The sequence below is a fragment of the Nonomuraea sp. NPDC002799 genome, from assembly GCF_053592075.1.
Map to the genome: position 1 here is coordinate 1 of NZ_JBSFVA010000032.1, position 107275 is coordinate 107275.

Below are 107275 nucleotides of genomic sequence, written 5' to 3' on the forward strand. Positions count from 1 at the left end.
CTCCGGCTCGGCCGGCCCCGTACCCGGCCCGGCGCGGTAGCCGCGGACAAGGCCTACTCCTCCCGCGCCAACCGCCTCTACCTGCGTCGGCGCGGAATCCGGGCGGTCATCCCGGAGAAGAAGGACCAGGCGGCCAACCGCAAGAAGCGAGGCTCACGCGGAGGCCGCCCCCTCCGCCACGATGCGGCGCTGTACAAGGAACGCAACACCGCCGAGCGCTGCATCAACCTGATGAAGGAGTGGCGAGGGCTGGCCTTCCGCTTCGACAAGACCCCGGAAAGCTATCTCGCCGGGCTCCACCTACGAGGCGCCATCCTATGGATCCGAAGCCTTGAACCCGCCTGAAGATCCGAACTCAGAACAGGCCCTAGTTCGCTCAGTTCGTCGGCCGCGCCTCTGCGCTTAACCGAGTCCTGACGCTTGTACTCCATAAGATCGTCATGCCGGATTCGTCGATGCCTGCCGACCAGCCGGAACGGGATGGCGCCTGCCTCCAATAGGCTGATGAGATACGGGCGCGAGACATTTAGCATGGCTGCTGCCTGCTGGGTCGTCAGCTCCGCGTGCGACGGCATCACCTGCACGCCTCGCCCCTCGGCGACCTGAGCAAGGATGAAGGCCAGCATCGACACGGCTTCGCGCGGGAGGACCAAGGCGTCGTCGCCAACCACCTCTGCCGCAACCTCGATCGACCGCCGAGGAGATCGCCGCCGCCCAACAAGAGGTCGCCAGGGACATGGGCTGGTAGGCGCCAGGTTCTCATCACGCCGCACCTCCTTCGGCATCCAGGCCCAGCGCGGTGTCGTAGTCGGCCAGGCGCCGCTGCTCGACCTCGGTCTCAGTCGCCGGCCGCACCTGCCCTCCGCCCGCCCGCCGTCCGGGCATGCGCGGCCTGGGGACCGGTCTCGAACGGCGGCGGGACTCAGGGCCGCGCGCCGCACCCAGCGCCCGCCGTACACAGCCACCCCGCCGCACCGGGGCCGTACCACCGCCCACATGCCGCCCTGGCGATCGCCTGGCGATGGCTGATCTCTCCGCCTGGTCCGGGGGCGATCGACGATCCGGGACTTCGTTCCTCAGCCCCGGCTCACCGAGCACCGTGTGATCTCGATGTCTCGGTCGGGCAGGGTGCGCGCGTTGCGCAAGAGACACCAGGTCGCGGGCTGATCCGCTCGGCCATTAGCGGGCCATTAAGAGGGACGACGAGGGGTCAACCACGGTCGCTCAATATCGACGACAGACAGCGGAAGACCCCGGTTACCCATGACCAGATACGCTTTCAGCGGCGTCAGAGGGCACTGCGTGCCCCTGGCTGGAGGAGGAGCGATGGTTCAGCCGTTGCGCGCCTACTGTCACGCGGCGCAGCCGGCGATCAGGAAGTTGCCGCGCGCCTCCGGGCTTCAGCGTTCGCGCCATCGGCACCAGCCCGGCAGCCACGCTGCCGGGCGCCGGACACCCCGAAGGATGGCCGACCGTAACAGGCGAGGGTCTGGCGGTGTGCGCGCCATTGAGGGCCCCTAGGAGACCAGCGCGCATGCGCCGGCGGTGCGCCAGGCTGGTGAATGCAGAGGTACGGCCGGCGCCGTTCGAGGTGTGCCGATCAAGGAGGGCGTGATGTCGCATCCTTGGCGCGGCTGGTGTCTACTTCGACCCGGCCTCATGCTGTACGGCGGGACGGTCGGCAGGAATGGCCTGCACGCCCACCATGCGGTTCAGCTGATTGTCTCCGCCGAGCCCTTCACCATGGCCGACGCCCATGGCGAGCGGCTGACCACGCAGATCGCCATCATTCCCCCCGACACCCGCCACGCGATACTCACCGGAGCTCGTGAGGCCCTGCTCGCCCACCTGGATCCCCGCAGTTCGCCAGGCCGGTCCCTGCTCGCACGCTTCGGTACGGGGCCCAAGGCTTCGACTTGGTCGCCATCCGTCACGGAGAACAGGGATCTGCCCGTCTACGGCTCTCCAGCCCATGCGGTCACCGAACCGGCTCACACGAGACCGAGCCCGAGACCGAGGCGCCACAAGGGATTACGGCCGCTCATGTTCACCGAGCCGCCGATCGGTCATGCGCGCTCAGCCGAAGCGACGACCTCGCTGCGAGTTGTCGAGGTGTGGACCGGCCACAACGCCGCCGACAACGTTCCGATCCACCCGGCGGTGGAGGCGGCGATCACCGTGCTCCCCACACTCCTGAGACAAGGGCCGGTGCGACTCCGTACGGTGGCGGACGCGGTCCACCTGTCGCCGAGCCGGCTGGCGCACCTGTTCAGCGCGCACGTAGGGATCCCGCTGCGGCCGTACGTGCGGTGGCTACGCCTGCAGCGCGCCATCGGCCTCGTAGCCGCGGGAGACACGTTGACGGTGGCCGCTCACAGCGCCGGGTTCACCGACAGCCCGCACTTCACCCGGGTCTTCCGGGACACCTTCGGGAATACGCCCTCCGAGCTTGCCGCCGCGATCGACTGGTTGCCTTGAACCGCAAGACGCCCAAGCCCTCGACCGGCGCGAGCGCTGAGAGCTGTCGGCCTACCCCGGTCGAAGCGGCCACGTTCACCAACGCGAGGGTGTGTCACCAACCTGATGGCTGAGTACGGCTACCGCAGCTCGCGCTTGAGGATCTTGCCGGTCGCCGTCATCGGCAGCGAGTCACGGAATTCGATGACGCGTGGATACTTGTACGCGGCCATGTTCTCCTTGCACCAGGCGATGAGCTCCTCCTCGCTCGCCGTCGCGCCGGGCGACGGGATGACGTAGGCCTTGACCTCCTCGCCGTGCGAGCCGTGGGGCACGCCGACCACCGCCACCAGCGAGACCGCCGGGTGCGTCATCAGCACCTCCTCCAGCTCGCGAGGGTAGACGTTGAAGCCGCCCCGGATGATCATGTCCTTCGTGCGGTCGATGATGGCGTAGTAGCCGTCCTCGTCGCGGGTGGCGATGTCTCCGGTGCGGAACCAGCCGTCGCGCATGACCTCCTCGGTGGCCTCGGGCCGTCCGTAGTAGCTTTTCATGACGTTGTGCCCGCGGATGGCGACCTCGCCGGGGCCTTCGCCCTCGACGGTGTTCCAGTGGTCGTCCACCAGCCGCATCTGCACGCCCCAGACGGGGTAGCCGACGGTGCCGGGCTTGGTGGGCCGCCCGAGCTGGTTGAAACTGGCCACCGGGGAGGTCTCCGACAGCCCGTAACCCTCCAGGATCGGGATGCCGAAGGTGGCCTCGAAGTCCTTGAGCACCTCGACGGGGCAGGAGGCTCCGCCCGCCACCGCCAGCCGCAGCGTTGAGGGTGGCTCGGCCCCATCGGCGTGGATCTTCGACAGCAACGCCCAGAACATCGTCGGCACCCCCGCGAACATGGTCACCCCCTCCCTGCGCATGAGCTCCAGCGCCTCGCCGGGCTCGAAACGCGGCTGAAGCACAAGGGTGGCTCGGCGGCGCAGGCTCACGCACATGCCTGGGATCTGACCGAAGGAGTGGAAGAGCGGAAGCACGATGAGCGAGACGTCGCCGTCCGGGTCGGCGGGGAACATCTCGTCGCTGACCATGGTGTTGATCAGGATGTTCAGGTGGGTCAGCTCGGCGCCCTTGGGCTGACCGGTGGTACCCGAGGTGTAGAGGACGACCGCGGTGTCGTCAGGCGCGGTCTGCACCGTCTCGAACTCTCCGGACATGCCGTCCAACGCCGCCCAGAGCGACTCGCCGTACTGCGATTCGGTGGCCAGCGGCGTGGCGGGCAGGACGACGAAGTGCTCGCAGCCCTCGACGGCGTCGAAGCCCTCCCGCCCGCGCGCGCCCATGGGCAGCTCGGGCGCGCCCTCGAAGCAGAACAGCGCCTTGGCGTCACTGTCGGCCAGGTGGTAGGCGATCTCGCGCGGCTGTAGCAGCACGTTGAGCGGAACGACGGTCGCCCCGGCCTTGAGGATGCCGAAGTAGACAAAGGGAAAGTAGGGCACGTTCGGACAGAGCAGCGCGACCTTGTCTCCCTTGCCGATCCCACGCGCCACCAGCAGGTTGGCCACCTGGTTCGCGACGGAGTCCACCATGGAGTACGGCAGGCGCAGGTCGCCGAAGACCAGCGCGGTGCGGTCCGGGACACTGCGGGCGCTGTCTTCCAGAATGATCGACAGATTGAGCATCGCGACCCTCTCCTCGGAAATGTGGCATGTGCCCCACATGATGTCCGGAGAATCTGGCCAGGACTTGTACGAACGTGCCGACTCCACGCCACCGACGCGCCGGGGAACAGCTCGACGGCAGCCCGCACAGCATGACCGCCCACGCGACCGTCGCCGCAAGCCCCAAGCCGGCGACCGACCTCGTGAAACTCATCGTTGAGGCCCGCAAGGCTGCCGGCCTCAACCGGGATACTGGCGAATGTTCACTCCGATTGAAATGCAACCTGTCGCATGATCCAGGCGACCCGTACGATCAGGCCTCATGCGCCCGATGTTTCTTTTCATCGTCCTGGGATCACTGGCTTTCGTCATGAGCGGTTGTTACGTGACTGGCCAGTACAGCCGCGCTGACGGCAAAGGCATGACGTTCGCTCTGATCGGTATTGGCTTCATGATTGCCTCGTTAGCCGCAACACTTGCTGAGCGCAACGATCAAAAACAGAATCCCTCGGTCAGGACAAGGCCTCGGAACGACCGCGAAGCCAAAGAACCCGGCTCGTGAGCGACGGCCGCTTGGACATGTCTAATCACCCGCTGGGGCTGTTCCAGACAGTACATGAGAGCCAAATTTCAGTTATGCGCTCCGGCCCCGGGATGATCGCAGTGCCTATGCCTGGGCCGTAAGTAGCTGAGGAGGCCTGATCGTCTCGCCCGCCATCCACCCGGACACGCCGAGCAGAGCAGGGCCACTTCCCCTTCGGGCGGGTCGACAGCAGACGGGATCATCAGGCGAGCGGCGTGCGCGAGGCCGCGCCTGCTCGTGCAGGATGAGCGCATGGACTCCATAGAGATCGTCATTGGAAGGAGCAAGCAGGCCGATCACGTGGCGATCCGAGTAGTAGGTCGCATGCACCCCGGCGCCACTGATTTCTGGGACGGAAACTGGCTCACCTCTCCCGTCCTCGTGCACGTCGGAGGCTTCAACGCCAAGATCGACGCTGGTCTCCGGATCGAGGAACTACGTGACTTCCGGGTGGATCTACAACGCATCTACGCAGAGGCTCAGGGGCGCGCCGTACTGTCCTCGATGGAGCATTGGGTGGAGCTCATCGTGGAGTGTCCGGTTCGAGGTAGAAGGCTTGGATCAGACAGACATTCCGGCGATCGTTGACGCCCTGGTTGCTGCGGAGGAGCGATTCCCAGTCCTGAGCGGTGAATGACCTTCGGGAGTGACCCATTAGCGTGCCATCAAGGGGGTGGCGAGGGGTCAATCACGGTTATTCACGACCGGCCCGACAAGCGGCGGCACGACGTGCCACCGCACGCCAGCTCGCCGCCTACCGCCGTACAGGCATGCGGCCTTGGGACCGGTCCCGGACGGCGCGGGAACGGGCGAGGCCGTCCGCCTGCCGCGCCGTCCTGACCGAACGCACCGATCAGGTTTGCCACGCCGCCGCTTTGAACTCTGCAATCAGCGACGACGGAAGATGCAGGTCATCAGCGGAAGGGCATCTCCGATCAGGTTCTCCGACATATGACTGAGTTGCCACCCTTCACGCTCGACGCCCTCAATCAGCTCTGCCGCATCCGGCACAGCCCATGCACGCATGGTTTCGGACTTCGCTCGGAGCCGAGACACGAAGATCTCATGACCCTCTTCATTCGCCCGCCGAGCCTCCGCAATGGTTTGCCCGATGTCCTGCTCAGCATTTCGAAGCCATGCCATAGGCCGCCGGTTCTCCTCTGTCGAAGTTGATGCATCTGCCATCGAGGGAGCAACGATCTTGCGATCGGAAGGGTTCCGCTATCGACATACGTGCACCTCAGGGACAAACAGCGCGCCATAGGTTAGGGCCAAGCCGCCATCAACTCGGCACACCGGTCCCGGACGGCGGAGGGACACCGGAGGTTAGCCGGCCGAGCGGGATCTGGTCGCCGTGATAGCGGCGGTATCCCGTTCCGGGGTCCACGGGATCCCATGCGGCCGGACAGAGGGAGGCCGTCGTGCCGTAGCAGCGCGAGTTCGATTCCCGTCACCTGCTCCACGAGCAAAGGCCCAGGTCAGGATGAGACTCCTCACCATGAGTCTTCGTCAGGTTCTGAAGTAACCCCTCGGGCCCTTACTATTCGGGCCAGCGCCGCCTGGTGCGATAGTGCTCGGCACGCTCTGCCGCCATGCGTTCCCGTCGCTCCTGAGTCAGGATTTCTTGGGGACTCGGCACTCGTCGCCGCTCATGTCTGATGGCCAGGCGGATCGCCCAGTAAAGCAAGAAGAACGCCAGTACGGCCGGAACGGCCCATGTCGCCAGCAGCAGAATGTCGGTGAACCCGATCGCCATCTGATCCTCCGTATGGAGGGAATCAGCATGCCTGCTTTGGCAAGTCGCGTCCACCGAGGCCGAATGACCCACATCAAGGTTCGTGACCTGACGTCACACTGTCGTGCTGTCCCGAACCGACCGCAGCGCGGACTCTCGCCGGTGTCTCCGTCCCCGCCGATCTGGAAGGGAGGGCGGGCGTTTGCGGTGTGGCGATGGTCATGAAAGTGGCAACTACTGAGTTCGGCCTTTTTGAGAGGAGGGAGCGAGGCGTTCATCGACCATGCGCCTGCGTTCCGCAGAAAGACCGCGAGCTGCCATGGCCCTGTGCAGAAGAGCAGCGTCGAACCCCTGCGCCGCCAGGTGGTCAAGGAGAGGCTCATACCTGTCGGACCGATCACGCAACAACTCTGTGGCCAGCCGCAACTCCAGGCGGACCACCGGAACACGATGCGAGCCACACGTGATCAGGACATAGTGCTGCCACGGGCCACGGCCGATGCACTCCATCTCATCGGAGTCGGTCTCCTGCTCGACTGTGCTGATCTCGAAATGAACCCCGTTCACCTCGTACCTGGCGAAATACTGCGAACTCACGGGGATCCAGGAGGCCGCATACAGGCAGGGAAAGGACGAGAGAGCGGCACCGAACGTGTCCACGTCCTCCCGCCGAGCCACCAAGAGGTCGACATCTCCGACCGGAAGCTGAACACCTTGCAGCAGAGCGGCACTTGTGCCACCGACGCGGTATCTCGGGTCGGCCCCCGCAGCCCTTAAGGCGGTAAGAGCCGTGTCCAACGCCGACGTCACGTCCACCAGCCGCAGAGATGCCTCGCCGACTCGCATGACGATCAGCGTAACCATGACGAGCCGCCAAGGTCAGCGGGCAGCGAACCCGAGTCGAGCGTGCACACCGCGTGCCAGTCGAAGGCCAAGTGTTCAGCATGTACGACCTGGCACCGCTTCTGGCACATTTGATGCCATGAGTAGGCCTTGGTGGGACGATCTTCCCATTGGCCAGAAGATCGTGGTGTTCGCCGCGCCGCCGGTCCTGGTAATAGGCGGCCTGGTGCGATTGGTCGCTGTCCGTCCTTCGGGGCTGGACCTCGTAGGCAACCTGGCCATCGCACTCCTGGGGATCTGGCTTTCCATCAGCGTCACGCGGGACGTTTTGCGCAAGCGAAAGCCGCGGGCAACTGATGGGCAGCCCCTCTTCGAGGTGACGATGCGCGGTTATCGCCGAAGCGACGTGGACCAGTACCTAGCCTCGATCCGGCAGCCGGGACCTTCTTCCAGCCCGAGCTTCGCCCTCGTCTTCCGCGGCTACAACCCGCGCCAGGTGAACGAGTACCTGGGCTCGATAAAAGGCGACCGACCCGAGTCGTGACCCAAGGTGCACGACGGCGAGGCCGTGGAAGCTACAACTGACGCAGCGCCTGCATGGCGTCCTTCTCGATGCGCGAGAGATCGTGGAGGAGGACGCCGGCCTGGTCGAGGTGCCCGGCGTCGCCGTTCTCCCCAGCCTTCGCGATCAAGGCGGCCACGTCCGTCCACAGGACGGCGGCCTCGGCGTACAGCCTGTGACCGGTGCGGAGGTGGCCGTCGTCGATCAGCCGGGTGCACTCGTCGAGGAAGTCGCGATAGAGGGCCCGGAACAGGGCACCGCCGGTCCCGCCCTTCTCCATGAGGAGGGCGGCCTGCGGCAGGTCCTGCTGCGGCTCGCCGGCGCGTAGCAGCCATCCGGGCACCTGTTTGCCGGCTTTCTCGATGCCGCGGTGGCCCAGGTTCGCGATGGGTGCGGCGAGGAAGGCGTCGGCGCAGTCCTTGATGGCGGGGATGATCTGGTCCTGCCAGGACGGTGGGTGAGCCGGCCGGGTGAGGGTGAAGGATCGGTTCCTGGCGGTCATCGGGCCGCGTTCGGCGCGCGCCAGGGCGAGGCCGGCCCGGCTGGTGCGTACGGCTCCGCCCTGCTGGTCGGTGTCCACCAGGTAGACGTCGTGCTCGTCGTAGCCGTACATGGCGACGACGTGACCGCCGAAGTGCACCTGGGCGCGGAAATAGTCCAGGTGGTAGCAGTCGAGCTGGAGGCCGACCGGCCGACCGGCGTCGATGGGGGCGGCCACGTTCGCCCACGCCTTGCGCGGTGAGGTGGTCTCCTCGGCCAGCAAGGTCAGCCCCAGCCTGGCGGCCAGGTTCCGGGTGAGGTCGAAGGGTTTGACGCGGCCGCCGAGAAAGGGGAACGCCATGCTCTTGCCGTCCCAATAGATGAAGGACAGGCCGGAGCCCAGCCCGAACAGCATGGGCTCGGACAGATCGAGTCCCTCATGCCGCAGCAGCACGCCCAGCGCCGTCGTCTCGCAGTGGTGCAGGCCGCGGGCCTCGACGTCCTTCACGATGGTCATGCGTCGCTCTCCTCGCGCTCACGCGGCGGACGGTCACACCGTCTCCCTGACGTGGGATCAGCATGGGGCCTCCCACGGTAGGAGAGTCCAGCCGCACAGCGGCGGCTTTGGGTGGCCCAGGCGTCGCCGGCGGCTCCGGCACTTTCCTCCGAGGAAAGTCGATGCTATTTTCCTTATAGGAAAGTAGCTCGACGACCAAGGATGGTTCCATGTACCCGCACGACGCCCAGTACTCGCTCGACCAGATCCACCACCTTCAGGACCGAACTCGCGACGAGCTCGTCCGCCACAACTTCGCCCTCCCCTACATGTTCCTCCTGGCGCTGGGGATCTTCGTCGCCTACGGGTCCGGCGACCTCCAGCCTCCCTGGGACGACATCGGCTGCGTGCTCGGTCTCGGCCTGTATATGGGAGTCGTGATCGTGCAACAGTTACGGATGTGCCGAGCCGCCGTCCGTCCGCGCCGTCTCTGGGTGCCCACCCTCCGGGAGTCGCTGTTCTACGTGGGCTGGGGAATCAGCCCGCTGCTGGTCTTCCTCGCCTCCGGTTTCGCGGCCGGCGCGTTGGGGCTGACCGCGCGGGCGACGCTCGCCGCGGGCGTCACGGCTCTGACGTTCGTCGCGGCCACGCCGCTGATCCGCCGCGTCGCCAAGGCGGCCATGTGACAGGAGAACGGTCACCACTGATGGACTCCTCCTTCGACGAATTCCTGCACGTTCCGGCGCGGTTGTCGATCGTCGCGCTGCTGGCGCCGGCCGGCTGGGTCGAGTTCGGCTTTCTGCGGGACACGATCGAAACCAGCGACTCGGCCCTGTCCAAACAGGTTTCCGCGCTGGCCAACGCCGGATACGTCGCGGTGCGCAAGGAGCAGGAGAAGGGGATCCGGCGCACCTTCGTCCGGCTCACCCCGGAGGGACGGGATGCGTTCCAGCGCCACGCGACGGCACTGGAACGCATCGTCGCGGTCGCCCGTACCCCGGCGGAACACTTCACACCGGTCGGCGACAAATGAAGGCCGCCGAGTCGCCTCAGCGTGAAACGCGGTCTTGCCCCAGCACCGCCAGGAGCCGCAGCTTCTCGTGACCCTCGGTACGCGGCGGGGCGGTGAGCACGAGCAGGGCCTGCGACTGGTCCTCGGTGAACAGCACCTGACAGTCCAGCTCGATCGCGCCGAGCTCAGGATGGATGAGCGTCTTGTGATCCTCGAAGCGCTTCGCGACCTCGTGCCGCTCCCACAACCGGCCGAACTCCGCGCTCGCCTGCCGCAGGGCCCGCACGAGCTCGCCGGCCCGCGAGCGCGGACCCATCGACCCGTACGCGGTGCGCAGGTTCGCGACCTGGGCGCGGCTCTGCCGGTCTCGGTCGTCCTCGGGGTAGCGCAGCCGTTCGGCGGGATCGGTGAACCAGCGGTAGATCTCGCTGCGAGCCAGGCCCGTGTAGCCCGACTTGTCGCCGAACAGGGCGGCGGCCATCCGGTTCTGCACCAGCGTCTCCCCCAGGCTGGACAGGATGAGCGCCGGGGTGTCCTCAAGGCGGTCGAGCACCCGCAACAGGGCGGGGGCGACATGCGTGGTGGCCGACACCGATGACGGGGCGTTGCGGCCGGCGATCTGGAACAGGTAGTCGCGTTCGCCGGTTGACAGGCGGAGCGCACGGGCGAGCGAGGCCAGCATCTGGACGCTGGGTTGCGGGCCGCGCTGCTGTTCGAGCCGGGTGTAGTAGTCGGTCGACATCACGGCGAGGACCGCGACCTCCTCACGCCGCAGGCCCGGGGCCCGGCGGCGCGCGCCCGTGGGAAGCCCCACGTCCTCAGGGCGAAGCTCCTCGCGGCGGCGGCGCAGGAAGTCTGCCAGTGCTGCACGATCCATGTGCCCCATTATCGGCTGGTTCCGTGGGTGAACCAGGGATCGCCGATCCCCCGACAACCGGTCTCTGCACCTGTGGCGGCCGATCGGGAACACTCCAAGCATGAACATCTCGGGAAACACCATCTTCATCCCCGGCGCCACCAGCGGCATCGGTCTCGCCCTCGCGGTCGAGCTGCTGGGCAGGGGTAACAGTGTCATCGTCGGCGGCCGGCGCGCCGACCTGCTGGAGCGCATCGCCGCCGAGCATCCCGGCATCGACACCGTACAGATCGACACGACGGACGCCGAGAGCATCCGCTCCGCCGCCGAGCAGGTGCTGGCCAGGCATCCGGACCTCAACGTGCTCGTCGCGATGGCCGGCATCATGCGGATCGAGGACTGGCGCACGCCCGAGACGTTCCTCGCCGCTGCCGAGTCGGTCGTGACGACCAATGTGCTCGGCCCGATCCGGCTCATCGCCGCCTTCATCGAGCACCTGCGGGCGCAGCCGGACGCCACGATCGTCACCGTCTCCTCGGGTCTCGCGTTCGCGCCGCTCAAGGTCACGCCGAGCTACAACGCGTCCAAGGCCGCCATCCACATGCTCAGCGAGTCGATCCGGCTGCAGCTCGCCGACACCAGTGTGAAAGTCGTGGAGCTGGAGCCGCCGGCCGTCCGCACCTCGCTGCTGCCCGGGCAGGAGGACAGCGAGTTCGCGATGCCGCTCGACGAGTTCGTGGCGGAGGTCCTCGCGCTGGTGGAGTCACAGCCCGACGCGCAGGAAATCCAGGTCGAGCGCGTCAAGTTCCTGCGGTACGGCGAGGCGCGCGGTGACTACGACCAGGTGGTCAAAACGCTCAACGCCGCCGACCCGCACGGGAAATAGCTCACCATGAGGAAAGGCGCGATGCGTCCACAGCCTGTGGAAAGCTCGCGGCCTACCGTGAAGAAGGGGAGCCGCTGTGCGCATCGCCATACCGCTGTTCGACCGGTTCACCGCCCTCGACGCCGTCGGCCCGTACGAGGTGCTCAAGTTCCTGCCGGGCGCCGAGATCGTGTTCGTCGCGGCAGAGGCCGGGCCCGTTCGCGACGTGCCCAGGTGGCTGGCCATCACCGCCGACGCGGCGTTCGCCGGCGCGGTGGACGTCCTGGAGTCGTTCGGGGCGACGTACACGTCCGAGCGGGTCGTCGAGCAGGGGAAGATCGTGACCGCCGCGGGGGGTCTCCTCCGGGATCGACATGGCGCTCACGCTGGTGGCGCGCATCGCCGGCCGGACGACGGCGGAGGCGATCCAGCTCGCCATCGAGTACGACCCGCAACCGCCGTTCGACGCCGGCTCCCCCGCGAAGGCTCCTGCGGCGGCCAAGGAGCTGCTGGCAAAGGGCCTGCGGTGAGTCAGCGGTAGGTACGGATGAGATCGTACGTGGCGGCGGCCAGGGCGATGATCACGAACCCCAGCACCACCATCAGGCCGTGCCGGAACGCCGCCGTCCAGCCGTCCCCCAGCGCCCCGAAGAACGTCGACCCCGTCGCCGCGATGCCGATGGCCGAGCCGAGGCGCTGACCCGTCTGCAGGACGCCGGCCGCGCTCCCCCCACCCTCGGGCGGCACCTCGGAGAGCGTGATCGCCTGGTTGGGCGAGATCACCAGACCGCTGCCCGTGCCCGCCAGCAGCAGTGGCAGGGCGGTGGCGAAGCCCACCGCCTGGCCGGGGACCAGCGCGGCCGCCACCATCGTGGCCAGCAGGCCGACGATCACCAGGGACAGGCCGACGGCCACCAGCCGCCGGCCGGCGCGGGCGACGAGCCGGCCGCCCACCACGGCGGCCGAGGCCGAGCCGAGGGCGAACGGGGTGATCGACAGACCCGCCATCAACGCGCTGTACTGGTGGCCGCTCTGCAGGTAGAGCGTGAAGATGAAGAAGATGCCGGTGAAGCCGGCGAAGTAGAACAGCGCGATGGCCGCGCCGAGACTGTAGGAACGTTTGCGGAACAGGGCCAGGTTGACCAGGGACTCCCCGCGGTAGGCGCGTTCCCACACCACGAAACCGGTCAGGATGACCAGGGCCGCCGGGATGAGCAGCCACTTGGTCTCGCCCTCCCACTGGTGGCGCTGGATGAAGGGCAGCAGCAACGCCGCCACCCCCACGCCCAGCAGCAGCACGCCGATGGGATCCATGCTCTCGCGCCGGCGGGCGCCGGCCGGTCGCGGCGCGGGCAGCAGCCGCCACGCCATCGGCAGCAGCACCAGCCCGATCGGCACGTTCACCAGGAACACCCATCGCCACCCGTGGTCGGGCCCGAACACACTCACCAGCGCCCCGCCGATCAGCGGGCCCGCGGCCGTGGACACGCCGATCGTGGCACCGAGCGCCCCGAACGCCCGCCCGCGCTCGTGCCCGCGGAACATCTGCTGGATCAGCCCCGACACCTGCGGGTTCAGTATTCCGGCCGCCATCCCCTGCACCAGCCTGGCGATGATCAGCACGTTCATGTTCCACGCGAAACCGCACGCCGCGCTGGACAGCGTGAACAGCGCCACCCCCCACATGAACAGGGTCGGCCGGCTCCTGGCGTCCCCCAGCCGCCCGGCCGGGACCAGCAGCAGGCCGAACGTGAGCGCGTACCCCGACAACGTCCACTGCAGGCCGTCCTCCGTCGCGTGCAGACCGTCGCGGATCGACGGCAGCGCCACGTTGACGATGCTCACGTCCAGCCCCGTCATGAACGCCGCCATCAGGCAGACGGCGAGCGCCCGTTTTCGCGTGTCGGGCCTGGACGCCCCCATCACGGCAACCTCTCTGCGGAACGTCAGGCGAAGACGGTACGACCCGCCGCATTCCGCAGATATTTCCCAGCAGATCACGAAATATCGCCCATCGGGGATTTCTTTGCCCACGACCCTGCGGCGGATCCGGCCGAAAATCGCAGGTGCTTCTGGGGCAGAAGCCAGGTAACGTCCGATCATGGACACGATGACCGTCGAGCAGAACGGCATCAACGCGATCCCCGAGTCGGAGCGCCACGGCCGCCCGGGTGACCTCTTCTGGCCCTGGGCCGGCTCCAATCTGTCGCTGTTCGGCGTCGCCTTCGGCGTGTACATCGTCGGTCTCGGCCTCGGCGTCATTCCGGCGATCATCACCGGAGCCGTCGGGTACGCGCTCTCGTTCCTCCTGGTCGGCCTGGTCGCGATCGCCGGCGCCCGATCCGGCGTGCCGACGATGACACTGGGCCGGGCCCCCTTCGGCTACCTGGGCAACAAGCTGCCCACCGTGTTCTCCTACATCTCGAACGTCGGCTGGGAGATCGTGCTCGTCACACTCTCCGCGCAGAGCGGCGCCGAGATCCTGACGCGCCTCGCGCCCGGCGTCCCGCGCACGACGGCGACGGCGGTGTGCTTCGCCGTCGCGGCGCTGGCCGTGATCGTGATCGGCATGTTCGGGCACGCCATGATCATGGTGGTGCAGCGCTACCTGACGTACGTGTTCGTCGTGCTCACGGTCGTCTACCTGGTCCTCATGGCGCCGCGACTCGGCGTGTCACTGGAGACGTCGGCCGGTCCTGGCCGCTGGCTGGGCGGCGTCATCTTCGCGATGACGCTGCTCGGCCTGGGGTGGGTCAACTGCGGCGCCGACTACTCCCGTTACCTGCCCGCCGGCTCCCGCCCGAGGTCGGTGGCCCTGTGGACGACGCTGGGCGGGGCGCTGCCGCCCATGGTGCTGCTGGTGTTCGGGGTGCTGCTGGCGGGCGGCGATCCGGAGCTGGCCGAGGCGGCGGGCGGCGACCCGGTGGCCGCGCTGGCGGGGGCGCTGCCGACGTGGTTCCTGCTGCCGTACCTGCTGACCGCCATCGGCGGCTTCCTGGCCGGGGCGATCATGGACATCTACTCGTCGGGGTTGTCGATGCTGGCGCTGGGCGTGCCGGTCAGGAGGCACCTCGCGGTGCTGATCGACGGGGTTCTCATGCTGCTCGGCGGCTACTACCTGCTGTTCGTCTCCACCAGTTTCCTCGGCACCTTCCAGGCGTTCCTGGCGATCGCCGGGGTGGTGATGGCCGCCTGGGTGGCGATCTTCCTGGTGGACATGTGGCTGCTGCGGGCGGGCGGGCGCGCCTACGACGAGCGGCTGCTGCGGCCCGGCGCGCCCGCGTTCAACTGGGCCGGGGTGGTGTCGCTGACCGTGGCGTCGGTCATCGGGCTCGGCCTGATCGTCTCGGCCGACGAGCACATCGCCCAGGTCGTCGGCTTCCTGATGAGCGAGGAGCTCAAGGCGAGCACGTTCGGCGCGGCGAACATCGGCGTGGTGGTCGCGCTCGTGCTGGCCGGCGCTCTGTACTACGCGCTGGCCCGGCGCAGGGTGGCGCGGGGCTGAGAGCGCTCATGGCGCGGGGCTGAGAGCGCTCATGGCGCGGGGCTGAGAGCGCTCATGGCGCCGGTCTGAGAGCGCTCGTGGCGCGGCCGCATCGCGCCGGTCGCCCTCCGGCGGTTACTGTTGGTGATTGATGACGAACATACCGTTGCGGTTGCTGAGATGGGCGGTGCACGTCACGGCCTGCGGGCTGCTGCTGATCGCCGTGGTGACCGTGCTCCGCGAGGACCGCGTGACCGAGGCCGTCGGCGGCCTGCTGCTCGGCCTCGTGTACGCCGGCGGCCTGACGCCCTGGCTCAGCGCGGGGTCCGCCGCGCAGCCGTGGCTCGGCATGATGACGGCGGCGCAGGCGTGGCTCGGCGTGGTGACGGCCGGGTGGGTCGTGCTGGCCGTGGCGGCGCCGCCGTTCGTGTGGCTGGCGTTCCCGCTGCTGTTCTCCTACCTGGAGTTGCTGCCGCTGTGGCTGGCCGCGTTCGGCGCGACGGTGCTGACCTCGGCCACGATCCTGGCGGCGGCCTGGCACGCGGGCGAGCTGACGCTGCCGCTGGTCGTCGGGCCCGGCGTCGGGGCGGTGGTGGTGACGCTGCTCGCGCTGGCCTGCAAGGCGCTGCACACGGCGATCGAGCAGCGGCCACCGGAGTAGGCCGGGCCGCCGGAGCAGGCCGAACCACCGGAGCAGGTCAGGCCGTCACGATGGCGAAGTCGGGCACCGCGTGGTCGAGCACGGCGACCAGCCGCTGCAACACCGCCGTGTTCCCCTCTCGCTCGACGCCCTCGACCCCCTTGCCCGCCAGCAGCCCCACGAGCTGCGCCTTGGTCAGCCGCAACGTCAGGTCGGCGCTCTCGTCGCGGGGCTCGCGCTGCTGGATGAGGGCGCCGTTGGACAACGTCGTCCGGTGCCGCTCCCCCAGGTCGGTCAGATGCCAGTCGATGGCCAGCCGCTCGTGCCAGGCCCGCGGGCCGTTGACCCGGATGGCGATGGAGTCGAAGATCTGCTCCACGCTCAGCCCCGAGAGCAGGTCGGGCGAGGTGGCGTCCGGGGTGGCGGGCACGATGCCGTCGGCCAGCTCCAGGGCGCCCATGAGGTAGAAGTTGCGCCAGGTGGCGTTCTCGGCGCCGTGGCCGAGCCGGGTGTAGACCTCCGCCAGCAAATCTCTGGCCTCCTTGTTGCCCTCGTCGGCGAAGACGGCGTGGTTGAGGAGTTGCGCGGCGAAGCGCAGGTCGTTCTCCTCGATGTAGCGCCGGGCGACCTCGACCACGGCCGGGCCGCCGCCCAGGCAGTCGACGTAGCGCAGCGCGCTCTCCCTCGGCGGGTGCGCCCACAGGTGCGCCGGGTTCCCGTCGAACCAGCCCAGGTAGCGCTGGTAGATGGCTTTGACGTTGTGGCTGACCGAGCCGACGTAGCCGTGCGTGTGCCAGGACTGCTCAAGGTCGGGCGGCAGGTGCACGGCCTCGGCGATCTCGGGTCCCGTCAGGCCCCGGTTGAGCAGGCGCAGCGTCTGGTCGTGCAGGTAGGCGTACAGGTCCCGCTGCTGCCCGAGGAAGCGCACGATGTTCTCGCCGCCCCAGGTGGGCCAGTGGTGCGAGGCGAAGGCGACGTCGGCCCGGTCGGTGAACAGGGTGATGGCCTCGGTGAGGTAGCGCGACCAGGCGCGGGCGTCGCGGACGGCGGCGCCGCGCAGGGACAGGACGTTGTGCTGGTTGTGGGTGGCGTTCTCGGCCAGGCAGAGGGCGCGGCGCTCCGGGATGAGGAAGGTCATCTCCGCGGGCGCCTCGGAGTCCGGCGTGAGCTGGAAGACGATCCGGACGCCGTCGACGCTCTCCTCCTGGCCGGTACGCGTGACGTCGACGGTGGGCTCGATGAGGGAGATGGTGCCGGTCGAGTTGGTCATGCCGAGACCGGCGCCGATCTGGCCCTCCGGGGATCGGGGCAGGGCCGGCCCGTACATGTAGACGGCCCGGCGGGTCATGGCCGGGCCGGTGTAGACGTTCTCCGCCACCGCGTGCTCCATGAACCCGGCCGGAGCCAGGATCGGGACGTCTCCGCCGGTCACGCCGCGCACGCCGCCGAAGTGGTCGGCGTGCGCGTGGGTGTAGATCACGCCGGTCACCGGACGGTCGCCGCGGTGGGCGCGGTACAGCCCCAGCGCCGCGGCGGCGCACTCGACGGAGACCAGCGGGTCGACCACGATGACGCCGTGCTCGCCTTCGATCAGCGTCATGTTCGACAGGTCCAGGCCGCGTACCTGGTAGATGCCGTCGGCGACCTCGTACAGGCCCTGTTTGGCGCAGAGCTGGCTCTGCCGCCAGAGACTCGGATGGGCGGTATCGGGGCAGTCTTCCCGCAGGAAGTCGTAGGAGTCGTTGTCCCAGACGACCCGGCCGTCCGCCGCTTTGACGACCGCGGGGCTGAGCTTGGCGATGAAGCCGCGGTCAGCGTCCTCGAAGTCGCCCCTGTCGTGAAATGGAAGGTCTGCCATACCTAACCGCATGCCCGGTAAGAGAACCGGAAAGCTCAATAAACACCCCTAAAAGCATTAATCTCGGGCAATCGGGACATCGGCCGGGCCCATGGCCTCGGCACTGGTCAGCCACTCCTCGGCGTACTCGGCGATCTCCAGCAGCAACGCCTCGAACCGCGCCCGCGTGGTCTGCAGGATGTGCGGTCGCGCCAGCCACCGCAGCGCCTCGCGCCCCGACACGCCCATCCGCTGCCTGGGCGAGGTCTCCGGCCGCTCGTCGTAGTAACGGCTCAGCGCCTCCGCCAGCACGTCCCACGAGTCGTCCGCGCCGAACAGCCGCTTGACGTCGTCGGACTCCAGGATCCTGAACGCCTCGTCCAGCACCTGCATGAGCTCGACCCGCAACACGTTCAGCCGGCCGAAGGAGGCGGACTTGAGGTTGTTGCGCAGATCGAGGCCGGCCCGGCGGACCACGGCGATGCTGCCGAAGCTCGGGTCGCCGGCCCGCTCCCTGATCACGTCGGAGACGCGCTTGTCCCGCCGGTAGAGCGTCACCTGGTTCATGAAGTGCGTGAACAGCTCATGGAACTCGGCGTTCCTGCGCGACCCCGACGGCACCGCGCGGCTGTAGCCGAGCACCCGGCCGTAGGCGGCGGCCCGGTCGGCCCGCGTGTAACGCAGGATGTCGCGGCGGTCGAACTGGTAGAGCCCGAACGCGCCCCTGCCGCCCGGCAACCGCACCGTGCCGGCCCTGAACAGCTCCTGCAGCTTGCGCACGACCTTGAAGACGCCGAGCCGTTCGTGCTGGTAGACGTAGTAGAGGTCGCCGACGGCGTCGATCCGCTCGGAGGTGACGTTCTCGTCGTACGACGCCACGCCGTCCGGCATCCGGGCCTCGCCGAGCGCCTCGGCGAGTCGCGGGCCGGCGATGAGGTCCGCGCTCAGGCGATCGGCGAGCTCCTGCCGTGCTCTCTGCCCTTCAGTCATGTCCGCAGCCTCTCTCTGTCGATCGTCGAAGGCGCGAGCAGGCGCACGGGCACCGGCGCGACCGTCGTGCGCTCGATGAGACGGCTCCAGGACGCGAGCAGGGAGTCCTCGACGTCGTCGAGGGCCGCGCCCGCGCTCCCCAGACCCGCGAGGACCACGTCCGTCCAGGCGCGCCACGGGCGTCCCCAGACGCCGGCCAGCCGGTGCAGCTCCGCCACCCGCTCCGCGTCGAGCAGCCAGGTACGCAGCCGCCGCGACGCGTCGATCGTCCCTCGATGCGTCCCGGCCAGCGCCCTGGCCGTCGCCGGCGGGTCCAGCTCCTCACCCAGCTCGTCGGCGTGCGCGCAGATCTCCGCCGCCGCGCCCGCCAGGTCGCCGACCCCGTCCTCCAGGTCCTGCAGGAACTTGTGACCGGGCCTGCCGTCGGGGCGGTCCTCGGTGACCGTGATGGCCAGCGCGTCCACCGCGGCGCGCAGGTCGTACGCGGTCCGCCGCAGGGCGGACGCGGGCTCCTCGATCATGATCGGCTACCTCCTGGCCGGCTCGCGGAAGAAGTGGGCGGTGATCTCCTCGCATGTGCGTCCCGACAAGGTGGTTGTACGCCAGGTCAAGGCTCAGAGACAGTCACCCGTTCGCAGGTCACGCAATCATGTGACTCCTCCTCGCGGCCTGTCGGGACTACGATGTGACTTTCCTGTCAAATGGCGGGGGGTGGTTCGATGAGCCATGCGCCAGAGGCAGAAGCGGCGGCACGGCACCTGATCGACATCCTGCTCCGTGGGAGCGTTCCACCCGACGGGAGCGGGGTCCTGCTGGATCTGACGGTGGGCGAAACCCGATGTGTGATCACCTGCGACGTCGGCGCCGCCGTCACGCTGACGCCGCGCGAGGCCGAGATCGCCCGCATGGTGGGCAGGGGGTTCACGAACAAGGAGATCGCCAGGGTGCTGGAGATCAGCACCTGGACGGTGGCCACGCATCTGCGGCGGATCTTCTCCAAGCTGGAGGTCTCCACCCGGGCCGCGATGGTGGCCCGGCTCCTGGAGAACAAACCGGTCGAGGAGTCCGATCTGGCCATGTGATTGTCTGTGCCCTATGGAAGCGTGCGTGTTCGATCTCGATGGTGTGCTGGTCGACTCCGAGCCGGTGTGGGAGGAGGTGCGGCGGGCGTTCGTGGCCGAGCACGGCGGCTCGTGGCAGCCCGACACCCAGTCCAGGCTCATGGGCATGAGCACCTCCGAGTGGGCCGCCTACCTGCACGAGCTGGGGGTGCGGATGACGCCCGGCGACATCGCGCGCGGCGTGGTGGACCGGATGGCGGCGCGCTACCGCGACGGGGTGCCGCTGATGCCGGGGGCGGTGGAGACCGTGCGCCGGCTGTCGGCCCAGGTCACGCTGGGGCTGGCCAGCTCGTCCCCGCGCCGGCTGATCGACGTGGTGCTGGACGCGGCCGAGCTGAAGGAGTGTTTCGCGGCCACCGTCTCGACCGAGGAGGTCGAGCGCGGCAAGCCCGCCCCCGACGGCTATCTGGAGGCGGCCCGGCGGATGGAGGTGGACCCGCGCGACTGCGTGGCGGTGGAGGACTCCAGCAACGGGCTGCGTTCCGCGCACGCGGCGGGCATGCGCGTCATCGCCGTGCCGCACCCGCGTTACCCGCCCGCGCCGGACGCGCTCGCGCTGGCCTGGCGCGTGCTGCCCGACCTCGATGCCCTTACCCCCGAGTCGCTCTCGTAACGGCCGGGGTGCGGTGGCTAAGCTTACGGAATCGTGCGAGACATCACGGTTTTCAGTGGCAGCGCCCATCCCGAACTTGCCGAGGAGATCTGCGCCCACCTAGGCACGCCCCTGCACCCCGTCCAGGTGCACCGCTTCGCCAATGACGTGCTTGAGGTGCAGTTGCAGGCCAACTGCCGCGAGCGCGACGTGTTCCTCATCCAGCCCCTCGTCCCGCCCGTGCAAGAGCATCTGGTCGAGCTGCTGCTCATGCTCGACGCCGCCCGGGGCGCCTCCGCGGCCAGAACCACCGTCGTGATGCCGCATTACGCCTACGCCCGCAGCGACAAGAAGGACGCCCCGCGCATCTCCATCGGCGCGCGGCTGGTCGCCGACCTGATGGCGACCGCGGGCGCCAACCGGGTGCTGGCCATGACACTGCACTCGCCGCAGGTGCACGGCTTCTTCAGCGTCCCCGTCGACCACCTGCACGCGCTGCGGGAGCTGGCGACACACTTTCGCCGCTACGACCTGTCGAACACCGTCGTCGTCTCCCCCGACCTCGGCAACGCCAAGGAGGCCGCGCACTTCGCCCGCCTGCTCGGCACCGGGGTCGCGATGGGCGCCAAGCAGCGCTACAGCGACGACCGGGTGGTGATCAGCTCGGTGATCGGCGAGGTGGCCGGCCGGGACGTGATCATCCTGGACGACGAGATCGCCAAGGGCAGCACGGTCATCGAGCTGCTCGACCGGCTGCGCGAGCAGGGCGTCCGGTCCGTCCGCGTGGCCTGCACCCATGGGTTGTTCGCGGGCGGGGCGATCGAGCGTCTGAGCGAGCTGCCCGAGGTCGTGGAGATCGTCTGCACCAACACCGTGCCGCCGCCCAAGCCCAGCGACAAGCTCACGGTGTTGTCGATCGCGCCCGCCCTGGCCGAGGCCATGCGGCGGATCCACGACGGGGAGTCAGTGAGCGCGCTGTTCAGCGCACCCTGACGAAGCGGCCTTTTCTGTCGGGCCAAAATGGATCATAGTGACCATCATGCACGCAGCCACCGACCGCCTGTTGAAGCATTTCCGCCAGGGTGTCGAACCGGCCGTTCCCCTGGTGGCGCTGTGGGCCCACGGCTCGCTCGCGGCGGGCGACTACCAGCCCGGCCGGAGCGACCTCGATCTGATCGCGATCGTCGACGGGCCCATGACCATGGATCAGTGGCGGCGGCTCAAGCACCTGCACCGCGCGATCGACCTGCCGCTGGCGGACAAGCTGCACTGCTCGTACATGTCCAACCAGGAGCTGACCGACCTGTCGGCCGAGCACGTCACGTGGGCGCACGAGCACATCTTCCGCCGTCCCGTCACCGCGATCACCCGCCGCGAGCTGCAGCAGGCGGCCCTTGAGCTGTACGGGCCGCCGCCCGCCGGGCTGCTGCCGCCGGTGTCGGACACGGTGCTGACCGACTTCGTCCGGACCGACCTGCGTGACTACTGGCTGGTCAAGACACGCGGGCGGCGGCGCTGGCTGCGCGACATCTGGGTGGACCTCGGCATGGTGACCGTCGCCAGGGCCACGGTCACCCTGCGGGACGGGCGGCTGATCAGCAAGCGGGAGGCCCTCGACGTGCTGGCCGAGCTGGGGGCGCCGGAGAGGGTGGTGACGGACGTGCGGGCCCGCCGGTACGACACGCCCGCGCCGCCGCTGAGCCGGTTCAGGCGGGCCAAGCTGGCTCGCGCGTTCATCCGGTCCGCGATCAGGAAGGCGCTCGCTCACCCGGAATCCAGCTAAGCGGCAATATTTGGCGAACGGCTACTGTTGGCCCTGGTTATGCGGACAGGGGAAGGGCGGCCCATGGGGGAGATCCGGCAGGCTTATCTGGTGGCGGCGGCGTCGGCGGTGCAGCTGCTGCGCGAGCCGGCCGTGACCGGGGCGTGGGAGAAGCGGAGCGCGCTCACGGAGTTCAGCGTCGCGGGGCTGGCGGGGCACCTGGCGCATCAGCTCGTCAGGGTGCGCGACGTGCTCGTGCCCGACGGGGAGGCGCAGGAGCCGATCGAGCTGCTTGAGCACTATGCGCGCTCGCCGTGGGTGCAGGCCGGGCTCGACCACGAGAGCAACGTGAGCGTCCGGCGCGGGGGCGAGGCCGCCGCGGCCGACGGTCCCGTGGCGCTGGCGGACCGGGCCCAGGCGCTGCTCGACGCGCAGCGGGCCGCGCTGCCCGCCGAGCCGGTGGGCCGGGTCGTGCACCTGCCCTGGTCGGGCTGGTCGGTGCGGCTCGACGACTTCCTGCTCACCCGGCTGGTGGAGCTGGTCGTGCACGCCGACGATCTGGCGGCCAGCGTGGGGGTGGCCACGCCCGAGCTGCCGTCGCCGGTCATCGATCCCGTGGTAGAGCTGCTGGCCAGACTGGCCGTGCACCGCCATGGCGCGACGGCGGTCATCCGCTCGCTGAGCCGGGCCGAGCGGGCGCCCGCCACCATAAGCGCCTTCTAGCCCGCTCGCGAGGTCGTCAGCCGACGATCATCCGCGGCGCCCTGACGATCCGCGGGGTCGTCAGCCGGCGATCATCCGTAGCGCCTTGACGACCTCGCGCCCGGACAGCGCGCTGTCCGGGTCGAACAGCCACTGTGACAGGAATCCCGTCAGCAGGGCCTGATAGACCGTCCCGGTCAGCCGCGCCCGCTCCGGGTCGCTCCCCTGCTCGATCCCCTCGAACAACTCGGCCAGCCCCAGCCGCGCCTCCTTGATCCCGCCGACGAGCTGCTCGTGCACGCCGGGCAGGTGATCGATCTGCCCGAGCAGCTCGAACTGGGTGACCCACAGCGGCCGCAGCGCCGAGAACGATGCCACCACCCGATCCCACGCCGCCTCGAACCGCTCCAGCGGCGTGGCGTCCGCCCGCACGCCGGTCGCCAGGGTCGCGCCCAGCTCGTCGCCCCACTCCCGCATCGCCTCGAACAGCGTCTCGTTCATCAGCGCCTCCTTCGACCCGAAGTGGTAGCCGATGGCCGCCAAACTCACTCCGGACGCGGTGGCGATGTCACGCGCGGTGGTGCGCGTATAGCCCTTCTCGATCAGGCACCGCTTCGCCCCGGCGAGCAGATCTTCCCTGTTTCCCATGCTCCGACAGTAGCACAACTGTCCTAGACAAACGTCTCAGACAGTTGTACCTTCGCCTCATGGCGAACATCCTCATCTCCGGCGCGAGCATCGCCGGCACGGCGACGGCTTACTGGCTCCGGCGGCACGGCTACACCGTGACGGTCGTCGAGCGGGCCCCCGCGATCCGCGAGGGCGGATACAAGGTGGACTTACGCGGCGCGGCGCTCCAGGTCGTCGAGCGCATGGGCCTGCTCGACGCGGTCCGCGCCAAGAGCACCGACATGCGCGTCGCCACCCACTACGACACCAAGGGCCGGGCGGTCGCGACCATGGACGCCGACCTGTTCGGCGGGCGCACGGGCGGCGACATCGAGATCATGCGCGGCGACCTCAACGAGCTGCTGTACGACCTGACCCGCGACGACGTCGAATACCTCTTCGACGACTCCATCACCGCCATCGCCGAGGACGGCACGGTGACGTTCGAGCAGGGGCCGTCCCGCACCTTCGACCTGGTCGTCGGAGCCGACGGGGCCCACTCCAACGTCCGGCGGATCGCCTTCGGCGAGGAGCCGCGGTTCGCCCGCGACCTGGGCTACTACATCTCGATCTGCTCCGTGCCCAACACGCTCGGCCTCGACCGCGAGGAGGCCGTGCACGTGGCTCCCGGCAGGACCGCCAACGTCTACAGCACCCGCCAGGACGCCGGCGCGAAGGCCCTGTTCATCTGGTCGTCGCCGCCGCTGACCTACGACCACCGCGACCTGGCCGGGCAGAAGGAGCTGCTGGCCGGAGCCATGAAGGGGGTCGGGTGGGAGGTGCCCAAGCTGCTCGACGCCGTACGCGACGCCAAGGACTTCTACTTCGACTCGGTCAGCCAGATCCACATGGACAGCTGGTCGACCGAGCGCGTGGTGCTCGTGGGCGACGCGGCCTACTGCGCCTCGCCGGCCTCGGGTCAGGGCACGAGCCTGGCGCTCGTGGGGGCGTACGTGCTGGCGGGCGAGCTGGCCGCGGGTGGCGGGGCGGCCGGCTACGAGCGCGAGCTGCGCGCGTTCACCGCGGCCAACCAGGCGCTCGGCCCCGCGAACGTCAAGGGCATGGTGATCCCCTCACGCACCGCCCTCTGGTTCCAGCTCAAGATCATCAAGCTGCTCCCGCACCTGCCCGGCCGCGACCGGATGATCGAGAGGATCGCCGGCCCCATCCACCGCGCGGCCAACGCCATCACGCTCAAGGATTATGCGGAATAAATGGTTCCGTTCTGCTACTATAGAAGCAGAACGTTCCGTTCCCTTGAGAAAGAGGATCACATGATCACGCTCGTCACCGGTGCCACCGGGACCGTCGGCCGCCTCGTCGTCGAAGAGCTCCTCGCAGCCGGCCAGCAGGTGCGGGCTCTGACCAGAAACCCGGCCAAGGCCGTGCTCCCCGAGGGCGTGCAGGTCGTCGCGGGAGATCTCGCCGAGCCCGACTCCCTGGCCGGCGTGTTCGAGGGCGTCACCGGCGTGCACTTCATCAACTTCGCGGGCGACGACTACGCGCCCCTTCCCGACGGCGCCCGGCTGGTGGAGCTGGCCGTCAAGGCGGGCGTGCGGCGCGTCACGGTGCTCGGCGGGCGCGCGGACGGCGCGCTGGAGCAGGCGCTGGCCGCGACCGACCTGGAGTGGACGCTGCTGCACCCGGTCGAGTTCATGTCCAACACGCTGCGGTGGTGGGCCGACACGGTCCGGACGCAGGGCGTCATCAAGGAGCCGTTCGGCGACCGGGTGAGCGCGCTGGTGCACGAGCGCGACATCGCCGCCGTGGCCGCGACCGTGCTGGTCGAGGGGGGACACGGCGGCAGGACGTACACGCTGACCGGGCCCGAGGCGATCACGCTCAGGGAGAAGGTGGCGATCCTGGGGGCGGCGATCGGCAAGGACGTGGAGTTCGTGGAGCTGACCGTGGACGAGGCGCGGGCCAAGTGGCTCGCCGACGGGATGGGCGAGCAGACCGTCGAGTTCCTCATCGGCGCGCTCGGCGAGACGCCCGAGGTCGGCTACACGGTCGTCCCGACCGTCCGCGAGGTGACCGGCCGGGACGCGCGCGGCTTCGCTCAGTGGGCCGCGGAGAACGCCGACGCCTTCCGCGAGTGATCGGTGACCTCGGGATAGTCCGGCACCGGAGTCCGCACGCCCCGCAGGTGCCGGTCGAGGAACGAGGCGAGATGGTCACGGGTGACGCGCAACGCCCGTACGCCGTCGAGCTCCTGCGCGGGGAGGCCGAGCGCGGGCCGCAACACCGCATAGTCGACGAACGCGGAGTGGTCGGTCCCCGCCACCGTGATCCAGCGCTTCGCGCCGGTCATCTGGGGCCACGACTTCGGCCACGAGTCGTCGCTTCCGCCGGGCGCGTGCGACTTGGGCGCTCCGATCAGCAGGAACGGCCGGTTCAGCGCCGCCACGACCGGCTGGAAGGTGCCGTCCAGGTTGACGCCGGCCTTGATCCGCGAGTCCGCGAGCATGGCCTGGGCTGCGGCGTTCCCGCCCATCGAGTGGCCGACCATAGCGATCTTCGACCGGTCGATCACCCGGCCCCAGCGGCCCCGGATCAGCTCGTCGAGCACGAAACGCACGTCCACCACCCGGCCCGCGGCGACCTTGGCGCCGTCCTGCCCCGGCACGCACGCCAGGCAGGAGGTGGTCCGGCCGCCGGGGAACGTGGTGGCGACCGACTCGTACGTGTGCTCCACGGCCGCGACCAGGTAACCCCTGCTCGCCAGGTCCTCGGCCAGGGAGGTCAGGGTGGCGCGGGGAAAGCTGAAGCCCGGCGACATCACGACCAGGGGCAGCCGGGTGCCGCTGACCGGCGCTCCGGACCTGGCGTACGTCCTGACCTTGGTGAGCGCGTCAGGAGCGGCGTTCAGGCCCTTCAGGATCGCGGCGGACTCCTGGGGCGTCACGTACGGCGCGGGCTTCCCGCCACCCTTCTTGGCGGGATACCACAGCGAGACCATCAGCTCGCGCCGGTTCGCCTCCGGGTTCCACGGGTCGGGGCGGCCGGCGTCGACCAGGTGCAGGCTCGTCGTGCCGACAGGCTTCGGGCCGGTCGGCTCAGGCAACGTGGGGCCGGCGGCGGCCTCGGCCGGGATGACGCCGCCCCCGAGAACGATCAATGACATGGCCGTTGCGGCCAGGCTGCTACGCATGCCATCACCCTCGCGCCCCGCGGCCCGGCCCGAGATGCCCCGGTCGTCGATCGGCTTCTCCTACTTTCGTAGTGCATCCCGCCGGCCGCCCGCGCATACGCTGCGGTCATGCGGTTCGTTCTGCTCGGCGCCGGTATGTCCGCGCTCTCGCTGCTCGTGGCGCACGGCCAGGCGGGCGTGCGGTCGGATCTGCCGTTGCCCGCCCTGATCGCGATCGCCGCGACCGCGGGCGTGGCCGCCTGGAGAGCGGAACGTTCCTGGTGGCCGCTGGCCGCCGTGGGCGCGGTCACGTACGCGGGGCTGGGCATGTGGCCGCCGCTGCTCACCGCCTCCTACTTCGCGGGCCTCCAGCTGCGCCGCAAGCGCGGCGTCGCGGCCTACCTCGGCGGCTGCCTGGTGGTGTGCGGCGGCTCCGTGCTGGTGGGCGAGTTGCGCGACGAGCCGGCGATGTCCAGTCCCGGCAACGCGCTGCTGATGGCGCTGGCCGTCGTCGCCCTGCCGCTCGCGCTCGGGCTCTGGGCCCGCGCCCGGCGCGAGGCCGCCGGCGAACGGGCGGAACGGCTGGAGCGCGAGCAGGTCCTGCGGGCCGAGCAGGCCAGGGCGCAGGAGCGGGCCAGGATCGCCAGAGAGATGCACGACGTCGTCGCGCACCGGGTCTCGCTGATCGTGCTGCACGCGGGAGCGCTGGAAGTGCGGGCGGCCGACGACGAGACCGTCAGGGCCGCCGCCATGATCGGCGGGATCGGGCGGGAGGCGCTGGCCAACCTGCGCGACGTGCTCGGCGTGCTGCGCTCGCCCGGGCCGGACAGCGCGCTCCGGCCGCCGCCCACACTGGGCGACCTCGACCTGCTGCTCGACCAGTCGCGTGCTCTCGGGATCGCGGTGACCCGGCACGACGAGGGCGACGCGCGGGCGGTGGAGCCGGCTGTCGGGCGGACGGCGTACCGGGTGGTCCAGGAGGCGCTCACCAACGTGCACAAGCACGCGCGGGACGCCACCACGGACGTGCGCATCCGTTACGGGCCCGGCGAGCTGGCGGTCGAGGTGCGCAACGAGGCGCCCGGACCGCCGCACACAAAGCACTCCCGGTCGCCGCAGGCCGAGGCGCCCGGGTCCGCGCAGGTGGAGGTGCCCGGCGGGGGCTGGGGGCTGGTGGGGTTGCGGGAACGGGTGGAGCTGCTCGGCGGCACGCTGCGGACCAGCGTCCAGGACGGTGGCGGCTTCCTGGTCAGCGCCAGGATTCCGGCATGATCCGGGTGCTGATCGTGGACGACGAGGAGCTCGTACGGTCCGGGCTGCGGCTGATCCTGGAGGCGGCCGGCGACATCGTGATCGTCGGCGAGGCCCGCGACGGCGCGGAGGCCCTGTCGGCCGTGCGCCGCCTGCGGCCCGAGGTCGTGCTGATGGACGTGCGCATGCCCGTCATGGACGGCCTGGCCGCCGCCGCCCGCCTGCCGTCGTCGGAGAACGCGCCCAAGATCATCATGCTGACCACGTTCGACCTGGACGAGTACGTCCACGAGGCCCTGCGCCTGGGCGCGGTCGGCTTCCTGCTCAAGGACACCCCGCCGAGAGAGCTGGCCGCCGCCGTCCGCACGGTGGCGGGCGGCCAGGCCATGCTCTCCCCCTCGGTCACCAGACGCCTGATCGCCTCGTACGCCGACCGTGCGCCCTCCCGTGCCGCGACCGCCCGCGAACAGCTCGCCGCGCTCACCGGCCGCGAGGAGGAGGTGATCCGGGCCCTGGCCCGCGGCCTGTCCAACGCCGGCATCGGCCGCGAGCTACGCCTGGCGGAGGCCACGGTGAAAGCCCACGTCAGCAGCGTGCTGGCCAAGCTCGGCCTGGCCAACCGTGTCCAGGCCGCCATCCTGGTCCACGACGCCGACCTCGGCTAGACGGTCGCCGCGTAGTGGCCAGTTGTCTGCGCTCAGGCAGGCTGGACGGTCTCCGCGTAGTGGCAGGCCGTCTGTGCCCCAGGCACGGCGGGCAGGATGTCGAGGAGCTGTGCGCGGCACCGGCCGTCCACCCCGGCCTCGGCCGCCCGGCCCGAGGCGAGCACCTGGCAGCGGGCGTGGAAGCGGCAACCACCGGGGATCCTGGTCGGGTCGGGCGGCTCGCCGGTCAGCACCACCCGCTCGGGAGACTCGGGCAGCACCGACATCAGCGCCTGCGTGTACGGATGCCGCGGCGCGGTCAGCACCTGCTCCACCGGCCCCGACTCGACGATCCTGCCCAGGTACATCACGGCCACCCGGTCGGCGATGTTCCAGGCCAGGCCCAGGTCGTGGGTGACGACCAGCGCCGACAGGCCCAGCTCTGCCCGCAGCTTGAGCAGCAGGGCCAGGATCTCGCCTCGGACGGAGGCGTCCAGCGAGGCCACCGGCTCGTCGGCGACCAGCACCTTCGGGTCCAGCGCCAGCGCCCCGGCGATCACCACGCGCTGCCGCTGGCCGCCCGACAGCTCGTGCGGGTAGCGCAGGAAGAACCGGTCGGGGGGCCGCAGCCCCGCCCTGGACAGAGCGGCCGACACGACCTCCCGCTCGTCCGGCAGGCCGTGGATGCGCGGGCCTTCGGCGACGGCCTCGTACACCGTGTGCCTGGGGTTGAGCGAGCCCGTCGGGTCCTGCAGGACGAGCTGCACCTGCCGCCGATACGCCTTGAGCGCCTTGGAGGAGTAGTCGAGGGCGGCGCCGTCGTAGCGCACCTCGCCCGAGGTGGGACGTTCGAGGCCGAGCAGCGTGCGGGCGAGCGTGGTCTTGCCGCAACCCGACTCGCCGACCAGCGCGACGATCTCGCCCTGCCCGATGGCCAGGTTGACGCCGTCCACGGCCTTGGCCCTGCGGCCGCGCGCGGAGAACTCCACGTGCAGGTCACGGGCCTCCAGCAGGGCCGGCCGCGCCGTCGAGACGGCCTCTTCGGCGGTCTGCGTCTCGGTCATGAGGCTCCCTCCTCGACTCCGGCGTCAACCCTGACGTCCGGGCTGACGTTCGGGCTGACGTCCGGGTCGGCGTCCGGGCTGACGTCATCCCTGACGTGTACGCAGGCGGCCGTGCGGCGCTCGCCGGCCGGCCACAGGGCCACGTCGACGGTCGCGCATGCGTCCAGCGCGACCGGGCAGCGCGGATGGAACGAGCAGCCGCCGGGGAGCTGCATCGGGTCGGGCGGATCGCCCCCGAGGCCCTTCGGGGCCAGCCGCGAGAGCGGGTCGCCCACCGTCGGGAACGCCGCGGCCAGCGCCCGGCTGTAGGGGTGCCTGGCGTCGTGGAAGACCTCGCGGGACGGGCCGTGCTCGATGACGCGGCCCGCGTACATGACGGCGAGCTGGTCGCACACGTCGGCGAGCACGGACAGGTCGTGCGAGATCATGATCAGCGAGATCCCGTGCTCGGCGACCAGGTCCTTGATCAGCGTCAGGACCTGGGCCTGCACCATCACGTCGAGCGCGGTGGTCGGCTCGTCGGCGATGATCAGACGCGGCGAGCAGGCCAGCGCCATCGCGATCATCACGCGCTGCCGCTGGCCGCCCGACAACTCGTGCGGATAGCTGCGGGCCCGCCAGGCGGGCAGGCCGACCTGGTCGAGCAGCTCGGCGACACGCCTCCGGGCCGCGTCGGGCTTGGCCAGGCCGTGCACGAGCAGCGGCTCGGCGATCTGCTCGCCGATCCGGCGCACGGGGTTGAGCCCGTGCTGGGCGCCCTGGAAGATGATCGAGGCCTCGGCCCACCGCACGGCCCTGACGCGGCCCCACTTCATGGTGAGCAGGTCCTCGCCGCCGAGCAGGATCCGGCCGCCGACCCGCGCGTCCCGGGGCAGGAGCCGGAGCAGCGCCATGGCCAAGGTCGACTTGCCGGATCCTGACTCGCCGGCGACTCCGAGCGCCGCTCCGGAGTCGAGGGTCAGTGACACGCCGCGCACCGCGGGCACCTCGCCCGAGGCGATGCGGTAGGTCACCGACAGGTCATCGAGTTCGAGCAACGTCATGCGGCCCTCCTCAGGCGAGGGTTCAGCACGGTCTCCAGCGCCCGCCCGACCAGGGTGAACGCCATCACGACGGTGAGGATGGCCAGGCCGGGGATGATGATGTACCACCACGCGCCGGCGGTGGCCGCGCCGAAGTCGTAGGAGCCGCGCAGCATGGTGCCCCACGAGGTCTTGTTGGCGCTGGCGCCGAGGAAGGCCAGCGTGGACTCGGTCACGATGGCGCTGGCGACCTCCAGCGTGGTGCTGGCCAGCAGCAGCGGCGCCACGTTGGGCAGCACGTGCCGGGTGGTGATGTGCCAGTGCCCCGCGCCGAGCGCCTTGGAGCGCTCGATGTAGGGTCTGGCCTCCACCGCCAGGGTCTGCGCCCTGATCAGCCGGGCCGTCGAAGGCCACGTGGTGATCCCGATGGCCATGATGATCGTGAACGTGGTCCCGCCCAGGATGGCCGCCAGCACCAGCGCGGTGATCAGCGAGGGCAGCACCAGGAACCAGTCGGTGACCCGCATGAGCGTGCCGCCGATCCAGCCGCGGAAGTGCCCGGCGGCGATGCCGACGACCATGCCGATCACGATGCTGAGCAGCGCGGCGAGGAAGCCGATGAGCAGCGACGTGCGCGAGCCCCACCAGACCATCAGCAGCAGGGACCGGCCGGACTCGTCGGTGCCGAAAGGGAAGGCCAGGCTGGGCGCGTCGAACTTCTCCCCGGGTGCGTCGACGACGCTCGTCACGCCCTCGTCGATGAACAGGGGCGCGGCGACCGCGAGCACCACGGCGACGAGGAGCACGACCGCTCCGATGACCCCCGCCCGATGGTGGCGGAACTCCGCCCAGAAGCGGCTCAGCGCGAGCCGCCTGCGGGTCGCGGCGACACTGGTCATGCCGACCTCACCCTCGGGTCGAGCACGTGGTAGACCACGTCGGCCAGCGTGTTCATGAGGATCACCGCCACGGTGATCAGCAGGAACGTGCCCTGCATGAGCGTGAAGTCCGGCACTCTGACCGCCTCGTAGAACAACTGCCCCAGACCGGGCCAGGTGTAGATCGTCTCCACGGTGACCGCGCCGCCGACCACGAAGCCGATGCGCATGAAGACCAGCGTCACCGTGGGCAGCAGGGCGTTGGGCACCGCGTGCCGCCGGCGTACGTCGTCGTCGCGCAGGCCCTTGGCGCGCGCCACGGTGATGTAGTCCTGGCTGACCTCCTCCAGCAACGACGACCGCATGACCAGGAGGTATTGCGCGTAGACCACCGCCACCAGCGTCAGGCACGGCAGCACCATGTGCGAGGCCACGTCGAGCACGTAGGCGAACCCGTCGGGCGCGTCCACGCTCTCGATGCCGCGGAAGGGCAGGATGCCGGGGATCGGCCCGATGCCGACGCCGAACACCATCATGAGCAGCAGCCCGAGCCAGAACGTCGGCACCGACCACAACAGCAGCGACGTGCCGGTGGAGAAGCGGTCGAAACCGCTGCCGTGCCGCCAGCCGGCCCGGGTGCCCTGCCAGATGCCGAGGCTGACCGCGATGACCAGGCCCGTGCCTGCCAGCAGCAGCGTCGGGCCGATCCGCTCGCCGATCAGGTCGAGCACCGGCCGCTTGTACTCGTAGGAGGTGCCCAGGTCCAGGCGCAACGTCTTGCCGACGAAGTCGAAGAACTGCTCGATGACCGGCTTGTCCAGGCCGAGCCGATGCCGCTCCATGTTGAGCTGCGTCGGGGTCATGTTGCGGCCCTGCGCGAGGTTGCGCACGGGATCGCCCGGCAGCAGCCGGAACACGAAGAACGTGCCGACGATCACCATGGCGATGCTGAACAGCGCCCCGCCCGCCTTCGACAGCACGTAGCGCACCGTGCCGCCCCGGGCGGGGCGTTCGTCAGCGGGGCCCGCCGCCTGGACGGCGGGCTCTGCTGCTTCGAGCGGAGTTGTCATTCGCGCTCGTCGGCGACACTCTTGCGCCGCCGGGTCACGAAGAAGACCGCCAGCCCGATGACCACCACGCCGCCGACGATACCGGCGATGAGGCCGGTGTTGGAGCCGCCGTCGTCGCTCGTCCCGGCGGCGGCCACCGCCTTGACGTCAACGGTGTAGAACGGCCAGTAGCCGCTGCCGCCGTACAGGAGGCCCTTGTCCTCGGGGATCGGGGTGATGCTGGTGATCCGGTCCTTGCGGTAGCCCTCAAGGTCGTTCGGGTAGTAGATCGCGATGATCGGCGCCTCGGTGTAGAGCCGCTCCTGCATCTGCTTGATCAGCTCGGCGCGCTTGGGCCGGTCGAGCTCCTTGAGCTGGTCCTGGTAGAGCTTCTCGAAGGTGTCGTCGCAGAAGAACGACTCGGTGCCGCCGCCTTCGCCACCGGGGGCCGGCCTGCGGCTGCACAGGTGAGTGGCCATGATCTCTTCGGGGTCGGGGTTGACCGACCAGCCGCTGATCGCGATGTCGAACAGGCCGGTGACGCCGGTCTCCTCGGTGAACTTGCTGGAGTCGAGCTTGTTGGTGGTCAGCGTGACGCCGATCTCCTTGAAGAAGCCCGTCAGGTATTCGGCGAGCTTGTCCTCGATCGGGGTGTCGGTGTGGATGCTGAAGCGGAACTCCAGCTTCTTGCCGCCGTCGGGCATCGTGCGGACGCCGTCGGCGCCCTTCTTGTAGCCGGCGTCGTCGAGGATCTTGTTGGCCTTGGCCGGGTCGTAGCTGACCTTGGTGTCGCCCGAGGCCTCCCAGAAGAAGTCCTTGTACATCGGCGGCACGATCGAGCCGTCGGCGGGCTTGGCCAGGCCGTTCTGGACCTCGGCGACCAGCTTCTGCTTGTCGATGGCGTAGTGCAGCGCCTGGCGCACCTTGACGTCCTTCAGCGCCGGGTGACCGTCGCCGAGAGGCTTGTCGTCCGTGGTGGTGGCGCCGTGGTTGATCTGCAGGTACGCCGCGCGGCGGCCCTGGGTGTTCCACGCCTCGATGTTCGGGTCGTTCTGGATGGCCTCGAACTCCGGCGGGCTCAGCCGGCCGATCAGGTCGATGTCACCCTTCTTCAGACCGGCGATGGCGGCCTGCGGGTTGTCGTAGAAGATGACCTGGAGCTCGTCGATCTTGGGCTTGCCCCGCCAGTAGTTGGGGTTGGCCTGCAGCTTGACGTACTGGTCCTTCTTGTGCTCGACCGCGATGTACGGACCGTTGCCGACGGTCGGGTACTTCTCGGCGTCGTAGTTGGCCATGTCGGTGACCGACTCCCAGACATGCTTCGGCATGATCGGGACCGGGTTGTCCAGCATGGACGCCTGCGGCGACTTGAGCTTGATCGTCAGGTCCTGGCCGCTGGCCGTGACACTCTCGAAGTTCTCGACCGCCGGGCCGTTGGCCGTCTTGGCGGCCTCGTCCGTCATCATCTTGTTGAACGTCCAGGCGGCGTCGTCGGCCGTGACCGGCTTGCCGTCCGACCACTTCGCCGCGCGGATCTTGAACGTCCACGTGAGGCCGTCCTCGGACGTGGTCCACGACTCGGCCAGGTCCGGGCTGGGCTGCAGCGTCTTGGAGTCGGGCACGGTCAGGTAGCCGTACATCCAGCGGTGGATGGCCGTCGAGACCAAGCGGACCGCGAGGAACGGGTTCATCGAGTCCATCGACTGGGTCGCACCGATTCGTACGGTCTTCTTCCCCGCCGCTGGCTCTTGGGCAAGGGCGGCCGTGCTCCCCTGGCCTGCTATCAATAGCGCGACGCCCAGCGCAGCCAGGCGTGCGAACCATTTCCTCATTGTGTGCCTCACCTTCAGGCGGGGGGTTCCTGTGTAGGGAAAGGCAAACCATATGGAGACCCTGTGTCAACGAGTGACGGAAAATTGTTTCATCTTCGTTTCCTTTGGCGGTGTAAATTTTCAGTACTCTAGGCACTAACGTGAACTGATGTCCCGTATGCCCATCGCGCTGGCCGCCGCCCTCACGGTCGCGGCGGGGCTCGGCGTGCGGATCTTGTGGGACGGCCCGGTGCCGAAATACGCCGGCGACGCCCTCTACACCGTGCTGATCTACACGCTGGTGCTGCTCGTCCTGCCCAGGGTGCGGCCGTTCGCGGCGGCCGCGATGGCGGCCGGGCTGAGCTGGGCCATCGAGTTCGCCCAGCTCATGGAGATCCCGGCGGCGCTGCGCCCGGTGCTGGGCAGCACCTTCAACCCACCCGACCTGTTCTGGTACGCCGCAGGCGCGGCCCTGGCGTGGACCGCGCACTCGCTCTGGCTCAAACGCCTCCACCGGCTCGCCACCGGCACGGCGGGGACCTGAGAACGACTCAGTGACAGCCGCCCGAGCCGCAGCACGACTCACCGGCCAGCGGCAGCAGATCGACCCGCCCGGCCAGCTCGTAACCGGCCTCCACCACGGCGGCGTCGACCAGCTCGCGGTCGATCGGCGCCTGGCTCGTCACGGTCACGGCCCCCGACGCCAGATCGACCTCGACCCCGCTCACCCCCGCGACCCTGGAGACCTCCTCGGTCACGCTGCTGACGCAGTGGCCGCAGGTCATCCCCTCGACCTGATAGGTCGTGACAGTCATGACGCACTCCTCACTCTTCGATCTCCCGGGAAGCACTATACCCCCAAGGGGTAAAAAGGATTACTTCGCGACCCTCCGGAAAGAGGGGGCTGAGCAGACGACAGCCGAGGGGAGTTCTCATGCTGAACGGCGCAACGATCGCGTTCCTCGTCGCTCCGGAGGGGATCGAGCAGGTGGAGCTCACCGAGCCGTGGAAGGCGGTCAAGCAGGCCGGCGGCACACCCCGGCTGGTGTCCACCAAACCCGGTCAGGTTCAGGCGTTCCACCATCTCGACCGGGCCGACAAGTTCGCCGTGGACGACACGGTGGACGAGGTCGATCCGGGGGCCTTCGACGGGCTCGTGCTGCCCGGCGGGGTCGCCAACCCCGACTTCCTGCGTACCGCGCCGGCCGCCGTACGCTTCGCCAAGTCGTTCTTCGACGCGGGCAAACCGGTGGCCTCCATCTGCCACGCGCCCTGGACGCTGATCGAGGCGGACGTCGTACGCGGCCGGACCGTCACGTCCTGGCCCAGCCTCAGGACCGACCTGCGCAACGCGGGCGCCACCTGGGTGGACCAGGAGGTCGTGATCTGCACCGCGGGCCCCAACACGCTCGTGACCAGCCGCAAGCCGGACGACCTCCAGGCCTTCTGCCAGGCCGCCACGGACGCCTTCGGCCAGTGACACCGATCGCGTGAACCTCGGCGCGCGGCCACGCCGGGGTCGCGGCCCACCCCGCCGGATATTGGCCGGCCCGGCTGACGAGATCGAAACTCACCTGTAACGCCTTGTCCCCTGGCGGGAAATGGTCTAGACGTAGACCAAATGGAGCGTCCTCCGCGCCCCCCAGGGAGACCTCAATGAGCCATGTTGAAGAGGATTCCAGACGACTCGCCGAGCTCGGCTACAAGCAGGAGCTGTCCCGCACCTGGAGCGGTTTCTCGAACTTCGCCATCTCCTTCTCGATCATCTCCATCCTCGCCGGCTGCTTCACCACCTTCGGACAGGCGTGGAACAACGGCGGCCCCATCGCCATCTCATGGGGCTGGCCGCTGATCTCCCTGTTCATCCTGATCATCGGTTTCTGCATGTCGGAGCTGGTGTCGGCGTACCCGACGGCCGGCGGCATCTACTGGTGGGCCGCCACCATGGGCAAGCCGATCCACGGCTGGTTCACCGGCTGGCTCAACCTGATCGGCCTCATCGCCGTCACCGCGTCCGTCGACTACGGCTGCGCGACCTTCCTCAACATCACCCTCAGCCGGCTGACCAGCGGCGCCTGGGCCGGCACGCTCCCCCAGGCGTTCCTGCTGTTCGTGATCATCCTGGTGCTGCACGCCCTGATCAACATCTTCAGCCACAAACTGATCGCGCTGCTGCAGAACATCTCGGTCTGGTGGCACGTCGCGGGCGCCGCGGTCGTGGTCGCCATCCTGATCTTCGCGCCGACCGAGCACCAGTCGCTCGGGTTCGTCTTCGGCGGCACCGGCAACAACTCCGGCTTCGGCGACGGCTCCGAGGGTCTGCCCTTCTGGCTGTACGTGCTGCCGCTCGGCTTCCTGCTCACCCAGTACACGATCACCGGCTTCGACGCCTGCGCGCACGTGTCGGAGGAGACGCAGGACGCGGCCAAGAGCGCGGCGCGCGGCCTGTGGCAGTCGATCTTCTACTCGGCGATCGGCGGCTGGATCCTGCTGCTGTCGTTCCTGTTCGCCGCCACGAACGTGGACGCGATCGACAAACAGGCCGGGTTCGTCGGGGCCATCTTCGAGACCGCGCTCTCCTCCCCGCTGGCCACGGCGATCTTCGCGATCTCCACGATCGGCCAGTTCTTCTGCGGGATGAGCTGCGTGACGTCGATGTCGCGGATGACGTACGCGTTCTCGCGCGACGGCGCGATCCCCGGCTGGCGGTTGTGGTCCAAGGTCGACCGCAACCGCACCCCGGTGAACGCGATCATCGCCGGCTGTGTCGTGGCCGCGCTGATCACCGTGCCCGCCCTCTACGCGCCGGCCGGCCTGACCACGCCGGTCGCCTTCTACGCCGTCGTCTCGATCGCCGTCATCGGGCTCTACCTGGCCTTCCTCATCCCGATCTGGCTCCGGCTGCGCATGGGCGACCGCTTCGTGGCCGGCCCGTGGACGCTGGGCCGCAAGTACAAGGTGTTGTGCTGGATCGCCTGCGTCGAGATCGTGATCGTCTCGATCTACTTCATCATGCCGTTCTCGCCCGCCGGGGTGCCCGGCAGCCCGGACTTCACCTGGACGTCGGTCAACTACGCGCCGATCGCGGTCGGGGTCGTGCTGATCGGCATCGCGTTGTGGTGGACGTTGTCGGCCAGGCACTGGTTCACCGGGCCACGCCGCACCATCGACGAGACCCCGGTCTCCTGACACCGCCCGCGCGGGGTCGCCGAGCATCGGCGCCCCCGCGCGGCTCAGGCTTCGGGGTCTTCGGGGTCTTCGGGGCCCTCGGGGTCAGGACGCCTCGAAGGTGGCGGCCACGGCCGTGCGGACCTCGTCCATCGTGGCCGCCTCCAGCTCCCGCTTGAGCGAGGTCATGTCCACGTCGGGCATCCCGCACGCCACCGCCCAGTGCCAGGGCTCCAGGTCACCGTCGACGTTGAGCGCGAACCCGTGGCTGGTCACCCCCCGGCTCTGCCGCATCCCGATCGAGCTGATCTTGCGCCGGGTCTCGACGGTCCACACACCGGTGAGCAGCTCCGAGCCGGGCGGCGTGTCGCGGCGCTCGGCGGGCAGCCCCAGCTTGCCCAGCGCCTCCACCAGCCGCAGCTCCACCTCGCGGACGTAGTCGACGATGCCCTCGTCCTCGGCCAGCTTGACGATCAGGTAGCCGACGAGCTGGCCAGGACCGTGGTAGGTGAGCTGGCCGCCGCGGCCCGTCTCCAGCACGGGGATGCCCCGCGTGGGGTCGGGCAGATGGGCCATCGGCGTGCGCCGGCCGATCGTGTAGACGGACGGGTGGCTCAGCAACCAGAGCGTGTCCGGCCGCTCGTCCCGTTGGCGCTGCCCGACGAGGTCGGTCATGCGCTCCATCGCCTGGTCGTAATCAACGAGCTCATCCTGGATGAGCGTCAGCGGCCTTGCCCTCATCCTTCGAGGATAGGACGCATCCCGGACACCGGCGCACGCGGGCTCACGAGCTGGGCGGGAGGCCGAGGGAGGCGATCAGCTCGATCATCTCCTCCCGGTAGAGCCGGGCGGCGTCACCGGCCAGCCTGGGCAGATGGCCGTAGATCTCCAGGGCGACCAGGCCGTGCATGCGCCCCCACACCCGTAGCGTCAGCGCCACGGCGTCCGGCGGCAGCCCGGGGAACAGCTCCTGGATCGTCCGCGCCAGGTCGGGATCGAAGTCCGGCCACGCGTAGCCGCCCGGCTGCTGCCCGGCGTGCGGCCACGCCGCCGCGACCAGGCCGGTGAGCCCGGTGCAGGCCCGGTGCTCGGCCTGCTTGGCGGGCCCTTCGGCCGGGGCCCGGTAGCCGGGCACCGGATCGCCGTAGATCAGCCGGAAGCCCTCGGGGTTGGCCACCGCCCACTCCCGGACGGCCTGCGCCCAGGCCAGGATCCGCCCGCCCGGGTCGCTCACGGGCACGGCGTCGCGCGCCGCCTCCGCCGCGTCCACCAAAGAGGTGTAGACGCCCGCGATGAGCGTGGTCACCAGGTCGTCGCGGGTGGCGAAGTAGCTGTAGATCGCCCCGGCGGTCATGCCCATCTCGCGGGCGATGGCCCGCAGGGTGATGGCGTCGGGCCCGCCCACGGCCATGAGCTGGAGCGCGATCGCCTTGATCTCGTCGGTCGTCTGCGCCCGCAACCGGTCGCGCCTGGTCCTGGTCTCACTCACCCTTGACACTCTACAGCGTTACGCTACTGTACGCCGTGTATAAACTAAACGCCGTGTAGAAACCGGAGTTCTCTGTGGACCATCCCCGGCTCAGATTGGCGCTGCTGGCGTTCACGCAGCTCATCGTGGCCCTCGACTACAACATCGTGTATGTGGCGCTACCCGGCATCGGCACGGCGCTGGGCTTCTCCGCCCACTCCGTGCAATGGGTGGTCAGCGCCTATGCCATCGGCCTGGGCGGGCTGTTGCTGCTCGGCGGCCGGATCGTCGACAAGCTCGGCCCGCGCCGGATCTTCATGGCCGGTCTCGCGCTCTACGCCGTCGGCTCGCTGGCCGGCGGCCTGGCCACGGACGCGGGCCTGCTGATCGCCGCCCGCGCCGTCCAGGGCGTCGGAGGCGCCCTGCTCACCCCTGCCACGCTCGCGCTGATCTACCGCGGCTTCGCCGAAGGCCCCGAGCGGAACCGGGCGCTGGGCGCCTGGGGCATGGCGGGCAGCGCCGGCCTGGCCGCCGGATCCTTGCTGGGCGGCGTGCTGACCAGCTATCTCGGCTGGGAGTGGGTCTTCTTCGTGAACGTCCCGCTGGCCATCGCCGCCGCCGTCGCCGCGCCCCGGCTGCTGCCCGCCGACCCCCGCCGCGTCTCCGGCCTGGCCGGCTTCGACGTGCCGGGCGCGCTGGTGGCCACGATCGGCGCCACACTGCTGGTGCTCGGCCTGGCCGGCGGGTCCGAGGCGGGCTGGGTGAGCGTCCGCGGGGCCGGGGCGCTGGCCGCCGGCGCGGTCCTGCTCGCCCTGCTCCCGCTGATCGAGTCGCGCAACCGTGATCCGCTCATCCCGCTACGGCTGCTGCGGCAGCGCGGCCTGGCCACGACGATGGTCGTCATCGCGCTCTTCCAGGCCACGCTCGGCGGCGGCTACTACGTGCTGACCTCCTACCTGCAGCCGGTCATCGGCTACAGCGCTCTGCAGGCCGGGCTGGCGTTCCTGCCGCTTACCCTGATCTGCATGGTCGCCGCCCTGAAGGTCGCGCCGATGATGCTCGGCAGGTGGGGCGTCCGCGCCACGCTCAGCGTCTCGATGCTCGGCACCGGCGCCGGCATCGCCCTGCTCATCGCCGGCATGCCCATCGGCGGCGGCATCTGGACGCTGCTGCCCGGCAGCGCCGTCTGGGGCTTCTTCGGCGGCGTCGCCTTCGTCACCCTGTTCGCGGCGGCCGGCGCCGGCGTCGCCCCGCAGGACCAGGGCGTCGCCTCCGGCCTGGCGACCACGGCCAAGGAGGTCGGCGGCGCGATGGGCCTGGCCGTCTTCGTCGCCGTCGCCACCGCCGGCCTGCCTGCGGGCCCGGCGCCGGCTCAGGCGCTCGACGGCCTGCACGCGGCCGGCTGGGTGGCCGCGATCGTCACCGCTCTCGGAGGGCTCGTCGCCCTCGTTCTCAAGCCGGCACCACAACCGTCTCTGGAGGAAGTCGCCTCATGAACGTCAACGACCTCATCACGAAGTACCTCGCCATCTGGAACGAGCGCGACGAGGCCGCCAGGGACGTCCTCATCAAGGCCGTCCTCACGGCCGACGCGATCTACTCCGACCCCGACCACGCGGGCCTGAGCGGACACGGCGAGCTCTCCCCCGTCATCAGCCGGCTGCACCGGAACGTCGGCGACATGGTGTTCAGCCTCGGCTCGCTGATCAACGCCCACCACGACACCGCGTTGTTCACCTGGAGGCTGGGCGCGCCCGGCTCGGACACCCCCGCGGCCAGCGGTTATGACGTCGTGGAGTTCAGCGGCGGGCAGATCCGGCGGGTGACCGGATTCTTCGGCTGACAGGCCCGGGTGGGCCCGGCGGCCCACCCGGAACCGGTCAACGAGGAGTCACGCCGCGCGGTAGCCCTTCGGCTGCTCCGGGACGAGGATCCACATCGCGACGTAGACGACCCACAGCGGCCCGGGGATGAGGGACAGGAGCACCCAGAGGACCCGTACGAGGGTGGGCGGCAGTCCCATCTTCTCCGCGAGCCCGCCACACACGCCGGCCAGAATCCTGTGCTCTCGTGAGCGGTACATGTTCTCCTCCGTGTTGTTACGACCTACCTGTCAAACGGACGGCCCGGCCGCAGAACTCCCGTCAGGAACCCTGAGAAAACCCTGTAAGGGTCAGCCACTCATGTGCCATGCCCAGATGACGGCTGGTCAGTCCCTGTCTGGGATCAACATGGATGAGCAGGAAGTCGTCGAGACCCTGATGCACCCTGAGATATTCCTCGTCCTCCGCCCACACCTGGTCGTCGAACCAGACGAACGGCCGCCGCCCCGCGTAGGCCGCCACGTGCGGCGTCTTGAACATCTCGCCGTGCTCGCTCGGCGCGTCGTGGGTCATCGAGATCACGGGCAGGGCGGGCAGGCCGATCCTGGGAGCGATCCATTCGTTGGCGTGCTGCTCCCACGTGGTCGCCCAGACCAGCTCGGAGCCGGTGGCCAGGGCCAGGTCGAGCAGCCTGCGGCCGTGCCGGGGGTTGAGATGCACGGTGTAGACCTCGTCGCCGACCGTGCACCGGTAACGCCGGAAGTCGGGCGTGGCGTGTCCCATCGGGTTCAGGACGCCGTCCACGTCGATCAGTAGCAGAGGTTTCACTTACTCGCTCCCGCCCGCGGACCGTCGAGAAGCGCCGCGAGCCGATCCATGGGATAGACGATTGCATATGGGATTGCGCTTCTCAACCATGGAGAGTCTCGCGGTATGACGACTTACCAGCTGCCGACGCCGCCGAGGCGGGGCAGGTCCAGTGCGGCAGGCCGGCGCGGAACACTCCGCTCAAGCCGCCCGCCGTCCCATCGATCCCAGGAGTACCTCGGTCACCAAGCCACTACGATCCTGTAGGGTGCCTCGCCCTCGTCCCCCCGCGTTCTGAAAGGTGTCGTCGTGATCGGCTGGCTAGAAGCGGTGGTTCTGGGGTTGGTCCAAGGGCTCACGGAGTTCCTGCCGATCTCCTCCAGCGCCCACATCCGGGTGGTCTCCGCCTTCGCCGGCTGGGAGGACCCGGGAGCGGCGTTCACGGCGGTGATCCAGCTCGGCACGGAGACGGCCGTGCTGATCTACTTCCGCAAGGAGATCTGGGAGATCATCTCCACCTGGACGCGCTCCCTGTTCAACAAGGAGCTGCGCCGCCACTGGGCCGCCCGCATGGGCTGGTACGTCATCGTCGGCACCCTGCCCATCGGCATCCTCGGCCTGGTGCTCAAGGACCAGATCGAGACCGTCTTCCGCGACCTGCGCGTGGTCGGCACGACGCTGATCGTCTTCGCCCTCATCCTCTGGTTCGCCGACCACACCGCCCGCAACAAGCTCACGCTGGAAAAGCACCTGAGCTTCACCCACGCCATCGTCTACGGCTTCGCCCAGGCCCTCGCCCTGATCCCCGGCGTGTCCCGCTCGGGCGGCACCGTCACCGCGGGCCTGCTGCTCGACTACCGCCGCGAGGACGCGGCCAAATACTCGTTCCTGCTGGCCATCCCCGCCGTGCTGGCCTCGGGCCTGTTCGAGCTGAAGGACATCGGTGAGGGCCCCGCGCCCGCCTGGGGCCCCACGATTCTGGCCACGGTGATCTCCTTCATCGTCGGCTACGCGGCCGTGGCCTGGTTCCTGCGCTACATCAGCACGCACCGCTTCACCGCGTTCGTGATCTACCGGATCGTCCTCGGCGTGGTCATCATCGTCGCGGTCTCCCTGGGCAAGCTCCCGGCCCTACCCTGAGACCGTCTCCCGCTCGCGGACGGCCGGATAGTAGGCCGCCCACGCCTCGTCGCCCATGCGCAGGATCTTCAGCCCGGTCCAGCCCAGGGCGGCGACGGGAGCCACCCAGAACGGCACGATCGCCGGACCGTACGGCACCGCGAACCCGCCGAGATAGCCGGCCGCGACGACCAGCGGCACCCACCAGCCGACGAACCCGGCCCGCCACACGGCCGCCGTCAGCACCGGCAGGCCGACGAACCCGAAGAACATCCACGGCATCTGGAAGCCGAAGACCACGCCCGGCAGGTTCAGCATCTCGTCGAGGATGCGCTGCGCCTCCTCAGGCGAGTTGCGCTGCCCCAGCCACCATTCCACCGGGTCGATGAGCAGCAGGCAGGACAGGGCGAGATAGCCGATCACCGTCATCCCGCCAGCGATGTGACCGGCCGCCGTGGCCCGGCGCCTGGTCAGGTGCACCAGGCCGAGCGCGGCGACGGCCATGAGGAGCCAGCTCCAGTGATAGAGCACGGACTGGGCCTGGGCGAGCGCGGGATTGTCGCCGAAGCTGACGGCCTCCCGGTCGTCGCCCCACGTGCCGGGGTCGATGACGACGGCGATGGCCTGGAGCAGCGGGGCCACGATGAGCAGGGTTCCCGCCGTGACACGTCTGAAAGTCACCTGATCGTTGAACATGCGGCGACAGTAGGTCGCGGGCGCGGCCGCGGTCGTCCGCCTGCGGGGCGATCGGGCGTCCCCTGCGGGGTGGAGAAGATCAGCGGGCCGGGGCGCTCTCCCTGGCCGCCGGGACCGCCGCCGTGCGGCGATAGGTGGCCAGCGTGAACAGCAGCGCCGCCGCCCCGAACCCGGTGGCCAGCACGATCACGCCCGTCCTGCCGTACCGGTCAAGCGCCAGCCCGCCGCCGAGCCCGGCCACGAACAGGCCGAAGTACTGGGCGGACGCCAGCAGCCCCAGCCCGATCGGCACGCTGTCCGGCACCGCCGCCACGGTCCTGAACTGCTGGGCCGGCGCCACCATCCACCCTGCAGCGCCCCACAGGAACGCCCACACCAGCGCGATCGGCAGCGCGAGGTTCGCGACGGGGGTGAGGGCCAGGAAGACGGTGGACGCGGCCAGGCCGATCAGCACCATCCGGCGCGGCCCGTACCGGTCGGTGAAACGCCCGCCGAGCTGGTTGCCCACGATGCCGCCCAGCCCCCACGCCCACAGAACGGCCGGCAGCGGCAGGTCGAACAGCGACCCGATGTAGGTGTAGGCGCTGAACCCGGCCGCGAAGGCCAGCAACTGCGTGCCCAGCACCGCCAGCACCCGCCGGTCGGCCAGCGGCGCGAAGCGCTCCCCGAGCCGCGCCGAGGCGGGCAGCCGCACCTCGGGCACCATCGCCGCCACGCCCGCGAACCCGATCACACCGAGCCCCACCACCAGCCAGAGCGTGGACCGCCAGCCGGACACCGTCCCCAGCCAGGTGCCGAGCGGCACGCCGATCGCGGACGACACGCTCAGCCCGCCCATGACCAGCGCCAGCGCCCGGCCCCTGCGCTCAGGCGCGGTCAGCGCGCTCGCCACGGCCGAGGACGTCGGCGTGAACATCGCCGCGCCCGCGGCGGCGATCACCCGGGTCACCAGGACCAGCGGGTACGTCGGCGCCACCGCGGTCAGCACGTTGCCCAGCACGAACACGCCCATCGCCACCAGCAGCAACCGCTTGCGCGGCAGGCGCGCGGTCAAGGCGGCGAGCAACGGCGATAACACCGCGTAGGCCAGCGCGAACACGGTCATCACCTGCCCGGCAGCCGCCGACGAGATGCCGAGATCCGCCGAGATGGGCGCCAGCAGCCCGGCGGTGACGAACATGCCGGTGCCGACCGCGAAATTTCCGGCAGCCAGCGGATAGAGCCGCGAACTCATGAAGCCTCCACCATAAAGTTGGACGCTCATCAAACTGACGTATAGTTGGACCGTTGTCAAACAATAAGACGAAGGTAGGCTGTCGGCCATGCGTCTGCTACCGCATCCCGCGACGGAGGACATCGAGCTCACCGAGGTCCTGCGGGCGCTGTCCGACCCCGTACGCCTGGAGATCGTCGCCCGCCTGTCGGCCGACGGCGAGATGACGTGCGGCCACGCCAGAGAGACCCTCGGCATCCACAAGTCGACCGCCTCACACCACTACCGGGCCCTGCGCGAGGCCGGCCTGCTCTTCTCCAAGCAGGAGGGGCGGCTCAAATACATCAGCCTGCGCCGCGACGACCTCGACCGCCGCTTCCCCGGCCTCCTCGACTCGATCCTGTCGGCGACCCTGCCCGCCGCCCTGCCCGCCACCCTGCCCCCCACCCTGCCCGCGGAGTCGCGGGCGAGCACGGACGTGCATGCCTGACGAGCCGCTGCCGATCCATCACGTCCTGCCCGAGCTGCACGGCGTGCTCGACCGGCACGGCACCGCCGTCCTGACCGCCCCGCCCGGCACCGGCAAGACCACGGTCGTGCCGCTGTCCCTGGCGGCGGCGGGCCTGCGCGTGCTCGTGGCCGAGCCCAGGCGGCTGGCCGTCCGCGCGGCCGCCAAGCGCATGGGCGTCAGCTACACCATCCGCGGCGAGCGCCACGTCGGCCGCAACCCCATGGTCGAGGTGGTCACCACCGGCGTCCTGCTCCAGCGGCTCCAGCGGGACCAGGAGCTGGCCGGGGTGGATGTGGTCATGCTCGACGAGTGCCACGAGCGCCATCTCGACGCCGACACGGCGCTGGCGTTCCTGCTGGACGTACGCGAGACGCTCCGCCCCGACCTGCGCCTGCTCGCCACGTCCGCCACCGCCGACGCGGCGCCGTGGTCCCGGCTGCTGGGCGGCCCCGTCGTCGCGGCGACCGGCGCCGCGCATCCCGTCGAGACGATCTGGTCGCCGCCCGCGCGCCCGACGGCCCCGCCGCACGGCCTGCGCGTCGATCCGGCGTTCCTGTCGCACGTGGCCTCGGTCGTCCGCCGCGCGCTCGCCGAGCGGGACGGCGACGTGCTCTGCTTCCTGCCCGGCGTGGGCGAGATCGGCCGGGTCGCCGCGATGCTCGACGGCGTCGAGGTGCTCCAGGTGCACGGCCAGGCGCCGCCCCACGTCCAGGACGCCGTCCTGTCCCCCGGCGCGGCCCGCAGGGTGGTGCTGGCCACCTCGGTCGCCGAGTCGAGCCTGACCGTCCCGGGCGTCCGGGTGGTGGTGGACTCGGGCCTGTCCCGCGAGCCGCGCACCGACCACGCCCGCGGCCTGGGCTCCCTCACCACGGTCCGGGTGTCGAAGGCGTCGGCCGGGCAGCGCGCCGGCCGGGCGGGCAGGCAGGCGCCCGGCACGGTGTACCGGTGCTGGGCGGCGGCCGAGCACGAGCGCCTGGCCGACCACGCGCGGCCGGAGATCGCGCTCGCGGACCTGACGGGATTCGCGTTGCAGGCGGCCTGCTGGGGCGCTCCGGACGCCTCGGGCCTGGCCCTCCTCGACCCGCCGCCTCCGGCCGCGATGTCCGCGGCCACCCGCACCCTGCACATCCTCGGCGCCCTCGATGACGGCGGCCGCGTCACGGAGCGCGGGCGGCGGATGGCGCTGGCCGGCGTGCACCCCAGGCTGGCCAGAGCCCTGCTCGACCTCGGCCCGCGCGCCGCCGAGGTGGTGGCCCTGCTGTCGGAGCAGCTCCCGCGCGACGCGGGCGACGACCTCGCGGAGGTCTGGCGCGCCGCCCGCCGCGGCGGCACCGGCTTCGCCGCCCGCTGGCGCCAGGAGACCGCCCGCCTGCGCAGGACCGCGTCCGGAGTGTCCCCGCAACTGCCGGACGACGCCTTGGCCGGGACGTCCGGAACGTCACCACGGATGCCGGACGACGCCCTGGCCGGCACGGCCGTGGCGCTGGCGTTCCCCGAACGCGTGGCCCGCCGGCGCGGCGGCGGCTACCTCATGGCCTCGGGCACCGAGGCGCAACTGGCCGACGGCTCCAAACTCCAGACCGCCCCCTGGCTGGCCATCGCCGTCGCCGACCGGCCCACCGGCTCGGCGTCGGCCCGCGTCAGGCAGGCCGTCGCCATCGACGAGGCCACCGCCAGGCTCGCGTTCGGCACCACCGTCGAGGACGAGATCACCTGGCGCGTCCCGCCCGGCGAGCGCCGCGGCGACGTCTCCGCCCGCACGGTCGAGCGCCTGGGCGCGATCGAGTTGTCCGCCACCCCGCTCAAGAACGCCGACGTCCGCGACGCCATCCTGTACGGCCTGCGCACCGAGGACCTCCTGACCTGGACCAGACAGGCGAAGGACCTCAGAGACCGCCTGGCCTTCTGCCACCGGGCGATCGGCGACCCGTGGCCCTCGATGGACGACCTCATCGACCTGGCCGACCGCTGGCTGGAGCCCGAGTTGTCCCGCGCCCGGCGCCGGGCCGACCTGGAGCGCATCGACGTGGCCGGCGCGCTGAAACGCCTCATCCCCTGGAGCGAACGCCTCGAAACGACGGCCCCGGAGCGCATCGAGGTGCCGAGCGGCTCCCACGTCCGCCTCGACTACGCGGGCGAGCAGCCGGTGCTGGCGGTGAAGCTGCAGGAGCTGTTCGGCTGGCAGGAGACGCCGCTGATCGCCGGCGTGCCCGTCCTGGTGCACCTGCTCTCCCCGGCGGGCCGCCCGGTGGCCGTCACCGCCGACCTGGCCTCGTTCTGGCGCGACGCCTACCGCTCCGTACGCGCCGAGCTCCGCGGCCGCTACCCCAAACACCCCTGGCCGGAAGACCCCCTCACCGCGTCCCCCACCCGCCGCACCAACCGGGTCAGGTGATGAGGCCGGTCGCCCGGCGAGCGCCTGTTCGCGTGCGAGAGCCTCGCAACCGAGAGTGAAAACCTGCAAACTCTAACCATGTTGTGGGCAGGCAGGTCCGCCATGGAGATCGCGACAGCCGTCCGGCACGGTGAGGTGACCGCCACGACCGTCGTCGAGGAGCACCTTCATGCCATCTCGGAGCGGGATTCCCGGATAAGAGCGTTCCGGGTGGTCAGGCAGCAGGCCGTGGAGGAGGCCCGGGCCCTGCAGAAGCGGCGCGATCTGGCCGAGCTGCCGCTGGCCGGCGTGCCGGTCGCGGTGAAGGACAACTTGGAGGTCGCGGGCGCGCCCACGCGTAGCGGCTCCGCCGTCACCGGCGACGCGCCGGCGCCGGTGGACCACGAGACGGTCGCGCGCCTGCGGGCGGCCGGCGCGGTGGTCGTGGGCCTGACGAACCTGCCCGAGCTGGGCCTGGCCGCCTTCGGTGACAGCGCCTACGGCATCGTGCGCAACCCGTGGAACCCGTCGCGCACGGCCGGCGGCTCCTCGTCGGGCAGCGCCGCGGCCGTGGCGGCCGGCATGGTGCCGATCGCGCTCGGCAACGACGGCATGGGCTCCGTGCGCATCCCGGCCGCGTGTTGCGGCGTGCTCGGCATCAAGCCAGGCACCGGCCTGGTGCCCGCGCCGGCCGACGACTGGGACGGGCTCACCGAGAACGGCCCGCTGGCCACGACCGTCGCCGATCTGGCGCTGGCGCTGTCCGTGCTGGCCGCGGACCCGGCGCTGGCCGAGTCCTGGCGCGGCGGGCGGCGGGTCGAGCCGCGCCCGTCGATGTTGCGCTCGGTCTGGGCGGACGACGACGAGGTCTGGGAGCAGCAACCGCCGCACGACAGCCCGGAGCCCTTCGACCTGCGGGTGGCGTACGCGCCGCAACCGCTGCCTCCCGGGCTGCCCATGGACAGGGAGTTCCAGGCCGCGGTCCGCGCGGCGGCGGAGACGTTGCGGGTGGCCGGGCACACGGTGGTGGAGCACGAACGCCGGCTGCCCGTCTGGCTCGGCCCCGCGGCGGTCGCCACCTGGCTCGCCATGGCCGCGCGCTCCTCGGACGGCCTGGACGGGGCACGACAGGACGGGGCGCGGCTGGAGCGCCGCACCAGGGCGCTGGCCCGCGCGGGCCGGGTGCTCGGCGCGCTGAGGCTCGACGGGACCCGCGGACGCGAGCGCTGGAACGCGTTCGCGGCCGACCAGTGGCTCGGCGACGCCGACGTGCTGATCACCCCGGCCCTCGCCGCGATCCCGCCGAAGGCCGAGCGCTGGGGCGAGCGCGGCCTCGTCCGCAACGTCGTGGCCAACGTCAGGTACGCCCCCGCCACCGCCGCCTGGAACCTGTGCGGCTGGCCCGCGATCAGCGTCCCCCTGGCCACCCACTCCAGCGCCCTGCCCATCGCCGTCCAGCTCATCGCCCCGCCCGGCGGCGAGCCGCAACTCCTCGGCCTGGCCGCCCAGCTCCAGGCCGCCCACCCACCCCTGAAACCGCCCGGCTTCTGAAACCGCCCGGCACCTGGGACCGTCCGGGCCGCTGAGCCTGCACCTGGCAGGGGTACGACCAACGGAGCCCTGGCTAGGCCCCGGGCGCTGCCGCAACCTGTCCCGTATGACGGAAGACAGACTGGGCACCCGGGACTGGCTCGTGCTGGTCACGCTGTGCGGCGCGACCTTCATGACCGGCCTCGACTATTCGATCATCACGGTCGCCCTGCCCGAGATCGGCCGCGACCTGGGCTTCGCCGGCCGGGGCGACCTGCAGTGGGTGGTGACGGCCTGCCTGCTGCCGACGGCCGCGTTGATGCCGCTGTTCGGGCGGTTGTCGGACGTGGTGGGGCGGCGCAGGCTCTTCGCGGCCGGCGTGACGGCGTTCACCGCGTTCTCCCTGCTCGCGGCGCTGGCCTCGGGCCCCGCGATGCTGGTCGGCGCGCGGGCCGGGCAGGGCGTGGCGGCGGCCATGATCGGCCCGACCGCGCTGGCGCTGATGACCACGGCCTTTCCCGAGGGCCCGCGGCGCACCAGGGCCATGGGCGTCAACGGCGCGTTGTTGTCGCTCGGCTTCGTGATCGGCACCATCGGCGGCGGGGTCGTCACCAGCGGGCTGAGCTGGCGCTGGACTATGCTGATCCTGGTCGGCATCGGCGCGGTCGTGCTGGCGGGCGCGCTGACCGTGGTCCCGCGCGCCGAGGGCAAGGGCGCCGTCCGGCTGGACGTCCCGGGCGCGGTGCTGGCCGGCGCCGGGCTGTTCACCCTGGTCTATGGCATCTCCTCGCTGCCCCGGCTGAGCGTCGCGGCGGCCGCGCTGCTGCTCGGGGCGGCCGCGCTGCTGCTCGCGGCGTTCTTCGTGGTCGAGGCCAGGCACGCCGCCCCGCTGGTGCCGCCGCGGCTGCTGCGCCGGCCGAGCGTGAAGTGGGGGATGACGGTCGCGCTGGTCACGTTCTCCATGTGCGGCGGGGCGACCGTGCTGCTGAGCGTCTACATGCAGGACGTGCTCGGCTGGTCGGCGCTGGCGACGGGCCTGGGGTTCCTGGGCGAGGGCGTGGCGGCCCTGGTCGCGGGCGGCCTGGCCGCCCGCCTCATCGGCGCGCGCGGCACTCCGGCCGTCGTCGCGGCGGGCCTGACGGTGCAGGCGGCCGGCACGGCGGCGATGGCGTTCCTGCCCGCGACAGGAGGGCTCGGGCTGCTGCTGGTCACGTCGGCGGCCATGGGGTTCGGGCACGTGCTGACCGTGGTGGCCGCCATCACCACGATCATGTCCGGGCTCGACCCGGCCGACCAGGGGGTGGCGGGCGGCCTCGCACAGTTGCCGACGTTCGTCGGGGCGATCGGGGTGGCCGGTCTGACCGCGATCGCGACGGCCGACGCGGAGCTGCTGGGCGGCCTGCGGACGGCGTTCGCGGTGGCGGGCGCGGTCGCCCTGCTCGGCGCGGTCTGCGGTGCCCTGCTGCTGCGCCGCGCTACGCCTGTGTCAGTTGTCTGAGCAGTTCCTCCGAGCCCGGATCCGGCTGGAACAGCACCACGCCCTGCCCCTCGTCGTCGGGTGTGCGCAGCAGCTCGGCGGTGAGCGTGACGACGCCCAGCCCGGGGTGCCGGTAGCCGCGCGAGATGGAGGCGCAGTTGCTCACCGGATGCTCCCCCCACATGGACCTGAACGTGTCACTGCCCGCCGTCAGCTCCTCGACCAGGTCGTGCAGCCCCTGGTCGCCGGGGAACTTGCCGAGCGACACCTGCAGATACGCGATGTCGTCCCTGGCCTTCTGCTCCCAGTCGGCGTAGAGCTCGCGGCAGCGGTCGTCGAGGAAGTCCATGCGGACGAAGTTCGGCCGGGGCTCGCGCTCCGGCGCGCCGAAGTCCAGCTGCGGGGCGAACAGCAGGTGCGCCAGGTGGTTCCAGGCCAGCACGTCGCCCCGGCGGCCGACCGCCCACGCGGGCACGGCGGTGAACGACTCGACCATGCGCCTGATGCCCGGCCGCAGCAGCTCGGGCGGGGCGGGCACGCGGGAGCGGCCGGCGCGGGCCAGACGGTGCAGGTGGGCTCGCTCGTCGTCGTCCAGCCGCAACACCCGGGCGAGCGCGTCGAGCACCTCGTCGGAGACGTTCGGGCTCTGCCCCTGCTCCAGCCGGGTGTAGTAGCCGACGCTCACGCCGGCCAGCGGAGCCAGCTCCTCCCTGCGCAGCCCGGCGACGCGCCGGTGCCGGACGCCGGCGGGCAGCCCGACCTCGTCCGGCCGGAGCTGGGCACGCCGTGACCTCAGAAAATCACCGAGCATGACGAACGCTTACGACTGCCATAAGGATCATCTCTTTGACGTATGGAGGGCGCGTCAACGTCCTTAGTAAGGGAAACGATTATTCGCAGCAATCATTCCGCATGTGACGCCGAGCGGGCCGGCTTCCAGCGGCTCGCCATGCACGAGCCCGCCGGACGCCGTCCTCCACCTTGACCCCTCTCGGCGACCGAGCGCTCAGACCCCCAGCGGATGCCAGACGGTCTTGGTCTCCAGGAACCTGGTCATCCGCCCGATCCCGGGATCCGCCGCGAAGTCCTCATCGGCCGGGCGCAGGACCCGCTTGAGGTTCTCGGCGGCGGCCTGCTCGCACCGCAGCGCCAGGTCGCCGTCCTCGACCCCGGTGAGGTCGAGCCCGTTGACGTCCATGTGCGCCGCCAGCCACGGAGCCAGCTCGGCCTGCTGCCCGGTCAGGACGTTGACCACCCCGCCGGGCAGGTCGGAGGTCGCCAGCACCTCGGCCAGCGTGATCGAGGCGAGCGGCGCGCGTTCGGAGGCCACCACGACGCAGGTGTTGCCGGTGATGATGGCCGGCGCGACCACCGACACCAGCCCGAGCAGCGGATCGGCGGGCGCGACGATCGCGACCACGCCGGCCGGCTCGGGCGAGGACAGGTTGAAGTACGGCCCCGCGACCGGATTGGCGGCCCCGCGGACGGCGGTGATCTTGTCGGACCACCCCGCGTACCAGACCAGCCGGTCCACGGCCGCGTCCACCGCCTCCAGCGCCGCCCGCTTGCCGCCGCCCAGCTCCTCGGCGAACTGGGCGCGGCGGCCCTCCAGCATCTCGGCGACGCGGTAGACGACCTGCCCCCGGTTGTAGGCGGTGGCCCCGGACCAGCCGGGGAACGCCTTGCGCGCGGCCACGACGGCGTCGCGGGCGTCCTTGCGCGAGGCCCGGGAGGCGTTGGCGAGGAAGTCGCCCTTGGGCGAGGTCACGGGATAGGACCTCCCACTCTCCGAGCGCGGGAACGCCCCGCCGATATACAGCTTGTAGGTCTTTCTGACGGACAACCTACTCATCGCCCCGACCCCTCCAGGTGGACTCCTGCGACATCTCGACCGGCACGAAGACCTGCGCGCATCGGCTCACGCCGCAGCGGTGGGCGTACCAGCCGGTGCGCACGGGGCGCCCGGCGCGGGCGTAGGCGTGGTCGCGGGTGGCCTGCGCACGGCGGAGGCGACGGCGCGAACGGCGATGTTCACACGTCAAGGTAGGCCTCCAGCCCGTGCAGACCGCCCTCGCGGCCGTAGCCCGACTCCTTGTAGCCGCCGAAGGGCGAGGCCGGGTCGAACTTGTTGAACGTGTTGGCCCAGACGACCCCGGCCCGGAGCCTGTCGGCCATCCACAGGATGCGCGACCCCTTCTCGGTCCAGACGCCGGCCGACAACCCGTACGGGGTGTTGTTGGCCTTCTCCACGGCCTCGGCCGGGGTGCGGAAGGTCAGCACGGACAACACCGGACCGAAGATCTCGTCCCTGGCGATGGTGTGCGACTGCGCGACCCCGGTGAACAACGTCGGCGGGAACCAGAAGCCCCGCTCGGGCAGCTCGCACGCGGGCGACCAGCGCTCGGCGCCCTCCGACTCCCCGAGCGCGGACAGCTCGCGGATCTTCGCGAGCTGCTCGGCGGAGTTGATCGCGCCGATGTCGGTGTTCTTGTCCAGCGGATCGCCGACGCGCAGCGTGCCGAGGCGCCGCTTGAGCGAGTCGAGCAGCTCCTCCTGCACGGACTCCTGCACCAGCAGCCGCGATCCGGCGCAGCAGACGTGCCCCTGGTTGAAGAAGATCCCGTTGACGATGCCCTCGACGGCCTGGTCGATGGCGGCGTCATCGAACACGATGTTCGCCGCCTTGCCGCCCAGCTCCAGCGTCAGCTTCTTGCCGGTGCCGGCCACCGTCCTGGCGATGATCCGGCCGACCTCGGTGGAGCCGGTGAAGGCCACCTTGTTCACGTCGGGGTGCGCCACCACGGCGGCGCCGGTCTCGCCCGCGCCGGTCACGATGTTGACCACGCCGGGCGGCAGGCCGGCCTGGCGGCAGATGTCGGCGAACAACAACGCGGTCAGCGGCGTCGTCTCGGCCGGCTTGAGCACCACGGTGTTGCCGCAGGCCAGCGCCGGAGCGATCTTCCAGGCCAGCATGAGCAGCGGGAAGTTCCACGGGATGACCTGCCCGGCCACACCGAGCGGCTTGCTGCCGAACCCGGCGTAGGCCAGCTTGTCGGCCCAGCCCGCGTAGTAGAAGAAGTGCGCCGCGACCAGCGGCACGTCCACGTCGCGCGACTCGCGGATGGGCTTGCCGTTGTCCAGCGACTCCAGCACGGCCAGCTCGCGGCCGCGCTCCTGGATGATCCGCGCGATGCGGAACAGGTATTTGGCGCGCTCGGCGCCAGGCAGGGCGCTCCAGACGCCGAACGCCTTGCGCGCTGCTCGCACCGCCCGGTCCACGTCGCCGGGCGTGGCGGTGGCCACCTCGGCCAGCGCCTCCTCGGTCGCCGGATTGATCGTCTTGAAGGCGGGGCCGCCGCCGTCGACGAACTCGCCGTCGATGAACAACCCGTAGGACGGCTTGAGGTCGACGACGTCGCGAGACTCGGGTGCGGGGGCGTACTCGAAGATCGCCATCATCAGTCCAGGGTGAAGTAGTCGGGACCGGCGTACCGGCCGGTGGCCAGCTTCTGCCGCTGCATCAGCAGGTCGTTCAGCAGGGAGGAGGCGCCCAGCCGGAACCAGTCCGGCGACAACCAGTCGTCCCCCGCGGTCTCGTTGACCAGCACCAGGTTCTTGATCGCGTCCTTGGTCGTGCGGATGCCGCCCGCCGGCTTGACCCCGACCTGACGCCCGGTGGCGTCGCGGAAGTCCCGGACCGCCTCCAGCATGATCAGGGTCACGGGCGGCGTCGCGGCCGGCGACACCTTGCCGGTGGAGGTCTTGATGAAGTCGCCGCCCGCCAGCATCGCCAGCCAGGAGGCGCGGCGCACGTTGTCGTACGTGCCCAGCTCGCCCGTCTCCAGGATCACCTTCAGATGCGCCGCCCCGCAGGCGGCCTTCACCGCGACGATCTCCTCGAACACCTTCATGTAAGCGCCGGACAGGAACGCCCCCCGATCGATCACCATGTCGATCTCGTCGGCCCCGGCCGCCACCGCCAGCGCGGTGTCGCTCACCTTGACCTCGAGCGAGGTGCGCCCGCTCGGGAACGCGGTCGCCACCGAGGCCACCTTCACTCCCGATCCGCGCAGCGCCTCGACGGCCACGGCGACCAGGTCGGGGTAGACGCAGACGGCCGCCACCCGGGGGGCGCCACCGCCGGGGTGCACGGCCTTGGTGCACATCGCGCGCACCTTGCCGGCCGTGTCGGCTCCTTCGAGCGTGGTCAGGTCCACCATGGAAATGGCCAGGTCAATGGCCTGGGCCTTGGCGGTCGTCTTGATCGAACGGGTGCCGAGCATCGCCGCCCGCTGGTCCGCGCCGACCCGGTCGACACCGGGCAGGCCGTGCAGGAACGCTCGCAGCGTCGCGTCGGTCGAGGCGACACCCGCGAGCGAAGTAGTCACAGTTGACACCCCCACAGCATCGCCGACCAGGGTCCCTAGCTCCAAACCGGAGCACCCTAGGGCGATTGGCGCCGAGGTCCTAGGCATGTCGCCCGCCTCGCACACCCAGAGATAGGGCATCCACCCGATGTGGCGGACCACCCCTTAGAGCGAGTCTTAAGGAAGTCAGAAAGAAGCACGAAACAGCAGGAGAGACCATGAATCCCGAGATCCAGTTCGAGCTCATGAAGAGTCACGTGAACGAGCTGCACAAGGCCGCCGCCAACCACCGCCGCGTACGCGAGGCGGAAAGCGGCAACAAGTCCGAGCGCCGCTCCCTCTTCGGCAAGCTCCGCTCCTCATGACCACCCGACGCGCGCCCGGCCACCTTCTTCCTGGTGGCCGGGCCTCCGCACCCCCTTGAGCTGGGCTTATATACCCGCCTAAATACGTCGAAAGCAATCCATGGGACATGCCATGCTGGATGACATGCGGGGACGATCGGTCAGTCCCGTCTTCGTCGGGCGGGAAGAGGAGCTCGCGGCTCTTTCCGAAAGCTTCGACGAAGCACGGAAAGGCCTGGCGACAGCGGTCCTCCTCGGCGGCGAAGCGGGAGTCGGCAAGACCAGGCTGGTGCAGCGCTTCGCCGAGCGCTGCGCGGCGGGCGGCGCGCACGTGCTGTTCGGCGGCTGCGTCGAGCTGTCCACTGAGGGCCTGGCCTACGCGCCTTTCACGGCCGCGCTACGGCAACTCGTCAGAGAGCAGGGCCCGGCCCCGGTGACCGCGCTGCTGCCGGAGGGCGCCGAGCGCGATCTCGCCCGGCTGCTGCCCGAGTTCGGCGAGCCCAGCGGCGACGGCGAGACCGACATGGGGCGCGCCCGCCTCTTCGAGCAGTTCCTCACCCTCCTCGAACGCCTCGCGGACACCCGGCCCACCATCCTCGTCATCGAGGACATCCACTGGGCCGACCGATCCAGCCGCGACCTCATCGCCTTCCTCAGCCGCAACCTGCACGCCCCGCAGGTGCTGATCGTCATGACCTACCGCTCCGACGACCTGCACCGCCAGCATCCGCTCAGGCCGGTGCTGGCCGAGCTGGGCCGGGTCAACGGCGTGCACCGGCTCGACCTGCCCCGCCTGTCGAGGGACGAGGTCGCCGAGCAGATGGCCGGGATCCTCGGCACGGTCCCCGAATACGCCAAGGCCATGAAGGTCTACGAGCGCAGCGAGGGCATCCCGCTGTTCGTGGAGGCCCTGCTGGAGTGCGGCATCGACTGCACGTTCCCCGAGTCCATGCAGGACCTGATCCTCAACTCCGTCGAGCGGCTGCCCGAGGAGACCCAGCGCGTGCTGCGCGTGGCCGCGGCCGGCGGCATCCGGGTCAGCCACGCGCTGCTGGCCGCCGTGAGCGGCCTGTCCGACGTCGAGCTGGAGACCGCGCTGCGCCCCGCCATCGCGGGCAACGTGCTGCAGATCGCCGACAACCGCGCCTACGTCTTCCGGCACTCGCTGATCCGCGAGGCCGTGCATGACGAGCTGCTGCCGGGCGAGCACCAGCGCCTGCACGCCAGGTACGCCGAGGAGATCTCCAAGGACCGCGGGCTCGTCCCGCCGGGCCGCGCCGCCGTCGAGCTGGCCCACCACTGGTACGGCGCCCGCGACGACCACTGGGCCCTGGTCTCCGCGTGGGAGGCGGCCCGCAAGTCGTTCAAAGCGTTCGCCTACACCGAGGCCGTGCCGCTGCTCGAACGTGTCCTCATGCTCTGGGACCGCGTCCCCGACGCCGCCCGGCTGATCGGCGCCGACCACACCGCCGTGCTGGAGCGCGCCTCCGAGGCCGCGAACGCCGGCGGCGACGATGACAAGGGCATGAAGTTCGTCAAGGCCGCCCTCGCCCAGTTGGACGAGGCCCAGGAGCCGGCGCGCACCGCGCAGCTCATCGTGCGGCGGGCGGCGTTCAAGAGCTCCAAGGGCCATGTGGGCGTCATCGACGACCTCCGGCACGCCCTGAGACTCGTGCCGGACAACAGCCTCGACCGGGCCGTGGTCGCCGCGCCGCTGAGCCGCCACCTGATGCTGCAGGGCGAGATCGCCGAGGCGAGGGAGCTCATCACCGAGACGCTGCTCCTGGTCAGGGAGCTCGGCGACCGGTGCCTCGAAGCCGACCTGCTGCTGAACCTGGCGCTCGGCCACTCGCTCAGCGGCGATCTGGAGACCACGATCGTCATCAACGAGCAGGCGCTGGAGATCGGCCTGCAGGAGGGCTCCGGCCGCCTGATCACCAGGGCGATCGGCAACAACATCGACGCGCTCATCGACATGGGCCGCGAGGACGAGGCCCTGCGCATGGCGGTGGACGGCTGGGGGATGGCCAAGAAGTACGGCCGGCTACGCGGCAGCGGCCTGTTCATCAAGAACAACTGGGCCGAGGCGCTGGAGTCGATCGGCCGCTGGGACGAGGCCATCGAGGTCGTCGACGGCGCGCTCAGCCACGGGCCCAACCTGCGCACCAGGTACGCCCTGCTGCGCGTGCGCGCCGACATCGCGCTGGCCAGGGGCGAGCAGCAACTCGTCGAGGGCATCCTGTCGGAGATCGGCGTGCTCAAGGGCCGTCCGGAGGACTCCGTCCAGGACTTCATCACCAACTTCCGGCTGCGCATCGGCTGGCACCTGCTCAGGGGAGAGCCGGGGGCCGCGCTGGCCGTGGCCGAGGACGTGCTCGCGCATCCCCGGCAGTCGAGCAAGGCCATGCTGAGCTGGCGGCTGCTCTCCCTGCTCCGCACGGTCTGCGACGCCGCCGAGACCACCGAGCCCGGCCGGGCCGCGGCGCTACGCGCGCACGCCGCCGGGGTGGCGGCCGAGCTGGCGCTGATCGGGCCGGTGGCGGAGGCGTACCGGTTGTCGTTCACCGGTGACCTCGACGCCGCGGCGGCGGCCTGGGAGCGGCTCAAGCGCCCGCACAACCAGGCCAGGGCGCTGCTGCGGGCCGCGTCCACGGCGGCGCACGGCGGCGACCGCGAGGGGGCCGCCGCCCGGCTGCGGGTGGCTCTCCCGCTGGCTCAGGCGCTGCGCGCCACCCCGCTGATCGACGAGATCGAGGCCCTGTCGCGCCGGGTGGGCGGCCAGCACGCCCAGGAGCCGTCGGAGCTGCTGACGCCGCGCGAGCTGGAGGTGCTGCGGCTGGTGACCCTGGGCAGGACCAACAGGGACATCGCGGCCGAGCTGTTCATCTCGGCCAAGACGGTGAGCGTGCACGTCTCGAACATCCTGGCCAAGCTCGGCGTCACCACCCGCGGCGAGGCCGCCGCGGTGGCCCACCGCCTGTCCCTGCTGCCCTCTTAGCCGTTCCTCACTCGGTGTTTCTCAGCGCAGCGCCTCGTCAGCCGTTCCTCAGAGCAGCGCCTCGGCCAGCAGCACGACCCCGAACACCGCGAACGCGGCGGCGGCGCCGTACCGGATGGCCTTCTCCGGCAGGTGCTTGCCCAGCAGCCGGCCCACCACGATGGCCAGCGCGTCCGCCGCCACCATGCCGACCGTCGAGCCGATCCACGTGCCCACCCAGCCGTGCTTCGTGGCGAGCGTGATGGTGGCCAGCATCGTCTTGTCGCCCAGCTCGCTCAGGAAGAACGCCACGGTCACCGCGATCACGGCGTTCCTGGTGGTGCGCTGGGCCTTCTTGGACTCCTCCTCGGTGAGCTCGTCACCGCGCAGCGTCCACGCGGCGAACGCGAGGAAGGCCAGGCCCGCCACCACGGAGATGGCCGTCGTCGGCAGCGCGTCGCCGATCAGACCGCCCACGGCGACGCTGAGCAGGTGCACGACGGTCGTGGCGATCGTGATGCCCAGGAGCACGGGCCAGGTCTTGAAACGAGTCGCGAACGTCATGGCCATCAACTGGCTCTTGTCGCCGAGCTCAGCCACGAAGATCACGACGAGGCTGATCCAGAACGCTTCCAAACGGTCCTCTTCCGCGCGACCGAGCCGGAAGCAGGCACCCAGGGAGATTTTCGGGCACGACTTCGGCCCGGCAGCGTCTTGTCACATGACTGCCAGGCCGAAGGTCTCGTCCGCCCGTATGAAGGCCCGTGTGACCGGGCGCGATGACGCGCCAGCATGTCGATCACACGATTGGGACTACTCCCCTTCGGTAATTTCAACTCACCATAACAGCCCGGCGGAGGGAGCTATTCCGCCAGGGTGCAGCCGACCAGCACCGGCTCGTTGACCAGGGTGACCCCGAACTTCTCGGACACCCCGTCACGCACCTCCCTGGCCAAGGCCAGCAGGTCGGCGGTGGTGCCGGTGCCCGTGGGGTTGGTGAGGGCGAGGGTGTGCTTGGTGGAGATGCGCGCCCGGCCGCGCTCGTAGCCCTTGGGAAAACCGGCCTGCTCGATCAGCCAGGCGGCGGGCACCTTGACGGAGCCGCCGGGCAGGTCCCAGTGCGGATGCCCGGGAGCGCGCACGGCCAGCTCCCCGGCCTCCTCGGCCGACAGGATCGGATTGGTGAAGAACGAGCCGGCGCTGCGCGTGTCGGGATCGTCCGGGTCGAGCACCATGCCCTTGCCGCGCCGCAGCGCCAGGACGGCCTCGCGGGCCGGGGCCAGCGGCACCCGCTCGCCGACCTCGACCTCCAGCTTCTTGGCCAGCTCCGCGTACGCCACCGCGCCCGACGACTCCGAGACGTCCAGCGCGTACGTCACCGCGAGCACCACGTGCCGGGCCAGGTCGCGCTTGAAGGCGCTGTCACGGTAGGAGAACCCGCACTGCCGCGCCTCCAGGTCCACCACCTGCCGGGTGAGACGGTCGTAGGCCCGGACACACCGGATGGTCTGGGCGACCTCCTGCCCGTACGCGCCGACGTTCTGGATGGGCGTCGAGCCCACCAGCCCGGGGATGCCCGACATGCACTCGATGCCCGACCACCCCTCGGCCACCGCACGGGCCACCAGCAGGTCCCAGTCCTCCCCCGCCTCGACCGTGACGACGGCCTGCTCCCCGTCACGGGAGACCGTCACGCCCTCGGTCGCGACCTTGATGACCAGTCCGTCGAACCCCTCGTCGGCCACCACGACGTTGCTGCCGCCGCCTAGCACCAGCGTGGGCACGCCGTTGCGGTCGGCGTCGGCGGTCAGGGACACGAGCTGTTCCGCCGAGGTGGCCTCGGCGAAGTCGCGGGCGGGACCGCCCAGGCGCAGCGTGGTGTACGGCGCGAGCATCTCCATGAGCACCAAGCTTATGAGTCTCGCAGCCTGCGCAGCACCCCCGCGTAGTTGCGCCCGCACTCACGGGCCCGGTAGTCGGGGGCGACTTCATGAGGGCCGAGCCTGGTCACGGGCAGGGTCTTGCCGGGGACGACGAGGTCGCCGCCGAGGGCCAAAGAGAACTCCAGATCGGCGTTCCCGCCGTAGTGGGCGTCCTCGGGGAGCGCGCCCAGCGCGGTCGCTCTGCGTACGGCCATGAGCTCCCCGCCCAGCGCCCGCACCTTCCCAGGCCCGGCCACCCGCCACCGCGCCCGCGCATCGCCACTCGCCGGCGTCGTGCCGCCGTCCTGCGGATGGCCGCCCGCCGGCGTCGTGCCGCCGTTCTGTGGATGGCCGCCCGCCGGCGTCGTGCCGCCGTTCTGCGAGTGGTCGGGTTGCCAGGCCGCAGGGGCGTCCTGGCCCTCGCCCTCCACCGGCTCCAGGCCGTGCCAGCCTGCCGCGACCGCTCCCTCGATGACCGCCGCCACCAGCGGCGTCAGCGCGTCGCCACGCAGCACCACGTCCGTCTCCATCAGCACGTGCACGCTCGACTCGTCCAGCCGCAGCAGCTTGGCGCGGCTCTCCCCCCAGGTCGCCGTGCCCCCACGCCAGTGCGGCCGCTCGGCGACGTGCCACACGGCGATCCGCTCCGGATGCCGGTCGGCCAGCTCGTCCAGCACGTCACCGGCGCCGTCAATGTTGCCCAGGTCGAGGGCGAGCACCCGCGCGTGCGTGTGATCGATCAGCGACTGAACGGACTTCGCCACGTCGTCCGGCCAGCCGTCGGCGAGCAGGCTCACGCTGACGGTGACGTCCTTGGTCTCCAACCGCTGACGCTCGGCGTTGACGCCCAGGTCGTCGAGGCGGTTGGTGGCCAGCGTGCCGTCCCAGATGCGCTGGGCGTGCAGCATGTCGTCACCGGGATCGCCGTGCTGGCCCGGGTCGCCGGAGAAGCCCAGCTCGGCGGCGGGGTTCTGGCGAGCGTGCGTCCCCGCGAGCCGGGCCCCGGCCGTCCCGACCCCGGTGGCCGCTCCAGGCCGCGCGGCGGCCCGCCCACCGGCCGCCTGCCTGCCGGCGGCCCGCCCACCGGCCGCCTGTCCACCGGTCGTGTCCCGTCCGCTGCCCGTGCCTCCCGCCACCTGCTCCATGCGTGCGGGCCGCATGTGCCCGGGAGGCTTGGTATCCGTGACGGCCGAAACGGGGATCGATCGAACCGAGGGCCACACCTGTCGCAAACCATCACTCATGGGGACTACGCGTACCCACGACCAGCCCGACATATCATCCCGCCACCGTCATGCCATGACGATCAGCACCACGTCAGGAGAGCTGCACCACCGCACGCGCCTTCGACAGGACCCGCGCGTCGCCCGACCTCGCGAGCAGCCCGATGACCACCCGCTTGTCCGCAAGCTTCTCCTCCACCACCCCGCTGACGGAGATCGTCGCCCCTTGATCGTCATCGGGTACGACCACCATCGAGGAGAACCGCACCCCGAAGTCCACCACCGCGCCCGGATCCCCGGCCCAGTCGGTGACGTACCGGCCGGCCTGCGCCATCGTGAACATCCCGTGCGCGATCACGTCCGGCAATCCGACCATCTTGGCGAACCGCTCGTTCCAGTGGATCTGGTTGAAGTCTCCGGACGCCCCGGCGTACATCACCAGGTTGGCCCGGCGCACGTTGTAGTCCACGGCCGGGATCTCCTGCCCGACCTCAAGCTCGTCGTACTTCATGGTGGCGGTCATCTCAGCCTGCCCCTCCACGCTCGACGATCGTGTTGTAGGTGACGCAGACAGGCTCACCGTCGACGGTGGCCACGTCGCTCCGCACGGTCAGCAGCTCGTTGCGCCCGGCGGTCCTGATGTCGGTGATCGTCGCCGTTACCACGAGCTGGTCGCCGGCATAGACGGGACGTACGTACTCGAAGCGCTGCTCGCCGTGGACCACCATGGCGAAGTTGAGGCCGAGACCCGGGTCCGCGAGCGCCTCGCCTCCGCTCTGCAGGCTGAAGACGATGGGGAACGTCGGGGGCGCGATCACGTCGGGATAGCCGGCGGCCTGGGCGGCCTCTCTGTCGCGGTAGAGCGGGTTGTTGTCACCGATCGCGGCCGCGAATTCCCTGATCTTCACCCGGCTGACCTCGTAGGGGGCGCCGGGCGGGTACGTTCTGCCCACGAAGTCACGGTTCAAGGCCATCAGCGGCTCCCTCGCATGTCTCCGCAGCCGAGCGCTGCTCCCTCAGACGCTAACAGAACAACATTCGGCCGTCCCTGGTAAAGGAGCTATCTTTTACGGCGGAGCGCACCTGCCCGCCACCCGCCGGCCATGGCCGGCGACCTCCAGGAATACGCCCGCTGACCGCCACGTGGCAACCGCCGTCACGCGCGCCCGCCTGCCCGGCCACGTGGTGACAGGGGCACCGCCCGGCACCGCTGCTCTGTAGCCCCAGACACGACGAACCGGCGCCCTGCTGAGGAGCGCCGGTTGTTCGATATGAAGGATATGGGGTCTGCCCGGAGAACTATCGGGTCTCGCGGTGCGCGCGGTGGCAGCGGCAGTTGGGGCAGTACTTCTTCAGCTCAAGCCGATCCGGGTCATTGCGCCGGTTCTTCCGCGTGATGTAGTTGCGGTGCTTGCACTCCTGGCAGGCCAGCGTGATCTTCGGCCTAACGTCGGTGGCAGCCACTTGGGAGTGCCTTTCTACGTTCGAGACATGGACACGCCCGTGCCCAGGCCGATCGACCTGGGAATGGGCAGTAGCGGAGGCCGGACTTGAACCGGCGACACAACGATTATGAGCCGTTTGCTCTGCCTGACTGAGCTACTCCGCCTTTGAGCCGGTAAGACCCCGGCCCCGTAGAGGATACCCGACGTGGTGAGCACATTAGTAACTCACCCGATCAGGTGGGGTCCCCCTAGTATGCCCCAGGAACCCCCGACAATCGAAATCAAGAGCCAGGCACGCGGGGATCTTGATCGGAGGTGCCGGTCAGACTAGCAGCCACCCGCCCCCGCACGCCAACCCAACTACCCCGCCCGCACTCGCCCCACACCCGCCCGGGAGTCACGTCCTTTCGTGTGGGACGCGTCGCGATCAAGCGCTTCGGCTCGCCCGGATGGGCAGGTACGCGGCGGCGACGTCGTCACACCGCTTGGCCCGCGGCCACCGCTCGCCGGCAGGATCGCTCGCTTCCGCCATGCGTACGCGATCGAACAGCCGCTCGGGGGTGGCGGAGCCCAGGATGTCGAGGACGTCGGCGAACGTTCCGAGCCCGAACTCGACGAACCGGGTGGCACCATCTGACAGAAGCGCGACGCGGCGTGTGTCATCGGAGGAGAACGTTCCGGTCAGCGCGTCGTAGGCGGCTTCGGGATCGTTCGACGCGATCGGGTATCCGCCGGCCCGCTTGTTCCGCTTGCGCCGCTGGTTCTCCACGAAGGCGATGCGCGCTGCTTGATGTTCGGGAGTGCCCGTCGGCAGGACGGTCATGGCTTGCCATAAGTCGGCGCCCACGCTCTCGATACGCCTGTCCGAGACGGTCTCGACCTTTCCCTCCGCTTCTGCGACGAAGGTGGAGTCGCCGAGCACCAGATAGTCCACGATGCCGTTGACCCGCCGCACCATGATGACCGTGCTCGATGGGGTTCCAGGGTCATTGAGGTCGCACCCTACGCAGTGCGACTCCGCCACGGCATCGATGGCTTGTGCCAGGGCGGTTGTCAGCGAGGTGGCCGGGTCGCGCATGTTGAACATCAGGTGGTCCCCGAGCCGGCTCACGTACCAAGGGGTGCCGTGGTGGCAGCCGGTCGGGAGTTCGGATGGGCCGCCGGCGCCGTCGAGCAGGACAGCCCTGGCGGAGGTGCCGTTGACCGTGGCGGCGACGTAGTCCTCGTTCGGCTTGTCGTCGCGTCCCGGCCGAGTGTCGATGTACATGGCAACTGATTTTCTCGATCGATCGCATTTCTGTCGCCGCAACAAGAAACGCCCGGCTCCGAGTTATCTCGGACCGAGCGTTTTGCCTGTCAGAATGCGAGCCCCCAAACGGAATCGAACCGTTGACCTTCTCCTTACCATGGAGACGCTCTGCCGACTGAGCTATAGGGGCCTGTCCGGCGCTGCGGACAGGTGTAACCATACACGGCACTCAGCGATGACGCGAACTCGTTGTGGCGCCCAGAACGGCCTCCGCCCGCCGCCGCTCCGGCAGCTCGATCACCTCGCACAGATCGGCCAGATCGAGGTGCCGGGCCACTTCCTTCACCGTGGTGCAGTCGGCGATGACCCACCCGTGCCTGAGCACCCGCAGCACCTGCCGCCCCGCGTGCACCACGCCTACGACCTCGTAGCCGTCGAGCCCCACCCATCGCCTGTCCATAGCGGCACACATTAGCCGCCGGGTCTCTCATTTTTCGTCGCGCCACAGGCGTTACAGGCATACCGAGTCGGTACCGATCAGGCGGGAAGCCGCGCGACCTGCGTGCGCGAGCCGGACCTCCACGACGGCACGCGCCCACTCAACAGCACAGACGCCGTGGCGGTCAGCAGGAGCGACGCCGCCGCCACGGCCCGTGGCCGCCCCCATTCACATGGGTGTTCTCATCGGGAGGTGAGTTTGAGCTTGACCGACCCGACGGTGACGTTGACGCCGACCCGGCCTTTCGTCCTGGCGGGCTTGGTGGCGATCGTGAACGTCACCTTCTTCCCCCGCGCCAGCTCGCCGACCGTGCAGCGCACCGCCGTGCCGCTGAACGTGCACCCGGACGCCTTGATCACCCGTTGCCCGCCGAACGTCCGCCCCGACAGTTTGACGTCCTTGACCGGGTACGGCCCGGTGTTGGAGATCGTCACCGTGTACGACCTCCGGCTCCGCGCCACCCCCGACACGGTCACCTCGGCCGGCGGATCGGCCAGCCCCTTGAGCTGGGACTCCGAGCCGTTGAACGCGTTCTGACCGCCGGCCAGCGTGCCCTTCTCCGCCGACTGCCAGAACGTGTGCTTCTTCCAGCCCTTCGGCAGCTCGCCGGGCTCGCTGCCCCAGCGCGCCAGCCAGAGCGGGTTCGCCGTGAACTTGCTGGAATTGCCGGTGCACGTCTGCCACCAGCTCGTGGTGGTGTAGATGATCGCGTGGCGGCCGGTCGCCTGGCGGTACTTCTTCGTGAAGTCCTTGATCCAGGTCACCATGTCCTTGGCGGACAGGTCGTAACAGTTGTTCTTGCCGTTCTTGTCCTTGTACGGGTTGTCTTCGATATCGAGCACTCCGGGCAGGGTTTGGCCGTCGGTGATCCAGTTGCCGCCGTTCTGGAGAAAATAGTCGGCCTGCGCTGTCCCATCGGATTCGTGCGGTTGCGCAAAGTGATAAGCGCTCCTGATCAGCCCGGCTCCGGCAGCGCCGCCGAACTGCGCGTCGAAACGCGGGTTTCGATAGTTCGTCCCCTCGGTGGCATGGACGAACGCGAACTTCCCGCCCCCCGAGACCACGGTTTCCCACTCGATGTCGCCAGTCCAGTTACTGACGTCCACGCCGGGAACCCCGTCCGCCGCCTCGGCGACGCCGGTCATCCCCATCATCGCAATTATCGCAAATAACCACAGACGTTTCACGCGGGAGATCATTGCGGAGCTTCAACAATGCCGCAAGTCACGAAATATCAACAGTTTTCGATACGTGGCGCGTCCCGCCCAGACGATCGGCCGCAACCGGCGCCGTACCCGCTGAAACCGGCAGTCCGAGCGCCCACCCCCGGGCGTCCGCGCGGCCGCCGCCACCCCCGCCCGGCCCACCCGTCCACGAAAAGCCGAAAAATCCTCCACAACTCGGAAATCCGCACGTCAGAGCCCGGAAATCGGCCACCGGAGAACCCTCGCCCGAGACGTCGTTCCCGCAGGTCAGAGCCGTATATGAAAGGTATGTTCGCGTTTGCCAGACCGGATTTCCCGTGCGCAAACTGGGCTCGATCCTTGAAACAAGCCCGGACCAGGGCTTTCTTCGTCATGCCCGGAGGCGCCGACCATGATCCAAGCCCGGGGACTCACCCGTGTGTTCACCGTCAAGAAGGAATCCGTGGCCGCCGTACGAGGCATCGACCTGGACGTGGCGGCCGGTCAGCTCGTGGCCTTCCTGGGCCCGAACGGCGCCGGAAAATCCACCACCCTCCGCATGCTCACCACCCTCCTGCCGCCCACCTCGGGCACCGCCATGGTGGCGGGCCACGACGTGACCAGGGACGCGGCGGGCGTACGGGCCCGCATCGGCTACGTGGGCCAGCGCAACGGCGCGGGCGAGAACTTCCGCGTCCGCGACGAGCTCGTCACCCAGGGCCGCTGCTACGGCCTGGATCTCAGGCAGGCGGGCACCCGCGCCGACGAGCTGCTCGACCTGCTGGACCTCAGACCCCTGGCCAAGCGCAAGCCGGGCACGCTCTCGGGCGGCCAGCGCCGCCGCCTGGACATCGCGCTCGGGCTCGTCCACCGTCCCGCCCTGCTCTTCCTCGACGAACCCTCGACCGGCCTGGACCCGAAGAGCCGCGCGGAGATCTGGCAGCACATCCTCCGGCTGCGGGAGACGTACGGGACGACGCTCTTCCTCACCACGCACTACCTGGAGGAGGCCGACAACATGGCCGAGCGCGTCGTGATCATCGACAACGGCCGGATCATCGCGGACGGCACCGCCGAACAGCTCAAGAACGACCTCGCCGGCGACCACGTCACCATCACCACCAGCACGGAGGACGAGGCCAGGCGGGCCGCCCACCTGACCGGCACAGCGGCGGCGGGCACAGGGACGGGCACAGGGACGGCGGGCGCAACGGTCGCGGGAGTAGAGGTCGCGGGCACGACCGTGCGCATCCGGGTCCCGAACGCGGCCACCGCCCTGCCCGCGTACCTCCGCACCCTGGACGACTCCGGCATCAAGGTCACCGCCGCCGAGACCATCCGCCCCACTCTGGACGACGTGTTCCTCACTCTGACCGGGAGAAGCCTCACCGATGACGACATTCCTGCGTGACACCACCACCGTCTTCTCCCGCGAGTTCGCGCCGGTCCTGCGCGAGCCCGCCGGGCTGCTGTTCGAGATGGGGCAGCCGCTGCTGTTCCTGTTCCTGTTCGGGTCGCTGCTGGACGGCGCGATGGGATCGTCATGGCAGTGGTTCGTGCCGGGCATCCTCGTCATGATGAGCCTGACCGGCCCGATGTCCTCCGGCTACACGCTGCTGGTCGAGCTGATCGGCGGCTCGATGGAGCGCCTGATGGTCACGCCGCTGAGCCGCACCGCGATGCTGGTCGGCCGGGCCATGAAGGAGTTGGTCATCCTGCTGGCGCAGGCCGTGCTGATCATCCTGCTCGCCCTCCCGCTGGGCTTCGAGCTCCATCCGGTGGGGGTCCTGGCGGGGCTGGCCCAGCTCGTCGTCTTCGGCGTGGGCCTGAGCGCGCTCTCGTTCGTCCTGGCCATCAAGTCGGGGAGCGGCGGCACCCTGTTCTACATCGTCAGCCAGTCGGTCACCTTCCCCCTGCTGCTCCTGTCGGGTGTCCTGCTCCCGATGGAGACCGCGCCGGCCTGGCTCCGCGCGGCCGGGCAGCTCAACCCGGTCGCCTACATCGTCGACGCCCAGCGCGCCCTCTTCTCCGGCGACCTGACCGACCCCGCCATCCTGTACGGCACCGCGGCGGCCTGCGCCATCGCCGCGATCGGCCTCTACCTGGGCAACCGCGCCATGCGCAAAGGCGTCTGACCGCACCACCCCCTAGGCTGGTCACCACCGACGCCGAAAGGGGGCTCCATGCCGCAGTTGGTCGCGACGAACACGGTGCCCTGGATCCCCGTGGCCCACCGGCTGGACCTGATGCTCTCCCCGGCCCTCCCGCCGGCGGACCAGACCACGTCGGCGTTCGCGTTCGTGTCGGACCAGGCGGGCCGCATCCTCATGACGTACGTCGACCGGGAGGGCCGTGGCTGGGACATCCCCGGCGGGCACCTCGATCCCGGCGAGAACGCCATCGATGCCGCGGTCCGGGAGCTCTACGAGGAAACCGGCCTGCGCCTGGCGCCCGCCGGCCTGTCCGTCTTCGCCTGGGAGCGCATCGAGCTCCTGGTCCCGGCGCCGGCCGGCTACCGCTACGCGCCTTTGACGTACATGGCGATGTTCCGGGCGGTCGTGCCGGGGCCGGGCGGCCCGACGAGCCCGCCCGCCGGCTCGGAGAGCACCCGCGCGGAATGGCTCCCGCGCCAGGAGATCGAGCGCCTGTGCCCCGGCCGCACCTGGCTCGCACTCCTGGACATCGCGGGCGCACCCTGAGCCGGAGCATCCGAACATCGCGGGCGCACCCTGAGCCGGGGCGTCCTAGCCGGAGCGTCTGGAGATCGCGGGCCGGCTCTAGGCCGGCGACTGGAGATCGCGGGCGCGCTCCAGATCGGCTGTTCGGTACACCCGCTCGGGGATGCTCGCCAGCGTCGACGGATGCACCTGCGGCCCCAGGCCGTACAACTTCTGGAAGCTCATGATCAGCGGCCGCCAGGCGTCGGGATCGATGCGGTCGTCGGTCCCCGCCATGCGGATGTCGTCATGCACGAAGACGCGCCGCACCCGCACCTCGAACGCCAGCACCCCACCGTCGTCCCCCACCGGATGCGTGGCCTCGACCACGGCCTCCATGCTCACCGGGCACTCGCCCACCCGGGGCGGCGCCACCGTCTCCGACGGGACGGCGCTCAGCCCCGCCCGCCCGAACTTGTCCGCCACGAACCGGTAACCCCGCTCCTGCTTCCGCTTGGGAACGGGGTCGGACCCGGTAGTCAGCGCCAGCCGGTCCACGGCGGCGGCGAGGTCGGCAGAGGGCAGGTTCAGGACGCATTCCCCCGTCCTGAGCAGGTTCTGGGCCGTCTGGGCCCGTGCCCCCAGTCCCAGCACCGCCCGCCAGCCGAGCCAGAACACCGAGGACATCGGGGCCAGGTTGGCCGTGCCGTCCTCGTTCGTAGAGGAGATCAGAACGACGGGGGTGCCGAAGTAGAGGATGTTCGGCTCGATACGGGTGTGCCTGTCGGCCACAGTGTCCATGCGCACCAGCTTCGCCGCTGGTCCCGGCCGGGCGCTGGCGGAGTTCGGACGTCTCGCTGGGGTCACACGTCGCCCGCCGGCCGGCGAACCCGCGGCGCGGTCGCGTCGTCCCACGTTGCGAGCTATCCGGCACGGGGCACGAGTCTGGTCGTCGAGGCTCGCGCCTGCGGCGTGAGAATGGAGTCGACGATGTTCCGGGCGTAGCGGTGATACTTGGCGCGGTAGCCGGCGTCGATCTCGTCGTTGAGGCCGGGGTCCACGTCGGCGAAGGTGACGTCCCTGCCGACGCCGCCGGCCTCGATGCGCCCTCGGTGCTGGGTCTGGGTGCCGCGGAACCAGGCGCCCTCGCGTCCGTTCACGGCTCGTACGTACAGGTCGTCGCCGTGCCGTACGACCCAGATCGTCACCGGATCGCGCAGGCTGCCGTCCCGTCGCAACGACGAGATCTCCAGCTCCTCCGCGTCGCCGATCTTGGTGAGGTCGTCGCTCGTCCAGGTGGCCATGTCGTCCTCCAGCGGATGTCGCCGACACCGTAGATCAAGTGAGTCTTCCCCCCCTGTGGGGCGTCATCCGACCTACCCAGCGACGGCCGGAACTCCGTGGGCGGCACGCATGGTCCTTACCGGTTATCGGCAAAGCCGTCGATCAGAAGAGCTCCGCAAGGATCAACATCCCGAGGATCATGAAGACCACCGGCACCAGCCAGTGCCCGTAGCGTTCGACGATCTCGACGACCTTCTGGTGCGAGCCGAGCCACGAGCCGGCCAGGCACCACAGCGCGACTCCGACCGCGAACACCCCGATGGTCACGAGGACCGGGCCGGCGCCGATGGTCCTGAACACCGGGGTGTAGACGGAGATGTTGTCGGCGCCGTTGGCGATCGTCACGCCCGCGACCGAGAACAGGCCGGAGGCGACGGGTGACGCCGCCTGACCACCACCGCCACCGCCACCGCCGTCGCGGGCGCGGGCGCGGGCGCGAAGGGCCGAGACCAGGCCCCGGAGGCCGAGCGCGAGGGGGACCAGGCCGAGCAGGCCCACCCAGTCGTCCGGAATGATCGTCAGGCCGAGGGCGGCGACGACCGACACGAGGACGAGGACGGCGATCCCGGCGTACTGGCCGCCCCAGATCTGCCACGGCCTCGGGCGCCCGCCGGCTCGCGAGGACAGGAACAACACCGTCAGGACGATGATGTCGTCCACGTTCGTGCCGGCGAACATCCCTGCCGCCGTCGCGAGCACCCCTGCGATCCCGTCCACGGCCGCGAACCTATCCTGCCCGAGGCTCACGCGTACGGGCACAGGCTGGAGCGGCAGATCTGGTCCGGCGAGCAGCCCAAAGTCGACCGATGGCCGCAGTGTGACGCACATTACATCGTGATCGAGTCACAGCGGCGTCCCGCGAAACCCTCTTGTGTACAGCACGGCAATCGGCTCGTGCGATCACCTCATTGCCCAAGAGGAGAAACGTTGAAGAAGATCTCTGCCGCTTTCGCGGCGGCCCTGGTCTCCAGCACCGTGATCGCGACCACGGCCATCACCATGGCTCCCGCACACGCTCAGGATCGTCAGACCATCGCCACCACACCCAGCACCGCGCAGGCCGGCACCAAGGTCACGACGGTGAAGGCGGCGGCCTACCAGAACGCCCAGGCTCAGACCGCTCAGGCCTATGCGGGTGCATGGCGCTTCACCGGAAACCTTTATGCCAAAAAGTTCGACTGCGTCGACGCCGGCCAGCAATATCAGCGTGAAGGCTGGCCGTACCAGTGCCGCTACGCCTATTTCTCATTCACCGATCAATACCTTTACTGGCTTTACATCTATGACTGATCCACCGTGACAACGTACGGATGGTCAGTCGAACGCGAGCCATGTCCCTTGAGCGGCCGCTGTTCACGTCACCACGTTGTCGGCCGGCGGGGCACCGGCACGCCCGGCCGGCCTCGTGGGCCTCGGCGAGCTCGACGGCGAGCCGGGGCGCCAGGTTCGGCGATCTCGTCGTCGCGGTGCCGGAAGTAGATGGGCGGGCTGAGCACCAGCGCGTCCGGCCGGGCCGGCGCGACCGCCGCCGCACGATCGAGCGCTTCAGCGGTGCCGGCCGCGGTGACGTTGCACCGGCCCGCCGGTGAGCTCGCGGCGCTGCAGTCGCTCTTCCCCGGCACTCACCCTGCCGCCTGACCGGAAGGCCCGCCGACGAGATCGCCGACAGGGGTATTTTTCCGGTGCTGTACGGGATCCTTCGCGTCGAGGTGGCACAGCCCGCCCGGCTTGCGCGAGCGAAATGACGGAGAGCGACATTGACGAAGGTCACGTTCCTGGGAACCGGAAATTTTCACAGCACCGATCGATACTGGAACGGGTTCGTTCTCGATGATCACATCCTGGTCGAACCGTCGCCCGCTGTCGTGCCCCACCTGCGACGATGCGGAATCGACGCCGCGAGCATCGACGTGGTGGCCATCTCCCATTTCCACGCCGACCACACCTTCGGGTGGCCCTTCCTCCTCCTCGAACTGCTGGGCCGCCACGGCGGCACACCACTCTTCGTGGTCGGGCCTGCGGGGATCGAGGATTTCCTGTCCAGGATGATGGACCTGGCGGGGGTGCCCGGCATCCACAAGGAGGCCCACCAGAAGCTCGACATCCGCTACGTCGAGGTCGACGGCTCCTGGCAGGTCGCCGGTCCCCTCCGGTTCCGGGCGGTGGAGGTGGACCACGTGCCGCATCTCGACTGTTACGGATACATCTTCGAGCGAGGCGCCTCGACCGTCGGATACTCGGGTGACACCCGGCTGGGCGTCGGTCTCGACACGCTGGCCGCGGCCAGTGCGACGCTGATCCTGGAATGCAACGGCCCGCACCATCCCGCGACCGGGCACATGGACGTCGAGCAGGTCGAGGCGCTGCGCGAACGATTCCCCGACGTGCCGTTCGTGCTGACGCATCTGGGCCCCGGGATCGACGCGGCGCACATCGACGCCTGCGTCGTGCCGGACGACTTCCAGACCATCGAGGTCTGACCGGCGGGCGACGGGGTTCCCGGCTGTCCCACGCCGGATGCCGCCGCGAGTGAGTCCAGCATCTCCGCCCGCACGAACGCCCCGGCGTTGTCGTTCCCCCGCGCCCATTGATCCCCGGGGAAGTCTGGCACGAGACTGTCAATCCCGGACGACCATGGAGACGACATGCCCCTCACCCGGAACGTGCCCGGCCTGCCCTTCACGCTCTCGCCGTCCCCCGAGGCGGCGTGGACGATCACTGAGGCCCCTCCCGCCAAGGTGACGGCCTCGGCGGCCCCCCACTCCGACATCTTCATCGACCCGGGAACGGACACCCAGCTCAACGCCGAGTCGATGCTCAACGCGGCGACCCTGCTCGGCGTTCCTCCGGACGGCGACTTCCAGCTCAGCGCCCGCGTCACCGTGGACTTCGCCTCGACCTTCGACGCGGGGGTGCTGCTCCTGTGGATCGACGACCAGCACTGGGGCAAGCTCTGCTTCGAGTTCTCCCCCGACGGCGAGCCCATGATCGTCTCGGTGGTCGCCCGCGGTGTCGCCGACGACGCCAACGGCTTCGTCGTCGATGGCCGGACGGTGTGGTTGCGGGTCTCCCGGATCGGCCACACCTTCGCCTACCACGCCTCCCTCGACGGGAAGACCTGGCGGATGGTGCGCTTCTTCACCATCGAGGGCGCGTCCACGTCCGCCGCGATCGGCTTCGAGGCGCAGTCGCCCACCGGTGACGGATGCGTCGTCACCTTCGACGACATCCGCTTCACGCGCGAGCGCCTGGGCGACCTGCGCGACGGCTCGTGACCCCGGCAAGACCACCCGGCAGGCGCGGTCCCAGCCGGTGGTTGTCCCGAAGCGGCCACCAGGATTGCCGCACCTGCGGCCCTCATGTTCCACTCAATGCCTCACGAGGACGCGGACCCGCCGCCCGGCATTCTCCACCGCACGGGTCCGCCGAATTCTCCTGCGCGCTTTCTTTGCGCATTTCATCTGCCCGGCTGAATATCCGCGACGTACCGCCCGAATTAATTACGGCCCTCCCCTTCGAGCCCCCTCCGAGAAAAACTTCTTGCCGGACCGCAGAATGCGGCAGAAGATTGGCCGAGAAATCGCGATCGGCAAGAAATCGTGATTCCGGCAGGCGCCCCAGCGCGCCATTTGAGGATGTCCCATGCCAGGAACCCGTCCCGCGCTCCCCGACGCAACCACGCCCGAATTCCAGGCCGAAGCGCTCGCCCAGGCCAACGCCTTCCGGGCCAAGCACCACGCTCCGCCGCTGGTCATGGACCCTGAGCTCAACGCGTACGCCAAGGCGCGGGCACTCTCCCGCTCCGAGCAGGAGCAGCTCAATGCCGGGCACACCGACCTGCGCGCGCAGACGGGCGAGAACATCTTCTGGGGCGGCGGCTCCGAAGCACTGCCCGGATCGGACGCGGTCACGAGCTGGTACGACGAGATCAGCGCCTACGACTTCGCCGCCGCCACATTCTCACCCGACGCCGGCCACTTCACCCAGCTCGTCTGGAAAGGCAGCACGAAGGTCGGCATCGGACGCGCCGCAGGACAGGGCAGCACCTACTTCGAGACGTACATCGTGTTCGTCTTCGAAGCGCGCGGAAACATGCAGGGCGCTTTCGCGAACAATGTGCTGCCCGCCTGACCGGACACCGCGGTGACTCGTTCCGTTCCTGCTCGACGAGCCCACCTCCCACCTCGACCGGCGGAGACATCAGCTCCGTCGGTCGCGATGTTCAGTTATGGCGCAGGCGATCGCTCCGAGCATGGCGATCAGTGCCATCTGGAGGAGAAGAGCGCCTGCGCCTTGCTCTCCGGCCAGGGTGAGGAACCCGCCGATGATGAGGCCGGTGGTGCCGACTGCGAGGAAGATGTTCCGGCCGGTGAGCCCAAAGAGTCGAAACACGGGGCGATGCTACGGGCACACCAGGGGCCGGTCCAGGTCAGGCCGGCGGCCCAGGGGCGGACGGCGAGGTGATCGGTCTCCCGTCAGATCCGCTCGGCTTGGTGCGGCGGACCGATTGGGCCTCGCTCGAACACGCCTTGGGCCCGGCCGGCGACACCCCCGGCGCGCTGGCCGACCTTCTCACCGGCACGCCGGAGGCCCAGGCCGAAGCCGTCGGCCACCTCAACGACCCGGTGCACCATCAGAACACCCTCTACTCGGCAACCGCCCCGGCGGCTCTGTACGTCGCCGCGGCATACCGGGCCATGGCCGTAGACGTCCTCGGGGCGTGGGGCGAAGAGCCCGTCCCTCTGGCCGAACAGGCGGCTGGGGGCCGAACACCCTGGACCGCCGAAGACTTCAGCAGTGAGCCGCCTTTCTGATCCGCGGTCGTCCGATGAGTTCGTGGCCGGACGCTGGTCTATGTTCGTACCGGCACCCGAGCCGGACTACAAGGAGGACCTCATGGGCGCGATCCACATCGACCTGTTCGCGACGCTCGACCTGGTCGGCCAGGCGCCGGGTGATCCCGAGGAGGACCCCGACGGCTTCCCGTACGGAGGATGGCAGGCGCCCTTGTTCGACGAGACGGTCGGCCGGCACGTCGGCGCCGGGCTGGAGGGCACGGACGCCCTGCTGCTGGGCCGCAGGACCTACGACATCTTCGCCGCGTACTGGCCGGACCAGGCCGACGGCGTCGACGGCGGGATCGCCACGCTGTTCAACGACATCCCGAAGTACGTCGCCTCGCGCGGCAACCCGGACCTGGACTGGGCCGGCTCGACCCAACTGGGGCCCGACCTGGTGAGCGCCGTGCGCGAGCTGCGTGACAAGCACCAGCACGTCCACGTGATCGGCAGCCTGAACCTGGTGCAGACCCTCCTGCGCGAGCGCCTCTTCGACCGGCTCGACCTGTGGATGTTCCCCATCGTGCTCGGTGTCGGCAAGAAGGTGTTCGACGGCGGCGCGGTGCCTGCCAACCTGGTGCTCCTCGAACCGCCCGTCGCCTCTCCCACAGGCGCCGTGCTCCTGCGTTACGGCCTGGGCGCGGGGATCCCCGGCAGCGGGGACATGCGGCGCGAAGACCGCGGCGCCGGTTCGAGCTGAACGACGCCGGTCAGGGCTGGAGGAGGGTCTTGATCGCGCGGCGTTCGTCCATGGCCTTGTAGCCCTCGGCGGCCTGGTCCAACGGCAGGACGAGGTCGAAGACCTTGCCGGGATCGATCTTCCGCTGCCAGATCAGGTCGATCAGCTCGGGCAGATACCGGCGCACCGGGGCCGGGCCGCCGAGCAGGCTGACCTGGGCGAGGAAGAGCTCCTCCCCGCTGAGAGCGACGTCGTGGTTGACGCCCACGAAGCCGACATGGCCACCGGGGCGGGTGGAGCGGATGGCCTGCTGCATCGACTCCTGGGTGCCGACCGCTTCGACGACCGAGTGGGCGCCCAGCCCGCCGGTGAGCTCCTTGACCTTGGCCACGCCGTCGTCGCCTCGCTCGGTGACGACGTCGGTGGCGCCGAACTCCCGGGCCAGCTTCTGGCGCGCCTCGTGGCGGCTCATGGCGATGATCCGCTCGGCGCCCAGTTGCTTGGCGGCCAGCACCGCCATCAGGCCGACCGCGCCGTCGCCGACGACCGCCACCGTCTTGCCGGGGCCGGTCTCGGCGGCCGCCGCGCCGAACCAGCCGGTGCCCAGCACGTCGGAGGCGGCCAGGAGGCTGGGAATCAGCTCCGGGCCGGGCATGTCCGGGGTGGCCACGAGTGTGCCGTCGGCGTGCGGGATCCGGGCTCGTTCGGACTGGGTGCCGACCTCGTTCATGAACACGCGGTTGACGCAGGAGGAGGGGTAGCCGGAGCGGCAGATCTCGCAGGTGCTGTCGGAGGCGACGAACGAGCCCACGACGAACTGGCCGGGCTTGACGGTCTTGACCTCGCCGCCGACCTCCTCGACGGTCCCGACGTACTCGTGTCCCATCGGCGTGGGCTGGTCGACGGCGTCGACCCCGCGATAGGGCCACAGGTCCGAGCCGCAGACACAGGCCGCCGTCAGCCGGATGATCGCATCCGTCGGGGCGGTGATCTTCGGGTCGGCGATCTCCTCCACCCGGACGTCGCCGGGGGCGTGCAGCACTACACCACGCATGTCGTTCACTCCTTGATCCTGTTGTGCAAAGCCGGGCAAGCTGGCCACTACCCATCAAAAGTGCTGGTCAGACGGCGAGGAAGGCATTGATGAGAGGTGCACTGGCAGGCGGGAGCTCACGCCCGAGCCAAAGTGATGCCAATCAGAGCCAATGTGGCTTGTCGATGGCATCACCGTGTGCCATAGTTATGCCATGGACCTGACCCCGTACGTGGCTTCCCTCGGTCGCGAGCTGCTGACCGCCGTCGAGACCGGTGATCGTGACGCCGGCGCGCTGATCGAGCGGCTGACCGTGTCGATGGAGTCGGCGATCCGGCTCACCCTGCTGGAGACGTTGTCGGCGGCTGCCGACGAGATCACCCGAGACCTGGCCGCCGGCTCGGTCCAGGTGCGCCTGCGTGGCCGCGACCCGAGCTTCGTCGTGACGGATCGGCTGGCGGAGCAGCCCTTCGAGGACGCCCCGGAGCCGGGCGCGGCGTCGGCTGACGACGCCGCGGCAAGCTTCGAGGACGGCCCCCTGACCCGGATCAACGTCCGCCTTCCGGAGCAGCTCAAGACCGCGATCGAGGAGGCGGCCGGCAAGGAGGGCCGCTCGCTCAACGCCTGGCTGGTGCGGGCCGCCTCGACCGCGCTGCAGGCACCGGAGCGCGACCACGGCTCCGACCGGCGCGGCAAGCGCGGCGCGCAGCGTCACACCGGCTGGGCTCGCTAGCTCACACCGACATCGTTCTTCGAACGTCTCCGGCCAGCGGAAACGTTCTTCTGACTCCTTCTGATGGGATAGCCATGTCCGTTTTCGCCACGCCCGAACCCATCTCCGCCACGATCGAGCTCTCCGCCGGTGACGTGCAGATCATCGCGAGTGACCGGACCGACACCGTCGTCGAGGTGCGGCCGAGCGACGAGTTCGACGAGTCCGATGTGGAGGCCGCGCGGAAGACGCGCGTCGACTACGCCAACGGCACGTTGACGATCCGCGGGCCGAAGGCCCGCATCGCCGACTTCTCCAAGAAGACCAGGTCGGTCGACGTGCTGATCGAGCTGCCCACCGGCTCGCAGGTGCACACGGACGTGGCGGCAGCGGACGTGCGCGGCGTCGGCACGCTGGGAGAGTGCCGGCTCAAGGCGTCCGTCGGTCATTTCCGCCTCGACCGCACCGGGCCGCTTCGAGTGAACACCTCCGGTGGCGACATCACTATCGAAACGGTCGCGGGCAACGCCGAGGTCACCACCGGCACCGGGCGCGTGCGCATCGGCGAGATCGACGGCACCGCCGTCGTCAAGAACAGCAACGGCAACACCGACCTCGGCACCGTCACCGGCGAACTGCGGGTGCGCTCGGCCAACGGCGACATCTCCATCGACCAGGCCGACGCCATGGTGGACGCCAAGACCTCCAACGGCGCCATTCGCGTCGGCCAGGTCACGCGCGACACCGTCACGCTGCAGACCTCGGTCGGCCACCTCGAAATCGGGATCGCCGCCGGCACCGCCGCATGGTTCGACCTGAAGACCTCGCATGGGCGGGTGGAGAACGCGCTCGACGACCTCGGCGGAGCTCCGGAGAAGTCCGAGCGAACCGTCGAAGTCCGCGCGCAGACGTCGTTCGGCGACATCACCGTCCGCCGTTCCTGACCAGACCTCGAAGGGGTTCTCATGACCATGCCATCCCAACCCGCGATCACGGCGACCGGACTGCGCCGCTCGTACGGCGACCATGTCGTGCTCGACGGCGTCGACCTGAACGTCCCGCGTGGCACCGTTTTCTCGTTGCTCGGCGCCAACGGCGCCGGCAAGACCACCACAGTCAAGATCCTGTCCACCCTGATCGGCGCCGACGGGGGCAGCGCGCGGATCGCGGGTCACGACCTGTTCACCGAGCCGGACGCGGTACGCGCCGCGATCGGCGTCACCGGCCAGTTCTCGGCGGTCGACAACCTGCTGACCGGCCGGGAAAACCTGATCATGATGGCGGACCTGCACCACCTCGGCCGGCAGGCGGGCAGGCGCAGGACCGACCAGTTGCTCGAACAGTTCGACCTCGTCGACGCGGCCGGCAAGACGGGGGCGACCTACTCCGGCGGGATGCGGCGCCGGCTCGACCTCGCGATGACACTGGTCGGCTCACCGCAAGTGATCTTCCTCGACGAGCCGACCACCGGGCTGGACCCGCGCAGCCGCCGCGCCATGTGGCAGATCGTGCGCGAACTCGTGGCGGACGGCGTCAGCATCTTCCTCACCACCCAGTATCTGGAGGAGGCCGACGAGCTCGCCGACCGGATCGCGGTGCTCGACCACGGGCAGATCGTCGCCGAGGGCACCGCGGACGAGCTCAAGCGCCGCATACCCGGCGGCCACGTCCTGCTGCGGTTCGCCGGCGAGCGTGACCTCGAATCCGCGGCGCGGGCCGTGGGCCAGGTGTCCCGCGACAGCGACACGCTCGTTCTGCGGGTGCCGCACGACGGCAGCCTCAGGTCGCTGAAGGCGCTGATCGACCGGCTTGACCAGAACGCGGTCGCGGTCGAATCGCTGAGCGTGCACACCCCCGACCTCGACGACGTCTTCCTCGCTCTCACCGGCAACAAGGAGAAGGTGACCGCACGATGAGCACCGTGTCCCACGCCCTGACCGACTCGGCGACGATGTTGCGCCGCAACCTCAAGCGCATGGTGCGCTACCCGTCCATGACGGTGATGCTCATCGCCATGCCGATCGTCTTCCTGCTGCTGTTCGTCTACGTCTTCGGCGGCACGCTCGGCGCCGGCCTCAGCGGCGTCGCCGGCGGACGTGCGGAGTACGTCAACTACGTCACCCCCGCGATCATCCTGATGACGATCACCGCCGCGGTCCAGGGCACCACCATCGCGATCGCCATGGACATGACCGAGGGCATCGTCGACCGGTTCCGGACCATGGCCATCGCCCGGGTGTCCGTCCTGACCGGACACGTCATCGGCAGCCTGATCCAGACGATGCTCAGCATCACGGCGGTCCTCGGCGTCGCCCTGCTCATCGGCTTCCGGCCGTCGGCGGGGCCCGGCGACTGGCTCGCCCTCATCGGTGTCCTGGTGATGATGGCCTTCGCCTTCATCTGGCTGGCGGTCGCGCTGGGCCTGGCCAGCAAGACCGTCGAGTCGTCGAGCAACGTCGGCATGCCGCTGCTGCTGCTCCCGTTCCTGGGCAGCGGGTTCGTCCCGACCGACTCGATGCCCACCGTGCTGCGCTGGTTCGCCGAGTACCAGCCGTTCACGCCGCTCATCGAGACCCTGCGCGGCCTGCTGATGGGCACGCCGATCGGGAACAACGCCGTCATCGCGACCGGCTGGTGCGTCGCCATCGCGCTCGGCGGCTACCTCTGGTCGAAGAAGCTGTTCAACCGCGAATCCACCCGCTGAGCCGCACCTGACCCAACGTGGCCCAGCTCAGTGCCGGCCACCGGTTCCCGGTGCTACACCGAACGGGTTGTCGATGACATAGCGCCAGCGCCCATGTTGCCCGCGTCGGGCGACATCGGTGGCGGTGCCCTCGATGTGCACGGGGCGGCCATCACGGTCCGTGCCGTCGATGACCCAGTCGACGATCAGCAAGGCGATGTCGCCCGCGGTGTAGACGTGTCGCGGCCGAACGGAGATCGGCAGCCCGAGATGCAGGAATCGCTCATTGGCGGCATGAGCCTCCTGCCCGGTCAACGGTGAGCCCGGCTCTGGAACGAACACCGCCCCGTTCTCATAGACTTCCGCCACCGCCTCCGCATCACCGGTGTTGAACCGCTCGGCGAACACCGCGGGCACATCCTCGGGACGCTCAGCAAGCTGCCGCATCATCGATGCATGTCCTTCCAGCAGGTAGAAATCACTCAGACGCGGCAACGCTAGGAGGTGCCCTCGTGACTCACCAAACGGTTGGCCACCCCGCCCGGCCAGGCGTGCCCGACGACCCTCGCGCCTGCAAGCCCTGTGGGACTGGGGCGCAGAGCACCAGCCATCCCTGCCGGCCGATGGATGAGCGCGTTGCCCTACCGGCTATTCACGAACCGTGACGTCGCGCTCCACCCACGTTCCCCGGTAGGAGCCGTCGCCTCCCCACTCAACGGCGTAGGTGTATACACCGGGCTCGGCAGGGGTGTCGGTGAAGCTGAAAGACCCGTCACCAGCGGGCGTCAGCTCGAACAGCTGGGTCATGTCGGCGCGAGCGAGAGCACGATGCACCTTGAGCGAGGTGGTCGGCGGGAACACCTGGTCACCGGCCTTCAGCACACCGCTGAACTGGAGCTGTTCGCCGACGGTCCCTTCTGCCGGCGCGGACAGCGTCAGGGACGAAGGAGGCAGAGTGAAGGATATGGTCCTAGAGGTTCTGCTCCACCGGTGACCTGAACTGCCGTTCCAGAGCACGTTATAGGTATATTTGCCGACCGGCTGGGTGTCGGTGATGGTGAACGTGCCATCCGCCGCGGTCGTCACATCCGGCAGGGGTGTCGCGACACGACCGCCACCTACCAGCGGCGTGCGGGTCACCGTCACGGTCTGCGCCCCCGGAGCCGAATCATCGCTCAGCGTGAGCCGTCCCGCCAGGGTGAACTCTTTGTCCGCGATCGCCGTGGATGGCCCCGTCAAGGTCAGCTTGGACGGCGGGAGAGTCGCTCCGTGCAGCCGCCACAGCCGGAGCCGCTTGTCCTGCTGCCCCCACACCACGCCGAAGATATCGGTGCCGGAGAAGGCGAGACTCCCCGGGAGGCCGGCCGGCGACGGGGTGGCCGTGTGCAGCTCCGTCGCCGTGGCAGCGTCGTACAGGGCGAGGGCGTTCTTCCATCCGCCTACGACGTGGGCGCCGTCCGGGCTGATCGCGACGGCTGCCGGGGAGTCCTGCGCACCCGTGGCGTAGTCACGGATCTTGGCCAGGCTGGTGGTGTCCCAGGCGCCGAGCTGGTGGGTGCCGGCGTCCACCGAGATGACCGTCGAACCGTCGGGCGTTATGGCGAGGTCGCTGGGGACAGCCTGGTCGTAGGTGTGACTCTCGATGCCGCCGCGCAGGGTGGCGGGGGTGCCGCCGACGTCGTATACCAGCAGGCTGGAGGGACCGGCGGTCGGATCGGGGAACGGCTCGACCGGCGGACCGGCGGACGTGATGGCGACCACCAGCGTGTCCCCCGCGGCGGCGACCCGCGGCGCGCCGTACGTACTGGCGTCGATGGGGACGGGCTCCGGTGCCGGCGCCGACAGGTCGAGACCGAGGACGCCGCCTCCGGCCGCGCGCCAGCAGCCGTAGCCGACCCACAACCGGCTGCCGGACAGTGACAGGCTCACCGGGCACGGGTAGGCGGTCAGGTCGATGCGCCGGACGATGGAGAGGTCGGCGGTGTCGACTTCGGCCACCTCGTTCGAACCACCCAGAGCGGCGTACAGGCGGGTGCCGTCCGGGCTGAGGGCCAGGCCGGCCGCGCCGGACAGGCCGGTGATGGCACCGGTGAGCACGCCCTGGGTGTCCGTGACGATGATCTGGCTGTACACGGAGACGAAGACTTTTCCGCCGCCTGCGGCCACGTCACCGCTCCGCGCGCTGGGAGACGGGATGAACGTACCGAGATCCGTCGTGGAGTCGGCGGCTGAGGCGGCCGGCGCGAGCGAGGTGAGCAGGCCGGCCGCCACGGCTAACGCGCTGCCGAAAGCGAGCAGGCGGCGCGTGACTGGTGATGTGGTCGTGGCGCCGCGCTTCGGGAGTCGCGGTAAGCGCGTGCGCCCTCCTGAGCCGGTCGGGTGTCGTCCATCCGCCTGAGTGGCGAATGCTGTTTTATGGGAACAAATGTTCGGCATATCCGTGATCATGATGGCGGGCGTACCGGGAGTCAAGCCCCGCCTTTCTCACGTGGCTCAAGACGCTCGCCGTACTCGCCGACCGTGCCGGACAGGCGCTGATCCGGGCCATGGTCTCGGCCGGCCACCACAGTCAGGTCGCGCAGGTCGTCCGCGCGTTCTGGGCCGAGCACACCACAATGGTCGCCGAGATCGTTGCCCGTGCCGTCCTCCGCGGCGAACTGCCCCCCGGCACCCAGCCGGCCGACATATCACGAGCCATCGGGGCGCCGCTGTACATGCGGTTGCTCGTCACCGCCGAACCACTCGACCACAAAGCCGCCGACCAATCAGCCGCGGCCGTTGCCGCCGCCGCCCGTGCCGGCGTCTTCGTCACACCGTGATCAAAGGCTGCGGCGCCAGGATTGATCACGAAATGCGGGCCAGATCCAGTTTCACGTGTCGTCGACACCTTTGAAGCCGAACGTGGCGCGATCGTCATGCCCAGCGTTACAACGACAGCTTGAACCCGTCGTGACTGCGAACGAAGCCCAGCGAGTCGTAGAAACGATGCGCCTCGGTGCGCCTCTTGTTGCTGGTGAGCTGGACCAGAGTGCACCCTCGGGCGCGTGCCCGATCGATCGCCCAGGTGAGCACCTCGCGGCCCAGTCCTGCCCCACGTCGATCGGCACGTATCCGGACTGCCTCGATCAGCGCTCGCTCTTGTCCGTGGCGTCCCAGGCCGGGAATGTAGGTCAACTGGAGGCAGCCAAGGACCGTGCCGTCTCCCTCATCCAAGACGATCATCTCGTTTCGCTCATCCATATCGACGGCCTTGAAGGCCTGCTCATACGCATCGTCGACTTCGACAGCTCCCGGATCGATCACATTGTCGTCATCAGCCAGGAGCGCGATGATCGCAGGCAGGTCCCGGCGCGTCGCAGTACGGAGTTCCACGCCACAGAGCATGCCAGGCACCCGAGCACAGATACGCAGCGAGGTCCTCAATAGCCGGCACGTCGCGAGCCTCGCCGCGCCCGGACCTGGTGTGCGGTTCGCGATACCTCCGGCCGGCCTTTGGCCGTCGTAGAGGTCCCGCTGCCCGCCGACCGGCATGAGTGGGAAGACGCCTACCCGATCGGCTGATGCTGGGGAAGGCTTACGACCTTGCCTGGCGCTGTCGTACAGGTCGGCGTGCGTGCGCCCTGCGCGGAAGCGGAGCCGGCCATCAGGGCCAGCACGATGCCAGGAACCACGATCACACCCATGACCAGGCCGTAGAACCACATCCCGGCCGTGCTGCGCAACGCCACCGCCACCAGCAGGCCGAGGATTGGTCCACCGACCCCCACGCCGAATACGGCGTACATCAACACGCTTCCCAACTCCGCGTTCCTCGCCTCGGCGCCTGCCAGGGCGAAGCCGTAGTGAAGGCTCAGCGACGCCAGGCCGGCCGTGCTGACGAACCAAAGGAAACCGATCAGCAAGAGTCCTGCCGGACCCCAACGGCGTAGCGACTTCATGATCACCAGTATTGCCCCGTTTCGTCCATCGGGGCAGCCGGAGGTTGGCCAGCGTGCGGTCGCCGTAGCGGCCCTGCTGAGGGCGGCTCGGTCATCGTCGAGCCGGCAGGCTACATGGGAATCATGCGCGACGCGGTTCGCCCGTTGTCGGCGGCCACTGTGCTGGCCAGCGTTCACAACGACGTCAATCAGCACGCCAGATTCATCTTCGCCGCCGACGGAAAGGTGATCACTGGTCTCGACCCGATGTTTCCCGATGAGCCGCGCTGGGGCGCCGAACCGGATCGGCTCCTGCCGCACTTGGAAGACCTCGGGCTGGCCAATGAGTTCGATGAGGATGATGAGGAATGGCAAGAGCCCGGTGAGCGGTTCGTCGAGGCGGCGCTGGCACTGGCCGAACGTTGTACTGGCGTCCGGCTGACACCTGAACAGGTACGCGGCCCGCTGCCGTATGCAGCCTCCGTCGCGCACCTGTACGAGGTGCGGAACGGGCCCTGACTGGGTGTGGCAGGTGTCAGGTTCGAACTGGCGTAAGAGGTGCCGACGGTCTTACAGTCCTGCCGAACGAGGCTCCGAGCCAGCATTTCTCAACGATGCGCGCCCTGACTGGAACGCATTGAAAATGGTTGGTTGTCAGGGCAGGGACAGGGACACCGATCAGGGCCTCGTCGCCTCACCGAGCGGCGGTGGCGAAGGGCAGCGACCCCGTAAGGTCGCGCGCCTGGCCCGCCGAGCATGATGGTCCGGGATCATGCGGATTTGGCAAGCTGCTGAGGATCGGGTGTGAAGCGGTAGCCCATGCCGGGTTCGGTGATCAGGTGGACGGGGCGAGCGGGGACGCGTTCGAGTTTCCGGCGTAGCTGGGCCATGTACTGCCGCAGATAGTGGGTTTCCTTGACGCACGAGGCACCCCAAACCTCCTCGAGAAGGCGACGCCGATCGATCAGCTTGTCCGGATGGCGCAGCAGCACCTCCAAGAGATGCCACTCGGTAGGGGTCAGGCGGACACCTCCGGAGACCGTCCTACCGCTCAGGTCGATGACGTGGTCACCGAGCCGGATGCGAGCCGGCTCGACATCCAAGGCGGCAGCACTGAGCCTCGGCCGCACGGTGTCGGAGCTTCTGTGCCTTACGGGTTCGCGTCCGCCTTTCTTGATGGTCAAGGAGAATCGGTTGGCTTCGATGTCCAACTCGACCATGAGTGTCCCCAAGTTGGCTCGGAGCCGTCTGCCGATGATGCGCGTCACGATGTTTCCTTCCTGGCAGCGGCCGCCGGATGGCAATGATCACTTGCAAGTGTCAAGGCCGAGTCGTCGGCAACGGCCCGTCGAAATGTTCAGCCTGCCGAATCAGCGGCGCTCCAGCATCACTCGAACAGGTGAAAACTCGCCAGCCTGTTCGTCGACTTCCAGCAGACCGTCGAGGACCGCGCCCGGCAGTTCTCGGACGCCTGGCCGGGACAGACGTCGGAGTACGCGCACGCGTACTTGCTGCCAGAACGACGCCCCCTGCGGGGTGGGTTCACGCTGGACCGGTCGGCGTGGTCAGGTGGCGGCCTTGATCAGTGCGGTGGCGGCCGTCTCGATGTCGGCGGGCGTGCTCCACCGGCCCAGGGACAGCCGCACCGCAGCGAGGGCGCGATCGGCGTCCAGGCCCATGGCGGTCAGCACCGGCGACGGGGTGTGGGTGCCGCTGTGGCAGGCCGATCCGGTGGAGGCCGCGAGCTGTGGCGCCGCCGCGAGCAGGTCGTGGCCGAGGACGCCGTCGATGCTGACGTTCAGCGTGTTGGGCAGCCGCTCCTGAAGGGGGCCGTTGAGGTGCACTCGGCCGGGCAGGCCGTCGGCCAGCCTGCGGTGGAGGTCGTCGCGCAGGGCGGCCAGGCGGGCGGGCTCGCCGTCGGCCAGATCGCGGGCGGCAAGGTCGGCGGCGGTAGCGAGCGCGGCGGCCAGGGAGACGTTCTCGGTGCCGGCGCGCAGGCCGTGCTCCTGGCCGCCGCCGTAGACGATCGGCTCCAAGGCTACGCCGTCGCGGACGTACAGCGCGGCGATGCCCTTGGGCGCGTACATCTTGTGCCCGACCACGGTGAGCAGGTCCACGCCCAGCGCCTCGACGTCCACGGCGATCTTCCCGACGGCCTGGGCGGCGTCGCAGTGCAGCAGTGCCCCATGCGCATGGGCCAGGGCGGCGAGGTCAGGAAGCGGCTGCAGGGCACCGGTCTCATTGTTGGCGGCCATCACCGACACCAGCACCGTGCCCGGGCCGCTTCCGTCGTCCGTGTCGGCTGTCTGCAGGGCGGCGGCCAGCGCGGCGGGGTCGACCACGCCGTCGCCGCCGACCGGAAGCACCGTCACCCGGGTCTGGTGCAGGCGTTCCAGGGCACGGCAGCTTTCCAGGACCGCCGGGTGCTCGGTGGCCTGAGTGATGACGTGCGGGCGCGGGCGGAGCGCGGCGAGGACGGCGCCGCGCAGGGCGAGCAGGTCGGCCTCGGAGCCGGAGGCGGTGAACACGATCTCGTGCGGGCGGGCGCCGATCAGGGCGGCGACCTGCTCTCGGGCCTGTTGCAGCGCTGCGCGGGGCCGCCGGCCGTAAGGGTGACCGCTGGAGGGGTTGCCGAACAAGTCGCTCAGATGCGGCAGCATCGCCTCGCTCACGCGAGGGTCGACGGGGGTGGTGGCGTTGTAGTCGAGGTAGACGGGCCCGCCGGCCAATGCCGGATGCGAGACAGGCTGTGAGGCGGGACGGGTTGCGTCAGCCATTCAATCCTCCATCAATCCGTGGAAGATCGTATTTGAGGGAATGGCCGTCCGCGACCTTCCCCGCCCGTGGCGGCGAGTCGACCAGGGCCCGGCGGTTGACGACCGCCGGTCGCGCCGGCGTTGTGACCCCGAGGCCCGTGCGGTCCCCATCGTCGGCTCCGACGGCTCGGCGGGGGATCGAAGGGCATCACCGCCGTTAGCAAGATCGGCACCTGCCGGTGCCGATCTTGCGAACGGCCACTACGCCGTCCATCGGCCGCATCGCTGCGGCGATGGTCACGCTCCGCCGTGGTGCTCCGGGATGCGCTCGGCCCGCTGCCGGACAACGAGAGCCCGGCGCCGATCGTACGCGGGCCGGATCACTGCCTATTTCACGATCAGGATGTGTTCGCCGCGAGGGACGAGCTCACCTATCACCGGAAAACCTGGGATCTCGCCCGCGACGAGCAGGCCGCCGGAGGTTTGTGCGTCGGCGAGCAGAAGCCGCTCGTCCTCCGGCAGGTCACGGAAGTCGCAGTTGGGGGCGATCCAGTCGAGGTTGCGGCGTGATCCGCCGCTGATGAATCCGTCACGGATGGCCTCCCGGGCTCCGTCCAGATACGGCACCGCGGCACTGTCGACGACGGCGGAGACGCCGCTCGCCCTGGCGAGCTTGTAGAGATGGCCGAGCAGGCCGAAACCGGTGACATCGGTGGCGCACACGACCCCCGCGGCCAGCGCCAGCCGGGAAGCTTCGCGGTTGAGCGTCGTCATGGCGGCGACGGCTTCCGGGAAGACCTCCCCGGTCGCCTTGTGCCGCGTGTTGAGCACCCCGATCCCGAGAGGTTTGGTGAGGGTGAGCGGGATGCCGGGTGCGCCGGCGTCCACCCGCAGCAGGCGGTCCGGATCGACGAGGCCGGTGACGGCCAGCCCGTACTTGGGATGGGCGTCGTCGATGCTGTGGCCCCCCGCGAGATGACAGCTCGCCGCCTGCGCCACCGCCGATCCGCCGCGCAGCACCTCGCGAGCGAGTTCGAGGGGCAAGACGTCGCGGGGCCAGCCGAGCAGGTTCAGGGCGATGACGGGCTCGCCGCCGACGGCGTAGACGTCGGAGAGCGCGTTGGTGGCCGCGATCCTGCCGAAGTCGTACGGATCGTCGACGACAGGCGTGAAGAAGTCCGTCGTCGCGACGATGGCCTGACCGTCGCCGTTCACCTGGAGCACCGCGGCGTCATCGCCGTGATCGATGCCCAGCAATAACCGGCCCGAGGCCGGAGGAAGAGAGGCCGGGGAGAGGCCGGCGACCAGAGTCTCCAGCTCGCCTGGAGGGATCTTGCAGCTACAGCCGCCGCCGGTGCCGTATTGCGTAAGTCTGATGTTGTTCACCAGTCTATGATCTACTTCGGAGGCGTTTAGGAGTCTGGTGATCCTCCTGGTCTTCAAAACCAGTGGCGCCGAGCATCTCGGCGCGGCGGGTTCGATTCCCGTCCGCCTCCGCTGATCAGGGGATGGTTTGCGAGTGGATCGACGCAGTTCTGTACCGCGGACCGACGTCATGCTGGCCGAACCTCGGCTGGCCGCCGCGCAGCAGGCCCTGGGCCGTGACCTCGTCAAGGCCGCGGTGGCGAACGCTCAGCAACGGGTCCGCGAGGGCTCGACCGACCCCGGCGACGCTGTGGACGCCGCGCTCGCCTTCCTGCCGGTGACCGCCAGCGGCCTCAAAGGCGTCGTCAACGCCACCGGTGTGCTCGTCCACACCAATCTGGGCCGGGCTCCGCTCTCCCCCGCCGCCGTCACGGCGGTCGCCGCGGCCGCCGGCTACACCAACGTCGAGTTCGACCTCGCCGACGGGCAACGCGCCCGCCGTGGCCGGACCACCCTCGCCGCGCTGGCGCGAGCGATCCCCGAAGCGCCGGCCGTGCACGTGGTCAACAACAACGCGGCCGCACTCGTGCTCGCCACCACCGTGCTCGCGGCGGGCAAGGAGATCGTCATCAGCCGCGGCGAACTGGTAGAGATCGGCGACGGATTCCGCCTGCCCCAACTACTGGAATCCGCCCAAGGCCGGCTCCACGAGGTCGGCACCACCAACCGGACCACCCTGCGCGACTACCAGAACGCCTGCGGCCCGGACACCGGCTTCATCCTCAAGGTGCACCCGTCCAACTACCGGATCGAGGGCTTCACCTCCGACGTCCCCATCAGGGACCTGGCCACGATCGGGCCACCCGTGGTGGCCGACATCGGCTCCGGGCTGCTGCGCCCCGAACCACTGCTGCCCGGCGAACCGGACGCGGCCAGTGCGCTGCGCCAAGGAGCGGCGCTGGTCACCGCCAGCGGCGACAAACTCCTCGGCGGCCCTCAGGCGGGCCTCCTGCTGGGCGAGAGAGATCTCGTGGAACGGCTCCGCCGCCACCCTCTCGCCCGCGCGCTGCGGGTGGACAAACTCACCCTGGCCGCGCTGGAGGCGACCCTGTGCGGCCCGCCACCACCGGTGCACCGCTCACTGCACACGAGCGTCGGCGAGCTGAAGGAACGCGCGGAACGCCTCGCCCGACGGCTCGGCGACCACGCGGAAGCCGTGCCGACCATCGCCAGAGTCGGCGGCGGAGGCGCACCGGGCGTCGAGCTGCCCAGCGCGGGAATCGCCATCGACGAGAACCTGGCCGCACCTCTGCGCTCCTACGATCCCCCCGTGATCGGCCGGATCACCGGCGGGCGGCTGGTGCTCGACCTGCGTGCGGTGGAACCCGGCCAGGACGAGATCATCGCCGCCGCCGTAGAGCACTTATGCACGTGATCGCGACGGCCGGGCACGTGGACCACGGCAAGTCGACGCTGGTCCGGGCGCTGACCGGCATGGAGCCCGACCGCTGGGCCGAGGAACGCCGCCGCGGCATGACCATCGACCTCGGGTTCGCCTGGACCACGCTCGGGTCAGGTGAGCGGATCGCGTTCGTCGACGTCCCCGGGCACGAGCGGTTCGTCACCAACATGCTGGCCGGAGTGGGACCATGCCCCGCGGCGATGCTCATCGTGGCCGCCGACCAAGGCTGGCAGGCCCAGTCGGCCGAGCACCTGGCGGCACTCGACGCTCTGGGCGTACGGCACGGCCTCGCGGTCATCACCCGGGCCGACCTCGCGGATCCTGAGCCTGCCTGGAAAGAGACGCACGGCCACCTCCAGCAGACGGGGCTGGCGGGGATCGACAGCGTCGTCGTCAGCGGGCGGACCCGGCAGGGGCTCGACGAGCTGGAGGCCGCCCTGGCCCGGCTCGCCGCCGGGCTTCCCGAGCCGGACACCGAGGATGCCGTCCGGTTGTGGATCGACCGGGTGTTCACCATCACGGGGGCCGGGACCGTCGTCACCGGAACCCTGACCAAGGGGACGCTCCGCGTCGGCGACGAACTGGAGACGGGCGGGAACCGGGTCAGAATCCGGGGACTCCACACACTCGGTGAGAAGGCGGAGCAGGTCTCCGCGACCGCCCGCGTCGCCGTCAACCTCCGGGGCGTCGACCGTGACGACCTGTCCCGCGGCATGGCGCTGGTGACACCGGAGGCATGGATGCCGGCCCAGGTCATCGACGTGCGGCTGAATCCGGCCATGGACCAGCGGAGGGAGGCGGCGGTTCTCCACCTTGGATCCGCCGCCGTTCCCGTCAGGATCCGCGCGCTGGGCTCTGACACCGCCAGGCTCACCCTCAGCCGTCCCCTGCCGCTCAGGACGGGTGATCGTGGCCTGCTCCGCGACCCCGGCAAGCGGGAGATCGTCTCCGGATTCCGGGTGCTGGACGTCCGTCCCTCCGCGCTGCGGCGCCGGGGTGCCGCGGCGGCCAGGGCGGCAGCGCTCGGCGAAGTGGCTCTTCCCGACTCCGCGGCCCTGCTGCGCTGGCACGGCCTGCTGACGGGAAGTGAACTCAGGGCGATGGGATGCCCTCCCGCCGGGTCGCCGGTGACCGGAGACTGGTACGCCGACCCGGAGCACTGGTCGTCGCTGACCCGCCGTCTCGCCGACCACGTCGCGCGACGGCCCGCGCTCGATCCAGGGGTCACCGTGGACGCCGCCGCCCAGCTGCTCGGGCTGCCCGACCGCCGACTCGCCGAAGCACTTGTCCTACCGCCGCTGGTGATCGAGGGCGGGCGCATCCTTCCCGTCGGCAGGTCACTGCCGCCCGCGATCGCCCAGGCGGTCGCGGAGCTGGCCGCCGACCTTGCCGAGCGCCCCTTCAACGCCCCCACCGCCGAACGCCTGGACGAACTCGGCCTCACAGGCAAGGCCCTGGCGGCCGCGCTTCGTTCGGGCGCGGTGATGTCGATCGGCAAGAACGTCGTGCTCATGCCCGACGCGCTGGACCAGGCCGCGGACACGCTCGCGGGACTTCCCGCACCTTTCACCGTCAGCGACGCACGGGTCGCCCTGGCCACCAGCCGCCGCGTCGCCCTACCCCTCTTGGAGTGTCTCGATGTCCGCGGAATCACCCAGCGCATTGACAACGACCGCCGCGTACTCCGCCCACGCGGCTGAGGTCGACCGGCTGCTGACACAGGCGCGTGCGGGGCTCCAGCGGCTGCGGCCCGCGGAGGCGTGGGCCGCAGCGGGCCGGGGCGCGAAGATCGTCGACACCCGGCCCGAGCATCAGCGCAGGGCCGCCGGAGAGATCCCCGGAGCCGTCGTGATCGAACGCAACCACCTGGAGTGGCGGCTCGACCCCACGTGCGAGTCCCGCATTCCCGAGGCGGACTCCCGTCACATCCAGTGGATCGTGATCTGCGCCGAGGGGTATTCGTCCTCGCTGGCCGCGGCGGCGCTGCGGCAGCTCGGGCTGGACAACGCCACCGATGTCATCGGCGGGGTCGACGCCTGGGTGGCGGCCGGCCTGCCGACGGTCCACCTCCCCCGGCCCACGGCGCCGCGCGGGCCGGGAGAGTGAACTCCGCGGATCAGGTGCAGTGCTCCCAGCCGCTCAACGTCTGGAAGGTCTGGCCCGTGTAGTCGGAGAACCTGCCACCCCACTGAACACACTTGTTGTTCGCGTACGCCCGCACCGGACCGGCATATTGCTGGTATTGGCCGCTGTCACGGTGGATGGTGGACGAACCTGCCACCTGAAGGCGTGCCTCGGTGAAGGTCGAGGTGCCCGCTCCTCTGCTCTTCATCGCAACGACGCAGTTGTGACCGTTGCTGCCGTTGTAGAGCAGGTAATAGGTGCCCCAGGGAGAATCCGTCATCTGGTCGATGATCTGATAGCCGGATCCGCAGATGCCCTGCGGCGTTGCCGCACCGGCGGGCAGGGCGGGTGCTGCGAGGGCCGCGCCGAGCGCGGTCACCACAGCAGCGCGAACGAGGACACGGGGAACAGTCATGAGGAAAGAACCTTTCGCTGATCATCCACAGTGAGAAGCGGTGGGCGGCGTGCTCATGGCGCGCTGAGCGCAACTGCCGGCCGCACGGCGTTCTTCGGCCTGGTCGGACGTCTGGTGTCGGATTAACGATCACTGTGCGGTCCGCAGAAGGTCAAGGGATCATGGAGCCGAAAATCGGACTTCAGGCACATCACCGGACATGGAAAGGCAGCGGAAAGGCAGCGGGAAGTCATGCGGCCGGCTCGCGGGCCCTGAGCTGATCAGGCGGACGACCGTCGCCATCCACCAGCGTACGCAGGGTAATGGTTCGTGCCCCATTCGCATCGGAGTCGTACGCTCTCCCTCTCGCCCGCGTATTCAGGAAGATCCGCCACGAACCGGCGGATGGGAGCGAGGATCCGGTAACAACGGCCGGACGGATAGTCGACGGGCTGCACGAAGGACTGATCGACGAGCCCGATGAGCCCGCGGACGACCTGGCTCTCGGTCAGCGTCGCGCACGCGCAGCAGGTTTCGGCCTCGGCCAGGCTGAACTCGCCCGGCAGCCGGACCAGGCGGGTCAGCAACAGCGCTTCCCTCTCTCCGAGAGCGCGATGCGCGTGCGAGATCCGCTCGGCGAGCGTGGTGCCGGTGGCGTCCCCGCCGTCGAGCAGCATCCGGCCGTCCCTGGCCAGGACTCCGGCCAGGTTGTCGGGGGTCAGCGTCCTGAGTAACGAGGCCGCGATCTCGATGGCACTCGGCAGACCGCCGGTCTGGTCGAGAAGGGAATCGACCCAATGGCGGTTCTCCGGGGCGTGGTACCCGCTGGGCAGGAACGAGGCGGCGCGGCTGATGAGCAGTTCCTCGGCGTCCGCGGCTTCCAGCGGGCCCAGCGTCTGCGTGGTCTCTCCCGGCATGCCGAGGACGCGGGAACCGGTGCCGAGCACGACGAGTTCGGGCGACGATGAGATCAGAGACTGAATCGCCGCCTTGACGTCCGCTACCCGCCCACCGTATCCATCGACTACGAGGACGTGCCGGCCACGCCCCGGCGGGAGCACGCCATCAACGTTGAACGCCTGGGTCTCCAGGTCGACGACGGTGACGGCGCACTCCAGCCGGACCGCGGCCGTGGTCGCGGCCGCCAGCGCGAGCACCGACTTGCCGGCCCCCGGCGGTCCGGTCAACGTGACGACGCGGGTGCGGCAGAGCTCGTCGGTCAGCGACTTCAGGGCCTGCCTGCGGCCGATCAGAAAGCTCGGATGGCGGCCGTCTTCGGAATCGGACGTGATGACCGGCTCCTTCAGCACCCGCTGATGGGCCAGCATGAGTCGGCTGCCTGGGCTTATGCCCAGTTCGGCGGAGAGCCGCCGCCTGATGCGATCGTAGACGGACAGGGCCGAGGCCAGCTGCCCCATGCCGGACAGGACCTCGATCAGCAGCGCATGGGCCTCTTCGTCCATCGGGTCGGCCCGGCACGCCGTCCAGAGCAGCGCCTTGGCCGCCTCCAGCCGGCCGCTCTCCATCGCGGACTTCGCGTACCTGCGCACCACCGCCTGGCGCTCGGCCAGCAACGTCTCGATCAGCTCGGTGTCGACCCGGTCCTCGGGGACGTCCTCGAACGGACGTCCCCGCCAGAGCGTGAGCGCCCGGTGCAGATTCTCCTCGGCACCATCCGAGTCGGACGTCAGAGCGCGGAACTCGATCAGATCCGTGGTGCCCTCGCGCAGGTCCAGCCGGTACCCGCTCACACCCGTGACGAGGACGATGGAGCCGCCCGTCTGCTCCTCCAGCCACCGGCGCAAGCGGTGGACCGTGAGATGCAGGGTGCCCTTCGGGTTGGCGGGCAGGTCCTGCTCCCAGATCGTGCTCATGAGATGGGCCGACGGAACGGGCTCGGGGGCCTGCGCGGCCAGCGCTCCCAGGAGTGCCCTGACGACCGGGGGTCTGGGGCTGATGACTCCCTCGGGCGATAACAGCCCCACAGTGCCCAGTACGCCGATGGAGGCCGCAGTCATCTGCTTCCACTCTCCTATCACGTTCCCGAGATGACGATGACGGCGAGCGCGCAGGTCATGCTGAGCCAGCATCCGGTGAGTATGACCATCTTGCGAGCCGCGAAGTCACGATCCCAGTCGGCCGCGTTACCACGCCGGACAGCAGACAGGACCATGATCGCACGGCCCACCCCGAAGCAGAAGCCTGCGATCGGCGCCGTCCACCAAGGGGCGGCCAGCAGAATCAGGCTCACCAGAACATAGGGCAGATGGGTCGGCATGAATGTGCGCAGACCCGTCCCCATCTCGAACCCGAACTGCAGCGCCCCGCTTCCGTCCGAGCGGGCGACGATGCTGCTGGGCACCTGCCTGGCGTTCTGCGGCAGCCGGAAGGGCAGCAGCTTGACGTCGCAACCGAGCGCGAGCAGGACGAGCCCGAGCATCAGTGGCATCGTCCAGGAGGCAGGAATCAGCGTGTGCGTCACCGCTGCCGGGAACAGCAGGAGCAGACCTGTCGCGGTGCCGCCGAGAAGCAGCCCGCGGTTGAAGTAGACGACGTTCTTCGTTCCCCGCCAGACCGACGAGGTCAGCAAACCCGCTGAGTTATGGCTTCAAACCGAACCGGACGTCGAGTACCCGGCGACCACGCCCGCCGCCCCGATGGCGACGAGCGCGACCGCCGGTCCCGTCAGAAGAAGGTGGGCGAGCACGCTCGCCCCCATGGCCGCCAGGGCCACCGCGAGGCCGGTAGTCACGGGCGAGCCGCGCCAGCCGTGCCGGATCCCCGATGTGAGCGTCATGCGATCATCATCACCTGCCGTGCTTTCCGACCTCTTTCCCCTTCCTTTCCTCCTGTCATCTCTTGCGTAAGACGTTCAACCTTGGGGCTGGCTGAGGCGTTATGTCTACGTGGAGAGTCCTCCGGCCGGCTCAGAAGACGAGTTCAAGGCGTTCGTGGCGGCGAGCGGGCCACGCTTGCTCAAGTTCGCCGTGCTCGTGTGCGGCGACCGCGGCGACGCCGAAGATCTGCTCCAGGACGGCCTGGAGCAGGTGTGGCTGCGCTGGTCCCGGCTGCGCGAGCAGGAGCCGGAGGCGTACGCGCGGCGCACGATGCTGAACCGGGCCACGACCTGGTGGCGCTCGCCCTGGAGCAGACGCCGCTCCCGGGACGACGTGGAGTTGCGGGCGGGGACCGACGAGTTCGGCAGGTCCGACGATCGGGACGTGGTGCTGGCGGCCCTGCGGCGGCTGCCCCCTCGCATGCGGGCGGTGATCGTCCTGCGGTACTGGCTCGGTTACACGGAAAGCGAGGCGGCCGCGCACCTTGGCGGCTCGGTGGGCTCGGTGAAGAGCCAGGCATCACGTGGACTGCAGCGGCTGCGGGCCGATCTGAAGACGTCGATGGGAGTCACTGATGCGTGAGATGGACCTGCGGGAAACGCTGGACCGGGCGATCGAGGACACCGTGCTCCCCACAGGGATCGGCGAAAAGGTCATCACGGGTGCCCGCGCCAGGCGGCGGCGCTCACGAGTGGCGGCGGCGGGCCTGGCGATCGTCGCGGGCGTCGCCGCCCTGGCCGTCCCCCTCGTCCTCATCCCGGTGACCTCGTCTCCCCTTGCGGGCACCACCTCGGTCTCCGTCTCCGCGCGGCCCCCGGTGGACCCGCTGGGCCTCCTAGGCGCCCAGCTGGGACGCCCGCTCGGCCCGTCCGACGCCCTGGTGTACGGCGAAGCGGGGCCGGAGGTCCTGGTCGTCCTGTCCAAGCAGGCCAATGAGGAGGAGCGCAAGAGGGGAGGCAAGGCGGCCGCGCTGTGGGCGGCTACGGAGGGCACGCAGTTCCGGCAGGTCAGCGACTATCTCTCCTACGATCTCGGGTGCGAGCAGGGCGACGAGGTGTGCGAGAGGACCCGCCCGTCGGGACTGGGGTTCGCGGCTGTACGCGTGACGCAAGGCCGGGTCTTCGTGATCGTCGCGATCGCGCCCGGCCGGAGCACGACCGTGACCACCCCGGAAGGGGAGAGCACGGCCATGCGCGTCTCGGGAATCGCTGAGACGCGCACGGCACGACCGTGGGAGATCGAGATCAGGGTCTCCACTGCGGACGGGACGAGCTATGTCCTGCCGCTACCACCAGGAGGCGTCGTCGAGGGATGACTCAGGCATACTTGTACTTGCAGATCGTGGTGTAGCCGCTCGCGCTGGAACCTGACACCCACTGGTCGAACTCGCCGTCCCAGCAGTTCCACTTGCCGGCGCTGCTCGACCAGTACCACCCCGCGGCGCCGCCGCAGGCCGCGACCCAGTTGTAGTCGTACCAGTAGGAGCTGCCAGAGCCGCCGGTGTCGGTGCGGTGGTAGTGGTCGCTGGCGCAGTGGGTCGACGAAATCGAGGTACGCCCCCAGCACGGGGTGTCGCCGGACACGCTCACGCCCATGCAGTGCGAGGCGTGCCGGGTCGTCCTGGTGACGGCGAAGGCGGGCATGCGGTCCGTGATCCACGCCAGCGAGGTCATCGCCAGCGCGGTGCCGCCGACCATCGCCGTTCGGAGGAAGGTACGCCGGCCCGGCGCCGGCAGGGACAGCGCGGCCGCCCGCCTGGGGGCGGCGGCGGGCCGCGGCGTCTCGCGGCCCGCTCGTGGGACGCCGGAGATGACGGGAATCTGGTCGAGCATGCTCATGCTGGCTTCACTTTCCTCGGATGGCGGAGGTCGCCGGCTCCAGGAACGGCTCGCACACCGCGTGCAGCCCTTCGACGGAGCCGATCGGTTCGGCGGACAGCAGCGCGCCCTGGTCGTCGAAGACGAGCAACGCCGGCTGATAGGCGATGAGGAACGGCGAGGACAGTTCCCTGGCAAGAATCACGTCCGTTGCGCCACGTTCCTCCCATTTGGGCGAATCGTCCATGCTGACCACCATCGTGCGGTTGCCGACGACGTTGAGCCGGGCCGCGAGCTCGGCCCAGTCCGTGAAGACCTGCTCGCAGGTGGAACACGTGGACGTCAGCGCCAGCACCAGGCTCCGGCGCCCCGGGCCGCGGGCGGCCAGCTCCGGGTTGAGCTGGCCGGCGCCCGGCCCGCGTCCCTCCTGCAGCTCCCGCAGTTTGCCGAGCAGGCCGGCGTACCCGAGGGCGAGCAGGAGGATCGCGACCCACGCCAGCACGAGCCCGGCGGACAGGATCGCGGTCATCGGCCCCACTTGATCTCGAGGGACTGGAGCAGCTCCTCCTGGCTCGCCTTGGTGACCCAAGGGAGCCGATTGAGGCTGTCGTTGACCAGAGCGACGGAGCTGGCGCCGGCGTGCAGGTACTTGCGTCCCCGTTCCTTGCCGTCGACCTCCATGCTCTTGACCCAGACTCGGCCGTGATCGACCGCCAGGCCGTCCTGGTCCTCGGGGAGGAGGCCCTGGGCGTCCTCTGCGGGGTAGAAGGAGATCTTGCCGGCGTGCGTGTACTTCATGCCGTACAGGCCCCACATGACGATGTCGCTGCCCGGCTGCGGGGTGACGACCAGGCCGTCCGGGGTGTCGGTGATGGACAGCTGGTCGAGCAGGCCGGTGATGGTGCCCAGGTCTGGGGAGGGCGTGGCCCCGCCCAGGTGCAGCACGTGATAGGGGCCCTTCCACGCCGCCGTCCAGCTCTCCTCGGTGGCGTCGAGCATGACGACCAAGGGCTGCGCCCGATAGACGATCTGCTGCTTGACGGTCATCTTGAGGGCCGTCATGGCGCCCTCGGCATAGCCGGGCCCCGCCACCCCCAGACCGACTGCGATGGTCTTGCTCGTGAGCCGCATCTGCCACTGCCAGTCGCCCTGGACGCTCTCACTGCGGCAGGAGAGCGTCACCCGGCGGCGTCGGGCGCCAATGCGGTCTGGGTGTGTGTCGGAGCGGGCATGTCAGTGGACCCTCCTCGTAGCGGCTGCCACCGATGATCCACGCACGGGCTTTCCGCTCGATTTCCGCGGCCTTCCATCCCCTCCTGGCCGCCAGGGCTCAGGCCCGCCTCCAGCCCGACGCGAACCTCATATCGCTTGAGCGCCACCGCACACAAGAGTTTGTTGTAACGCGACGATCCCTATGTTTAACTGTTGATCAGTACCCGCGTTCGCCGGTCTCGCGGAGTTCCCGACTTCATCCATCAGCCCAATTCTGTGCGTGCACCATGGCATATCCCATTGCCAAAGCAGAGCGGAGTCGTATGGACACAGTCCAGCAAAGTCAACCGATCGGAACGCTTCGAATCCGCCGGGCGCAGAAACTCACGGAGTTATCCGCCCGGCTCAATGCGGACACCGCGGAGCCGGTGACCACCGTTGTCACCAGATACGCTCCCGAATTCCTGCTCCAGATACAGGTCGGCTCACCGGCCCTGGCGGACATGCTGAAACAATGGCACGCCGAGACGCCGAAGAAGACGACGAAGACCGCCACTCCCGCGCAAGACACGGCCGCGCCCCCCGCAGTGGATCGCCACGCGAGCCCCGGAGCGTCCTACCGCGCCGGCGACGTGGTCCTGTGCACCGGCGCCGACGGGAAGTTGCCGGCCAGTCCGCAGCTCGCCGTCTTCCTCTCCGACGTCAGCAGCATCCAGCCCGAAGCGCCGGTCGTCGGCCACATCGAGGACCTCGCCGCACTCCGCCAGGTCGCCGCGGTCGTCGCCACGAAACCGGCCGCCGACGAACTGCTCATCACACAGGTCACCACGACTCTCGTCGTCCTCTGACGCGCCCTATGACCTCTTATCTACTCGCTCTGCTGGCGTCCGCCCCGCTGATCGCCTCGGCCCTCGCCAAGAGCTGGGACTGGGTCTGGGGCGAACGCCCCCGCGGGATCCTGTCCACGCCGGTCGATCACACGCTGACCCTCGCACAGGCGCTCGTCGTCCTCGCCTTCGTCCTGTCGGGCGAACCCGCCGCCCTGTACGCCGTCTCCGGCCTGTACGCGGTGATGGGCCTCGCCGTTCTGTGGTTGCGAGCTCGGCGCGGCCGGGCCGACTGCGGTTGCTGGGGCCGGTCCCGGTCGGGGCGTCTCGGATTCCCCCTGGGCTTCGTCAACCTGGCTCTCGCCGCGTTCGCCTGCGGCGTGGCCTACACCGCCGAAGCCTCTCCCGACCTGGCCGCGCGGGTTCTCGTGTTCGGTGCGATGGCGATCGTGCTCTTCCACGCGATGGTGATCATGCCTGTCTACCGGCCGGTGCTGCGGACGTACCGGCTCCGGGCCGACCGCTATCGGCCCTGGTTCCAGGGCTTCCCCGACCTGAGACCCGCCGACCGCGACGCGTGAAAGGAACCAGCGAGACATGTCTACCTTGGGCATAGTGATCGTCGCTGTCTGCCTCATTGCGACCGCTCTCAACCTGATCCTCACCGCCGTGCTGTTCCGGCAACTCGGGCTGATGGTGATGGGCAGCGCCAGAGGCGCCGACGACAGCGGCATCTCCGTCGGCAGGAGACTGCCGGCACTCGACCTGATCGACGCGCGGACCGGCGCCGCGGTGGACGTCCACGACCAACGGCGGCCCCAGCTCGTCTTCTTCGGGTCCACCACCTGCCACGAGTGCGCGGAGATCTACCCGGACATCCGATACCTCGAAGACCACCACGACCTGCGGGTCGTCAACTTCCTGTTCGGTTCAGATCTCGCGGACATCGTCGCCTACGCGGGCGAGCGCGGGATCAAGGGCCCCGTCGTCGTCGCGACGGAGGATCTTGCCACAACGTTCGATGTCGAGGTCAGCCCCTTCGCGTTCGTCGTCGACCAACGCGGACTCATCGTCTCGAAGGGGCTGCTCAACAGCCGCGGACGACTCATCGACATGCTCGCCCCGGTTCAGCGGGTCGACTTCGACAAGGAGGCGGTACGTGAAAACGTCGCGTGACGAGAAATTCCAGTTAGGCGCCGCGAAGGCCACGAGACGGATCGGGCGGCGCAAGTTCCTCGGCAAGTCGGGCGCCGTGGCGGCCGCCGTGGCCAGCGTCGTCATGGGGGTGAACGCCAAGCCCGCCTTCGCCCACGGCACCTGCTATCCGCCCTACGGCAAGTACTGCTCAGGGTGTGGCGCGAGCTCCTCCTGCCCGAGCGGCAAGGTCACCTGTACGCCCTCCTACGACCGTGGCTGCGGTGTCTGCCCCTACAGCAGCGGCTGGTGGTACACCGGCACGAGCCCCAACCGGCACAGGTGCCGGGACTGCGTCTCCAACATCATCGGCCCCGTCGCCTGCAGCGGCACTTACGTCTGCGGCTGCAAGTCGACGACCCACTATTCCTGAAAGGCGTCCGTGACGTATTTCACGATTGTTCTCGCCGGTGTCGCCGGTGTGCTCTCTTTCGCCACCGCTTGAGGAATGAACGCCGCCGGCACGCTGTATGCGTCGCCACGTAACACCATTCCCAGATTCGTCGGTGGATTGGCCATCGGCGCCGGATTCCTAGCTGTTGTGGTGGTGTCGCTGTCCGCCCTTTCGTGGTTGCTGCCACTGAATCAAGGCCCGCGGAACGTCGCGGTCGCCGTGGTCCTCGGCGCATTCACCGTCAGTGAATGGGTGGGCGGCCCGCATCGGAAGATGTCTTTCCGATGGCTGGTGCCGACCGAGTTCGTCAACATGAACAATGCCGACGCGGTGACGCGCTGGGGAAGAGCTCTCGGTTTCGGGTTCCTGACCGACGCGCCGTACGCCGTGTTCCATGTCGCTCTGGCCATTCCCGTGGTGACCGGCGACGTGTTCCTGGCTCTCACGGCGGTTCTGGTATTCGTGAGCGCCCGGGCGATCCCGTATCTGGTGGCGCCGATCGGCCGCAACGCCTCGGAGATCGGCGACTTCGAGATTCGGGGGCGAAGCGTGGTCTTCCGGGCGGCGCGGGTGTTGTCGCTCACCGCGTTGACCGTGACGTTCGCCTGGGTTCTGGTGCTGTGAGCCGCCCGGCGCGGGCGATGGCCGCCGCGATGGCCGCCGCGGCCATCGCCGGCTGTGCCCAAGACCAGGCCGGTAGGCCATCGGCCGCCCCTTCTGTCGCCCCTGGGGGCGACTGCCCCGTAACCCGTACCGTGACCCGGCCGACCGCCCTCGGCGGCGACACCCTCGGCGAGGGCCCGGCCCGGCCGGTCATGGGGCCTGTGCTGGAGTACACCTCAGCCGAGCCGGGCACACTGTTCGCCGGCAGCGGCTGGGGTGGCGCGAAGGTGCTCTGGTTCGTCGCGCCTGACCTGCGCGATCCCGTCGTCATCAAGGGGCGGCGGCTGGACGGCGACAGTCCCGTCGCGTTCGACGGCACGCAGGGCGAGCAGCTCAGGAACGAGATCGTCATCCCGCCGGATCCGCGGGCCGAGGATTGGCGCGACCGTCCCAGCTACGTCCGGCTGAAGGCTCCCGGTTGTTACGCGTTGCAGATCGACACCCCGGACGGGTCCACGGTACTGGTCTTCAAAGCCGTCGGGCCCACCGTGTCCTGAACCCGGCGCCTGCCGATGATCACATGTGCCCGATTACCGACCGCTTGCCTGCCCTCGTGACACTAGGACGTCATGGTGTCCAAATGGGTGCGCGCGGTCTCCGCGAACAGCTGAAGCTGCGTATCGGAGGCTGTGCCGCCGAGCACGATGAACCTGTCCTTCGACATCGCCGCCACCTCGACCTCGCCGTCGTGGCGCGCGACGTTCTTGGGTCCCGCCACAGAATCGACGCTGCCGACCGCGCCGCACTCCGCATGGAAGGACTTGAACGCGTCCATGGCGTCCACCCCGCTTACTACGACCTGCGTCACTGTGGCCCCGTCCGTCGCCGTGAAGGATCGCCACTGGGTCACGGCCTCCGTCGGCGCTATGACCTGTTTCCCGCAAGGCACCAGGTCCGCGTCCAGGTCGTGCCACGTCCCGTGCGACGTGCCCGCGACCGTCCACGCGCGGCCGTCCTTGAGCTGGCCTGGTTCGAGGAGGAGCGAGGGAGGATCGGCCTTCCGCGCCGTCGCCGTGCCACAGGCAGTGCAGAGCAGCGCGATAATGATCACGATCATGCGGTTCATGCCTGGTCCTCCCCCGGGGGTTCGTCAAAATGATTACCGCCCGTGGGCCGCGGAGGTTCCCCGAAGATCGGCCACCATGCCGGCAATGATCAGGAACCCCGCTGCGAAGGCGGCCAGCCCGCAGGCGAGCAGCCGCACGCCCAGCTCAGCCGGTACCGGCGGCCACCCTCCGACGACCGGTGCCGTCGCCAGAGCCAGCAGTACGGCGCGGCCGACCTTCACCGCCGACACCGGGCTGGTCTCATCGAGGCACCCGCACGGCACCCTGCCCCTACGCCGCAGCAGTACGGCCAGGTAGACGGCCAGCGCCAGGTACCAGAGCGCCACGGCCGCGGCGGCGAACCGCAACAGTCCGGCTTCTCCGGTCACCCAACCGGCCAGTACGGCGGCACCGGCCAGGCCCTCGGCAGGGCCGATCAGCGGCGTAAGCCGTACCAGGAATCCAGGAAGCAGACCGTGTGCTTTGACCACCGCGTTCAGGTTGCCGCGGCGGCGCACCGCGGCAACGACCAGCAGCACGGCGCCCGCCAGCGCGAAGCAGGCGGGCAGCGTGTCATAGACGCTCATCTATAGAGTCCTAGGAGCGCAATCGACAGCAGGAACCCGGTGGCGCACAGACGCCCCACCCATGCCGTCGAGGCCAGCAGATTCGTGTCCCACTGGCGCGGGTCGCCGCTGAGCGCGCGGGAGAGCGGCATGAGTACCCTGCCCATCCCGAAGCCCAGCCCGGCCAGCAGCCCCGGCCCCAGTCCTCCGGCCAGCACGATGACCAGGACGAGCAGCTGGGGCAGCGCCGTCGGAGTGAAGGTGCGCACACCCGTACCCATCTCGAAGCCGAACTGCAGCGGTCCGGCGAAGTCGGCGCGAGGGATGACGTCCTGCGGCACGAGCCGGCGGTTCTGCGGCAGCGACAGCGGCCGCCCAGCCAGTTCGAAGAGCATGATGACGATGATGACCGGCACGAGCATCCACAATCTCACCGTTTCCGGGATGATTGAGGCCAGCCCACCGAGCGCCCCAGTGATGAGCCCGGCCAGTAGCGCGCCGAGCATGAGTCCGATGCTGAACACCGGCAACTTACCTCGCCAGACCGACGAGGTCAGCAGGTCCGCTGAGTTAAGGCTTCAAACGGAACCGGACAGCGAGAACCCGGCCGTCACCCCCAACAGCGCCCAGGCAAGTGGGGTGAACGACGGGGTCCAGACCTGGTGGGCGGCCACCACCAGGGCCGTGCTCAGCGCGATGCCGAACGCGACCCGGGTGGCGGCGAAGGTGTTGCTCATCCTGCGCTACAAGGCCCAGGAGCAGATGTAGAAGTAGGTTCCGCCGCAGGTGGCGACGTTTCCGTCGGCACAGCGGTACTTGGTGCCGCTGTGCGTCCACCGCCAGGCGTTCCTGTCGGCCAGGCTGCCCGCACCGCACGCCTTGATCGCGTAGCTGTTGTAGCAGGTGCCGGAGGAGCGCAGGAACCAGCCGTCGGAACCGCAGTAGCTCCTGGAGTAGGTGGCGCCGACGCAGGCCTTGGTGTTGTTGTTGTAGCCGCTGTTATTGCTGTAGCCGGCACAGTCGGTGTACTCGTTGCCCACCGCCGCATAGGCGCTGGTGTTCCTGCCCGGCAGGGCGGACAGCACGTTCAGGGCCAGGGCGCCGCCCAGCACGCCCATGGTCTTGAAGACGGTGCGGCGGGAGGGAGCCGACCAGCTCAGGCTGGGGCGCCCGCCGGTGTCGGGCTCGTCTTCCACGGAGGGCACGTCGGCCCAGTAACGGTCGACATCGACTGTCATGCGCTTGACCTCTCTGAGGGGCTGACGGCGAGGAAGGCGTCGAGGTCGTCGTCGGAACCGACGACCCTGCGCCATTCCTCTGTCCCGTCGGCGGAGTACTTGACCAGCGTCGGGGTGGCGCCGACGGCGATCTTGCCGAGCAGGGCGGCGTCGATGACGGGCAGGACCTGGCTGTCGGCCACCCACTCGGCGCAATGGTCGGCGGAGGCCAGCAGCACAGCGTGCGCGGGCAGGTCCGGCCCTGCCACGGCGGCGAGGTGGTGGGCACGCTCCACGCAGTTGGGGCAGCGCTCGGACACGACCAGGACGAAAGTGGGCAGACCGTCGTCGGAGCCGAACCTGGTCACCGATCTGACAGCAGGCGCGGCCGGCGTGGCCGCCTGCGCCTGGAGCAGCTTGCTCTGCAGCTCGCGAACCATGTTCAGCAGCGCGGCGAAGGCGAAGAACAGCAGCACCGTTCCCAGGAAGGACAGGACCGCCAGCGAATCCAGGAAAGCTCTCATCGGTTCAGCTCAGCCTGCACGAGATGGACTCCACGACGTCGATGAAGCGCACGTCGTCCGGGCGGGCGGCGACGACGGTCGTCGCCGCGGTGTCGTTGACCATGAAGGCCGAGCGGGTCTGCACGGCGCCGGCCGCGTCTTGCTCGTCGACGCGCCACATCGAGCCGCCGCGCACGCGCTTACCCTTGGAGCGCGGGATCGACTCCGAGGCGTCCCCGACCGGCTTGACCTGGACGTTGCAGACCTGGTCGATGGTGTTGACCGCAAGCAGGTTGCCGAGCGTCAGGCCGGATCCCGCCCGCGGCAGCATGGTCAGCCCATCTGGCGTGTCCTGGATGTCGAACTTAGCCAGGATGTCCATGAAGGCTTCGAACGGGACACCCGTGCCGTTGAAGAAGGTGGAGACCTCGTTGTGCGGTCCCACCCACACCATGTTGGTGCCGCTCGCCGGGTCCTCCAGCGACAGGATCCGGCCGCCGTTCCACTGCGCCTCACGCACGGTGTAGCGGGCCCAGTCGCCCAGTTGCTTGGAGACGATCTCGGCGGATCCCGCCGGGGTGATCTGGAAGCGGGTGCCACCGGTGGGGCCGTGTGCCCAGATGATGTAGGCCCAGCCGCCGATGAAGGACCGGGGGTTTCCGTCGACGGTGAGACTCTGGCCGTTCGGTGCACGCACTTGCATGTAGTTGCCTTCCGCGGGGGGGGGAGCGGGCACGCCGAAGTGGCGTCAGCGTGGGGTTTGGGATGCGAGGGAGGTGCGCGTGTGCCGGGCACCTTGCCGCCACGATCAAGATCGATCGGAATATCTCATGGCGATCTACAGACGGTCAAGATTCTGCTCACGCGATGATCAGGAGGGAAGGTGCGTGGGTGGTCTGCGCCCTGCCGAAAGCTCATTCGCACTGTTCAAGCAGCATGGTGCGGCTCTCACCCGTCTCCTACCAGAGAAGATCATCCCACACATTTCTCGCGCGGCAGAGCCAGCCACGATCACCCCCGGGACCGCGGATCTCTCGGGAGAGAGGGCCTTCCACCTGCAGAGGACCAGCGGTTCACCGCAGATTCGGTAGCCGGAAAGACCTGGTGGCCACCCGCGACATCAGTGCACGCCGCCCTCGTGATCACTGACCGATGGCGCCGACGAGCAGGAGCCCATCGAGGACGCTCGGAGTGAACACCACGCCAGTGATCTTGGCCGCCAGCAAGAACGCACGCGAGATCCTATTGGTGTACATGTCATCCCACGTCGCCTCCCATGCCTCTTCATCCAACTTCTCCGGAGACAAGCCGGTTTCACGCATGAGCTCGTTGATCCGGTCCGGGTCGCTGCCCCACCGAGTGCCTGGCAGGTGCGGCGTGAAGCTGGTGACGAGCTCGCCATCTACCGCGTACACGAAGCTGTCCTCCGCATAATCGTGCCGTCCGACGGCCACCACCTCACATCCCCGGGACAATCCGGTCAACGGCTCGGCCAGCGTCGCCTGGAACCCCCGCAGTTCGACGGCCACGCCCCACTCACCGACCTGGACAACACCGACATAGTCGTCGTCGGTCATCCCTATGGACTCCCAGACCTTCACGGCGAGTTCGTGAAAGGTCATCTCCCGCCCTGCGTGTCCAGCCCCGAAGCGGCGCAGCACCTCGGCAGGTTCGAGCCTGCGAAAAAAGGACACGCAGAAAATCTCACCCAGCAGATCGTCACGGTCTCCTGGCGAGGCTTCTACCCAACGGAACGGGGTGAGGGGATCGGCCACCGCAACCTCCTTCGATGGTTTACAGCGCGTGACCGTTGCGGATAGCACATGGCCTTCTACCTGGGACGGAGCAATGTCGGCAGTCCCCCGTCCTCATGATCATTGCACGTATATCGCATGGCTCCCAGACACTGCGCTGTGCGTACGCTGCCTTCGCGGATAGAGAGAAGCCCGTTCAACTCCTCGACAGCTCAGGAGGGGAAGCAGGCCATGCGTGCCGTCGTGCGCGCGCGGCTGGAGCTACTTCGAGATATGGCCGGACCCGATCGAAGCGCTCTACCTGACCAGGGCTTACCAGCGTCGCGCACGTCTTACCCACCGGCTTGAGATCCCATCCCTCGGCTTTGACGAGGCGGTCACGCTGCTCAGTGGCTGCGGACTTCAGCACCTCATCCTGGGCGTCGTCAAAGGCACAGACCCCGCCTACCACTTTCAGCTCTTCCTGGCTCCCGACGCATCACGTGTGGTCGCTTGCCTTGGCGTCAGCCAGCAGGCGCGCAAGGCTCACCACCCCTGACTGAGATCACCTCGGTGCTGGAGGCCGGCCGGCAGCGTGGTTGTACGGTGGCCGCCATGGATGCGTCATATGCGGCTGAAGCTCGCAGGATTTGGCAGACCCATGTCCCACGTCGAGGCCAGTCGGCCACCGTCCAAGGCGAGTTGTTGCGTGCAGTCGAGAAGCTTCGAGATGAGGCGCAGCGGAACGGAAACGTCAACTGGGACGAGCACTATGAACGTCTCCTGGCCTACCTACGCGAGACCCTCACCAGGTCGGGACTCTTCACCGAGGGGACCTTGGCAGAATTGGCCATGGACCTGGATCGTCTGGCCGACTTCGAACGCCCTCTCACCAGTGACGCACCTTTCGACCGCATCACGTACCGCGTCGTGGACTGGTGCCGCGCCCAGCCCGAGCCGGTACGGCATGAGCAGGATCCACATCTGCAGCGATAAGCATGGCCGGCCTCCATAGAGCAGAAGCGTCCCGGACAGGCATACCTGACCAAGCCAGAGACCGACTCAGAGGCGAGGTCATCGAAGTGGGCGCAGTCGCGGCACCCAACCGTGTCAGCGCGCGCCCGCGCCCGAGGCCGCGTCGGCGGCCGTCCTCGCGCCCTGACCTCCGAACGGATCGCCGACGCCCGCATCCTGCTCGGCACCGGACACACCCGAACCGCCGTCGCCGCCAAGCTGCGCGTCTCCCGATGGACACTCAGCCGCGCCCTCGACACCGCGTCCCGCTGACGGCCGCCACCGGGTGCCAACGCTCGACCGCAGCGGACAGCCCCCGCCCCATGCGCGGATCGCAGAAGAGGACGGTCTAGTCGTCGCCTCAGTGTCCGTCGCGGACCACCGCTAACCCGCCGACCCGGGTCGTGATGCCCGCCGGCCCGCGTCGGGCCGAAGCGAGCACGCTGGCCGGTCGACCGAGGGTGTCGCCCTGCTCCACCTCGATCGCGACCGTCTGCGCCCCTGTCGTGTCGAGCAGGTGGGCGGCCAGGCAGCCGGTGCTGTTGGCGTTGGCGACGTCCTCGTCGACACCGATCGCCGGCGCGAACATCCGCGCCGCACCCGGTCGGTCGCCCACCGGCGGTACGTACACGAAACAGCCGAGGAGCCCGTACCGCTGGCACGCCGCTGTCAGCCTGCCGAGGTGTGGGCAGACTCGGAGCA

129 protein-coding genes, 3 tRNA genes and 1 pseudogene (1 of these 133 cut by a window edge) are annotated in these 107275 nt (G+C 69.5%); 64 read left to right on the forward strand and 69 right to left on the reverse strand.

Annotated features, from left to right (window positions below; genetic code table 11):
• Positions 1–345 (forward strand): transposase (locus ACWD0F_RS39280; RefSeq protein ID WP_449885732.1); only part of this gene is annotated, 345 nt, incomplete at its 5' end.
• On the opposite strand, the gene ACWD0F_RS39285 is transcribed toward ACWD0F_RS39280, so the two are convergent.
• Complete coding sequence (locus tag ACWD0F_RS39285) at positions 282–785, reverse strand: excisionase family DNA-binding protein (protein ID WP_449885735.1); 504 nt, start codon at positions 783–785, stop codon at positions 282–284. The genes ACWD0F_RS39280 and ACWD0F_RS39285 overlap by 64 nt on opposite strands.
• Positions 786–1593: 808 nt before the next feature.
• On the opposite strand from ACWD0F_RS39285, the gene ACWD0F_RS39290 reads away from it, so the two are divergent.
• Entirely contained in the window at positions 1594–2478 is an 885-nt protein-coding gene (locus ACWD0F_RS39290) for a helix-turn-helix transcriptional regulator (RefSeq protein WP_449885738.1), read from the forward strand.
• A 119-nt stretch (positions 2479–2597) separates the two neighbouring features.
• On the opposite strand, the gene ACWD0F_RS39295 is transcribed toward ACWD0F_RS39290, so the two are convergent.
• Entirely contained in the window at positions 2598–4133 is a 1536-nt protein-coding gene (locus ACWD0F_RS39295; protein WP_449885740.1) for a long-chain-fatty-acid--CoA ligase, read from the reverse strand.
• 301 nt (positions 4134–4434) lie between these two features.
• Between ACWD0F_RS39295 and ACWD0F_RS39300 the strand changes: the two genes are divergently transcribed.
• Positions 4435–4674 carry a hypothetical protein gene (locus ACWD0F_RS39300; RefSeq protein WP_449885742.1) on the forward strand — a complete coding sequence of 80 codons (240 nt, stop codon included), beginning with the start codon at positions 4435–4437 and terminating at the stop codon, positions 4672–4674.
• Positions 4675–4947: 273 nt separating this feature from the next.
• Positions 4948–5283 carry a WapI family immunity protein gene (locus ACWD0F_RS39305; RefSeq protein ID WP_449885744.1) on the forward strand — a complete coding sequence of 112 codons (336 nt, stop codon included), beginning with the start codon at positions 4948–4950 and terminating at the stop codon, positions 5281–5283.
• Between the two features lie 300 nt (positions 5284–5583).
• Here the strand turns inward: ACWD0F_RS39305 and ACWD0F_RS39310 are convergent, their stop codons facing one another.
• The 3 genes from ACWD0F_RS39310 to ACWD0F_RS39320 form a co-directional block, all read right to left on the reverse strand.
• A complete protein-coding gene (locus ACWD0F_RS39310; RefSeq protein ID WP_449885746.1) occupies positions 5584–5838 on the reverse strand; it encodes a hypothetical protein in 255 nt (84 codons plus the stop codon).
• 397 nt (positions 5839–6235) lie between these two features.
• Complete coding sequence (locus ACWD0F_RS39315) at positions 6236–6451, reverse strand: hypothetical protein (protein WP_449885748.1); 216 nt, start codon at positions 6449–6451, stop codon at positions 6236–6238.
• Between the two features lie 213 nt (positions 6452–6664).
• Entirely contained in the window at positions 6665–7276 is a 612-nt protein-coding gene (locus ACWD0F_RS39320) for a hypothetical protein (protein WP_449885750.1), read from the reverse strand.
• A gap of 136 nt (positions 7277–7412) precedes the next feature.
• Between ACWD0F_RS39320 and ACWD0F_RS39325 the strand changes: the two genes are divergently transcribed.
• Complete coding sequence (locus ACWD0F_RS39325) at positions 7413–7817, forward strand: hypothetical protein (protein WP_449885752.1); 405 nt, start codon at positions 7413–7415, stop codon at positions 7815–7817.
• A gap of 31 nt (positions 7818–7848) precedes the next feature.
• On the opposite strand, the gene ACWD0F_RS39330 is transcribed toward ACWD0F_RS39325, so the two are convergent.
• Positions 7849–8832, reverse strand: a complete 984-nt coding sequence (locus ACWD0F_RS39330; RefSeq protein WP_449885754.1) for a BtrH N-terminal domain-containing protein — start codon at positions 8830–8832, stop codon at positions 7849–7851.
• Between the two features lie 209 nt (positions 8833–9041).
• Here ACWD0F_RS39330 and ACWD0F_RS39335 point away from each other — a divergent pair, with 209 nt between their 5' ends.
• Entirely contained in the window at positions 9042–9497 is a 456-nt protein-coding gene (locus ACWD0F_RS39335) for a hypothetical protein (RefSeq protein ID WP_449885757.1), read from the forward strand.
• 20 nt (positions 9498–9517) lie between these two features.
• Positions 9518–9844, forward strand: coding sequence for a winged helix-turn-helix domain-containing protein (locus ACWD0F_RS39340; RefSeq protein WP_449885759.1), 327 nt, complete (start codon positions 9518–9520; stop codon positions 9842–9844).
• Positions 9845–9860: 16 nt separating this feature from the next.
• Here ACWD0F_RS39340 and ACWD0F_RS39345 read toward each other — a convergent pair whose 3' ends face one another.
• Complete coding sequence (locus tag ACWD0F_RS39345) at positions 9861–10700, reverse strand: helix-turn-helix transcriptional regulator (protein ID WP_449885762.1); 840 nt, start codon at positions 10698–10700, stop codon at positions 9861–9863.
• 100 nt (positions 10701–10800) lie between these two features.
• Here ACWD0F_RS39345 and ACWD0F_RS39350 point away from each other — a divergent pair, with 100 nt between their 5' ends.
• Positions 10801–11565, forward strand: a complete 765-nt coding sequence (locus ACWD0F_RS39350) for an SDR family oxidoreductase (RefSeq protein WP_449885765.1) — start codon at positions 10801–10803, stop codon at positions 11563–11565.
• A 52-nt stretch (positions 11566–11617) separates the two neighbouring features.
• Here the strand turns inward: ACWD0F_RS39350 and ACWD0F_RS39355 are convergent, their stop codons facing one another.
• Positions 11618–11920, reverse strand: coding sequence for a hypothetical protein (locus ACWD0F_RS39355; RefSeq protein ID WP_449885767.1), 303 nt, complete (start codon positions 11918–11920; stop codon positions 11618–11620).
• Between ACWD0F_RS39355 and ACWD0F_RS39360 the strand changes: the two genes are divergently transcribed.
• A complete protein-coding gene (locus ACWD0F_RS39360) occupies positions 11919–12074 on the forward strand; it encodes a hypothetical protein (protein WP_449885770.1) in 156 nt (51 codons plus the stop codon). The genes ACWD0F_RS39355 and ACWD0F_RS39360 overlap by 2 nt on opposite strands.
• Position 12075: 1 nt before the next feature.
• Here ACWD0F_RS39360 and ACWD0F_RS39365 read toward each other — a convergent pair whose 3' ends face one another.
• Positions 12076–13467 (reverse strand): MFS transporter, encoded by a 1392-nt coding sequence (locus ACWD0F_RS39365; RefSeq protein WP_449885772.1) that lies wholly within the window; start codon positions 13465–13467, stop codon positions 12076–12078.
• A gap of 178 nt (positions 13468–13645) precedes the next feature.
• On the opposite strand from ACWD0F_RS39365, the gene ACWD0F_RS39370 reads away from it, so the two are divergent.
• Positions 13646–15049, forward strand: coding sequence for a purine-cytosine permease family protein (locus ACWD0F_RS39370; protein ID WP_449885774.1), 1404 nt, complete (start codon positions 13646–13648; stop codon positions 15047–15049).
• A 130-nt stretch (positions 15050–15179) separates the two neighbouring features.
• Positions 15180–15689, forward strand: a complete 510-nt coding sequence (locus ACWD0F_RS39375) for a hypothetical protein (RefSeq protein WP_449885777.1) — start codon at positions 15180–15182, stop codon at positions 15687–15689.
• A gap of 37 nt (positions 15690–15726) precedes the next feature.
• Here the strand turns inward: ACWD0F_RS39375 and ACWD0F_RS39380 are convergent, their stop codons facing one another.
• Genes ACWD0F_RS39380 through ACWD0F_RS39390 form a run of 3 tightly spaced genes read right to left on the reverse strand, consistent with a single transcriptional unit; the run spans position 15727 to position 19016 of the window.
• Positions 15727–17526, reverse strand: coding sequence for an alkyl/aryl-sulfatase (locus ACWD0F_RS39380; RefSeq protein WP_449885779.1), 1800 nt, complete (start codon positions 17524–17526; stop codon positions 15727–15729).
• 57 nt (positions 17527–17583) lie between these two features.
• On the reverse strand, positions 17584–18495 hold the full coding sequence (locus tag ACWD0F_RS39385; protein ID WP_449885780.1) for a hypothetical protein: 912 nt from the start codon (positions 18493–18495) through the stop codon (positions 17584–17586).
• The gene (locus ACWD0F_RS39390; protein WP_449885782.1) at positions 18492–19016 is read right to left on the reverse strand and encodes a hypothetical protein; all 525 of its coding nucleotides are present in this window, start codon (positions 19014–19016) and stop codon (positions 18492–18494) included. Before ACWD0F_RS39390 ends, ACWD0F_RS39385 begins: the two co-directional genes overlap by 4 nt.
• Before the next feature lie 198 nt (positions 19017–19214).
• On the opposite strand from ACWD0F_RS39390, the gene ACWD0F_RS39395 reads away from it, so the two are divergent.
• The 5 genes from ACWD0F_RS39395 (at position 19215) to ACWD0F_RS39415 (ending at position 22693) form a co-directional block, all read left to right on the forward strand.
• Entirely contained in the window at positions 19215–19577 is a 363-nt protein-coding gene (locus ACWD0F_RS39395; protein WP_449885784.1) for a response regulator transcription factor, read from the forward strand.
• Positions 19578–19602: 25 nt separating this feature from the next.
• A complete protein-coding gene (locus ACWD0F_RS39400; protein ID WP_449885786.1) occupies positions 19603–20229 on the forward strand; it encodes an HAD family hydrolase in 627 nt (208 codons plus the stop codon).
• Between the two features lie 33 nt (positions 20230–20262).
• Positions 20263–21201, forward strand: a complete 939-nt coding sequence (locus ACWD0F_RS39405) for a ribose-phosphate diphosphokinase (protein WP_449885789.1) — start codon at positions 20263–20265, stop codon at positions 21199–21201.
• Between the two features lie 46 nt (positions 21202–21247).
• Positions 21248–21991 carry a nucleotidyltransferase domain-containing protein gene (locus ACWD0F_RS39410; RefSeq protein WP_449885791.1) on the forward strand — a complete coding sequence of 248 codons (744 nt, stop codon included), beginning with the start codon at positions 21248–21250 and terminating at the stop codon, positions 21989–21991.
• 63 nt (positions 21992–22054) lie between these two features.
• Positions 22055–22693, forward strand: coding sequence for a maleylpyruvate isomerase N-terminal domain-containing protein (locus ACWD0F_RS39415; RefSeq protein WP_449885793.1), 639 nt, complete (start codon positions 22055–22057; stop codon positions 22691–22693).
• A 60-nt stretch (positions 22694–22753) separates the two neighbouring features.
• Here ACWD0F_RS39415 and ACWD0F_RS39420 read toward each other — a convergent pair whose 3' ends face one another.
• A complete protein-coding gene (locus ACWD0F_RS39420; protein WP_449885795.1) occupies positions 22754–23320 on the reverse strand; it encodes a TetR/AcrR family transcriptional regulator in 567 nt (188 codons plus the stop codon).
• A gap of 59 nt (positions 23321–23379) precedes the next feature.
• Here ACWD0F_RS39420 and ACWD0F_RS39425 point away from each other — a divergent pair, with 59 nt between their 5' ends.
• Both ACWD0F_RS39425 and ACWD0F_RS39430 read left to right on the forward strand, forming a co-directional pair.
• Positions 23380–24555, forward strand: coding sequence for an FAD-dependent monooxygenase (locus tag ACWD0F_RS39425; RefSeq protein ID WP_449885797.1), 1176 nt, complete (start codon positions 23380–23382; stop codon positions 24553–24555).
• Between the two features lie 60 nt (positions 24556–24615).
• On the forward strand, positions 24616–25440 hold the full coding sequence (locus tag ACWD0F_RS39430; protein WP_449885799.1) for an NAD(P)H-binding protein: 825 nt from the start codon (positions 24616–24618) through the stop codon (positions 25438–25440).
• Here the strand turns inward: ACWD0F_RS39430 and ACWD0F_RS39435 are convergent.
• The gene (locus tag ACWD0F_RS39435) at positions 25401–26492 is read right to left on the reverse strand and encodes an alpha/beta hydrolase family protein (RefSeq protein ID WP_449885801.1); all 1092 of its coding nucleotides are present in this window, start codon (positions 26490–26492) and stop codon (positions 25401–25403) included. The two genes, ACWD0F_RS39430 and ACWD0F_RS39435, sit on opposite strands and share 40 nt — an antisense overlap.
• 108 nt (positions 26493–26600) lie before the next feature.
• On the opposite strand from ACWD0F_RS39435, the gene ACWD0F_RS39440 reads away from it, so the two are divergent.
• Both ACWD0F_RS39440 and ACWD0F_RS39445 read left to right on the forward strand, forming a co-directional pair.
• On the forward strand, positions 26601–27743 hold the full coding sequence (locus tag ACWD0F_RS39440; RefSeq protein ID WP_449885803.1) for a sensor histidine kinase: 1143 nt from the start codon (positions 26601–26603) through the stop codon (positions 27741–27743).
• The gene (locus ACWD0F_RS39445; RefSeq protein WP_449885805.1) at positions 27740–28387 is read left to right on the forward strand and encodes a response regulator; all 648 of its coding nucleotides are present in this window, start codon (positions 27740–27742) and stop codon (positions 28385–28387) included. The genes ACWD0F_RS39440 and ACWD0F_RS39445 overlap by 4 nt, the downstream gene beginning before the upstream one ends.
• A 32-nt stretch (positions 28388–28419) precedes the next feature.
• Here ACWD0F_RS39445 and ACWD0F_RS39450 read toward each other — a convergent pair whose 3' ends face one another.
• Genes ACWD0F_RS39450 through ACWD0F_RS39470 form a run of 5 tightly spaced genes read right to left on the reverse strand, consistent with a single transcriptional unit; the run spans position 28420 to position 34079 of the window.
• Positions 28420–29430 carry an ABC transporter ATP-binding protein gene (locus tag ACWD0F_RS39450; RefSeq protein ID WP_449885807.1) on the reverse strand — a complete coding sequence of 337 codons (1011 nt, stop codon included), beginning with the start codon at positions 29428–29430 and terminating at the stop codon, positions 28420–28422.
• The gene (locus ACWD0F_RS39455; RefSeq protein WP_449885809.1) at positions 29427–30473 is read right to left on the reverse strand and encodes an ABC transporter ATP-binding protein; all 1047 of its coding nucleotides are present in this window, start codon (positions 30471–30473) and stop codon (positions 29427–29429) included. The genes ACWD0F_RS39450 and ACWD0F_RS39455 overlap by 4 nt, the downstream gene beginning before the upstream one ends.
• The gene (locus ACWD0F_RS39460) at positions 30470–31351 is read right to left on the reverse strand and encodes an ABC transporter permease (protein WP_449885811.1); all 882 of its coding nucleotides are present in this window, start codon (positions 31349–31351) and stop codon (positions 30470–30472) included. Before ACWD0F_RS39460 ends, ACWD0F_RS39455 begins: the two co-directional genes overlap by 4 nt.
• Entirely contained in the window at positions 31348–32400 is a 1053-nt protein-coding gene (locus ACWD0F_RS39465; protein ID WP_449885814.1) for an ABC transporter permease, read from the reverse strand. Before ACWD0F_RS39465 ends, ACWD0F_RS39460 begins: the two co-directional genes overlap by 4 nt.
• Positions 32397–34079, reverse strand: a complete 1683-nt coding sequence (locus ACWD0F_RS39470) for an ABC transporter substrate-binding protein (protein WP_449885816.1) — start codon at positions 34077–34079, stop codon at positions 32397–32399. The genes ACWD0F_RS39465 and ACWD0F_RS39470 overlap by 4 nt, the downstream gene beginning before the upstream one ends.
• Positions 34080–34359: 280 nt before the next feature.
• Here ACWD0F_RS39470 and ACWD0F_RS39475 point away from each other — a divergent pair, with 280 nt between their 5' ends.
• Positions 34360–34734 (forward strand): ribosomal maturation YjgA family protein, encoded by a 375-nt coding sequence (locus ACWD0F_RS39475; RefSeq protein WP_449885819.1) that lies wholly within the window; start codon positions 34360–34362, stop codon positions 34732–34734.
• A 7-nt stretch (positions 34735–34741) separates the two neighbouring features.
• Here ACWD0F_RS39475 and ACWD0F_RS39480 read toward each other — a convergent pair whose 3' ends face one another.
• Entirely contained in the window at positions 34742–35005 is a 264-nt protein-coding gene (locus tag ACWD0F_RS39480; protein WP_449885821.1) for a heavy-metal-associated domain-containing protein, read from the reverse strand.
• A 119-nt stretch (positions 35006–35124) separates the two neighbouring features.
• On the opposite strand from ACWD0F_RS39480, the gene ACWD0F_RS39485 reads away from it, so the two are divergent.
• A complete protein-coding gene (locus ACWD0F_RS39485; protein WP_449885824.1) occupies positions 35125–35670 on the forward strand; it encodes a type 1 glutamine amidotransferase domain-containing protein in 546 nt (181 codons plus the stop codon).
• A 176-nt stretch (positions 35671–35846) separates the two neighbouring features.
• Positions 35847–37379 carry an amino acid permease gene (locus ACWD0F_RS39490; RefSeq protein WP_449885827.1) on the forward strand — a complete coding sequence of 511 codons (1533 nt, stop codon included), beginning with the start codon at positions 35847–35849 and terminating at the stop codon, positions 37377–37379.
• 84 nt (positions 37380–37463) lie between these two features.
• Here ACWD0F_RS39490 and lipB read toward each other — a convergent pair whose 3' ends face one another.
• Both lipB and ACWD0F_RS39500 read right to left on the reverse strand, forming a co-directional pair.
• Positions 37464–38099, reverse strand: a complete 636-nt coding sequence (gene lipB / locus ACWD0F_RS39495; protein WP_449885830.1) for a lipoyl(octanoyl) transferase LipB — start codon at positions 38097–38099, stop codon at positions 37464–37466.
• 43 nt (positions 38100–38142) lie between these two features.
• Positions 38143–38847: a TetR/AcrR family transcriptional regulator gene (locus ACWD0F_RS39500; protein WP_449885832.1), complete on the reverse strand. Its 705-nt coding sequence runs from the start codon at positions 38845–38847 to the stop codon at positions 38143–38145.
• Between the two features lie 74 nt (positions 38848–38921).
• Here ACWD0F_RS39500 and ACWD0F_RS39505 point away from each other — a divergent pair, with 74 nt between their 5' ends.
• Together ACWD0F_RS39505 and ACWD0F_RS39510 are read left to right on the forward strand one after the other, a co-directional pair.
• Positions 38922–40322: an MFS transporter gene (locus tag ACWD0F_RS39505; protein WP_449885835.1), complete on the forward strand. Its 1401-nt coding sequence runs from the start codon at positions 38922–38924 to the stop codon at positions 40320–40322.
• Positions 40319–40669, forward strand: coding sequence for a nuclear transport factor 2 family protein (locus ACWD0F_RS39510; RefSeq protein WP_449885838.1), 351 nt, complete (start codon positions 40319–40321; stop codon positions 40667–40669). Before ACWD0F_RS39505 ends, ACWD0F_RS39510 begins: the two co-directional genes overlap by 4 nt.
• 48 nt (positions 40670–40717) lie before the next feature.
• Here the strand turns inward: ACWD0F_RS39510 and ACWD0F_RS39515 are convergent, their stop codons facing one another.
• On the reverse strand, positions 40718–40909 hold the full coding sequence (locus ACWD0F_RS39515) for a PspC domain-containing protein (RefSeq protein WP_449885841.1): 192 nt from the start codon (positions 40907–40909) through the stop codon (positions 40718–40720).
• A gap of 61 nt (positions 40910–40970) precedes the next feature.
• Entirely contained in the window at positions 40971–41477 is a 507-nt protein-coding gene (locus ACWD0F_RS39520) for an HAD domain-containing protein (protein WP_449885844.1), read from the reverse strand.
• 288 nt (positions 41478–41765) lie between these two features.
• On the opposite strand from ACWD0F_RS39520, the gene ACWD0F_RS39525 reads away from it, so the two are divergent.
• Complete coding sequence (locus tag ACWD0F_RS39525) at positions 41766–42596, forward strand: undecaprenyl-diphosphate phosphatase (protein ID WP_449885847.1); 831 nt, start codon at positions 41766–41768, stop codon at positions 42594–42596.
• On the opposite strand, the gene ACWD0F_RS39530 is transcribed toward ACWD0F_RS39525, so the two are convergent.
• Together ACWD0F_RS39530 and ACWD0F_RS39535 are read right to left on the reverse strand one after the other, a co-directional pair.
• A complete protein-coding gene (locus ACWD0F_RS39530; protein WP_449885850.1) occupies positions 42588–43256 on the reverse strand; it encodes a hypothetical protein in 669 nt (222 codons plus the stop codon). The two genes, ACWD0F_RS39525 and ACWD0F_RS39530, sit on opposite strands and share 9 nt — an antisense overlap.
• Positions 43257–43350: 94 nt before the next feature.
• Complete coding sequence (locus ACWD0F_RS39535) at positions 43351–44505, reverse strand: MFS transporter (RefSeq protein ID WP_449885853.1); 1155 nt, start codon at positions 44503–44505, stop codon at positions 43351–43353.
• A gap of 88 nt (positions 44506–44593) precedes the next feature.
• On the opposite strand from ACWD0F_RS39535, the gene ACWD0F_RS39540 reads away from it, so the two are divergent.
• The 4 genes from ACWD0F_RS39540 (at position 44594) to ACWD0F_RS39555 (ending at position 50397) form a co-directional block, all read left to right on the forward strand.
• Entirely contained in the window at positions 44594–44974 is a 381-nt protein-coding gene (locus tag ACWD0F_RS39540; RefSeq protein ID WP_449885856.1) for an ArsR/SmtB family transcription factor, read from the forward strand.
• Positions 44967–47390, forward strand: coding sequence for an ATP-dependent helicase HrpB (hrpB, locus tag ACWD0F_RS39545; protein ID WP_449885859.1), 2424 nt, complete (start codon positions 44967–44969; stop codon positions 47388–47390). The genes ACWD0F_RS39540 and hrpB overlap by 8 nt, the downstream gene beginning before the upstream one ends.
• A 102-nt stretch (positions 47391–47492) precedes the next feature.
• Positions 47493–48920, forward strand: a complete 1428-nt coding sequence (locus ACWD0F_RS39550; protein ID WP_449885862.1) for an amidase — start codon at positions 47493–47495, stop codon at positions 48918–48920.
• 106 nt (positions 48921–49026) lie between these two features.
• Positions 49027–50397 carry an MFS transporter gene (locus ACWD0F_RS39555; RefSeq protein ID WP_449885865.1) on the forward strand — a complete coding sequence of 457 codons (1371 nt, stop codon included), beginning with the start codon at positions 49027–49029 and terminating at the stop codon, positions 50395–50397.
• Here ACWD0F_RS39555 and ACWD0F_RS39560 read toward each other — a convergent pair.
• From ACWD0F_RS39560 to deoC, 4 genes are all read right to left on the reverse strand, one after another.
• On the reverse strand, positions 50375–51187 hold the full coding sequence (locus ACWD0F_RS39560) for a helix-turn-helix transcriptional regulator (RefSeq protein WP_449885868.1): 813 nt from the start codon (positions 51185–51187) through the stop codon (positions 50375–50377). The two genes, ACWD0F_RS39555 and ACWD0F_RS39560, sit on opposite strands and share 23 nt — an antisense overlap.
• Before the next feature lie 195 nt (positions 51188–51382).
• Positions 51383–52228, reverse strand: coding sequence for an aldehyde dehydrogenase family protein (locus ACWD0F_RS39565; protein ID WP_449885871.1), 846 nt, complete (start codon positions 52226–52228; stop codon positions 51383–51385).
• Positions 52229–52407: 179 nt separating this feature from the next.
• A complete protein-coding gene (locus tag ACWD0F_RS39570; protein WP_449885874.1) occupies positions 52408–53835 on the reverse strand; it encodes an aldehyde dehydrogenase family protein in 1428 nt (475 codons plus the stop codon).
• Complete coding sequence (gene deoC, locus ACWD0F_RS39575) at positions 53835–54764, reverse strand: deoxyribose-phosphate aldolase (RefSeq protein ID WP_449885876.1); 930 nt, start codon at positions 54762–54764, stop codon at positions 53835–53837. Before deoC ends, ACWD0F_RS39570 begins: the two co-directional genes overlap by 1 nt.
• 197 nt (positions 54765–54961) lie before the next feature.
• Here deoC and ACWD0F_RS39580 point away from each other — a divergent pair, with 197 nt between their 5' ends.
• Positions 54962–55108 carry a hypothetical protein gene (locus ACWD0F_RS39580; protein ID WP_449885879.1) on the forward strand — a complete coding sequence of 49 codons (147 nt, stop codon included), beginning with the start codon at positions 54962–54964 and terminating at the stop codon, positions 55106–55108.
• A gap of 124 nt (positions 55109–55232) precedes the next feature.
• Complete coding sequence (locus ACWD0F_RS39585; RefSeq protein WP_449885881.1) at positions 55233–58085, forward strand: AAA family ATPase; 2853 nt, start codon at positions 55233–55235, stop codon at positions 58083–58085.
• Positions 58086–58133: 48 nt separating this feature from the next.
• Here ACWD0F_RS39585 and ACWD0F_RS39590 read toward each other — a convergent pair whose 3' ends face one another.
• From ACWD0F_RS39590 to ACWD0F_RS39640, 11 genes are all read right to left on the reverse strand, one after another.
• Positions 58134–58700: a TMEM165/GDT1 family protein gene (locus ACWD0F_RS39590; RefSeq protein WP_449885884.1), complete on the reverse strand. Its 567-nt coding sequence runs from the start codon at positions 58698–58700 to the stop codon at positions 58134–58136.
• 227 nt (positions 58701–58927) lie between these two features.
• Entirely contained in the window at positions 58928–59959 is a 1032-nt protein-coding gene (locus ACWD0F_RS39595) for a UDP-N-acetylmuramate dehydrogenase (RefSeq protein ID WP_449886056.1), read from the reverse strand.
• 17 nt (positions 59960–59976) lie between these two features.
• Positions 59977–61146: a hypothetical protein gene (locus ACWD0F_RS39600; RefSeq protein ID WP_449885887.1), complete on the reverse strand. Its 1170-nt coding sequence runs from the start codon at positions 61144–61146 to the stop codon at positions 59977–59979.
• Between the two features lie 157 nt (positions 61147–61303).
• Complete coding sequence (locus ACWD0F_RS39605) at positions 61304–61732, reverse strand: MaoC family dehydratase (protein ID WP_449885889.1); 429 nt, start codon at positions 61730–61732, stop codon at positions 61304–61306.
• Position 61733: 1 nt separating this feature from the next.
• Positions 61734–62183 carry a MaoC family dehydratase N-terminal domain-containing protein gene (locus ACWD0F_RS39610; RefSeq protein WP_449885892.1) on the reverse strand — a complete coding sequence of 150 codons (450 nt, stop codon included), beginning with the start codon at positions 62181–62183 and terminating at the stop codon, positions 61734–61736.
• A 325-nt stretch (positions 62184–62508) separates the two neighbouring features.
• Positions 62509–62673 (reverse strand): 50S ribosomal protein L33, encoded by a 165-nt coding sequence (gene rpmG, locus ACWD0F_RS39615; protein ID WP_019632658.1) that lies wholly within the window; start codon positions 62671–62673, stop codon positions 62509–62511.
• Between the two features lie 71 nt (positions 62674–62744).
• Positions 62745–62818: transfer RNA gene (locus ACWD0F_RS39620), tRNA-Met, on the reverse strand.
• Positions 62819–63081: 263 nt separating this feature from the next.
• Positions 63082–63921, reverse strand: coding sequence for a protein phosphatase 2C domain-containing protein (locus ACWD0F_RS39625; RefSeq protein ID WP_449885895.1), 840 nt, complete (start codon positions 63919–63921; stop codon positions 63082–63084).
• A 99-nt stretch (positions 63922–64020) separates the two neighbouring features.
• Positions 64021–64093, reverse strand: a tRNA-Thr gene (locus tag ACWD0F_RS39630).
• 39 nt (positions 64094–64132) lie between these two features.
• On the reverse strand, positions 64133–64363 hold the full coding sequence (locus tag ACWD0F_RS39635; protein WP_449885897.1) for a transposase: 231 nt from the start codon (positions 64361–64363) through the stop codon (positions 64133–64135).
• Positions 64364–64584: 221 nt separating this feature from the next.
• Entirely contained in the window at positions 64585–65589 is a 1005-nt protein-coding gene (locus ACWD0F_RS39640) for a GH25 family lysozyme (RefSeq protein WP_449885900.1), read from the reverse strand.
• A gap of 409 nt (positions 65590–65998) precedes the next feature.
• On the opposite strand from ACWD0F_RS39640, the gene ACWD0F_RS39645 reads away from it, so the two are divergent.
• The 3 genes from ACWD0F_RS39645 to ACWD0F_RS39655 are packed head-to-tail and all read left to right on the forward strand — an operon-like array spanning position 65999 to position 68285.
• On the forward strand, positions 65999–66997 hold the full coding sequence (locus ACWD0F_RS39645; protein ID WP_449885903.1) for an ATP-binding cassette domain-containing protein: 999 nt from the start codon (positions 65999–66001) through the stop codon (positions 66995–66997).
• The gene (locus ACWD0F_RS39650) at positions 66978–67721 is read left to right on the forward strand and encodes an ABC transporter permease (RefSeq protein WP_449885906.1); all 744 of its coding nucleotides are present in this window, start codon (positions 66978–66980) and stop codon (positions 67719–67721) included. The genes ACWD0F_RS39645 and ACWD0F_RS39650 overlap by 20 nt, the downstream gene beginning before the upstream one ends.
• A gap of 48 nt (positions 67722–67769) precedes the next feature.
• Positions 67770–68285 (forward strand): NUDIX hydrolase, encoded by a 516-nt coding sequence (locus ACWD0F_RS39655; protein ID WP_449885909.1) that lies wholly within the window; start codon positions 67770–67772, stop codon positions 68283–68285.
• Positions 68286–68363: 78 nt separating this feature from the next.
• Here ACWD0F_RS39655 and ACWD0F_RS39660 read toward each other — a convergent pair whose 3' ends face one another.
• The 3 genes from ACWD0F_RS39660 to ACWD0F_RS39670 form a co-directional block, all read right to left on the reverse strand.
• Positions 68364–69044 (reverse strand): flavin reductase family protein, encoded by a 681-nt coding sequence (locus ACWD0F_RS39660; RefSeq protein ID WP_449885911.1) that lies wholly within the window; start codon positions 69042–69044, stop codon positions 68364–68366.
• Between the two features lie 122 nt (positions 69045–69166).
• Entirely contained in the window at positions 69167–69547 is a 381-nt protein-coding gene (locus ACWD0F_RS39665) for a DUF2255 family protein (protein WP_449885913.1), read from the reverse strand.
• 142 nt (positions 69548–69689) lie between these two features.
• The gene (locus ACWD0F_RS39670; protein ID WP_449885916.1) at positions 69690–70304 is read right to left on the reverse strand and encodes a cadmium resistance transporter; all 615 of its coding nucleotides are present in this window, start codon (positions 70302–70304) and stop codon (positions 69690–69692) included.
• A gap of 210 nt (positions 70305–70514) precedes the next feature.
• Between ACWD0F_RS39670 and ACWD0F_RS39675 the strand changes: the two genes are divergently transcribed.
• The gene (locus ACWD0F_RS39675) at positions 70515–70877 is read left to right on the forward strand and encodes a hypothetical protein (protein ID WP_449885918.1); all 363 of its coding nucleotides are present in this window, start codon (positions 70515–70517) and stop codon (positions 70875–70877) included.
• A 189-nt stretch (positions 70878–71066) separates the two neighbouring features.
• Positions 71067–71225 (forward strand): hypothetical protein, encoded by a 159-nt coding sequence (locus tag ACWD0F_RS39680; RefSeq protein WP_449885921.1) that lies wholly within the window; start codon positions 71067–71069, stop codon positions 71223–71225.
• Here the strand turns inward: ACWD0F_RS39680 and ACWD0F_RS39685 are convergent.
• The gene (locus ACWD0F_RS39685) at positions 71210–71521 is read right to left on the reverse strand and encodes a hypothetical protein (RefSeq protein WP_449886069.1); all 312 of its coding nucleotides are present in this window, start codon (positions 71519–71521) and stop codon (positions 71210–71212) included. The genes ACWD0F_RS39680 and ACWD0F_RS39685 overlap by 16 nt on opposite strands.
• Between ACWD0F_RS39685 and ACWD0F_RS39690 the strand changes: the two genes are divergently transcribed.
• From ACWD0F_RS39690 to ACWD0F_RS39700, 3 genes are all read left to right on the forward strand, one after another.
• Entirely contained in the window at positions 71453–72067 is a 615-nt protein-coding gene (locus ACWD0F_RS39690) for an MBL fold metallo-hydrolase (RefSeq protein ID WP_449886059.1), read from the forward strand. The two genes, ACWD0F_RS39685 and ACWD0F_RS39690, sit on opposite strands and share 69 nt — an antisense overlap.
• A gap of 165 nt (positions 72068–72232) precedes the next feature.
• On the forward strand, positions 72233–72862 hold the full coding sequence (locus ACWD0F_RS39695; protein WP_449885923.1) for a DUF1349 domain-containing protein: 630 nt from the start codon (positions 72233–72235) through the stop codon (positions 72860–72862).
• Between the two features lie 367 nt (positions 72863–73229).
• Positions 73230–73718 carry a CAP family protein gene (locus tag ACWD0F_RS39700; protein ID WP_449885926.1) on the forward strand — a complete coding sequence of 163 codons (489 nt, stop codon included), beginning with the start codon at positions 73230–73232 and terminating at the stop codon, positions 73716–73718.
• 69 nt (positions 73719–73787) lie between these two features.
• Here ACWD0F_RS39700 and ACWD0F_RS39705 read toward each other — a convergent pair whose 3' ends face one another.
• Positions 73788–73979 (reverse strand): hypothetical protein, encoded by a 192-nt coding sequence (locus ACWD0F_RS39705; RefSeq protein WP_449885928.1) that lies wholly within the window; start codon positions 73977–73979, stop codon positions 73788–73790.
• A gap of 101 nt (positions 73980–74080) precedes the next feature.
• Here ACWD0F_RS39705 and ACWD0F_RS39710 point away from each other — a divergent pair, with 101 nt between their 5' ends.
• Together ACWD0F_RS39710 and ACWD0F_RS39715 are read left to right on the forward strand one after the other, a co-directional pair.
• Positions 74081–74401, forward strand: a complete 321-nt coding sequence (locus tag ACWD0F_RS39710; protein ID WP_449885931.1) for a hypothetical protein — start codon at positions 74081–74083, stop codon at positions 74399–74401.
• 40 nt (positions 74402–74441) lie between these two features.
• Positions 74442–75125, forward strand: coding sequence for a dihydrofolate reductase family protein (locus ACWD0F_RS39715; RefSeq protein WP_449885934.1), 684 nt, complete (start codon positions 74442–74444; stop codon positions 75123–75125).
• A gap of 10 nt (positions 75126–75135) precedes the next feature.
• On the opposite strand, the gene ACWD0F_RS39720 is transcribed toward ACWD0F_RS39715, so the two are convergent.
• On the reverse strand, positions 75136–76158 hold the full coding sequence (locus tag ACWD0F_RS39720; protein WP_449885936.1) for a zinc-dependent alcohol dehydrogenase family protein: 1023 nt from the start codon (positions 76156–76158) through the stop codon (positions 75136–75138).
• A 193-nt stretch (positions 76159–76351) separates the two neighbouring features.
• Between ACWD0F_RS39720 and ACWD0F_RS39725 the strand changes: the two genes are divergently transcribed.
• From ACWD0F_RS39725 to ACWD0F_RS39740, 4 genes are all read left to right on the forward strand, one after another.
• Positions 76352–76870, forward strand: coding sequence for a toxin-antitoxin system HicB family antitoxin (locus ACWD0F_RS39725; protein WP_449885938.1), 519 nt, complete (start codon positions 76352–76354; stop codon positions 76868–76870).
• Positions 76871–76944: 74 nt separating this feature from the next.
• Positions 76945–77793: a DUF4097 family beta strand repeat-containing protein gene (locus ACWD0F_RS39730; RefSeq protein WP_449885940.1), complete on the forward strand. Its 849-nt coding sequence runs from the start codon at positions 76945–76947 to the stop codon at positions 77791–77793.
• Positions 77794–77820: 27 nt separating this feature from the next.
• A complete protein-coding gene (locus ACWD0F_RS39735) occupies positions 77821–78765 on the forward strand; it encodes an ATP-binding cassette domain-containing protein (protein WP_449886062.1) in 945 nt (314 codons plus the stop codon).
• On the forward strand, positions 78762–79553 hold the full coding sequence (locus ACWD0F_RS39740) for an ABC transporter permease (RefSeq protein ID WP_449885943.1): 792 nt from the start codon (positions 78762–78764) through the stop codon (positions 79551–79553). Before ACWD0F_RS39735 ends, ACWD0F_RS39740 begins: the two co-directional genes overlap by 4 nt.
• 27 nt (positions 79554–79580) lie before the next feature.
• On the opposite strand, the gene ACWD0F_RS39745 is transcribed toward ACWD0F_RS39740, so the two are convergent.
• Positions 79581–79982: a YybH family protein gene (locus tag ACWD0F_RS39745; RefSeq protein WP_449885945.1), complete on the reverse strand. Its 402-nt coding sequence runs from the start codon at positions 79980–79982 to the stop codon at positions 79581–79583.
• Between the two features lie 198 nt (positions 79983–80180).
• The gene (locus tag ACWD0F_RS39750; protein WP_449885948.1) at positions 80181–81803 is read right to left on the reverse strand and encodes a hypothetical protein; all 1623 of its coding nucleotides are present in this window, start codon (positions 81801–81803) and stop codon (positions 80181–80183) included.
• Positions 81804–82030: 227 nt separating this feature from the next.
• Between ACWD0F_RS39750 and ACWD0F_RS39755 the strand changes: the two are divergent.
• Positions 82031–82351, forward strand: a pseudogene (locus tag ACWD0F_RS39755) (TetR-like C-terminal domain-containing protein); the annotation flags it as partial.
• 106 nt (positions 82352–82457) lie between these two features.
• On the opposite strand, the gene ACWD0F_RS39760 reads toward ACWD0F_RS39755, so the two are convergent.
• Both ACWD0F_RS39760 and ACWD0F_RS39765 read right to left on the reverse strand, forming a co-directional pair.
• A complete protein-coding gene (locus ACWD0F_RS39760) occupies positions 82458–82904 on the reverse strand; it encodes an N-acetyltransferase family protein (protein WP_449885950.1) in 447 nt (148 codons plus the stop codon).
• A gap of 173 nt (positions 82905–83077) precedes the next feature.
• Positions 83078–83470, reverse strand: a complete 393-nt coding sequence (locus tag ACWD0F_RS39765; RefSeq protein ID WP_449885953.1) for a hypothetical protein — start codon at positions 83468–83470, stop codon at positions 83078–83080.
• A 27-nt stretch (positions 83471–83497) separates the two neighbouring features.
• Between ACWD0F_RS39765 and ACWD0F_RS39770 the strand changes: the two genes are divergently transcribed.
• Positions 83498–83968: a DUF6461 domain-containing protein gene (locus ACWD0F_RS39770; RefSeq protein WP_449886064.1), complete on the forward strand. Its 471-nt coding sequence runs from the start codon at positions 83498–83500 to the stop codon at positions 83966–83968.
• A 251-nt stretch (positions 83969–84219) separates the two neighbouring features.
• Here the strand turns inward: ACWD0F_RS39770 and ACWD0F_RS39775 are convergent, their stop codons facing one another.
• The 3 genes from ACWD0F_RS39775 to selD form a co-directional block, all read right to left on the reverse strand.
• The gene (locus ACWD0F_RS39775; protein WP_449885956.1) at positions 84220–84717 is read right to left on the reverse strand and encodes a winged helix-turn-helix domain-containing protein; all 498 of its coding nucleotides are present in this window, start codon (positions 84715–84717) and stop codon (positions 84220–84222) included.
• Between the two features lie 297 nt (positions 84718–85014).
• Positions 85015–86226 (reverse strand): cysteine desulfurase family protein, encoded by a 1212-nt coding sequence (locus ACWD0F_RS39780; RefSeq protein WP_449885958.1) that lies wholly within the window; start codon positions 86224–86226, stop codon positions 85015–85017.
• A 366-nt stretch (positions 86227–86592) separates the two neighbouring features.
• Positions 86593–87594 carry a selenide, water dikinase SelD gene (gene selD, locus ACWD0F_RS39785; protein ID WP_449886067.1) on the reverse strand — a complete coding sequence of 334 codons (1002 nt, stop codon included), beginning with the start codon at positions 87592–87594 and terminating at the stop codon, positions 86593–86595.
• Positions 87595–87609: 15 nt separating this feature from the next.
• On the opposite strand from selD, the gene ACWD0F_RS39790 reads away from it, so the two are divergent.
• From ACWD0F_RS39790 to ACWD0F_RS39805, 4 genes are all read left to right on the forward strand, one after another.
• Positions 87610–87703 (forward strand) — tRNA-Sec (locus tag ACWD0F_RS39790).
• Positions 87704–87724: 21 nt separating this feature from the next.
• Positions 87725–89005 (forward strand): L-seryl-tRNA(Sec) selenium transferase, encoded by a 1281-nt coding sequence (gene selA / locus ACWD0F_RS39795; protein ID WP_449885961.1) that lies wholly within the window; start codon positions 87725–87727, stop codon positions 89003–89005.
• Complete coding sequence (selB, locus tag ACWD0F_RS39800) at positions 88996–90732, forward strand: selenocysteine-specific translation elongation factor (RefSeq protein ID WP_449885964.1); 1737 nt, start codon at positions 88996–88998, stop codon at positions 90730–90732. The genes selA and selB overlap by 10 nt, the downstream gene beginning before the upstream one ends.
• Positions 90695–91138 (forward strand): rhodanese-like domain-containing protein, encoded by a 444-nt coding sequence (locus ACWD0F_RS39805; RefSeq protein WP_449885965.1) that lies wholly within the window; start codon positions 90695–90697, stop codon positions 91136–91138. The genes selB and ACWD0F_RS39805 overlap by 38 nt, the downstream gene beginning before the upstream one ends.
• Before the next feature lie 10 nt (positions 91139–91148).
• On the opposite strand, the gene ACWD0F_RS39810 is transcribed toward ACWD0F_RS39805, so the two are convergent.
• The 4 genes from ACWD0F_RS39810 to ACWD0F_RS39825 all read right to left on the reverse strand — a co-directional run bounded on the left by ACWD0F_RS39810 (position 91149) and on the right by ACWD0F_RS39825 (position 94347).
• Positions 91149–91571 (reverse strand): spore-associated protein A, encoded by a 423-nt coding sequence (locus ACWD0F_RS39810; protein WP_449885968.1) that lies wholly within the window; start codon positions 91569–91571, stop codon positions 91149–91151.
• Between the two features lie 260 nt (positions 91572–91831).
• Entirely contained in the window at positions 91832–93568 is a 1737-nt protein-coding gene (locus ACWD0F_RS39815) for an AfsR/SARP family transcriptional regulator (protein ID WP_449885971.1), read from the reverse strand.
• A gap of 17 nt (positions 93569–93585) precedes the next feature.
• Positions 93586–94140, reverse strand: a complete 555-nt coding sequence (locus ACWD0F_RS39820) for a hypothetical protein (RefSeq protein ID WP_449885974.1) — start codon at positions 94138–94140, stop codon at positions 93586–93588.
• An 18-nt stretch (positions 94141–94158) separates the two neighbouring features.
• Positions 94159–94347 carry a hypothetical protein gene (locus tag ACWD0F_RS39825; RefSeq protein WP_449885976.1) on the reverse strand — a complete coding sequence of 63 codons (189 nt, stop codon included), beginning with the start codon at positions 94345–94347 and terminating at the stop codon, positions 94159–94161.
• A 109-nt stretch (positions 94348–94456) separates the two neighbouring features.
• On the opposite strand from ACWD0F_RS39825, the gene ACWD0F_RS39830 reads away from it, so the two are divergent.
• Both ACWD0F_RS39830 and ACWD0F_RS39835 read left to right on the forward strand, forming a co-directional pair.
• Entirely contained in the window at positions 94457–94969 is a 513-nt protein-coding gene (locus tag ACWD0F_RS39830; protein WP_449885978.1) for a SigE family RNA polymerase sigma factor, read from the forward strand.
• Positions 94962–95702: a hypothetical protein gene (locus tag ACWD0F_RS39835; RefSeq protein ID WP_449885980.1), complete on the forward strand. Its 741-nt coding sequence runs from the start codon at positions 94962–94964 to the stop codon at positions 95700–95702. Before ACWD0F_RS39830 ends, ACWD0F_RS39835 begins: the two co-directional genes overlap by 8 nt.
• A gap of 1 nt (position 95703) precedes the next feature.
• Here the strand turns inward: ACWD0F_RS39835 and ACWD0F_RS39840 are convergent, their stop codons facing one another.
• From ACWD0F_RS39840 to ACWD0F_RS39850, 3 genes are read right to left on the reverse strand one after another with little or no spacing between them, the layout of a single operon-like run.
• Positions 95704–96225, reverse strand: a complete 522-nt coding sequence (locus ACWD0F_RS39840) for a hypothetical protein (protein ID WP_449885982.1) — start codon at positions 96223–96225, stop codon at positions 95704–95706.
• A gap of 7 nt (positions 96226–96232) precedes the next feature.
• A complete protein-coding gene (locus ACWD0F_RS39845) occupies positions 96233–96733 on the reverse strand; it encodes a hypothetical protein (RefSeq protein ID WP_449885985.1) in 501 nt (166 codons plus the stop codon).
• A complete protein-coding gene (locus ACWD0F_RS39850) occupies positions 96730–97386 on the reverse strand; it encodes a hypothetical protein (RefSeq protein WP_449885987.1) in 657 nt (218 codons plus the stop codon). Before ACWD0F_RS39850 ends, ACWD0F_RS39845 begins: the two co-directional genes overlap by 4 nt.
• 353 nt (positions 97387–97739) lie before the next feature.
• Here ACWD0F_RS39850 and ACWD0F_RS39855 point away from each other — a divergent pair, with 353 nt between their 5' ends.
• The 6 genes from ACWD0F_RS39855 (at position 97740) to ACWD0F_RS39880 (ending at position 100991) form a co-directional block, all read left to right on the forward strand.
• Positions 97740–98264, forward strand: coding sequence for a hypothetical protein (locus tag ACWD0F_RS39855; protein WP_449885988.1), 525 nt, complete (start codon positions 97740–97742; stop codon positions 98262–98264).
• 8 nt (positions 98265–98272) lie between these two features.
• Entirely contained in the window at positions 98273–98824 is a 552-nt protein-coding gene (locus ACWD0F_RS39860; RefSeq protein ID WP_449885991.1) for a hypothetical protein, read from the forward strand.
• 34 nt (positions 98825–98858) lie between these two features.
• Positions 98859–99419, forward strand: coding sequence for a TlpA family protein disulfide reductase (locus tag ACWD0F_RS39865; protein WP_449885994.1), 561 nt, complete (start codon positions 98859–98861; stop codon positions 99417–99419).
• On the forward strand, positions 99403–99810 hold the full coding sequence (locus ACWD0F_RS39870) for a twin-arginine translocation signal domain-containing protein (protein WP_449885997.1): 408 nt from the start codon (positions 99403–99405) through the stop codon (positions 99808–99810). The genes ACWD0F_RS39865 and ACWD0F_RS39870 overlap by 17 nt, the downstream gene beginning before the upstream one ends.
• Positions 99811–99885: 75 nt before the next feature.
• Positions 99886–100455 (forward strand): hypothetical protein, encoded by a 570-nt coding sequence (locus ACWD0F_RS39875; protein WP_449886000.1) that lies wholly within the window; start codon positions 99886–99888, stop codon positions 100453–100455.
• A 131-nt stretch (positions 100456–100586) separates the two neighbouring features.
• Positions 100587–100991, forward strand: a complete 405-nt coding sequence (locus tag ACWD0F_RS39880) for a hypothetical protein (RefSeq protein ID WP_449886003.1) — start codon at positions 100587–100589, stop codon at positions 100989–100991.
• A 62-nt stretch (positions 100992–101053) separates the two neighbouring features.
• Here ACWD0F_RS39880 and ACWD0F_RS39885 read toward each other — a convergent pair whose 3' ends face one another.
• From ACWD0F_RS39885 to ACWD0F_RS39895, 3 genes are read right to left on the reverse strand one after another with little or no spacing between them, the layout of a single operon-like run.
• Entirely contained in the window at positions 101054–101560 is a 507-nt protein-coding gene (locus tag ACWD0F_RS39885) for a hypothetical protein (RefSeq protein ID WP_449886005.1), read from the reverse strand.
• Between the two features lie 33 nt (positions 101561–101593).
• Positions 101594–102127, reverse strand: a complete 534-nt coding sequence (locus ACWD0F_RS39890) for a MauE/DoxX family redox-associated membrane protein (protein ID WP_449886007.1) — start codon at positions 102125–102127, stop codon at positions 101594–101596.
• Positions 102124–102612 carry a hypothetical protein gene (locus tag ACWD0F_RS39895; RefSeq protein WP_449886010.1) on the reverse strand — a complete coding sequence of 163 codons (489 nt, stop codon included), beginning with the start codon at positions 102610–102612 and terminating at the stop codon, positions 102124–102126. The genes ACWD0F_RS39890 and ACWD0F_RS39895 overlap by 4 nt, the downstream gene beginning before the upstream one ends.
• On the opposite strand from ACWD0F_RS39895, the gene ACWD0F_RS39900 reads away from it, so the two are divergent.
• Complete coding sequence (locus ACWD0F_RS39900) at positions 102611–102874, forward strand: hypothetical protein (protein WP_449886012.1); 264 nt, start codon at positions 102611–102613, stop codon at positions 102872–102874. The two genes, ACWD0F_RS39895 and ACWD0F_RS39900, sit on opposite strands and share 2 nt — an antisense overlap.
• Here ACWD0F_RS39900 and ACWD0F_RS39905 read toward each other — a convergent pair.
• The 4 genes from ACWD0F_RS39905 to ACWD0F_RS39920 all read right to left on the reverse strand — a co-directional run bounded on the left by ACWD0F_RS39905 (position 102850) and on the right by ACWD0F_RS39920 (position 105601).
• The gene (locus tag ACWD0F_RS39905; protein WP_449886015.1) at positions 102850–103344 is read right to left on the reverse strand and encodes a hypothetical protein; all 495 of its coding nucleotides are present in this window, start codon (positions 103342–103344) and stop codon (positions 102850–102852) included. The genes ACWD0F_RS39900 and ACWD0F_RS39905 overlap by 25 nt on opposite strands.
• On the reverse strand, positions 103341–103847 hold the full coding sequence (locus ACWD0F_RS39910) for a hypothetical protein (RefSeq protein ID WP_449886018.1): 507 nt from the start codon (positions 103845–103847) through the stop codon (positions 103341–103343). The genes ACWD0F_RS39905 and ACWD0F_RS39910 overlap by 4 nt, the downstream gene beginning before the upstream one ends.
• Before the next feature lie 4 nt (positions 103848–103851).
• Entirely contained in the window at positions 103852–104529 is a 678-nt protein-coding gene (locus ACWD0F_RS39915) for a hypothetical protein (protein WP_449886021.1), read from the reverse strand.
• Between the two features lie 439 nt (positions 104530–104968).
• A complete protein-coding gene (locus tag ACWD0F_RS39920) occupies positions 104969–105601 on the reverse strand; it encodes a DUF6461 domain-containing protein (protein WP_449886024.1) in 633 nt (210 codons plus the stop codon).
• 214 nt (positions 105602–105815) lie between these two features.
• Here ACWD0F_RS39920 and ACWD0F_RS39925 point away from each other — a divergent pair, with 214 nt between their 5' ends.
• The 3 genes from ACWD0F_RS39925 to ACWD0F_RS39935 all read left to right on the forward strand — a co-directional run bounded on the left by ACWD0F_RS39925 (position 105816) and on the right by ACWD0F_RS39935 (position 106846).
• The gene (locus ACWD0F_RS39925) at positions 105816–106118 is read left to right on the forward strand and encodes a hypothetical protein (protein WP_449886027.1); all 303 of its coding nucleotides are present in this window, start codon (positions 105816–105818) and stop codon (positions 106116–106118) included.
• A 146-nt stretch (positions 106119–106264) separates the two neighbouring features.
• Positions 106265–106555, forward strand: coding sequence for a hypothetical protein (locus ACWD0F_RS39930; RefSeq protein WP_449886029.1), 291 nt, complete (start codon positions 106265–106267; stop codon positions 106553–106555).
• A gap of 111 nt (positions 106556–106666) precedes the next feature.
• The gene (locus tag ACWD0F_RS39935) at positions 106667–106846 is read left to right on the forward strand and encodes a helix-turn-helix domain-containing protein (protein WP_449886032.1); all 180 of its coding nucleotides are present in this window, start codon (positions 106667–106669) and stop codon (positions 106844–106846) included.
• Positions 106847–106934: 88 nt separating this feature from the next.
• Here the strand turns inward: ACWD0F_RS39935 and ACWD0F_RS39940 are convergent, their stop codons facing one another.
• Positions 106935–107275 carry the 3' portion of a PhzF family phenazine biosynthesis protein gene (locus ACWD0F_RS39940; RefSeq protein ID WP_449886034.1) on the reverse strand. It continues 529 nt past the right edge of the window, so the window shows 341 of its 870 coding nt (coding positions 530–870); its start codon lies beyond the right edge, outside the window; its stop codon occupies positions 106935–106937.

Coding starts and splice junctions, on each gene's coding strand:
- ACWD0F_RS39325 (WP_449885752.1), top strand. CDS start 7,413: ATGAGTAGGCCTTGGTGGGACGATCTTCCCATTGGCCAGAAGATCGTG.
- ACWD0F_RS39380 (WP_449885779.1), bottom strand. CDS start 17,526: ATGGCAGACCTTCCATTTCACGACAGGGGCGACTTCGAGGACGCTGAC.
- ACWD0F_RS39695 (WP_449885923.1), top strand. CDS start 72,233: ATGCCCCTCACCCGGAACGTGCCCGGCCTGCCCTTCACGCTCTCGCCG.
- ACWD0F_RS39560 (WP_449885868.1), bottom strand. CDS start 51,187: ATGCTCGGTGATTTTCTGAGGTCACGGCGTGCCCAGCTCCGGCCGGAC.
- ACWD0F_RS39390 (WP_449885782.1), bottom strand. CDS start 19,016: ATGATCGAGGAGCCCGCGTCCGCCCTGCGGCGGACCGCGTACGACCTG.
- ACWD0F_RS39725 (WP_449885938.1), top strand. CDS start 76,352: ATGGACCTGACCCCGTACGTGGCTTCCCTCGGTCGCGAGCTGCTGACC.
- ACWD0F_RS39565 (WP_449885871.1), bottom strand. CDS start 52,228: ATGAGTAGGTTGTCCGTCAGAAAGACCTACAAGCTGTATATCGGCGGG.
- ACWD0F_RS39730 (WP_449885940.1), top strand. CDS start 76,945: ATGTCCGTTTTCGCCACGCCCGAACCCATCTCCGCCACGATCGAGCTC.
- ACWD0F_RS39490 (WP_449885827.1), top strand. CDS start 35,847: ATGAGCCATGTTGAAGAGGATTCCAGACGACTCGCCGAGCTCGGCTAC.
- ACWD0F_RS39485 (WP_449885824.1), top strand. CDS start 35,125: ATGCTGAACGGCGCAACGATCGCGTTCCTCGTCGCTCCGGAGGGGATC.
- ACWD0F_RS39840 (WP_449885982.1), bottom strand. CDS start 96,225: ATGAGCATGCTCGACCAGATTCCCGTCATCTCCGGCGTCCCACGAGCG.
- ACWD0F_RS39890 (WP_449886007.1), bottom strand. CDS start 102,127: ATGAGCGTCTATGACACGCTGCCCGCCTGCTTCGCGCTGGCGGGCGCC.
- ACWD0F_RS39350 (WP_449885765.1), top strand. CDS start 10,801: ATGAACATCTCGGGAAACACCATCTTCATCCCCGGCGCCACCAGCGGC.
- ACWD0F_RS39385 (WP_449885780.1), bottom strand. CDS start 18,495: ATGACTGAAGGGCAGAGAGCACGGCAGGAGCTCGCCGATCGCCTGAGC.
- ACWD0F_RS39480 (WP_449885821.1), bottom strand. CDS start 35,005: ATGACTGTCACGACCTATCAGGTCGAGGGGATGACCTGCGGCCACTGC.
- ACWD0F_RS39510 (WP_449885838.1), top strand. CDS start 40,319: ATGAACGTCAACGACCTCATCACGAAGTACCTCGCCATCTGGAACGAG.
- ACWD0F_RS39310 (WP_449885746.1), bottom strand. CDS start 5,838: ATGGCATGGCTTCGAAATGCTGAGCAGGACATCGGGCAAACCATTGCG.
- ACWD0F_RS39825 (WP_449885976.1), bottom strand. CDS start 94,347: ATGACGCTCACATCGGGGATCCGGCACGGCTGGCGCGGCTCGCCCGTG.
- ACWD0F_RS39450 (WP_449885807.1), bottom strand. CDS start 29,430: ATGACCGAGACGCAGACCGCCGAAGAGGCCGTCTCGACGGCGCGGCCG.
- ACWD0F_RS39540 (WP_449885856.1), top strand. CDS start 44,594: ATGCGTCTGCTACCGCATCCCGCGACGGAGGACATCGAGCTCACCGAG.
- ACWD0F_RS39915 (WP_449886021.1), bottom strand. CDS start 104,529: ATGCAAGTGCGTGCACCGAACGGCCAGAGTCTCACCGTCGACGGAAAC.
- selB (WP_449885964.1), top strand. CDS start 88,996: ATGCACGTGATCGCGACGGCCGGGCACGTGGACCACGGCAAGTCGACG.
- ACWD0F_RS39295 (WP_449885740.1), bottom strand. CDS start 4,133: ATGCTCAATCTGTCGATCATTCTGGAAGACAGCGCCCGCAGTGTCCCG.
- ACWD0F_RS39810 (WP_449885968.1), bottom strand. CDS start 91,571: ATGACTGTTCCCCGTGTCCTCGTTCGCGCTGCTGTGGTGACCGCGCTC.
- ACWD0F_RS39600 (WP_449885887.1), bottom strand. CDS start 61,146: ATGCGGCCCGCACGCATGGAGCAGGTGGCGGGAGGCACGGGCAGCGGA.
- ACWD0F_RS39740 (WP_449885943.1), top strand. CDS start 78,762: ATGAGCACCGTGTCCCACGCCCTGACCGACTCGGCGACGATGTTGCGC.
- ACWD0F_RS39460 (WP_449885811.1), bottom strand. CDS start 31,351: ATGACCAGTGTCGCCGCGACCCGCAGGCGGCTCGCGCTGAGCCGCTTC.
- ACWD0F_RS39335 (WP_449885757.1), top strand. CDS start 9,042: ATGTACCCGCACGACGCCCAGTACTCGCTCGACCAGATCCACCACCTT.
- ACWD0F_RS39655 (WP_449885909.1), top strand. CDS start 67,770: ATGCCGCAGTTGGTCGCGACGAACACGGTGCCCTGGATCCCCGTGGCC.
- ACWD0F_RS39905 (WP_449886015.1), bottom strand. CDS start 103,344: ATGACAGTCGATGTCGACCGTTACTGGGCCGACGTGCCCTCCGTGGAA.
- ACWD0F_RS39455 (WP_449885809.1), bottom strand. CDS start 30,473: ATGACGTTGCTCGAACTCGATGACCTGTCGGTGACCTACCGCATCGCC.
- lipB (WP_449885830.1), bottom strand. CDS start 38,099: ATGAGGGCAAGGCCGCTGACGCTCATCCAGGATGAGCTCGTTGATTAC.
- ACWD0F_RS39345 (WP_449885762.1), bottom strand. CDS start 10,700: ATGGATCGTGCAGCACTGGCAGACTTCCTGCGCCGCCGCCGCGAGGAG.
- ACWD0F_RS39700 (WP_449885926.1), top strand. CDS start 73,230: ATGCCAGGAACCCGTCCCGCGCTCCCCGACGCAACCACGCCCGAATTC.
- ACWD0F_RS39395 (WP_449885784.1), top strand. CDS start 19,215: ATGAGCCATGCGCCAGAGGCAGAAGCGGCGGCACGGCACCTGATCGAC.
- ACWD0F_RS39635 (WP_449885897.1), bottom strand. CDS start 64,363: ATGGACAGGCGATGGGTGGGGCTCGACGGCTACGAGGTCGTAGGCGTG.
- ACWD0F_RS39425 (WP_449885797.1), top strand. CDS start 23,380: ATGGCGAACATCCTCATCTCCGGCGCGAGCATCGCCGGCACGGCGACG.
- ACWD0F_RS39660 (WP_449885911.1), bottom strand. CDS start 69,044: ATGGACACTGTGGCCGACAGGCACACCCGTATCGAGCCGAACATCCTC.
- ACWD0F_RS39415 (WP_449885793.1), top strand. CDS start 22,055: ATGGGGGAGATCCGGCAGGCTTATCTGGTGGCGGCGGCGTCGGCGGTG.
- ACWD0F_RS39285 (WP_449885735.1), bottom strand. CDS start 785: ATGCCGAAGGAGGTGCGGCGTGATGAGAACCTGGCGCCTACCAGCCCA.
- ACWD0F_RS39910 (WP_449886018.1), bottom strand. CDS start 103,847: ATGAGAGCTTTCCTGGATTCGCTGGCGGTCCTGTCCTTCCTGGGAACG.
- ACWD0F_RS39835 (WP_449885980.1), top strand. CDS start 94,962: ATGCGTGAGATGGACCTGCGGGAAACGCTGGACCGGGCGATCGAGGAC.
- ACWD0F_RS39420 (WP_449885795.1), bottom strand. CDS start 23,320: ATGGGAAACAGGGAAGATCTGCTCGCCGGGGCGAAGCGGTGCCTGATC.
- ACWD0F_RS39745 (WP_449885945.1), bottom strand. CDS start 79,982: ATGATGCGGCAGCTTGCTGAGCGTCCCGAGGATGTGCCCGCGGTGTTC.
- ACWD0F_RS39595 (WP_449886056.1), bottom strand. CDS start 59,959: ATGCTCGCGCCGTACACCACGCTGCGCCTGGGCGGTCCCGCCCGCGAC.
- ACWD0F_RS39465 (WP_449885814.1), bottom strand. CDS start 32,400: ATGACAACTCCGCTCGAAGCAGCAGAGCCCGCCGTCCAGGCGGCGGGC.
- ACWD0F_RS39665 (WP_449885913.1), bottom strand. CDS start 69,547: ATGGCCACCTGGACGAGCGACGACCTCACCAAGATCGGCGACGCGGAG.
- hrpB (WP_449885859.1), top strand. CDS start 44,967: ATGCCTGACGAGCCGCTGCCGATCCATCACGTCCTGCCCGAGCTGCAC.
- ACWD0F_RS39895 (WP_449886010.1), bottom strand. CDS start 102,612: ATGCTCGGCGCGCTACTGGCCGGGCTCATCACTGGGGCGCTCGGTGGG.
- ACWD0F_RS39680 (WP_449885921.1), top strand. CDS start 71,067: ATGGGCGGGCTGAGCACCAGCGCGTCCGGCCGGGCCGGCGCGACCGCC.
- ACWD0F_RS39300 (WP_449885742.1), top strand. CDS start 4,435: ATGCGCCCGATGTTTCTTTTCATCGTCCTGGGATCACTGGCTTTCGTC.
- ACWD0F_RS39550 (WP_449885862.1), top strand. CDS start 47,493: ATGGAGATCGCGACAGCCGTCCGGCACGGTGAGGTGACCGCCACGACC.
- ACWD0F_RS39855 (WP_449885988.1), top strand. CDS start 97,740: ATGGACACAGTCCAGCAAAGTCAACCGATCGGAACGCTTCGAATCCGC.
- ACWD0F_RS39875 (WP_449886000.1), top strand. CDS start 99,886: ATGAACGCCGCCGGCACGCTGTATGCGTCGCCACGTAACACCATTCCC.
- ACWD0F_RS39625 (WP_449885895.1), bottom strand. CDS start 63,921: ATGTACATCGACACTCGGCCGGGACGCGACGACAAGCCGAACGAGGAC.
- ACWD0F_RS39410 (WP_449885791.1), top strand. CDS start 21,248: ATGCACGCAGCCACCGACCGCCTGTTGAAGCATTTCCGCCAGGGTGTC.
- ACWD0F_RS39900 (WP_449886012.1), top strand. CDS start 102,611: ATGAGTCCGATGCTGAACACCGGCAACTTACCTCGCCAGACCGACGAG.
- ACWD0F_RS39570 (WP_449885874.1), bottom strand. CDS start 53,835: ATGATGGCGATCTTCGAGTACGCCCCCGCACCCGAGTCTCGCGACGTC.
- ACWD0F_RS39885 (WP_449886005.1), bottom strand. CDS start 101,560: ATGAACCGCATGATCGTGATCATTATCGCGCTGCTCTGCACTGCCTGT.
- ACWD0F_RS39305 (WP_449885744.1), top strand. CDS start 4,948: ATGGACTCCATAGAGATCGTCATTGGAAGGAGCAAGCAGGCCGATCAC.
- ACWD0F_RS39580 (WP_449885879.1), top strand. CDS start 54,962: ATGAATCCCGAGATCCAGTTCGAGCTCATGAAGAGTCACGTGAACGAG.
- ACWD0F_RS39365 (WP_449885772.1), bottom strand. CDS start 13,467: ATGGGGGCGTCCAGGCCCGACACGCGAAAACGGGCGCTCGCCGTCTGC.
- ACWD0F_RS39645 (WP_449885903.1), top strand. CDS start 65,999: ATGATCCAAGCCCGGGGACTCACCCGTGTGTTCACCGTCAAGAAGGAA.
- ACWD0F_RS39780 (WP_449885958.1), bottom strand. CDS start 86,226: ATGGCTGACGCAACCCGTCCCGCCTCACAGCCTGTCTCGCATCCGGCA.
- ACWD0F_RS39735 (WP_449886062.1), top strand. CDS start 77,821: ATGCCATCCCAACCCGCGATCACGGCGACCGGACTGCGCCGCTCGTAC.
- ACWD0F_RS39515 (WP_449885841.1), bottom strand. CDS start 40,909: ATGTACCGCTCACGAGAGCACAGGATTCTGGCCGGCGTGTGTGGCGGG.
- ACWD0F_RS39585 (WP_449885881.1), top strand. CDS start 55,233: ATGCGGGGACGATCGGTCAGTCCCGTCTTCGTCGGGCGGGAAGAGGAG.
- ACWD0F_RS39765 (WP_449885953.1), bottom strand. CDS start 83,470: ATGAAGTCGCTACGCCGTTGGGGTCCGGCAGGACTCTTGCTGATCGGT.
- ACWD0F_RS39355 (WP_449885767.1), bottom strand. CDS start 11,920: ATGTCGATCCCGGAGGAGACCCCCCGCGGCGGTCACGATCTTCCCCTG.
- ACWD0F_RS39445 (WP_449885805.1), top strand. CDS start 27,740: ATGATCCGGGTGCTGATCGTGGACGACGAGGAGCTCGTACGGTCCGGG.
- ACWD0F_RS39440 (WP_449885803.1), top strand. CDS start 26,601: ATGCGGTTCGTTCTGCTCGGCGCCGGTATGTCCGCGCTCTCGCTGCTC.
- ACWD0F_RS39815 (WP_449885971.1), bottom strand. CDS start 93,568: ATGACTGCGGCCTCCATCGGCGTACTGGGCACTGTGGGGCTGTTATCG.
- ACWD0F_RS39375 (WP_449885777.1), top strand. CDS start 15,180: ATGACGAACATACCGTTGCGGTTGCTGAGATGGGCGGTGCACGTCACG.
- ACWD0F_RS39320 (WP_449885750.1), bottom strand. CDS start 7,276: ATGCGAGTCGGCGAGGCATCTCTGCGGCTGGTGGACGTGACGTCGGCG.
- ACWD0F_RS39435 (WP_449885801.1), bottom strand. CDS start 26,492: ATGCGTAGCAGCCTGGCCGCAACGGCCATGTCATTGATCGTTCTCGGG.
- ACWD0F_RS39555 (WP_449885865.1), top strand. CDS start 49,027: ATGACGGAAGACAGACTGGGCACCCGGGACTGGCTCGTGCTGGTCACG.
- ACWD0F_RS39315 (WP_449885748.1), bottom strand. CDS start 6,451: ATGGCGATCGGGTTCACCGACATTCTGCTGCTGGCGACATGGGCCGTT.
- ACWD0F_RS39340 (WP_449885759.1), top strand. CDS start 9,518: ATGGACTCCTCCTTCGACGAATTCCTGCACGTTCCGGCGCGGTTGTCG.
- ACWD0F_RS39720 (WP_449885936.1), bottom strand. CDS start 76,158: ATGCGTGGTGTAGTGCTGCACGCCCCCGGCGACGTCCGGGTGGAGGAG.
- ACWD0F_RS39360 (WP_449885770.1), top strand. CDS start 11,919: ATGGCGCTCACGCTGGTGGCGCGCATCGCCGGCCGGACGACGGCGGAG.
- ACWD0F_RS39605 (WP_449885889.1), bottom strand. CDS start 61,732: ATGACCGCCACCATGAAGTACGACGAGCTTGAGGTCGGGCAGGAGATC.
- ACWD0F_RS39845 (WP_449885985.1), bottom strand. CDS start 96,733: ATGACCGCGATCCTGTCCGCCGGGCTCGTGCTGGCGTGGGTCGCGATC.
- ACWD0F_RS39860 (WP_449885991.1), top strand. CDS start 98,273: ATGACCTCTTATCTACTCGCTCTGCTGGCGTCCGCCCCGCTGATCGCC.
- ACWD0F_RS39370 (WP_449885774.1), top strand. CDS start 13,646: ATGGACACGATGACCGTCGAGCAGAACGGCATCAACGCGATCCCCGAG.
- ACWD0F_RS39610 (WP_449885892.1), bottom strand. CDS start 62,183: ATGGCCTTGAACCGTGACTTCGTGGGCAGAACGTACCCGCCCGGCGCC.
- ACWD0F_RS39330 (WP_449885754.1), bottom strand. CDS start 8,832: ATGACCATCGTGAAGGACGTCGAGGCCCGCGGCCTGCACCACTGCGAG.
- ACWD0F_RS39430 (WP_449885799.1), top strand. CDS start 24,616: ATGATCACGCTCGTCACCGGTGCCACCGGGACCGTCGGCCGCCTCGTC.
- ACWD0F_RS39470 (WP_449885816.1), bottom strand. CDS start 34,079: ATGGACTCGATGAACCCGTTCCTCGCGGTCCGCTTGGTCTCGACGGCC.
- ACWD0F_RS39650 (WP_449885906.1), top strand. CDS start 66,978: ATGACGACATTCCTGCGTGACACCACCACCGTCTTCTCCCGCGAGTTC.
- ACWD0F_RS39475 (WP_449885819.1), top strand. CDS start 34,360: ATGTCCCGTATGCCCATCGCGCTGGCCGCCGCCCTCACGGTCGCGGCG.
- ACWD0F_RS39715 (WP_449885934.1), top strand. CDS start 74,442: ATGTTCGTACCGGCACCCGAGCCGGACTACAAGGAGGACCTCATGGGC.
- ACWD0F_RS39535 (WP_449885853.1), bottom strand. CDS start 44,505: ATGAGTTCGCGGCTCTATCCGCTGGCTGCCGGAAATTTCGCGGTCGGC.